Raw genomic sequence first — 115343 nt, 5'->3', positions numbered from 1 at the left:
CTGGAATCGCAATCCGTATTCTTGGTGCTGTCGATGAAGAAAAAATTAAAATTGTACAAGAGAGTGATTACATTCTCCGTGAAGAAATTGCGAAAGCCGGTCTTGACCGTGAAATCTGGCAATACTTTACCGTACTAACAAACTTAAGAAGTGTAGGTGTCATGGGCGATCAACGTACTTATGATTACACACTTGCAATCCGTGCCGTAACATCAATTGATGGAATGAGTGCAGACTTTGCACGTATCCCATGGGATATTCTCCAAAAAATCTCAGTTCGTATCGTAAATGAGGTTCAAGGAATTAACCGCATCGTCTATGATTGTACTTCAAAACCACCAGCAACAATTGAGTGGGAGTAAGAGATTGATTTTAGAGAGCCTTTACTAAAAGGTTCTTTTTTGTATAACAAACATTCATTAATTTTCACTTACCATACAAACAGGTTCTATTATAATAAAAAGGCAATATTGTACATTCAGTTATAAACATTGTAAAATATAAATATGAATTTAGAGATAGGATGATTGAATTGGCGAAAAATAACAGTGCCTCAAAAAAAGATGGTGTCTTTTATACTAATTATTTACTTGCGGAATTTATGATTGAAAAGATGAACATAGATTACAAATCTAGCTTTAGATTGTTGGAGCCGGCAGTTGGAGAAGGTCATATCTTATTAAATATTGTACAAAGAATTTTAGATTTTAATTCGGAAAAAGATGATTCATTTATTAAAGAAAAAATGCAGGAAAGCATTGTAGGGTTTGATAAAAGAAAAGAAGCTATAGAAATATGTAAAAAGTCATTAAATGAACTAATCAAAGATAATCGAGGGAAAGACCTAAAAATAGAATGGAATATATTTGAATTGGATATCCTAGAGTATCAGAATAAGAAAATTGTGGGGGACTTTGACTACGTAATTTGCAACCCACCTTACATTTCTAAAAGGAATTTATCAAAAGAAAAGAGGATAATTTTAGAAAAAAAGAGTAACTATTGTAACAAATATAGTTATGACCTATATTACTATTTTATTGAGTCTTCTTTAGAATATTGGAATGGGTTTGGGAAAATGGTGTTTGTCACTCCAAATTCATACTTAAGAGCGCGAAGTGCAAACAGCTTAAGAAAAGATATTTTTCGAAAAAGACAAGTAGAAGAAATTTTTGACTTTGATCATAATAAGTTATTCTCTGATGCATTGACATATAGTGCAGTAACAGTATTTAGTTCAAATAATACAAACTTACGACTAATCAAAATGGACGATAAGTTTAAGGAACTAGAGTCAAAAAGAATAGAGTATAATAGAATTGATAGATTACCAGAATACCAAATATATCAAATAAATTATATTGAGGACAAAATTGAAGGCATACCATTAAAAGAAATTGCATATATAAGTAATGGCCTTGCAACACTTGCGGACAGTGTTTTTTTTCTAAAGAAAAGTGAAACAACTAAGGATGTGTTTTTAGATAAAGATAATAATGAAATAAACATTGAACATAAAATATTGAGAAAGACAGTTCGAGCATCAAACTTAGATGAAACCTATTATTTAATTTTCCCATATACTCAAAACAAAGAAAAAGGGGTACTTGAAGTGATGAAACTTTCAGAAAACTACTTCCCATTAACCTATCAATATTTAACAAATAACCTAAAACCACAGTATAAGGAAAAATATGGTTTAGGTTTTGGTCGAACTCAAGGTTTGAAGCACTATTTAGAAGAGAAGATAATTGTTCCAAAAGTTGCGACACCTAATACTAAATTTAGATCGGGGGAGTTTGGGTATATACGTGCTGGGCTTTATATAGTGATGAATGAAGGATATAGCGATATCACTGAATCGGTACTTGAGTATTTAAATTCTGATGATGTAAACCGATATTTAAATGAGGTCTCTAAGAACTATTCTGCCGGATACAAGAGTATAAGTTCAAGAGACTTGAAAGAAATTTTGATTCCCATGAACATACTAAGGAGGAACAGATGATTACTAGAACGAAATTTAAAACAAATGCTAGAACAGTAAATTTATTAGGAAAGGATAATGTTTTAGACTTTAAAAGTGCAGTAATAGAGTTGATAAAGAATAGTTATGATGCTTATTCAGAAGGTGTTTATATTTGCGTAGACACAAATAAAATGGTTATAGCAGATAATGGAATTGGAATGAGTTATGAAGAAATAGTAGATGTGTTTTTCACTTTAGGTACAGATTCAAAATTGTTTGATAAGGAAAGGACCATTCAAATGGGACGGGAAATAAATGGTTCAATGGGAATAGGCAGATTATCAATGGGGAGAATTTCGAAAAAGGCTACCATTATAACTTCTGACGGACAATCGGCTTTTAGGTTTCGATTTGATTGGGAGGACTTTGATTCAGGCCAAGACCTTGCAGATTTAAGTTTTGAAATTGAAGAGGTTGGATTGCAAAAGTTTGAGAAAATCTTTTCCGCATTTGAAGAGGTAGAAAATAAAGTAACTGGAACAATAATAATAATGGAAGATTTGAATGATTACTGGTATTCAAATGAGGACAAATCTATCTTAGCGGCAAATCAGAATAATAATTATGATGTTTTGAAAAAGAGTTTGAATGGTGTTTTGAATCCAATGAAATATACAAACGATTTTAAGATAGTGCTAAATTATTTTGGAGAAGTAGAGCAACTTACAAATGAAACAAAATTAATAAATTCAAGTGCAGAAATGTCAATAGAATATGACTCAAATAATAAAGAACTTACCTTAAGGGGTTTTTTTCATGAATTTGATGTAAATGCATTTCCTGATGATTTTGTCGAAGAATATAGTGATGTAGTTAAAGGCTATTTATACAACGATAAAGAAAAGAATTTAAAATTTCAGTTCCATCATAGAATTAATCTTATAAATCTAGATGGAGAAATAATGGATATAAAAGAAGTCGAAGGTATGAAGAGAAAAAACACAGTAAAGGAAATTCTGGATATTGGTAATTTTTCCGGGAAATTGTATTTTGTTAGGAGACCTGGGGGAACAAAAATTCCATTTGTAAAGAACATTATAACAAGGGCCGAAAGTGACAAAATTGAAAGAGGAATCTCATTATTTAGAGACTCTTTTAGAGTAAGACCATATGGTGAGGAAGGTACAATTGCATTTGACTGGTTGGGGATAGAAGCAAAACGATCTCAGAATCCTGCTGCTGTTTCAAGAAAAGACTATATTATGCAAGCTAACCAACTTGTTGGTCATATAAACATTACAAAAGAATCTAATGATAATTTTATTGATCAATCTAATAGAGAAGGAATCCGTAGTACAAAAGAATTTGATGAATTCAAGAAGATTCTTCTATTTTCAGTAATTGAATTTTCTAAAATTAGATCTAAAATGCATATAAAATACGAAGAATTTGTTAGGTCAAAGTCAAATTACGAGTATCATAGTAAAATTGGTGAAACAAAAGTTAAATCAATAAAGTCAAAACTTTCTAATCACAAAGGAGACCTTATTTCATTATATAATGATTCTAGTTTTATAGAATTAGTAACAAAAGAAACGATTTATGAATTATTTTCTCTTAATGTTGCTACTGATGAAGTTAATACATTTCTGACTAATGAAAACGACCTATTGAGATCACTAGCTACACAAGGCATATTAATGAGTACATTTGCACACCAAGTAAAAAATGATAGAAAATTCATTGAAAATGAACCTGAGGTCTTAAGAGAAATGGCACATGAGTATGATAGAATGTTTAATACTGATATTGGAAGTCTTTCAAATGATGTCAATTTGATTTATTATTCAGATCTTGTAGAGAAAGTCAATTCTAATATTTTAGGATTTATAGTTGCGTCAATTAAAAAGCAAAGTAAGAATAGGAATAGATTAATTAGTTTAACGAAATACTTTAAAGCGACAATTAGTTGGTGGTCAGACATAATTTCTGATAGATTTAATAATTATGTATTTACAATCAATTCAGTAAATGTAAATGATTATCCAGACGAATTAAATGAGTATAATGTTTATGCTAATGAAGCGCAACTAGATAGCATATTTCTTAATCTTCTTTCGAATTCACTAAGTAATTTTAATGAATTTGAAATAAAGGAGAGGCGAATAGACTTGGAATTAGAAATAGGGAATAATGATTTGGTGAAGATTCTATATTCAGATAATGGAACGGGATTATCGCATACAGTGGGTCTTGATAAGAATGTTATTTTTAAACCATTCGAAAGTTATTCACACAAAGAAGAAGCAACAGGAATGGGACTCTGGATTTTGGATTCAGCAGTGAAATCTCTAAATGGAGAAAAAGAGTTAATTTGCGAAGTTGGACAACAGGGGTTTGAAATACTAATTACATTAAATGGGGAGGAATTAGGCCTTGAGTAGTAAAATAAGAAAAGTAGCATTTGTGGATGATGATCAAAGTGCTCAATTTGGAGAATTCCGTGAACTTAAAAGAAGACTAGTAGAGCATAATAAATCTAATGGAGAAAGAATAAAGTTGGAGTTTATATGTCTTCAAGATAAGACAATGGAAGAATTAATCACAGAAATAATCGATTCTGAAATTGAAGGTCTAATATTGGATTATAGTTTTCAAGAGTATAATAAGAACATTGCAAATGCGAGAATTCTATGGAAAAGAATTAAATCTAGTAACCCGAATTATCCAATTGCAATATTGACAAGCAAAGAACCCTTCGAAATTGAATTAGCCCCAGAGGTTGAGAAAGTATTTAGTAAAGATAACGAAGAGAGATATGGTGAATTATTTACTTATATAGAAGATCAAATGGACTTAATAGATAAAAAAGATGAAAACATTACAAAAGTATTAATGGAGATTAAGAATCAAGATTCTGCTTTTGACTATCAAGTTCATAATTTTGAAAGCGAATTAAGTAAGTCTTTTAGTATAGAATCAACAGAGGAGTTCAGGGAGAAAGAAAATGTCAAAGATTATGTAGAAAGCGCATTAAAAATAATTAGTGAATTTAGTGGTGAACAAGATGCCTAGAATCACTTATAAAAGAGATTTTAGAAATATCAGTAATTTTGATCTAAGTCATTCTGAGGATGTAGGAGAACTTTCGTATCTTTATAATAAGAAAGAAATTAGACATTTGCTAAGGGAAGATTTTGGAGATAGATGTTTGTATTGTGGATGGGACTTGTTTTCGTATGGGGGAAATTATCCACATATAGAACATTTAATTTCACAGAAATCAGATGAGGGGAAAACCCTAGTTGATACGTATAGGAATTTAGTTTTATCTTGTTCTATCTGTAATACAACAAAAAGAAATAATGAAATTGACCCAAACTATTTCCCATATAAAAAGGATTATAGAAAAATAATGTATCGAACATCTTTTGGGGCAATTGTTCCTAATCGTGATGTAACAAAAGAGGAACAAGAAGCTGCCCAGAAAATTATCAAAACAATTGGCTTAAATAAAGAAATCCATAAACTTGATTATGTTATTGATAGTCTCGGAATTGTTAAAGAGAAGATAAAACTAGCTCATAATGGTAATAAATATGATTCAAAACAGTTGTTTGATAAATATTTAGAAGTGGATAGAGTGATTGATGTTTTAAAAAGATTATGTATAAGGAATAGTGGGTTTTCCATAGAAGAAGATGTTTAGTTACTGATGAGGAATAGTTACTTCATCTTTTTCTTTACCCTAATCACGAAACTTATAAAAATTGTCAAAATCAAGTGTTACAAAATCTAAAGAGTCACACCGAACGAATAAAAGCCCAGTCGGGTAGGTTTCAAACCTAAATTATTTAGGTTGGGAAATAAGACCTCAGGTTTTATTTATGTGTTCTTGACATGGGGTACAGTTTACTTCCTGCCCAACTGGGTTTATTTATTTTTGAGGACTTAATGAAAAAGTTCCTAGGTTTAATGATTATGAGTTTATTTGTTGTGGGATGTGCGGGTGGAAAAGAAAGGAAAGAGTACATTGGAATAATTGCAGCGATGGATGAAGAGTTAGATGCTATAGTAAAATTAGTTGATGGACTTGATAAAGAGATTTGGCAATACTTCACAGTGCTTACTAATATTAGATCAGTAGGTACACATAAAGGGGAAAGGACTTATGATTATACATTAGGTATTAGAGCGGTTAATACAGTAGATTGTGCTACTACACAATTATATAGATTCCGAGTGAATCAAATACGGTTTATCTAAGTCAGGGAGCTGATATCCATGGTTATTTCGGTGACTTATTTGTCACAAGAGATTTAGATTATGGTAATAAAGATAAATTAAAGCAATCAATTTCGAAAAAGGTTATAAGCAATATGAGTAATGAAGACCTTCTTTTTCTAAAAATGTTGATTGGAGATCGTTAGTTTGAGGACAAAATAAAAAATCGAAAAAATAATAAACTTTGTTATTCTTAAAGAAGCCGACTTCTATATTTTGAAACCTTCAAAGTGTCAAGACATAAAGACTGTATTTTTTACTTGATGTAGAAAGAGATACTTTATATCAAGAGAAATTAAATTACGTTGTTTCAGAGTCCGAGTAAAATACATGTATGATCAAATTAATATATGAAGGTTTAATAGAATATTACATGATGAGGTATGATATTGAAATGTTTGCGATTATCTTTGTCTTATTAAATAAATATAATTTCCCATACAGAAAGATTCAAGATACATTAGAATTCGTAAACTACCATAAAACATTGATAACAGTTATGGAATTTTATAACCCTTGAACAGTACATATACGAAAATTGATATAATAAAGAATTTATAGAATCTGCTATATTTTATCTAGATGGAATCACAGAAATAGATTTGACATGAGCTCAATAATGGTTTGTTATAAATATACCCCACAGGGAGTATAAAAGGAATATAAAATGGACAAGAAAACGGAAAAAGTCACCTTAAATTAAATGTTGTTGACATTGGTTATATTGATCTATTAGTAGACCAAGGAGTATATACAAATAGAACAGATTTTATCAAGGACGCTAACAAATCAAAACTAGAAAACAAGAATCTCATTATTGAACAGGTGATTAATAATGAAAATAAAAAAAGTAAGTTAACTATAGGTATTTTCACATTTAGCATGGATAATTTACTAGAGAATGAGAAGGAACTTATAGTTATCGGAATGCTTATTATCCCTAATTCGATTGAAAGCACAGATCTATTTAAAGCATATAAATCGATCAAAGTATTCTAAAGAAATCAAAAAGCATTATGAGTTACAGGATGGAAAGGTGTACTCATTGATGAAATACTACCGAGATTTCAAACTATTATTACCGATACGTAGAAGTCTTCGGTGGAGGGGCATCGGTGCTGTTTACAGTAGCTTGTTCGAATAGATTTTCAATAAACAATGGTTATCAAATTAATTTAGATAATCTCTTTGAGTTGTAAAAGAAAAGTCATTATCTTTTTTACTAGAACTTAATCTTTTTCCTATTAACTCACATGAAGACTTTAATCACTTAAAAAACTTACTTTCTAGTAAGTCTAACTGTTTTCCTCATTTAGATGAAGAACTTAAAATTAGGTTAAAGCGCGAAGAGTAAGAAAGGAAGTAAATCTAAGAGAGAGACGGAAAGAAATATATTTTGATTTTTATAATAAAGAGTTAAAAAACACTAAAGAATTAATCAACGAAACAGATGACTTTTTCTTAGCCAAGAAAGTTTTCGATTAAATATAGTATCAAAAAGAAAATGATATAGATAGTGAATAGGGTGAATAGGGTGAATGGACTTCAATAAAGGCACATTGGATTGCGACAGGAACACATGAAGTAAATAATATAAACGGTAAAAAGGAAACGTAAACCAATTTTCTAGAGATAAGAGAAAAATATCAAAGCAGAAGGTATTGAAAATGACTGCATATTATTAAATTCTTTTTTTGATGATAAAAATGCTACAAAGATAGAATTTCAGTATTAGGTGATGTCAAAAAGTTTGCAAAAACTGATAATGAGGAGAATATGGAGAAAAGTTGAATCGGAAGGGCCTGTATTCAGTGTAATAGATAAATGTTACTAAATTTGTGTTGCAGAGTGGGAGTAGTAATACTTAAGATAAATTAAAAAACGAAAGTCCACTATTCAGTGGAGTAGTAAACTAAAAGTAGACAAGTAAAAAAGACTTGTCTACTTTTTTTGTGTAATAATAAAATCAGAGATAAAACGGAGGTATTAATGATGGGAAGACCCAAAGGTGGATTAAATGATAAATGGACTTTTGAGGATCGCATTAAAGTCGTTACACGTCATGTTGATGAACATATAAGTGTTGCGAAACTATCACAAGTCCTAAAGGAACGATTAATGGGTGGATTGATCGATTCATGCGCGATGGTAAAGAGGGTTTAAAAAACAAGAAAAAGACAGGAAATCATTTTTCTGCGCTTCATACGAGTAAATCATTAACTGATATCGAACGACTTCAACTCGAAATTCTAAAACGAGATATTGAGATTGCACGATTAAAAAAAGGGTACCAGGTGAAAGGAGTTGGTGTAAACAAGGAGTTCGTTACTTTAAAAGACAAGAATTCCAAATAGCACATGATTTATCTTTTAAACATCCGATTACGTTCATTCTTAGATTTATGAATTTGAACCGATCTGGTTATTACAAGTGGTTAAAGCATAAGGATGATCTCAATATTTATGAACAAAAAAGAGCGATTCTTAGCTTTGTGATTAAAGACTGGCACCGCCGTTTTCCAAGTTATGGTTACCATGATATCGCTGCAGTCATGAGAAAGCAAAGTGATTTAGGGATCGAATTTTCCGATAACTTAATCCACAAGTGCTGCAAGTTTTTAAGTATTAAATCAAAAGTTAAACACTATTCCTATAAAAAATCTGGAACACAAAGTCGAATTTATCCCAATATTATAAAGAATCAATGGAAGGCAACACAACCTTTAGAAATTATTGTTTCAGATATGACACATATTCGAAACAAAGGGATTAATTATGAATGGACTTTAATGGTTGATACCTTCAACAATGAAATTATAGGTTCTGCATTATCGCGTACAACTGGTGATCTTAAGCCTTACTATAAGTGTCTTGAGGATATCCTTGCCCTACTTAAAGATAATAAAAAAGCAGCTCCCACGATTCTTCACACAGATCAAGGAGCTGTCTACCACTCTAAAGCTTTCGCTAAAGCGCATGAAAATTATAACATAGTTGGATCTATGTCGCGAACTGGAACACCAACAGATAATCCAATTATCGAATCATTAAATGGATGGATTAAAGCAGAAATGGCGTGTGATTATCAATACTGGTCCGTAGATAACTTTGAAAATTTTATCGAAGAATATGTACATTATTTTAATTTTGAAAGACCTGCTTACTGTTTAAATTACAAAACCCCTATCCAATATAAAATGGATAAGGGTTTCTAGTCTATTATTAATGTCTACTTTTGTTTGACAACTCCAATTTATAGGCTTCCTTTTTTTATTTATTAATACATTGGCGGCATTTCAGGTGTGATTTGTTTCTCTTCAACTGACGATGCAACTGCAGCTTCTGTTGTTAGGAAGAGGGATGCAATCGATGCAGCGTTGAGTAATGCATTTCGTGTTACGCGTGTAGGATCAAGGATTCCTGATTCTTGAAGGTTTTCCCATTGTCCTGATTTTGCGTTAAATCCAATATTCAACTCTGATTCAAGTTGTTTTGTAACGATTTCATCTCCATCAAATCCAGCATTTTCAGCTATTTGCCATAATGGTTTTAGGATTGATTCAAAGACGGTTTTAATACCTCTATTTTCGTCTTGATTTTCTGAACTAAGGTTATCTTTTAAATCCATGTAGGCGCGAGCAAGGGCATATCCACCACCAAGCACGACACCTTCAGCAACCGCAGCTTTGGTTGCGTTGAGTGCATCTTCAATGCGTAGCTTTTTCTCTTTCATTTCGGATTCAGTTGCTGCTCCAACTTTAATGACAGCAACACCATTTGTAAGTTTCGCAAGACGTTCCTCAAGTTTTTTCTTATCAAAGTCGCTGCTTACATTGTTTATTTGAGAACGAATTTCGCTTGCACGTTCTTCGATGGCCACTTTGGTTCCAGCTCCACCAATTAAGGTTGTTTCGTCCTTGCGGATGACTACTTTTGAAGCCGTTCCAAGTTGATTGATTTCAGTTTCTTTGATGTTCATTCCAAGTTCTTTACTGATTAATGTAGCGCCTGTTGCAATCGCAATGTCTTCAAGCATCATTTTTTGATTGTCTCCAAATCCTGGTGCTTTTGTTGCAGCTACATTGAAGGTTCCACGGAGTTTATTGACTACAAGTGTTGAGACAACATCATTGTCAATATCCTCAGCAATAATAAAGAATGGTTTATTTTGTTGAACAATTTGTTCTAAGAGGGGAAGGATTTCTTGGATTGTTGAGATTTTATGATCTGTAACCAAGATATAAGGGTTTTCCATCTCAATTTCCATGGTCTCACGATCTGAAACCATATAAGGTGAAATATAACCTTTGTCATATTGAAGTCCTTCCACAACTTCTAATTCAGTCTCAAATGTATTGGATTCATCTACTGTAATGACACCATCATTTCCAACTTTCTTCATTGCTTCCGCAATAATTGCTCCGATTTCTTCGCTACCAGCACTGATTGAGGCAACGTTTGCGATATCGCTGCTTGTCTCTATTTTACTGCTGTTTTCAAGCAGGTAGTCAGCAATTGCCCGCGATGCTTTTTCAATACCAAGACGCATTAATACGGGATTTGCGCCACGATCAACATGCACTAATCCTTTATGAATCATTTCCTGTGCAAGTAATGTAGCGGTTGTTGTTCCATCTCCAGACACATCATTGGTCTTATTGGACACTTCATATAGCAACTTTGCCCCCATGTTTTCAAATGGGTTTCTAAGTTCAATTTCTTTAGCGATGGTAACACCGTCATTAGTGATAAGCGGTGAACCAAAACTACGCTCTAAAACAACATTACGTCCCTTAGGACCGAGCGTTACACTTACCGCATTAGCAAGTGTATCCATTCCTTTTAAGAGTAAATCTCTTGAGTTTTGTCCATAACGTACATCTTTAGCCATTATTTATCATCCTCCACAATTGCAAGTACATCTTTCATGTCGATAATTAAATAATCTTTGTTTTGATAAGTTACATCTGTTGTTGCATATTTTTTATAGATGACACAATCCCCAACCTTTACATCAATGGGAAGTGTATTACCTTCTTTATCTTTCGTTCCATTACCTACAGCAACAACGCGTGCCATAGAAGGCTTCTCTTTGGATTCCGGCAATAAGATTCCGCTTGCAGTAGCGGACTCTGCAAGAATCTCTTCTAACAAAATGCGGTCATACAATGGTTTAATCATGATGCGTTTCCTCCTTTATTTTGACCTCTGGCACTCTATTGTTATGAGTGCCAACACCTATATTCTAGGATTGACTTCAAATTTTGTCAATCCCCATTTGTTAAATTATCAGGTCTCTATACAAAGTAATCGTGAAAGATTGCAATGTAATCATATTGACTTGAAAATTATTAAACAAAGAATAAAATCAAAGTGAAAGGGGGGATATTTTGCGACGAAGTGTTAAGAACACAGTATCGACAATGCTGTTATTTGGACTGATGATTCTCGGCGCACAGGCAACTGCACTCGCCAAAGTAGGTTGGGAAAATGTAGGTTGGTCAGGCGCAAATTTTTTATCGAAGGCATGTAACTCAAAAACTACCGTATTTGATGAACCCAAATATTCATATATGTCGGCGACAGCAAAAATAGGATCAAAGCAAACTAAAAAACATGCTTACAGTCCAAGTCCATATACATCGGTTCATGCAGTTGCTTTTTCAGGATATAACGAAACGTGCTATACCTGGGGTAATGCATATTAATCGATGGAACTCCCTAATAAACTAGGGAGTTATTATAAGGGGTGTTAAATATGAATAAAAAAAAATTATTGACAATTTATCATGTGCTTTTATCACTGTATATGATTGTATGTACTTCGTTCTTTTTCAATCAATATTGTGATATAGCGAAAAACAATGTTTCCAATTTATCGAATTTCATTTATTTCATCAAAGATAATCTGTTCTTATTGGTTTTATTTTCGATTGTACTCATTTCAATTGTTTTGAACCTCTTTTATGTTTCAGAATATTGGATTTTTGTATCTAAAGAAATACTTAAAATTAAGCGTATTGTAGGTTTTACTTATTCAGAAATACTACGCTCTTTCACCTTAGATTATATGGTGCAACTCGTCGCAACGTTTCTCTTCTCATCACTTCTGTCAGTCCCTTTTTTGAACTATTTTAAATTGCCGATTGGAGTGCCAATTATCATAGCGGGAACAATCATGATTCTTGTGATGGGATTGATCATCAATATTTTGTTTTGGAGATGTTTAAGGGCATATAGGAAAAATAAAAGTGTTGGTCTTAATATCACCAAGAAAGTGGGTTTAGTATTTCAATTCTCGACCTCTTTGATGTTGTTGTTTGTATCGCTCATTCTTTTTGAGGATTTAAACCGGCAAGTATCACCTTATAAAAACTATGCTCAATTAGATACAGCCTGGTCCGTGTCTGCTAAGTATCCGGAATCGCTTCAAGAAACCATGAAAATCGAACAAAATCCTGAGCTCTATCGTGGTGAGATCCTCAATAAAATCGCTACCACCTACGAAGAATACCACGATCATATGATTGTATTCTATCTCGATTCCCACTCATCAAATACACTTGGAAATCTTGTATTCCTAAACGAAACGGCTTTAAAACTTAATAACATGAATACAAAGTCCGTGAAACGCTATCAGAATACTGATGCGATTCCAATCATTACAAGTAACTCCCGATACACTGTGGGGGATCAAATTCAATCAGAAGGGTTAAACTATGTCATCGCGGAAGTAGTTGAAAAGCCGTTTACAATCCTTGGTCCCAGCGACTATATAGAATTGTCGTCAAAGGACTACCTAATTGCTTATTTCGATATCTCAAACATTAATCAACATCTCCAATTAACCAACAGTAATTTTATCGATGAACTCTTTTTTATGAATCTTTCAGAAGATGAGGTGGAACACATCAGGAATGATTTAAATGAACCGACATTTAAGTACCAAGTATCCTCGATTAAAAGCATTCAAGAAGGATTCTATCATCAGAAAATATTAATGTTGGCGAGTTATTTCGGCGTGGGAATGATTAATATGATTTTTAGCTTATTTGGCTTGATTTGCGCGGTGTTTGTAGATATTCATTATCGCTCTCTAGATTTTGCTTTATATCAAGTTGTGGGATACTCGAAACAATATCTCATCCGTTCATATCTAAAATCGATATTTTGCCTTATCTTTATATCGACGTTGATTGGAATTGCAACGATGCACATCACCCTCGATTTAACGTGGACTGTGCTTGGCATTGGTATTTCAATCTTAATCGTACTTGTTGCGCTATTAAGTCAATTTATCACCAAACGCATTACCGCAATTAAAATATTAAATATTATTGGAGGAGAAAATGTCTGATACAATTTATACCATTAAATCACTTTCAAAAACGTATGGAGATCATGATGCGAAGGTACATGCTCTAAATAATGTAAATATTGAGATTAAACGCGGTGATTTTGTTGCCGTAACGGGATTATCCGGTTCAGGAAAAACGACATTTCTCAATACCCTTGCTGGTTTAATTGAAGATGCACAGGGAAGTGTCTTGTTTGAAGGGAAAAACATCCTTGATTGGAATGATGCTTTACGTGCTAACTATCGCAATCAATCCATTGGATACATTATGCAAAACTTTGGTTTAATTCCAACGATGACGGTAATTCAAAATGTATTACTGCCCGTAAAACGAATTCGAAAAGAACATCAAGAAAAAGCCCTTCAATTACTTGAAATGTTAAATATCAAAGATAAAAAAAATGCATATCCCCACCAACTATCAGGGGGGCAAAAACAACGCGTCGCTATCGCAAGAGCACTGATTCAAAGTCCTAAGGTTATCCTTGCAGATGAACCTACAGGTGCATTGGATGTTGAGAATGCGCAGATGATTATGCGTATTCTCAAAGCGATTCATGAACAAGGTGTCACCATCATTCTTGTTACCCATGCCCAATCACTTGCAGTTACATGTCCAACCCAACTTATATTTCAAGATGGTTATCTCAAAGAAGTCCTTAAAACGTAAAAAGCCAAGTTTCCTTGGCTTTTTTCATTTAAAACATACTTTTAATGGTTCCTTCGGTTGCCGCTTTCACTGCGACACCTAAGAGTGTTTCAAGGTAACGCAACGGATTCTTGGAAGCAATAAAAGCTTCGCTCTCAGGTGTCGCGTAATAGTAAGCAATCTCATCATGATAGACAACGGAAATTAAATTGGCTTTAAGAAGTTGTTGGATGTAAACATCAAACTCTTGTTGACTAAGATGATAAAGCTGAGGTAGGACATGATATCGATCAATACAACCTCTTACAATACTTACGTAAATAGCAGAAGTGTTTTTAGCACGTGCTTTTGTGTAAGGTGGTCGTGCTGCATCGGGAAGTACCCATGTTTGTTTCGGTTTATCAAAATAGGCACCTGGAATAAGACCATCGTGAATCCAAGCTAGAATGGTTTGTTTGTGTTTAATCTTAAAATTCTTTTGAAATGTACGGATATTCATAACATCCCCCTTAGTCGCTTTTCTTAAGCATACCATATCGTTAAACAAGACAAATAAAATTTTATTGAAATCGTCTTGGATTGTAGGGTCAAATGTTTACGCGTATAATCAAAGATGAAACGAGGATGCTTATGAAAACATACATTGCATTATTACGAGGTATTAATGTTGGCGGGAAGCATAAAGTTCCAATGGCTGACTTGAAACAGATTTTTGAATCACTGGGTTATACTTCCGTTAAAACATACATAAACAGTGGGAATGTTATTTTTAAAAATGAAAATGAGACATTAAGCTCAATGCAGGAAGCATTAGAAAGAGCCCTCAAAGATTTTTTTCATTTCGAAATCCCGCTTGTGATTATAACGCTTGAGCAGCTAGAACATGTTTTAAAGGAAGCCCCTGCTTGGTGGGATAAGACTAACAGAGCCTATTATCACACTGCAATTTTTATAATACCACCAGCACAACAAGATGATATTATTGAAGTTATGGGTGAAGCGAATGCGGAATTTGAATCGGTTCAATCGGGATCGGATGTTATTTATTGGTCCGCAGACCTTCAAAACTATTCGAAATCCCGTTGGTCCAAAACTGCGAGTACATCAATTAATAATTGTGTAACACTCCGAACCGCCAATACCGTTTACAAGCTTTTAGAACTCTCTCCAAAATTGAAGGATTAGAAAGTTGTTGCAAATCATTCGCAATTAGAATAAAATAAGTGCGAAGGGAGTATGTTATGAATCAATATGAAATCTTAAAAAAACAGTTGGATTTAGATCCTGATTTTAATGAACGGTATCAAGCTCTTTCATTTGAACTGCAGAAAGAATATCAAGCATTTGTGTCGCGACTTTTGGAAGGGAACCTTGCTGATGAAGCATGGTTATCATGTTCGCAATCACTTTACGATTGTGACCTAATTAATGCATCTTGTAAGGCATGTTACCCAATATCAGGTCAGAAAACCGCTTTTAAAGTTTCAATACCCGGTGTTGAGGAAGTCTACTCAATGTGTGCTTTTGATGCCATGTGCTTCTTATCACTGAACAATTCGGAAATAATTTGCCTTGATGGCACCAAAATCACACGTAAAAACCTCCAAGATGTCCCATTGAAGGTTTGGGTTCCCAATGCGAAATCAGGTTGCTGTGTTGCCTCTAAATCGTGCAGTTCAATCAAATTCATTGCTAAAGATGAGGTTCCATGTAATGGTGGCGTGAGTTATACATTACCGGAGGCGTTTGCGTTGTCTGTGCAACTTTTTGATTATGCACTTGATGTTATTAAAGCGAAGATCTCAGTTTCATGAGATCTTTTTTTTACCACTCGTACAAATGAACTACTCAATTGAATTGTTTCTCCGTATTATTTAAAAAGTAGTGTATAAAATTTTTAAGGGTTTTATATGTTTATAGCGTATTAAGTAATATTCTAAGGGGGGAAACAGATGTATCATATTGCAGTTGTTCATGAGTGTGAAGATGTTAGGCACCAGCTTTTCCAAAGTCTTTTACGGATAAAAAAACGCCATAGCATTAACGAGTGTTTCTTATATAAAAAATTTGTAGATTTTCAAACAGACCCATTATGTTTAAAGATTGATATCCTAATCATCAGTGTAGCCATACCCGATCAATTCGGAATCGAATGTATCCATTCGCTTGAACGTTTGAATCCAAATCTTATTGTAATTTTTATATCGTCACTTGATGATGTAATGCATACGGTCTATGGAACAAATATTTATGGATTAATGTTTCAAGAAAATATAGAATCAACTTTAGAGGAAACATTACGGGCTGCGATTTTAAAAATTGAGAACTGCGATCAAAGCATCATCTTTAAAACACGAGAGGGTATGGTAAGATTGGTACAAAATCAAATTAAAGCAATCATCTATGAGAAGCGTCATCCCGTTATTTATACCGAGACGGGAACATATACGGTCATGAACCAATCTTTAAAATCAATAGAAGAAGTGTTAGATGCCGCACGTTTTGTACGGGCAAATCACGGGACGATTGTAAATGTAAATTATATTTCTCAACTGAATCCGAAAACATTATTTCTAAAGAACGATCCTGAGGCGATTGTTATTTCGCGAGGACGTTATCCAAAGATACTTAAGGTAATGTTGAAGCGATAAAAATAGAAAAGACATGCGTGATGCATGTCTTTTAAGTGTATGTGAGGGATAAAATCAGTCTGAAAATAAGTGTAAGTAAAAATGTTGGTAAGACACAAAGTTTAGATGTTTTAAAGTATAAAATGATTAGATAACTCGAAACAAACATAAAGTAAGTGAAGATGAATAAGACGTCATAGCTCCATAAAAGATTAAAAGATAAGCTTTGGCAGATTAATAGAAGAAGGCTAATTTGTATGACTTCATGAATTAAACGAATGCAGTAGTATTTTTGAATACGAACTTGAATCATCGCTCGCATTTCAATCATATAAGAAATGTAAGAACTCACTGTCAAAATATGCAAGAGGGTTAACAGGAGTGAAGCAAGTGTGTTGACATAAGGGCTATTTTCAGTTGGCAGTAGACACAGCATACGAAGGTACTCATCTGAATCATTGCTTAGTGAAGTTATAAATAATGAAACGAGATTAGTAATGATTAAAAACTTAGAACGTTGTAAGAATCCCATTTTTAAGCTCATAGCGTTGATCAAACTGGATGTTCTGAATCCCTTCGTGGGCACAGATGATGATGGTTCTGTCTTTAAGATCTTGATGTATGAGTTCGATAAAGACATCTACAGATTCTTGGTCTAAGCCTCGTGTAGGTTCATCAAAGAGAATGAGTGACTGACGTTCCATAATTGCTTGAATAATACCTGCTTTCTGACGCATTCCAATACTATAGCTTCGCATGGGTTTAGGATTGGTGATGTCAAGTTGCAGACGGTCACAATATTTTTTAATCGCATCATAGTCATACTTCTGTTTTAATGTATAAAGAAATTTTAGGTTATCTAAGAGGGGTCGCTCTTCAATAAAACTAGGATTTTCGATGAGAGCACCCACGTCTAAACCTGAAACACCTGAAATACTTCCACCATCAGGATTGATCAATCCCGCAATGATTTTAAGCAGAGTTGATTTTCCTGAACCGTTTGCGCCTTTGATATAGATGGTTTGGCTTTTTTGTATTGTAAGATCGACGGATTTAAGCACATCCTGATCTCGGAATGATTTGGATACATTGTGTAGTTGAATCATATAAACTCCTTTCTGTATCTGAAATGGTCCTTTTCAAAATTAAACCACTCCTTTTTTTCGCAGATGATTACTTACATACAAATTAATCACTGTGAGCGCTAAATAGAATATTGAAGATGCCAGACCTGCAAAGATACGTGGTGTACGCATTTGAAACATTCCAGCTGAAAAGACATTTCCAATCATCGTAGTTGATAAAATCTTGGGTAAGATGCCTTCATAGCCAAAGGTGCGTAAACACACCGGACCTAAGACTCCCAAGAAACAGATTAATCCGATAATAAGTGTAGGAATAAGTCCAACATAGAGGTAACGATGTTTAATAAAACGGCTTAAACTAAAGAAGAACAATGAAATAATAATTGAACCTAGAATTCTTAAACCTGAATAAACCACCTGATTTGATATAGGGTCATTTGTGAAAGGTAAAATTTGTAGGTGGTCTTGTTCGATGGGTGCATTCAGTGGAAAAAGTGGTTGTTTGAAAACGTGTAGAAGCACCATTTCAGAAAGCATCATTGTTAATGCAAATAATAGTGATTTTAAAATAACCCTAAGTATTTGTTTCCATAAGAACGCATTGTTTAATCGGATGCGTGCAAAGTCATCAAAATGATTGTTTATGATCGTGTAGTCAAAGTCTGTTGCATAAAGAACAAGCATAAATGCATAGATTGTAATGTAAATAGCATTTCGGCCATCAAATACAAAATAAAAATTAAGCAGTCCGTTTGGAAATTGGAAGCACTCTGTAGTGCAAATATAAAGCACCTGAACAAAAATCGGTACAGAAAAAAAGAGAAAATTTCGTTTAATCATGGTTCCTCCTCTAATTTAAAATAAGCATCAGAAGCATGTCTTCTGAAAAAAGTGACATGTCACCCTAATTAAACCGTCTTAAACACGTAATTTCAACGCTATTAATATTATTTAAGAAAACAATATCGAAGGCTTCAAAGCATAAAAAAAGCACACGGTTTCGCATGTGCTATATGATGATTATTCTTTATCCAGTAAAGGAATGTAACGGGGTGTATAGCCAAGATGATCAAGGTAACGTTCAAGATCTTTAAAGGCAATGGTATACGTAATCGAATTATCATTTGGGTGAATTCCAATTGTATCATCACGATCAATGGCTTCATCCACAATCACGGTAATTTCATGATTCTTATCTGCAATTACGGAAGCTGCAGTAAGGCTTCCAAATTCAACGCCAATTAAATCGCTCATCTCTTCACTGGTCGGGAAGGTTAAGCGTTTGGTTCCAAGTTGAGCTTGTAAGTCTTTTAGATCGGGATGTTTTTCATCATGCGCAAGAATTAAATAGAACTCATGTTCCGTTTTTTTCGGTTTCACAAGAAGATATTTAATTTGTGGGCCAGGAAGTTCGGGGATTTCAACTTCTACTGAAAATATGGGTTCATGATGATCTTCACGGTATTCAATATTCAGTTCGTGCAATAAGTCTGTAATCTGTTGTCCGTATTGATTTTTCATTCTATTGCTCCTTTTTCTACTTGTACTTCAATCGTAACGCAAATATAACGTGATTACAAGGAACATTCTTGCTAAGTGGTGCGTCTTGCGATGTAAAATATATCTGCTATACTTATCATTATGCTTAGAAAATAATAGAGGTTTATGATATGCGTAAAGATTTTTATCGCAATGTGTTACCCGCGATGTTTGCGTTCGCATTTTCTGGCTTATATGCCATTGTTGATGGATGGTTTATTGGTCAAAATGTAGGCGATTTAGGAATTGCTGGAATTAATTTAGCCTATCCGATTACGTCCTTTATACAGGCTTTAGGAACAGGAATTGGGTTAGCGGGTGCGATTCAAATAGGGATTGCACTGGGGTCAAATGATCATGAAGACCAGGCACGTTATCTCAAAACAACGGTATGCTTACTGATTGGTGCTTCCCTAGTAGCTTTTGTTTTACTCGTTAAAACCTATCCACAGATTTTAACGTTTTTTGGAGCGCAAGGACGTCTTTTCGATTATGCAGCCGATTATATTCGAATTATTATCCTTTTCTCAATATTTCAAATAATGGCAACCGGTTTGGTTCCCATTATCCGTAATTATGGTGGCACCCTCTTCGCGATGGTTGCGATGATAACTGGATTTATAACGAATGTTATTTTGGATGGTTATTTTGTATCCGTTCTTAAGTTAGGAACAGCTGGAGCCGGTTATGCTACAATTATCGGCCAAGCTTTAACCATGCTTTTATGTGTTGGTTATATGTTTAAACATGTGCCATTTGGTGGATCTGAGAAAATCAAAGTTACATTGAGTTCTGTGGTTCAGGTCCTAAAGGTTTCGTTATCACCTTTTGGATTAATCTTATCCCCCAATCTCATGATTATTGTTTTAAACCAATCTGCCATTCAATATGGTGGTGATATCGCAGCAGCAAGCTATGGTGTCATCTGTTATGTTGTTTTTAGTGTTCAATTATTACTTCAAGGAATTGGCGATGGCTGTCAACCTTTAATCAGTCGTTATTATGGTAATGATAGTATGGACAAAGTTCATGAGATTGTATCAATTGCAATCCGATTTGCATTTGGGGTTGCACTGACCTGTATGGTAATTCTATACAGTTTAAGATTTATGATTCCAAGGTTTTTTGGTGCTTCAGAGGAAGTCGCGTTGATGATCGCAGAAGTGATGCCTTTATTCTTACTCGGATTAATTCCGATTGCATTCCTTCGCGTTTCCACATCTTACGCCTATGCAACGCGAGACAACCATACAGCTTATCGTCCGATCTACAGTGAACCCATTCTTACCACAATTCTCTTATTGTGGGTGTTACCTTTCATGCTTGGACTAAAAGGGGTTTGGCTTTCTGTACCGCTTGCCCAATACTGTGTTTTACTGTACTCCATGGTGGTGTATTGGAAACAAGTAAATCAATACAAACAAGATTTTCACGTAGAATCCAAACGAATTTGATATGATATTGGTGAGGTGAATTATGGAACTCAAAACACACAAATGTATTATTAGGCCTTTTTGTCGGGAAGACTTTGATTATGCGAAAACATGGCTTAAAGACTCCACGGTGATGCAGTTTATTGAACCGGTAATGGATGATGAAACCATTAAAGGATTCCTGAAGACGTATTGTTTAATTGAAAATCCACCTTTGTTTGCGATTGAAGATCGAGCAACTCAAGAAGCCATTGGACACGTGATTTTTCATCAACTGGAAACAGAAGATGTGGGCGATGATCTTAAAACGTATGAGATGGGTTGGATCTTACGTCGAAGTGCTCAAAAACAAGGCCTCGGTCGTGAAATTAGTGAAGCTCTTATTGAGTATGGTTTTCGAAATTTAGCGTTAAAACGAATTGTTGCCTATTCCATCCCACATAATATGGCGGCCATTCATCTCTTAACAGATCTTGGCTTTACCGTAAAGATGCAAGATCAAGAACTCATTGAGTTTGAGCTTGTATATCATTAAGAAGACCTCCTAGGAGGTCTTTATTTTTGTTTTAATTCAAGATAACGGGGTGTATACCCAAGATGATTGAGGTATTTTTCCACATCACGAACCTGTAAGGTTAAGGTGATGGTATTGTTGTTGGCGAGAAGACCAATGGTATCATCACGGTCAATCGCGGTATCAAAAATCGGGGTGACTTTATGATTGGTATCTGCGATAAGTGAAAGCAAGGTCAAAGAACCAAACTCAATCCCTAATAAATCTTTCATCGCTTCATTCGAAGGGAAGGAAAGCCGCTTGGTTCCTAAGTCCTGAGCAAGTTGTTTTAAATCAGGATGTGTTTCATCGTGGGCAACGACTAAGTAATATTCATCCGTTTTCTTAGGTTGTAATAGTAAATATTTTACTTGTGGACCTGGAATATCGAGATCATCCGATTCAACAGTAAAGATTGGTTTATGATGATCTTCCCGATAAGGAATGTCTAATTCATGGAGTAAATGATAGATTTCTTCTTGATATGGTTGTGGATTCATAAAAACCCCTCCTGTTTCTTTATAATCATCATAAGTGATTTTGAAACAGGTTTCAAGGCTTAGTCATGTTCGTATGATAAATACGTGAAGTCATTGCTTTTAATAAGTGCCTAAGCTATTATTTCCATACATATTGGAGGAAGTTATGAAAAAAATATATGGAATCATTTTGGTGATGTTAAGTTTTGTGCTGGTGGGGTGTGGCACGAATCCGCAAGGATCGGAACAAAAAGCGATTGACGCTTTTTTTGCGGGAAAAACTTATACAGCCTATATCTCGAACATGGAGTCATCGAGTGAATTGGATTCTTATCTAAATCCCTTGGATTATGCCTATGCGAATATGGATGATCTTAATGGTCGTGTTTACTATAAAGAAAATACAAAGGGTGATTTGGTCGTTGGTACCGTGACCATTTTAAACGGTCAAAATCTTAGAACGGAGAAGGTTCATATGTTGAATCATCGCAACAATACAGGGGAGCTTTTTGTTACTGAAAATATCAAAAAGTCTAATGACATTGCCTTGAAGAAATTGACAGAGCTACCACCATTTTCAACAGGTTATGAGTTTCTTGAGTTAAAGAATGGTAAGCGTGTCTTACTTGAATACGATGAAGATACGAATTATGTTGACTCAATCTATATGTTTGACGAATTGATGGACCACTTATTAAGCATTTCACTGTCAAAGCATGATTTTGAAGACATTATTGATTTATCAAAAACACGAGGGGGTATCATTCGATATTTAGATCGTGATGCTCTGAAAGAACTTCTTCAAGATGAGAACAATCCATTTTGGGATGTTTTAAACAAAAATATTAAGGAAAGTCGTGATGTGTTCACAAGTTCGAATCAAAGTGAAACGAACTCAAATGGTATCCGTCGTTATTTCGTAGCGGATAATGGTAAGACCGCTGAAGGTTGGAAGGAATTCTTAGGTGGTTTTGACGTTAAAAATATCGACTAGTATTTAAAATAGAAAAGAGGGGTTCTATGGGAAAAAGCGGTGAGATGGTCGATGGAACAATCTATTCACCATCATTAGGATTTGATTGGAATTACAGTGCATACTGTCCATATTTAGACAGTAATGAATCGTTTGGTTCACTCCCTGTTGTTTATCTCTTACATGGGGCAACTGGAAACCATCGTAATATGACGGAGCGGTTTTTATTGCCGGAGTTTCTGGATGAGTGTATGGAACTGGGTGAATGTCGTAAATGTGTTGTGATTTTTGTAGATGGCTTTAACTCGTTTTATCTAAACAGTCGTTGTTTTCAAATGGAGACGGCCGTGATCGAAGATCTTATTCCAACACTTGAAGCGCGTTTAGGACTTCATCCTACCCGAGAAAAACGCTTTATTGGTGGTTTATCTATGGGAGGTTATGGGGCAAGTAATTTAGCTTTACGCTATCCCGAGTATTTTTCAAAGGTAATGGCTTTATCGCCGGCAGTTTGGTATACCATGACACCAACAACAGTAACCTATGAGTGGCATGTATTCCGGGATCAAAATGATGTATTTGATCATGAACTTTGGACTCGTCAACATCCAAGTGCAAGTCTTGCGTCATACCAATCAAAAAACCTACCTGTGTCTTTTTTGGTTATGACAGGTGGAATGGATGAAGCCGTTTCGATTTCAGAAGTAAAACGCTTTGTCACCGATTTACAAGCCTATACAGAGGTGGATGTTCATTATCTTGATGATGGAGACCACTCGTGGCCTTTTTGGGAGTATGGCACCTATTATGCGTTTAAACATTTTTTCTAAAACAGCCTAGGCTGTTTTTTTATAGTGTTTAAATAGGATTAATGAAACGACTAGGGTAAGCAATTCGTACGTTAGGGGAGCCAACCAAATCGCGCTTGCACCGAATAAGTAAGGAAGACTGATTACACACAGCGCTACAAGAAGATAGCCACGCATCATTGAAATAAGCATTGCCGGACGAATACGTTCCAGTGCAGTAAAATAGCCGGCTAAGACAATATTAATTCCCGATAGAAGGAATCCAAAGCTAAAAATCGGTAATGCTTTAACCGCAAGGTTGAAAGGATCGATATTCTTTGCATCAATAAAGCCACTTACAAGGACTTTTGGAAAAACCTGACAAAGGATGAAGAACCCAAGTCCACACAACACACTGACAAAAAGTGCATCGTTTAAAATCCAATTAATAAGTTTTGGTTGTTTTTGACCGTGATAGTAACTGATTAAGGGTTGTATACCTTGATTGATTCCAATCATGGTAACCGTAACCAGATTGGTTAGATACATTAAGACTCCAAAGGCCGCAAGCCCATTGGATCCAAAATAGAAGGCAACCCCAAGGTTAAAGACAAAGGTAATAAATCCAGAAGAAAGCTCCGTTAAGGCATCTGGAATTCCAATTTGAATCATTTTTATGAGAGTCTGAAAATTCCAAGTAGGCTTGATAAATTTCAGCGTGGATTTAGAAGATAGGAAATACGATAAAAAGAAGATAAAGCCGAAGACTTGCGCAATCCCTGTCGCAATTGCCGCACCTTGAATGCCCCATTGAAACTGAATTACAAAAAGATAATCCAGGATAATGTTCACAAAGGCACTTAAGATGATACCCAGCAACGATAAACCAGGAGCACCATCGGCTTTAACCAGTACCTCAAGGTAATAGGTCAAGATAAAGAATGGACTAAATAGGATCATCATACTTAGGTATTGAGAAACATAGTGCATGGTATCCGGTGTTGCACCTAACAAAAGAATTATGGAGTCACGGAATAGACCCATAAGTATGGCTAAGACCAAAGCGAAAAGCCCTAAAAACCAGAAACCCAGTGAGAAGATGACGTTACTTTCATAGAGGTTCTTTTTACCGAAGTAATAAGTGATGCGGGTTGATGCACCGACCGCAATCATTAAGGCAAACGCAAAAATCATATTGATGTAAGGCATTGAAAGGTTTACGGAAGCTAAAGCTTGTGGTCCGACGCCTTTACCGACAAACATCCCATCAACCATGGTATATAAAGAAAAAAAGATCATCGCTCCGATTGAGGGAAGGATGTAACGGGCGAGATTATGACGCAATTGTTTGCGTGTGGGTATTGTATTCATAAAAGGCCTCCGAGATTCTACTTTGAAACGTTGAATTTAAGCTCATCATATCATGTTTGTCTTTAATGTATGATAGAATAAATAGGATTTGGAGGACATTATGACATATACTACATTACTCTTTGATATTGATAATACCCTGTTAAATTTTAAGGAATCTGAAACGATTGCGCTTAAACAACTTTTTGAAACGTTAAAGGTACCGTATACCAAAGAAGTCTTGGATTACTACTATGATGTGAACCATAAGTTATGGGAAGCCCATGAACGCGGCGAGATTGATCAACAAACCATTCTTGACGAGCGCTTTGGTGTCTCCCTAGCATCCTTTGATTTACCGTATACAGGTCGTGAGATGGATCAAATGTTTCGAACACTGATTGAAGAAAATAATATCTTTATGCCGGGTGCAATGGAATTACTGGAGGCAGTCAAGGAAGACTATCGTTTAGGCATTGTGACCAATGGGATTACGGATACACAATATAAACGACTGGATCACGCAAACATTCGTGATTGGTTTGGTCATATCTTTATTTCTCAAGAACTTGGGTATGCGAAACCGATGATTGAGTTTTTTGAGATTGTCGCCAAAGAAATGCAACCGTTTAATCCTGCAGAAACAATTGTATTGGGTGATAATATTAAAGCAGATGTTTATGGTGCAATGAATGCGGGACTTACTGGATGTTGGTATAACCCTGAAGGGAAAGCCAACTCAACAGATATTAATCCGGATTTTGAGATTAATAATCTGCTTGATTTCCTGGATATTATTAAATAAGAACCTAACGATAAAAAATATATTTACGAAAATGATTTTAATGAAAACAATTTTCGATTGGATTCAAAATCAAGAAAACAAACAGAAGAACCACTATAAAGTGGTTCTTTTTGTATTTGGTAATCATTTACAAAGTTAAGGATAGTATACACTGCGTTGTAAGGGCTTACTCAAACGGTATTTGTTTTCAATAAATCATCTTGATTAAAACAATTTTCGATGCTATACTCCAAATGTAAGCGATACCAAGATAATCGCAGAGGTGGAAAATGAAAAAACTATATTCAGCATTACTGGTTGCCTTTGATGAAAACGGAGATCTTTCCGAACAAGGATTACGCGAAATTGTCCGTTACAATATCGATCATAATAAGGTCGATGGTCTTTATGTCGGAGGAAGTACGGGGGAAAACTTCTTAATCTCTACGGAAGAGAAAAAAAGAATCTTTGAGATTGCTTTTGATGAAACGCAAGGGGCATGTGATTTGATTGCGCAAGTAGGTTCCACAAACCTTAAAGAAGCCAAAGAACTTGCACGTTTTGTAACAGATCTCGGATATAAAACAATCTCAGCGGTTACGCCTTTCTATTACAAATTTGATTTTGAGGAAGTTAAAAATTACTACAACCGCATCTTAGAAGATATTGATACAGAGATGATTATTTACTCAATTCCTTATCTAACGGGTGTATCGCTTTCTTTGGATCAATTTGCAGAACTCTTTGAAAACGAGAAAATTAAGGGTGTTAAGTTTACGGCTGCGGATTTCTATCTTCTTGAACGTATGCGCACAACATTCCCTGAAAAATTAATTTATGCCGGCTTTGATGAGATGTTGTTGCCAGCATGTGCATTAGGTGTTGATGGGGCGATTGGTTCTACCTTTAATGTGAATGCATTAAAAGCTCGTCAAACGATGGATGCCGTGGATGCAGGGGATTTAAAAACCGCATTACAGCTTCAAAAAGAAACCAATGACTTAATCAGTGCAGTCTTAGATAATGGCCTTTACAACACATTAAAATTAATCTTAGCAGAGGAAGGAGTTCATGCAGGTATTTGTCGCGAACCGATGAAAGCACCTCAAGAAGCACAACGTAAACGTGCAATTGAGATTCACCAAATGTATGTAAAAGCATAAAGGAGGTTTGTCATGAAGCGTTACCGTTGCATTGATATCGGAGGTACTTCGATAAAACATGCATGTTATAACGAAATGGGTGAAGCGTTAACTGAAACCGAAACCCTCTCTGTAAAACAAACGCTTGGAAATCATGAAATCGTTGATACCTTACATCAGATTCTAAAACAGGATTTAGAAGTCGATGGTGTTGCGATTTCAACGGCTGGTGTTGTTGATTTAGAGACCGGTTCCATTCAATATGCGGGGTATACGATTCCAGATTATACGGGAACCCCACTTAAAGAAATTATCGAATCAACCTATCACATTCCATGTTTTGTGGAGAATGATGTGAATTGTGCCTGTATGGGTGAATATTGGAAGGGTGCTGCACGCGGTGCATCGTCTGTGGTATGTCTTACCATTGGTACAGGGGTAGGTGGTGCATTAATGTTTGAAGGAAATCTTTGGCATGGTTCAAGCGGAACAGCTGGGGAAGTCGGTTACATTCCAATCAATAACGCATATTTTCAAGATTTAGCGTCCACAACCGCATTGGTCGAAGATGTGATGAAACATCATCCCAGCGATCAGATATTTGATGGACGATTGGTAATTGCCAATGCAAAAAGAGGGGATCTTATTTGTCAACAAGCACTTACACGATTTGTGGATCATTTAGTTCAAGGTCTTGCTACGATTCAATACTTAATCAACCCCGAGGTAATCGTTCTTGGTGGGGGAATTATGGCACAGCAAGCTTATCTTGAACCAATGATTCAAGCAGCACTTGAAGAAACCATGATCCCATCCTTTAATACCGCAAACATCCAGTTTGCAAAACTTAAAAATGATGCGGGCATGGTTGGTGCACTCTATCATTTTTTAAGAAGAAAGGAAGGATAACATGGATATCCTCGATGAAATACAAAAACAATATGTCAATTTTTCTCAGAAAGAGAAACAAATTGCCATGTACATTCTGCAAAAGAATAATGAAATTAAAAATATAAATATTGGCAAACTGGCAGAACAAACGGGAACTTCCAGTGCAACGATTACGCGCTTTTGTCGCAAAATTGGGTGTGAGAGCTTTGTTGATATGAAAATTCAAATTTCTGCTGCAGAACAAGATGGGATACCACTTGAGTCTTCGGATATCTTTGATAGTGTTTATTCTTACTACAATCGCGTGATAGATCGCACAAAGAAAAACATCGACAAAGAAGAGCTGGAACGTGTAATTACAGCTTTAAAAGATGCTCAGAGAATCTTTATCTATGGCGTTGGGAGTTCAGGGCTCACAGCGATGGAAATGACGCAACGATTATTACGTATGGGGTTCAATGTCTCCGGTATTACCGATTCCCATATGATGTTGATTAATTCAACCATTACCAAAGAGAAAGATCTTGTGATTGGTATTTCCACATCGGGGAAAACAATTGAAGTACTTAATGCTGTAAAGACAGCTAAAAATAATGGATCAAAAATATTATCCATGACCAGTTTCTCAGAAAGTGAATTAGCGCATATTAGTGATTACCAAATGTTTGTATACAACAGTTTATTTATCGACAACAAACGTTTTGTGAATTCGCAATTTGCGATTATGTATCTTGTTGATATTATCTCCATGAAATTATTGGAAGATGATCAATACAGTTATGTTATGAGTCAAACTGTGGATGCGATTATCAAAAAAGCAAATGAAAAAATAGAAGAATAAGGTAATTTAAAGCCGTTTTTTACGAAAACTGTTTTAATAAAAGCAAAATCTAAACTGTGTTTACGAAAATGAATTTCATGAATTATGAAATTGTAAATAATTTTATGAAAACGCTTGCAAAGATACAAATAGATGCTATTATGAAATTACGTACAGCATATTCAAATGCTTGATATGCATGTTAGAGGAGGAAAAGCATGAAACGATTTACGAAAGGTGTTATCACAACAGCAGCATTAGCGTTGTTGTTGACAGGATGTGGTAAGAAGAAAGATTCTGAAGAAGTAACCATTAAATATTGGAACTTCCCAAACTTTACCAATGATCAAGAATTTCCAGATTCAGCAGATTACGATGCAGCGCTTATTAAAGCATTTGAGGAAAAAAACCCAACCATTAAGGTTGATTACCAAAAAATTGACTTTACCGATGGTCCTGCAAAAGTTGAAACCGCAATTCAATCAAAAACAAATCCAGATGTAATCTATGATGCTCCAGGTCGTGTTATTGACTGGGCTTCAAAAGGATACCTCAAAGAATTTGCAGATGTGGATACAAAACAACTTGATGCATCTGCAGTAAAAGCAAGTAGTCTTGATAATAAACTCTATCTTTACCCACAAGGGATTGCACCATTCTTAATGGCTGTAAATACCAATGTAACAGATAAGTTAGGAATCACAGATTTACTTCCATTAGATAAAGAAGATAATCCAGGACGTAATTGGACTGTTGATGAATTTGAAACATTCTTAAAAGCAGTTAAAGAAAAAGATCCAGAAATGATTCCGACATTACTTTATGCGAAATCAGCTGCAGGGGATCAAGGTCCTCGTGCCTTTGTTTCAAACTTATACGGCTCATGGATTACAGATGAAGCAATCTCAGAATATACCATTAATAACGAACAAGGTGTTAAAGGTCTAGAATGGGTAGCTAAAGCTTCAAAAGAGGGATTACTTGGAAGTGGACAAGGTCTTGAATCAAAAGATGGTCAAGAATACTTCAAATCCAATAAAACCGCAATTTCAATTCTTTCATCTCCAGGACTTCGTACACAACACATGCAAGGTTCAGACATGAATGCACGTTTCTTACCTTATCCAAATGATGCGAAAGCACCTAAATATGAATTCTTAGTTGCAGGTCCAGCCGTATTTGACAACGGTGATGATGCGAAAGCAGCAGCAGCTCAAAAATTCGCAGACTTCATGATCAATGATGAAGTATGGGGTAAACGTACACTTCTTGCAACAGGAAACTTCTCAGCACAACAAGGTCAAACAGGATTATATGATGATGCAGAACTTAAATTCGCAGAATCACTAACACCTCAATTTGGTCCTTACTACAATACCATTGAAGGTTATGCAAAAATGCGTCCTTACTGGTTCCCAATGTTACAATCTGTAATGAGTGGTGAAGCAGAACCAAAAGCAGCAGCCGATGCATTTGTAGAAAAAGCAAATAATACAATAAAAGAAGCACAATAGGTTATCAATCATAGTGATGGGAGATGGATGTTTGTTTCATCTCCCATTTTTATTAGAAGGGGATATGTATGAAGGCATTAAAACAGAAAATTAAAAAGAAGCATATCGATACCAGTGGATATTTATTTTTACTCCCTGCAATGTTATTCTTCGTGACATTTGTTTTGTATCCCATGGTCAAAGGGATCTACTTATCGTTTTTCAGATTTAGAGGACGTAACCAGGTCTTCTATGGACTTAATCATTACGCAAACTTAATGCATGATGATATATTCTTAAAATCCATGCGTAATACAGCTGTTATTACCTTGGTGGCTGTACCGATTGTGGTAATGTTGGCACTCTTTATCGCAATTCATATTTATAATAAGCACGCTACAGTGCGCTCGTTCTTTAGAGGTGTATTCTATATTCCCGCAATCTCATCGGTTGTATCTATCACCGTAGTATGGTTATGGATTTATAATCCTGATTTTGGAATCTTGAACTATATCCTGAAAAATGTAGGACTTATCAGCGAAAATGTACAATGGCTTGGAAACTCTAAGACCGCAATCTATGCAATTATTGCAGTTCTGATTACCACAAGTCTTGGACAACCCATTATTCTTTATGTCGCAGCTTTAGGAAATGTTCCAGAAGAGTTATTGGAATCAGCACGTATCGATGGTGCTGGGAACTGGGTTATTTTTAGAAAAATAATCTGGCCACTGATTAAACCAACCACACTTTATATTGTGGTAACAACAACCATCAACAGTTTCCAAATTTTCTCACTGATTCAATTAATGACAGCCGGCGGACCAAACTACTCTACCTCAACCGTAATGTATCTGGTTTATGAAACGGCGATTATTCTACAAGAATATGGAAAGGCGTCAGCGATGGGGGTTATTCTTGCGGTAATTATCGCAATTATCTCAACTCTACAATTCAAATTCTTGTCCGATGACGTTAATTATTAGGGGGGAACATATATGAAGTTTAAAAAATTTGGACTCTTTAATATCATTTCAATGATATTCTTAGTCGCACTCACAATATTCTTTATCTTTCCATTTTACTGGATTGCATCCGGTTCATTTAAATTACAAGATGTTGCGATCGCATTGCCACCCGAGTGGTTTCCTTTAAATCCAACATTTGATAACTATAAATTATTACTACAACCACTAACAGCACGCTGGTTCTTTAACTCTGTGTTTGTGTCCTTAACGACAACTTTGTTAGTGTGTACAACAGCTTCGCTTGCTGGATATGCCTTAGCGAAGAAAAAATTCCCTGGGGTTAAGCTGATCTTCGCAATCTTTATTGCTGCGATGGCTTTACCGAAACAGGTAATCTTAATACCACTTCTACGTTTCATAACTGAACTTGGGTTAATGGATACCTATGCTGCTTTAATTCTTCCAGCAGTTGGATGGCCCTTTGGTGTCTTCTTAATGAAACAGTTCTCTCATGCAGTTCCAGATTCTTTGTTAGAATCTGCGGACATTGATGGCTGTAGTGAAATTAAGAAATTCTGGCACATTGTGCTTCCCATTGTGAAGCCAGGAATTGGTGCACTTGCAATCTTTACCTTTATTTCAAGTTGGAATGATTACTTCTCACAACTTGTCTTTACAAACTCGGAAGTTATGAAGACACTTCCATTAGGCCTTGCTTCCATGGCACAGTCTGCAGAGTTCTCATTAAACTACGGACTTCTAATGGCAGGGGCATTACTTGCATCCTTACCGATGATTGTTGTGTTCCTCTGTTTCCAAAGCTTCTTTACACAAGGTGTTACAGTAGGTGCTGTGAAAGGATAAGCATATGAAAAAGCATAGTATTTTTAAACAACTCGAGAAGGGTCTTGTCGTTTCATGTCAAGCACTTCCCGATGAACCACTTTATCGTGAAGAGGGTGGGATCATGGTTTTAATGGCTCAAGCAGCAGTACGTGCGGGTGCCGTAGGGATCCGTGCACAAGGGGTTACAGATATCAAACAAATTAAAGCTGCTGTAGAACTTCCAGTAATTGGGCTCATTAAAAAACCTTATCCAAATTATCAACAGTATATCACGGTAACAATGGCTGAAATTGATGCACTTGTTGCGACGGGCTGTGATATCATTGCACTTGATGCAACCTTAAGACCAAGAGGTGACGGGAAATCCATCGAAGCCTTTATTCATGAAATTAAAACAAAATATCCGGATTGTATTTTAATGGGTGATATTTCAACGTTAGAAGAAGGGATACATTGTGAAGCAATCGGTATGGACTGTGTAGGCACAACACTTAGTGGCTATACGGATTATTCACCACAACAAGAAGGACCGGATTACCAACTAATGGTAGATCTAGTCCAACAGTTGTCGATACCCGTGATTGCGGAAGGAAGAATACATTCTCCTGAAGCAGCACGTAAAGCCATTGAATGTGGTGTACATTGTGTTACTGTAGGGGGTGCAATTACGCGACCTCAAGAAATAACAAATCGCTTTGTGAAAGCGATGAACGATAACTAGAAGGAGTTGGTTTGATGACTTTAAGTCAATTAATTATTGGGTGGTTCTATTACGGTATTGTATTTATGGGTTTATCCGTATTAGCGACATTCCTCTTAAATAAAGTAACGACAAAGCGATGGTTACCCCCTTTAATTATTAATGCGGTAGCGATTCTCTTGCTTTTAGGACTTGCAGCGAAGGGACTTGTACCACCAAACCAACAAGCTTATGCACTTTACTTTATTTATATGCCTGTTGTTGCCACAAGTGTCTTGTATAATGGATCCCTTGTCGCAATACAACGCATTCGTATTTTTATGAAATAATTCTCCTAAAAAGGCAAAGTCACCATTTGCCTTTTTTATTTGTAAAAAATACTTGATATTCTAGAATCATTTCATGTATACTCTAATGAAGTGGGAACGAATGGAGAAGGTTATGATTAATTTGTTTTTGTATTTTGCCATTCTACATATACTTGCGGATTTTCATCTACAATCCAATAAAATGTTTGAGAACAAGAGCTCATCATTTTCATGGTTAATTGCACATATTAGTGTCCATGCGATTGTATTTGGAATGTTTGCGTTTATGTTTGACGGAGAAGCCTGGATTTATGTAGCATCCATAGTTTTTGTTCACTTTATCTTAGAGTTGATGAAAGCAATCATCATTCAATGTGAATTTAAGGGTGTTTGTAATCGTCTAGAGCTTGTGGAAGTGATCAGTCAATTGGTTCATTTTGGAGTGCTTTATGCATTTTCTAGTTATTTCTTTAGACATCAGTTCTTCTTGGAAATTACGCAAATGCATACTGTATTTGGAATGGATGCAACCGTTGGTTTAAGTGTTGTGGTGGCTGTTTTAATGCTTACACGACCTGTACATGTTTTATTTAAAATTAAAAAAGGTTCACTTGAACTTGTGAACATCTAACAGGCTTATGCCTGTTTTTTTTTAAAGGAGTCTTAGAATGATACGAAAAACTCAAATGGATGATTTACCCTCAATTTGGCAGTTAATGAATGACTTGGAAGATACAGAATTTCCTTATGAATTGTTTTGTAATGCCTATGAATCCGTGTTTTCCAATCCGTACATGCATATGTTTGTCTATGAGGTCGATAAGACGGTCGTAGGGTGTCTAAATATGCGAATCGATGTCCAACTCCATCACAGTGGACTCATCGCGGAAATTAATGATTTTGTGATGAATCCATCGACTCGAAGTCGAGGATACGGGGCTGAGTTATTAAGACATGCGGTAGCATATGCAGCTGAAAAAGGGGCGCTTCAAATTGAACTGACAACCAACAAAAAACGAATCCGCGCACATGAATTTTATACAGCTCATGGCTTTGAATCAACACACTATAAATTTGTGAAGATGCTTTAGTTTTTACGCGTTGGTCTATTGGAATAGATGTGATACAATGACAGTCAACGTAACCCGTAAAGGAGTCTTTGGTGATCATATTAATGAGTACATGGTTGGACGCGCTTCGCAATGGTCCTGTTCAACTAAATACCGGAATTTATCTCTACATTGCTTTATTTGTTGTATGTTATTTTATATATTTTAGAAAACAAGAGCGTAATAACAGTGTCATCAATATCTTGCTCTTTATATATTTTTGTGGTGTTTTTGAGGTAGCACTGTTACCCATTCCCATGAATGATAAACAAATCCTTGCAAATCAAGCACTCAAATTTGGATTAAACTACAATACGCAGCCTTTTTTTATTGACTTATTTGTAAGCCAGTACTCGAGTTATATGGATTATCTTATTCCAAATATTGTCATGTTAGTACCGTTTGGATTTCTTATGAATTATAAGCTTAAAAAACCAAGTTTTTTAAAGATTGTGCTTTTAAGTATGACATTCTCACTATGTATCGAGATGACACAACTCATGATGCAGCTTACCTTATATACACGCCGTGTAGCAGATATTAATGACTTGTTATCCAATACCTTCGGTGGCATGCTCGGTTGGTCTTTGTACATTGTATGTGCTCCTGCAATTGAAAAAATCTTCGCCCTAATACCCGAACGAAGATCTCATAATATCTAGACGCTTAGCGTCTTTTTTTATTGCATGTGATGTAAATCGTTAACAATACCGCGAACGCTATGAATTAAACCATCAAGTTTTGAAAGGGCATTGTTTATTTTTGTTTGAACCATGTAATCCGCAAAAAAACCATCCATAAAATAATCCGCAAAAGTCCAGAAACCATTCAAATCACCGAGGTCATCAAAGGTACCGTGAACATCTCGTAATTCTTTACTGAATCGTTGCAGTAGAAACTGCGCATCATTCATATGTTGTTTTGCTTCATTAATACGATTATGCTTAATCATCGTCACAAACATCCCACCACCAAACATATCAAAAAGGCCCCAATCAGATGCTTTCTTTAGTTGAGCACGAGATTGTTCCAGTTGATAGAGGAGTTGCTCTCCAGCACTGATTGCTTCGCGTATTTCTATGTTTTGTTGTGTCATAATCATGCCTCCAATTTGTATAGCTTGAGTATACCGTATAAGCGTCAAGATAAGGGATGGAGTGTGCTTAATCGACGTATAATCGTCCTAATTGACCCGATTTCGTAAGAATATAATTTCAGATAAGCGTCCTTCATGATTCATAAGCATCGCACCGACAAGAGAAATTAATCCCACGTCTAAGAAAACATCTTTGAGATCAAAAGAAAATTGATATAAAGATTGTGTGGTGTATTGAATCCAGTTTAAAGATCCACCCCATAAGGTTTGATCAAGAATCGAGGCCAAAGTAGCACTCGTAATGAGTGCAACACTAATGCGGTAGTGACTGTCTAAACGGCGATTATCAATACCCATATGATAGATTAAATACATGATGATAAAAATGAAAAGTGCAATACGCATGAGTAACATAAAATGTGCTGACATACTAATATTAAATGTATCTTTCATGAAATGATTAATCCAACTTAAATTTTGATTGAATTGTGGATGAATTTGTAGTGAATCACCCCACAGATACAGAGTCGATTGATTTAAAGTTGATGCGACATAATACTTACTTCCTTGATCAACAATCAGGAAACCTAATACCCAAAGCATTGTTTTCATAAAAATCCCCCCTATGTATGTAAATTATAGGGGGGACGTGTGATATTTGTGTGCAAAAAAAACACTAAAGTGTTGTACTTTAGTGCCGCTTATGCGCCTTTAACCAAATCAAAGGCTTTTTGAGTTATGGTATCCATAATAGAACCACGTGTTTCTTCTTTTACATCTTGTGCAGACAAAGCATGATTCAAGTCATTGACAACATCAAAGGACTTATTACCAATCATTGTTTCCATCAGTGTTTTGACGACTTTAACGCCCGTATCAACACTGAGTTGTGAAGTGATAGATTGAATGATCACATCAAAAAATTGATTTCCTTGTTTACTATCAGTTTTCGTGAAATGAGAAAGGGCTTGGTTCATCAGATTCTGGACTAAATCTTCTTGACCTGTCTTCTTCAATATCTCAGTAACCATTGCGGAAGGATTATTTGCTAGACCCATTAAGGACTTCACATCGAAGTTATCCATCAAAGCATCTGTTGTTTCATCTTGCGGTAAAAATTGCTTCACTAAATCTTTTAAATTTGCCATATTGGTCTCCTTGTTTTATCTATTATAACGGATTAAAACATGAACAATGAGTGAAACGCTTGAAAAATCATGAAATTATTACCCAACCTTTGTTGAGAATCATCAAGAGCTTCAAAATATTGATATAATAAGACTAATATTTGAGGGGATATTTATGAAGAAGATAACACATATTTGGTTTTTTCTTGCAGTGCTTGCAGGGGGAGTTACCGCGCTTATAATACCAGAAAGAAGAATTACAGGTCTTTACTTCACAACTGTTTTTTGGTATTTAGGTTATATTCCACATGGGGTTTTTGAACTCAAGATGGAATATGGGACGCAAGATCCATGGTATCACGAAGCAACGTTAAAAGCTGTTCTGCTTTTCATCGCCTATAAAAACCGAAATATAACGACATATCGTGAATTGGGTACACTCGTTGTTGTTTTCTGGGTGTTATGGGTTACATATAAAAAACTCTTTGGGATTCGCATCGAGTATCGACGTAAACGTCGTGCAGAAACACATTCGTCTCGCGAACTTAAATTGCCCCGTAAAGATCAGATGCATAATGATAATTCAGCATCGCTTTGTGAACCAGATTCTCATCACCCAGATCTTGAACGTCTGATGCATCAGCTTGTTTTGGAATATCAAGACTTATCATCATCAAGTTTGATTCATATTGGACGACTTTATGCGTATCATGAAGCGAAAGGCTTGGATGAATTTCCACTCCATCAACTCGTTGTAACGATAGCACTCGCACATAAGAAAACGAAAGATCTTGAGAGCTTTAATCGTGCGATTAAATGGCATGATATTTTAAGGTTTTTAAAGCGGAATTTGAATAAAGATGTATACCGTGAATTTAAAAAAACATACCACTCACATCAAAATGATTTTGAATACAGACAAGCATTTATTATGTGTGATGTTTCAAGTTTTTCCTTATTGAATGAAATCCTGACCAACAACCATGATGGAAAACGCTATCTTACGCAGCATAGCCTCACCAATCAAATCTTAGTTTCTACGTTTGTAGCTTATGCGATTAATGCCATTTTTATAATGGATCGTATGGGTAAACACATCTATTCCACATCGGATTTGGGCGTTTTTCTTTTAGAAAATTATAAAATCGAAAAGCCCCTTGATACGAAATGTGCACAAAGGAAGCGTGAATTATTGGAACTATTTTGTGATGCATTACCCGGTGTAACGGAGCATTATTTAGGAATCGTTCTTGAATCGTTTTTTGAAAAACAAAAGCCATTGACTTGGGATTATCAGACAACAGCAGATTTGGACTTGTTTGCGAATATGGCGAAAAAAGTGACCGATAAAGTTTTAGAAGATTCCGAACAAGCATCTACCATTGCATTTGAATGGGCGATGATGATGAAGCATTCATCGAAGCTTTCTTCCGTTTCGCTGTGGGATTTATTACGCTTTTCGACAACACTCTCGTCATTTGAGACCATGTACCTTAAAGAATGGCAAGAAAACGCATTGAACCCTTAAAATTAAGATGATTATCAAAGACGACAGAAATAAAACTTGTTATAATGAGGAAGATTAAGGAGGACTTATATGCGAAAATTTAGATTTAAATGGCTTCTTTTAGTCAGTACACTTGTTTATGCGTATTATTCATTTTTCTATAAGTCACCTGAAACAGGGATTCCAATTGCATTTTTCGCGATTTTACTCTCGTGGTTCTTTCTAGAATGCTATTTTGAATTTTTATATAAAAAACGTAAATTATCATTTAAATTCAGTGAACGGATGATTATCGGAGCGTCCTCGATTTTGATAATGATCGGGATTACTGGCGGTAATTTGGCGATGCTCTCACGCTATCATCTTGTAATATTCGCCAGTCTATGGCTTGGCCTACTGATACTCAGTGCGGTGTATTTATTACACCATGTGGAGATTGACGCACGTACACGGGTTCTCAATATGTTTGTAGATCAAATGAATCATGTTTCAGAATTTGGTCTGCAACGCATGCATGCGCTTTATCAAGCGATGGTTTTGACCGCACCGAATTTCCCCATTGATAATCTTGTATTGACGCTCTATGCAGACCTAATACAATATGATCATCTTAATTTCGAGATACCCTCTCAAAAATTAGAACATTTTATCAGTCACAATGTTCCTCAAAATCAAATGATTGAACTTTTGAATCATCATAAACTTGAAAATCATTTTGAAGGGATTCAAGCAAGTATCGAGAAAACATTGAAAGATGTTCTTGAAGATGGAACGTTTGAAGTGACGGGTGTATCTCCACTCTATATGATGGTAGTATTTTCCTACACCTTTAATGAAATTCTTATGGTTGATCGTATGGGTATGGACGTGTTTGCTTATCAGGTTCAAAGTTCTGGAAATACATCGAAAAAAACACCGTATCATAAATCGCTACAACGAAAAGATGCTTTTGGTATTTTACGTTTGTTGCGTGAGAAGTCTATAGACTAGCAGATAACTTGAAACAAAAACCCCCATATTCATCACTAAAGTGAATATGGGGATTATTTATTGAGATTCTGTTTGCTTATAAACCAAGATAATTTCGCGATCATAATGTTTTGCCGTCCAACCCGCTAAACGCTCACGTGAAGTACGGTTTGCATGGGAATGCCCGAGATACTCAATATCATCTTGATTAATGAATAATTCCATTTGTTTTAAGGCGTCTAATGGTTCTTCGTCTAAACTACTGTGGTCTTGGAAAACTTTAGTTTTAATCATAAAACCTCCTCTAAGATTGATGATTGATTGTTCTTATAATATTCTCAGTACAACGCATCATTTCTCGCAGTGCTTCCTTTGCTTCTGTAATATTTCCTTGAATTAAGAAATCAGCATAAAGATTATCAAAGAAGTAATGAGAAATGGTCTGAAACGGTTTAGGATCAATTAAGTTTGGCCTGCTTTGATTGAAGGTCTCCAGTTCACATTCAAATTGACGTGCCAAATCTTTTACATGGGCAAGATTTGCTTCAGCGGACTCAATTTTATGATATTTTGTGTATGTCATATAATAATTTCCGCTTAAAAGATCTAACAAACCCCAATTTGAAGCACCATCCATCGTTGAGAGTGCATTTTCAAGTGCTCTCTTTAAATCATTACCCACATGCATGAGTTCATCGCAAAGATTTTGTTGCATGAGAATCACCCCTTGTAAATGTATTATACCATAAGATTTTTGCTGTTATTCACACAACATTGTGAAGATATTGTTAAAGTAGGAACAGGAGGTTCATATGGAAAATTTCAAAACGATACGTAATCGACGTGATGACCGTTCTTATAAGTGGATGGAGATGGATCAAAGTGCTCCACATCACGGTGACGATGCGTTCCCTTTTACCGTAGCAGATGTAGATTTGTTTCATCCTAAAGCATTAACAGAAGGATTAAAAGATTATCTTGATGATATGGTGTTTGGTTATACTGCCCCAAGTATTGCATATTATGATGCTGTTATTCGTTGGTATCAAAGACGCCACCAATGGCATTTAAAACAAGATTGGATTCTTCAAGCACCAGGTGTTGTTGTAGCGATTAATAATGCGCTCAAGGCTTTTACCAAAGCAGAAGACGGTGTCATGATTATGACGCCAGTCTATTATCCCTTTAAGCGTAGTATTGAAAATTTAAATCGCAAGCTTGTTGAGACAAAACTTGTGGAAGTGGATGATGTCATGGTGATTGATTTTAAAGATTTTGAAGCAAAAGCTTCAGATGTTAATACAAAAGTACTCTTATTATGCAGTCCTCATAATCCAGTAGGACGTGTTTGGAGTCATCATGAACTAAGTCAAATTGAAGCAATTTGCGCGAAACATAATGTTTTAGTGTTTGCAGATGAGATTCACGGTGATTTGATCATGCCAGGCTATACCTTTATTCCGTATGCATCATTAAGCGATAAAGCCCGCAGTCATACGATTACGTTTGCTTCCGCAAGCAAGTCGTTTAATCTTGCAGGGCTTCAAAATGCGCATGTGATTATCGCATCGGAATCGTTAAGAAATCAGTATAAAGAGCATGTTTCTTGTGACGGTGGCTCGTTAAGTACTAATATTTTGGGATTAGCGGCAACACAAATTGCGTACACTCAATGTGAATCGTGGTTTGATGAATTTGTTGAACTGATTGCTCAAAATCATCACTTGGTTCAAACATTTGTCGAGAAAGAACAACTCCCTATTCGTGTTTTTCCTCTTGAAGGGACTTATCTTCAATGGCTCGATTTCCGAGATCTTGGTTTTTCTGAAGATGTATTAATAGAGAAATTGAAAGCACACGATGTGTTTTTAAGTAATGGTTCAAAATTTGGGGATTCGGGAGCTGGATTTATGCGCATGAATCTTGCTTGTCCTCAGTCAATTTTAGAAGCTGCGCTCAAGCGAATCCAATCTGCTATTCAAGAGTGATGAATTCATCACTCTTTTTATGTATAATAAGAGAAAGATTGGAGTTTTATATGAAAAATATTGTTGTTATTGGAGGCGGTCCATCGGGGATGATGGCTGCAATTTCTGCTAAGAAAAATCATCCTCAAGCTCATGTTATATTACTTGAACGCAACGAACGATTAGGTAAGAAATTACGAATGACCGGAGGGGGTCGCTGTAATGTTACCGCAAATGTAAGCAATGAAGAGGTGATTAAGCATGTGCCCAAAAATGGTAAATTCTTGTTTTCGAGTTTAACGAATTTTAACCCACAAAGCATTCAATCCTTTTTCCCTGAAAATGGTTGTCCTTTAAAAATTGAAGATCATCATCGTGTATTCCCAGAAAGTAACAAGTCTCAAGATATTGTAGAGGCATTGAATCGTAAGCTTTTGAATTCAGATGTCGAGGTTCATTTACATGCCTTTGTAACAGGGATTGACACTGCAAGTCAAGTTGTTCTTACTGAGACACGAAAATTTCCTTATGACCATCTAATTCTTGCAACAGGAAGTCGTACACTTCCTGGGACAGGTTCTGATGGAAACGGTTATGAACTGTCTAAATCATTGGGTCACTCAATTACAGATCTTGTACCTGCAGAAGTTCCTTTGGTTTCTAATGATCTTTTTGTTCAAGAGAAAACGTTACAAGGTTTATCGTTTCATGATGTAACGGTTCACGTGTATAAAGGTACTAAGATTAAACACAGTATTACTCATGATCTATTGTTTACTCATTTTGGAATTTCAGGTCCCGCTGCTTTACGCGCAAGTTTTTATGTTATGCGTATCTTAGATAAAGAGAATCCTGTAAACTTAAGCATTGATTTTTTACCGAAGATTTCGTTAGAGCAATTACAAGCTCAAGAAGACTGGGAAGCGTTTGTTCAAGAACAAGGAATTCCGAAACGATTGCTTGCTTATTTTAAAACATTCTGCAAAGGGGATCATGAAATCATTCAAACCCTTAAAAAATTCCCAATGACTGTTTATGCTACACGCGGATTTGCGCATGCATTTGTGACGAATGGTGGCGTTAATCTAAAAGAAATTGATCCAAAGACGATGCGTTCTAAGATTAATCCAACGATTTCTTTCTGTGGCGAGTTGATGGACTATAACGCCTACACAGGTGGTTTCAATATAACTTCAGCATTTTCAACAGGTTATACAGCAGGACTTTTTGCACTTGAAGATTAGTACACTACGGTGTACTTTTTCTTTGTTCATTAAAAGTATTGTAAAGGACAGTATATAGGTATAATATCAATTCATTCCATGCTATTATTATAGAAAAGGAGGCCGTATGTCACAACAAAATCAAAATAATCGTACTGTACCATCGTCATCTGTTGATAAGACACAAACCTTTTTGCCGAGTGATTCGAATAAGAATCGCACCCGTTGGATCATTATCTTATTGATTCTTGGTTTTATTTCGGTTGGTGGTTATTTTCTTTGGGATCATGTCTATCGTATTACGAAAATTGATCCGTTTGAGAATGTGAGTGTTCGGTTCCAAGGTGATGGTGAAGGTGCGACTGGCTTTATTGAAATCAATAAGAAGTTAATCGAATCAGATCCACAACTAAATCGTGTGCATAAGGCAATTAAATATTCTCTTGAACCCAATCAAGATTTGAAAATTGGCGATCGGGTCGTTCTAAAAGCGAAGGTACCAGAATCCACACAACGCTTTATGGATTCAAATAAACTTGTATTTACGGATACCGAAAAGGTTTTTGTAGTTCAGGAAATTCATAATGAAGTGGTCTTTGATCCTTTCGATGGTTTTAAGTTAAGATTCAGCGGATCCAATGGTGAAGGTATTGCGGAATTGGACACTTCCGATGTTTTGTTAGCGGATGATGTTATGTCTGAATTGTTTTCGATGTTAGAGTATTCAATCGTGAATCCAAGTGATTTATCGATAGGTGACTCGGTGACGGTGACGGTTAAACCTTCGACAGCAGGTAAGACCTTTATGTTAGAACACAGAATTATGCTCGCACAAACAAGTATGGCCTTTGATGTAGATACCTTGGCGAAAGTTCCGAAGAATACGGATCAGATTAATAATCTAGATCGTCTTCGTATTGACGCGAAGAAGCGGGTTGAGGATACGATTAATGCGGATACGCAAGAGGTTTATGTCTGTTATGGCATTTTACCTAAGAATATTGCGAATGCTCGAGATCGTGATTCTCAACAAACTTATGTGAATGGAACTTTAATGTTTGTTTATCAGTATGAGTATAATAATCGAATGTTTGCGATCGCTTCAGGCTATACCAACTTGATGTTGGAGGGGGATTTAATAGATGAGTCGATGTTGATGCCAATGCAACCTGTCTCAAACCAACAGTCACTAGAAAATGTATTGCTGGAACTTCAGGATAATAATCTTACGTGTTCACCGACTTCTTAATGCCTTCGGGCATTTTTTTTTTTTTTTTTTGCACGAGCGGTTTTGATTTAAGATTGATTAATGAAATTCGATGCTATACTTTTCGTCGAAAGGAGTTAGTAATGAAAATCAAAGCACTACTATTAATGATTTTTTGTATGATGCTTGCGCTTCCAATTGCAGCAGATGATGGGATGGATGAAGCAGCACGTCAGCATTTACGGAACAAATATACAATTCCAGCTGATAGTTTTAGACCGGTAATTCAAATTTTTGAGGATGGTTCACAGACTTTTGTCTGTGATAAAGTTGAGTTAAACTACTACTATACGCTTCTAGAAGATGATTTGGATGAGGGGATTGATAACTATCAAAACTATGCTTACATTATTGATACAGCACGCGAAGAACCAGTAATTCGAACGAATCGCTATGATATGCGAGGCATTTTGCGTAAACAAAAGATTACAATGCCTCAATTAGATTTAACACGTCCGAAAAGACTTCCATTTAAAATTAGAAGTCTAAAGAAAGATGAAGGCATGACCCAGTGGTATGTCGATGTCAATGATGATTTTCGCGGTGTTCAAAAAGATGGAAAGGGTATGGTTGGATACGATCTTTATTTAAGTCCATTCCATCTTGAAAATTATGAACACAACAATCTAATTTTTAATGAACTTGTTGATGTAACAATTTCAGTCATACGTGCTCAAGATGGCAAAGAACCCGAGATAAAACGGTATACCTTAACAAAGTCGAAACCTAAAATCACATTTGTTGGAGGTCAAATTGAAGTCAGTCATGAACAAGGAATGAAACACATTCGTTTGGTTGATGATGGTACATTTGGTTACGGTCAGCTCAAATTTGAGGTGGAAGGAAGCGGTGCTTCCATAACAAAAGACCCAGACAAACCCTTAGATGATTTACCAATGGGACTAAGAGTTCGATTTGATTTGTTTGATTCAAAACGTAACAGTATTCGTTTTAATGAGTTGGATGAAGTGCGTATTTTAGAAGAACATAACACACCACGAGGAACGGTTGTACACCATGTTTATAGTGATGACCGGAACTATGGATGTAGTTTAACGGATTTGAAACAGAAACATGATAAGTACGTTGATACGATTGTAAATCGTATGGTGAATCGTTTCAATCAACTGGATGAAAGTAAAAAGCAAAGTTTACTTGAAAAACATGACGTTAAAACAAGTCAAGATTTGGCGAATTTAATGGAGCATTACGACCTTAATATTTATCCTTTTGAAACTCAATACAAAGAATGATTTATTTCCGCAACAGGGAGCGTCAAATGCCGGTTTGAAGGATGTTGAGGAAACAACTGAAATAAGTTCAAAAGAAGTGAAAGTTCCAGTAGAAAAAATCCAGTCTGATAATCATCAGCAATCAGACTTAAGCTCTGAAAAATCAAAAGACCTGCAAACTGAACCTCTACGAGATAACGTTACATTAGATGCTTCAAAACCAAGCGGATCTCAGTCTATACAAATAGGGCCGACAAAGGACACAGAGCAAATATCGGAGAAAAATCATGGTATGCATACAGAATCTTCGATTTCAAATGCCGTAACAAATGAGCCTAAACCAAGTGCTTCTAAAACATTCGTTTCTACCCAAGTAGAGCCGAACAAAGAGATAAAATTGATATCACCTTCAATGGATATGAAAATGAATCGGTTGATTCAAAATGAGGAGGTCATACCTGTGAGTCATTCTCATCTCGAACAACTATTACCTAAATTTAGACCATTTGAGTCGGTAGTTAATAGAGATGGAATCGTAACAACCCAACAGGATAATCCTGAACCTATCTTGATGCGAAGTCCTGAGTACGTAGACTCTAAGCCTGCGGATAAAACTCATGATTCCTTAACGTATCAGGAAGCTAAAGAAGACAAAGATATGGACGTTAATACAAGTAGTTCACAGGCATTAAAACAAAGTATACCGCAAGATGTGGAAGGTCCTGTTCAAATGAACTTGATGCATAAACAGGCGGTAGAACATTTAAATGATCCAAATCATCAGGACTTAGAAGTACAAGCGCTTCTTTCACATGAAGTACAAAAGGTCACAGAATATTCAAAGAGCACAAGAGATGATCTAAAACCTCTTCACAGTAAGCCAAAATACCTACCGGCAACCGGAGTGACTGAGCAATCATCATGGTTACTCGGATCTTTACTTTGCATTCTCGGAATCCTATTCCGTCATAAACGATAAAAAAAAGACCCAGGAAGCAGGGTCTTTTTCAATTATTATATTATGTGTACTTTCTACTAAGACGGGATATAGTAGGAAGTATTGCGCTTACTGATAGCAGTGTAATTAAGGAAGAGCGACGTAAACGTCTATCTGCTATCATATCTAAACCTTAACTATATCGGAGAATTAAGGCTTAGATGACCTTCTACGATTGGAAGCCGGTAGAAGGGCACTGAATTGTGATAAAGGAGAAATTACAAGTTGTAAGACACAGATTCAGTGTAATATTTGGAGAAATGTATATACGAACGATTTGTGGAGCCTTCGTATAAATTAATTATTTTATTAAGCAGCTAATACTGAAGTAAGGTATTCAGCGATTTCTGCATCTTGACAGCTTGCAAAGAATAATTCTTTGAATTCAGGGTAGTCAATTGTTTCTTTTAAGAAGTCTTGATCGATTTCTTTAAGAATTTTGATCAATGGTTGGTGTGTAACTTCTTTAACACCATCTAAGATTTTTTTGTTGCGTTGTTCAGGGATAACGCGATCTTTAGGATATCCACCACCAAATGATTCTGAGAATAATTTTTCGAATGTGTAGTTAAGGTTTAATTCTCCACCCCAACCGAATCCTTGTGCAAATGGCATTGCAATACAGTTACCATCGTTTACTTGACCGAATAGGTAAGCGTCTAATGGGTTTGTAACGTGTCCGCAAAGTACATTTGGGAATGAGTTACATGCTAACATAGCACCTTGACCTGTTCCACAACCTGTAACAACAAAGTCTACTGCTTTTGTAGTTAATAAGATTGAAGCAAGAAGTCCGTTTTTAACATATGTTAATTGGTGTTCTTGTTCACCGTTGTACATACCGTAGTTTACAACTGTGTGTCCAGCTTTTTCAGCTTCTTGTGTTAATGATGCTAAGATAATTCCATTTTTAGCAGCTTGTGAGTTTTCGTTAATTAATGCGATTTTCATATTAAATCCTCTTTCTAATAACCCACGTGGTGTGTCCACCACGTGGCGTTCGATACATCGTTTAAATGTTCAATCTATGCTGGTTGTTTACCAATATAAGCTAAGATACCACCGTCAACGTAAAGGATGTGTCCGTTTACGAAGTCTGATGCTTCTGAAGCTAAGAATACAGCAGGTCCCATTAAATCTTCTGGTTTACCCCAACGTGCAGCTGGTGTTTTTGAAATAATGAAACTGTTGAATGGATGTCCATCAACGCGTAATGGAGCTGTTTGAGGTGTTTCGATATAACCAGGTCCAATTCCATTACATTGAATATTGTGTTCACCGTATTCTGATGCAATATTCTTAGTAAGCATTTTTAAACCACCTTTAGCAGCAGCATAAGCACTTACTGTTTCACGTCCAAGTTCACTCATCATTGAACAGATGTTAATGATTTTACCGTGACCTTTTTCGATCATTGAAGGAAGTACAGCTTTTGACATAATGAATGGTCCGTTAAGGTCGATGTCAATAACTTGACGCCAATCTTCAACTGACATTTCGATCATTGGTACACGTTTGATGATACCTGCATTGTTTACAAGAATATCGATTGTTCCAACTTCTGTTTCAATTTGTTTGATCATTGCTGTAACTTGTTCTTCATTTGTTACGTCACATACATAACCATGAGCTTTAATGCCTTCTGCTTCGTATGCTGCAAGTCCTTTGTTTACAAGGTCTTGATTAATATCGTTAAATACGATTGTTGCGCCTGCTTCAGCATATCCTTGAGCTAAAGCAAAACCAATTCCGTATGATGCTCCTGTTACAAGAGCGATTTTTCCGTCTAAACGGAAGTTTTCCATTTTAAAGTTACTCATATTTAATTCCTTTCCTATCGTTGTACACGACCTGAACCGTCACCTTTAGCAAGTGTTTCCACTTCCTGAACAGTAACACGGTTGTAATCACCCTCTACAGAGTGTTTTAGACAGCTTGCTGCTGTAGCAAACTCAATTGCATCTTGCGGTGCATAATCATTGAGCATTGAATAAATTAATCCAGCACCAAATGAATCGCCACCACCAACGCGGTCTACAATACGAACGTTATATTTCTTTGAGAAATATGCTTGATCGCCTGTATAAAGCATTGTTGACCAATTGTTATCACTTGCGGAGATGCTTTCACGTAATGTGATAGCAACTGCTTTAAAGTTAAAGCGCTCGTGAAGTTGTTTTGCAACATCAATATAACCATCATGGTTGATTTCACCAGTTGTGATATCTGTGTTTGAAGCTGAAATTCCAAATACATCGTGTGAATCTTCTTCGTTTGCGATGACAACATCAACATACTCCATTAATTCACCCATTGTTTTATTTGCTTGTTCATTACTCCATAACTTCTTACGGAAGTTAAGATCACAACTCACAGTTAAACCGTGTTTTTTAGCTGCTTTTGCAGCTTGTAGTGTAATTTCGGCTACGTTTGCACCTAAAGCAGGTGTGATTCCTGTTGTATGGAACCAGTCATAACCTTCAAAAATTGCATCCCAGTCAAAATCTTCTGGTTTTGCTTCAGCGATTGCGGAATGTGCACGGTCATAAACAACTTGACTTGCACGTTGTGAAGCACCTTTTTCCAAGAAGTAGATACCAACACGATCACCACCACGTGTGATCTTGCTTGTATCTACACCATAACGACGTAAATCGTTAACAGCGTTTTGTCCAATTGCATGGGTTGGTAATTTTGTTACAAATGCTGCGTCCACTCCAAAGTTTGAAAGTGAAACAGCAACGTTTGCTTCGCCACCACCGTAAGTCGCTTGATATCGATCAGCTTGCGAAAAACGGAGGTAACCTTCTGGAGCAAGACGAAGCATAATTTCTCCAAATGTAATTACTTTTTTCATTTAAATACCCTCTCTACATCTTCACGTCAGGATTGATCAAATGAATGGCAAATCCTGCGATTTCTTTATCTAAGTATGCAAAGTTGATTTTGTTTGTTTTCTTGTTGCGAGTAATTGTTTCTTCTACAACATGGATGCCTTTTTTCTCTAATTGATACAGAGCACGTTCTGGGTAAGGGGTGTAAATTCCAAAGTGTCCGTGTTCGCCACGTCCCACTGAGTTTAGGAATTCAAAACCACGACCTGCGAAATGACTCTTAGGTTTTCCATAATACTTAAATCCAAACAAATTACATAATACTTCAGCATTTTCTTTGGCTTCTTCACTAGTGTTGTTATTGAAACCAATATGAATTAATTCATATGATAACAATGCATCCACTGCTTCACGACTAAGGCGTTCAACGGTATCCCAATCTTTAGCTGCAATCGCATCAGCAGGTAACATGAAGCTACCGCCAATTGCATTAATGCAAGGTAAAGCTAAGTAATCATGCATGTTCTTAGCATTAATTCCGCCTGTTGGCATAAATGTAATGTCAGCATACGGTGCACTGAGGTCTTTGATTTTCTTAGCTCCACCACTTGATTCTGCAGGGAAGAACTTAACGTTTGTCAATCCGTAAGAGATTGCTGTTTCAAGTTCTGATGCTGTAGAAATCCCAGGTAGTACAAGAACATCATTTTCAACACACCATTTCACAACGTCATGATTAAATCCAGGTGTTACAATGAACTGTGCCCCAGCCTTGATTGCAGTTTCGGCTTGGGAAACTGATGAGACAGTACCCGCTCCAATTAACATATCTGGTAATTCTTTAGCGATGATTTCGATTCCGGGTAACGCAAATTCACTTCGGAATGTGATTTCCATACAATCGATGCCACCGTTATAAAGTGCTTGTGCCATAGGCAATGCATCTTCGATTTCAGTTATTTTAACTACGGGAACGATACCGATTTTTTCAACTCTATTTAAAACTTCACTCATATAGTAGTCTCCCTTTTATTTTGACCAATGTCCAGTCGGTCTCTAGCAAACCAGCTAAGACAATAATAGGTGAGTAAACCGGTTTTGTCAACTGGTTTACTAAAAAAATAAAGTTTCGCCTATATATAAGGACTGAATTGTGAAAAAATTGATAATTTCACATGAAAGCGGTTAGATTTATTGAAAAAAACCGTTGACATGACAAAAATCAAGGGCTATAATGCGTATGTCCAGTAAACCAGTTTATAAACGTTTTTCAAGGAGGTACTTACATGGAAAAGCATATTAAGCAAGTGACCATTGAGCCAATCCGCGATATTGATACATTCAAGAACGCTACACTGCTTACAAAAGAAGAAGTGAAGCAAGCGATTGAAGATACCATTAAGAAGATTGATCTCAATATGGAGCACATTGGTGAGCGCTTCCCATGGTCAGCAACAAAAGATCTGAAATATCCGATCATCGATAATATCGAATGGACGGATGGATTTTGGACCGGTCTATTGTGGTTGGCGTATGAATACACAGGTGATGAAAAGTATCGTGAGCTCGCAGATAAAAATGTTGATTCTTTCCACCATCGTGTTGTAAATGATATTGAAATTGATCACCATGATCTTGGATTCCTATATTCATTATCATGTGTGGCAAGTTACAAACTAACAGGTTCTGAAAAAGCGAAAGAAGCGGCTATTTTAGCGGCTGATAAGCTAATTACCCGTTGGCAAGAAAAAGGTGAGTTTATCCAAGCCTGGGGCGAGTATAACAATCCTGAGCATTACCGTTTCATTATTGATTGCTTATTGAATATCCCACTATTATATTGGGCAACAGAAGTTACGGGTGATGACAAATATGCGGATATCGCAGAGCGTCATTTCTACACAAGTTGTCAATACGTAATTCGTGATGATGCAAGTGCATTCCACACATTCTACATGGATCCTGAAACAGGTGGTCCAGTACGTGGTGCTACACGTCAAGGTTATAACGATGAGTCATCCTGGGCAAGAGGCCAAGCTTGGGGTGTTTATGGAATTCCATTAAACTACCGTTATACACATGAAGATGAAGTGTTCCCACTACACGAAGGAATGACAAATTATTTCTTAAACCGCTTACCAAAAGATAACGTATGTTATTGGGATCTTATCTTTACAGATGGTGATGACCAATCACGTGATTCAAGCGCTGCAGCGATTGCAGTTTGCGGTATGTTAGAAATGATTAAATATATGAAGAATGATGAACTTAAAACTGTGTATGAGGGAGCATCACACACAATCTTAAGATCGTTGATTGACAACTATACAAAAACAACACATGAACCAGGAAATCCAGTGCTTTATCACGGTGTCTATTCATGGCACAGTGGAAAAGGTGTGGATGAAGGAAACATCTGGGGCGACTACTATTATTTAGAAGCTCTAATGCGTCTTTATAAAGACTGGGAATTGTATTGGTAAGAAAGAGGTAAATTATGAGTACTCCAAATATTGTAATGACACGTATCGATGAACGTCTCGTTCACGGTCAAGGTCAGCTTTGGATTAAATCACTTGGCGTTAACACCGTTATCGTGGCAAATGATGAAGCTGCACAAGATGTCATGGCTCAGACTCTCATGAAAACTGTAATTCCAAAATCAGTTGCAATGCGTTTCTTCCCCGTTGACAAAGTTATTGAAGTGATTCATAAAGCGTCTCCACAACAAACAATTTTCTTGATTGTTAAGGATACAAAAGATGCTTTACGTTTAGTTGAAGGTGGAGTTCCAATTTCAGAGATCAATATTGGAAACATTCACAATTGTGAAGGCAAAGAAAAAGTTACACGTTCAATCTTCTTAGGTGAAGATGATAAAGACTGCCTAAGAAAAATGGTAGCAAAAGATATTGCTTTCAACACTCAAACAACACCAAATGGTGGAGACGGTGCAGCACCAGTTGACATCCGTAAATATATTTAAGCATTAAGGCAATAACTATTTATTTCTAAAAGGAAAAGAGAGGAATTTAATAATGAATATTACATTATTTCAAGCGATACTAATCGGTCTATGGACTGCATTCTGTTACGCAGGTATGTTATGGGGTATCTACTCAAACCGTGCTTTATTCTTAGCATTCGGTGTTGGGTTAATCTTAAACGGAAGTCACCCAGGTGCACTTCAAACAGCTTTACAAGTTGGTGCTATTTCTGAATTAGCATTTATGGGATTCGGTGTTGGAGCCGGAGGAACTGTTCCACCTAACCCAATCGGTCCTGGTATCATTGGTACATTGATGGCGATTACAAACCCTTCAATTACACCTGAAAGTGCATTAGCATTGTCAATTCCATTTGCTGTTGCAATTCAATTCTTACAAACATTTGTTTACACAATCCGCGCTGGTGCTCCTGAGAGTGCTGCAAAAGCATTAGAAAACAAAGATTTCAAGAAATTCCGTATGACTACAAACTTTACAGTATTACTATTTGCTATCGTAGGTTTCCTATTAGGATTCTTAGGTGCTTACAGTATGGAACTTCTAACACAACTTGTTGGATTAATCCCAGCATGGTTATTAAAAGGCTTAAACGTTGCTGGTGGTATGTTACCTGCAATCGGATTTGCAATGATCTTATCTGTAATGGTTAAGAAAGAATTAATTCCATTCGTAATCTTAGGTTACGTATGTGCAGCTTACTTCCAATTACCAGTAATCGGTATTGCTTTAGTAGGTGCTATCTTTGCAGTGAAACAATACAATGATTCACAAAACACAGTAAATGTATCAGGAACAGAAGTGGAGGCAGGTAACGATGACTGGATCTAACAAATTAACGAAAAAAGATTATTTCAAAACAACAGCACGTTCATACTTTTTACAAAACGGATTTAACTACAGTAACTACCAAGGTCTTGGTTATGCTTTAGTTCTATACCCAGCTTTAAGAAAAGTACATACAAATGATGATGATTTCGCAGCAGCACTTGGTGCAAACTGTGAATTCTATAACACAAACCCTCAATTACTTCCTTTCATTACATCATTACACTTAGTAATGGCTGATGAAGGACGTCCTGAGTCAGAAATTCGTCCAATCAAGATGGCTTTAATGGGTCCTCTTGCTGGTATCGGTGATTCATTATCACAATTTGCGATTGCACCTTTATTCTCAACAATCTTTGCATCACTTGCAATGGATGGTGTTGCAATTGCTCCTCTACTATTCTTAATCACTATTAACGCTGTATTATTCGGTATTCGTTACGGAATGGGTGTTTATGGTTATAAAGTTGGTACAAGCATTATTGATAAATTAAGTGAAAAGATGGAACAAATCTCAACAGCAGCAAACATTGTTGGTGTTACAGTTATTTCAGGTCTTGCAGCTACATTTGTTAAGATGAAAGTTGATATTTCATTCGCAGCTGGAGAAATCCAAGAAGGTGTTAAACAATCAACAGTTAACATCCAAGGTCTTTTAGACAAAGTTGCTCCTGCATTGTTACCAATGCTTTATACAGGTTTAATGTACTACCTAATTAAGAAAAAAGGTTGGAATACATACAAACTTGTTATTCTTACAGTAGTACTTGGTGTTGCCTTAAGCTTCTTCGGAATCTTAGCTTAGTATTTAACTTTAGAGAGCTACTTCGATAAGTAGTTCTCTTTTTTATTCATAAGGAGAACATAAGATGGTAAAGAATTCTTTATATCAAACAATTGAACATAAATCACAAAAACTTGATCTCGAACGTTTAAAATTATTATATGATTTTAAGAAAAATGATGTGGTCGCTTATGCAGATCAACTGATGATGAATATCTTTACATTCACTCGTGATTGGGATATGGAGCCGTGTGATACACCTTACACCTTAGATCCATTTGGGTGGACAACCACACCAAATGGCGATGATGAGTGGATATTTATGTTGAATCGTATGGATTATATTCCGTCACTAGTTATGGCTATAGTTTTGACGGATGACTTAAAATATATCAAACATGCACACGAATTAGTAATGCATTGGATCCAAGCTCATACCCCGCTCACATCCGGTCCATCAACACGTACGCTTGACACTGCAATGCGTATGAATAACTGGTTGGATTTATGCCCTTATTTAAAGGTCTATAATCTTCTGGATGATGCAAGTTTTAAGTTGATTGAATCAAGTCTTGAAACCCAAGCATTGTATCTCAAAGATCATTATCTAACGAAGTATACCTTAAGTAATTGGGGAAGTATTCAGACTTGTGTTTTAGCGAAGTATCTTGGATGGTTACAAACAGATGCGGATTTAGGGTTTAAAGCATGGATTGAAGATGAAATCACCACACAATTTGAAATCCAAGTCTATCCTGATGGAATGCATTGGGAACAATCAACGATGTATCACGTTGAAGTTTTAAATTATGGTTTAAAAGCGTTGCCATACGTAAACAATCAAGATGGATTAAAACATATCCTCGATAAAATGGCTTATGCCCTGTATTATCAAGCAACACCTCATAATGACATGATTGCTTATGGCGATAGTGATCGAACGATGTTGAGTGGTATCATGGGAACTTGCGCAGTCGCTCTAGATAATCCGCTTTATAAATCACGTGCAAATTCAGTTCTTGATTTTGAAGTGTGTTATGCCTATGGTGTTCAAGCTCAAGATGAATTTGATGCTTTAGGGACGGAAGTTCCGATTTCATTAAATTATGATGGTGATGACAGTGGTATTTATACAACACGGAGTCACTGGGGTACGGATGCGCATTTCACCATGTTTACAAATGGTTCTTTAGGAAGTGGTCATGGACATGCGGATAATCTTCATGTTTCTACGTATTTCCGAGGAAAACCTGTTTTGGTTGATCCCGGTCGTTTAACCTATCGAGAAGATGATCCTCGACGGATGCATTTAAAAGGTATGGAAAGCCATAATACTGTAATTTTGGATGGGAAACCATCCGCAGTACCGGATACATCATGGACGTATGCTTCTTTTTATAAGCCACTTAAAAATTATGTCCGCCATGATGGAAACTGTCATTATTATGAGGGTGCTCTTCTTGCGAAGGAATCGGTGCATCAACGTAAGCTTATTGTGATTGATGACGGTATTTGGATGATTGTGGATGCGATACAAGCTCAAGGAAGCCATGTTGCTACAACGAAGTATCACTTAGATGAATCATTAGTGTATCAAAATGGTATAATAGAGTTCGAAGATGAAACAAAATTGAATGTCATAAGCACGCAAGCAATGGAGCTTACATCAGATGTCATTGCATATACCTACAACAAACCATCGACACACCCTGTTTTAGTCCAAGAGCAGCGCTTTGTGGATGAATGCGTTAATGTTACATTATTTGTAGATCCAAAGTGGGATGTCAAACGGATTCCAATTCTTCAAAATGGTGATACACCCGTCGATGATACTCGTGGCTGTGCTTACAGTTTTAAAGCAGAGGGCGAGGAAATTGAAGTGTGTGTGCTCCATGAAGAAATCTGGCAAGGTAAGAAAATTATGTATTGCAATGGCAAACCGTTCCATGCGAAATGTGTTATACGCTCAAATCGCTTTGGACAAAAGGTTATGCGCGCTTAATTGTGAAAGTTAACAACTTGTTAATCGGTTTACTTAGTAATATAATAAGTACGTTATGATGTAAAAAAATAAGTTGATGAAAGGAATTAAACATGACTCAGGAAAAGAAGTTAACGATTAAAGAAATCGCTTCGTTGGCGGGTACATCTAAAACCACCATCTCATTCTTCTTGAACGGAAAATTTGATAAAATGAGTGCGGAAACACGCGAACGCATTGAAAAAGTAATTGAGGAAACTAATTACAGTCCCAGTGTTGTCGCGCGCTCATTAAATGCAAAAAGCATGAAGCTTATCGGTGTAATCATCGGTGATATTACGAATGCATTTGCGAATCAGATTGTTAAAGGAATTGATGAAGCAGCGAAAGAGGGGAAATATCAACTTATCGTAGGGAATACAAACTACGATATTGAAAATGAAGAAAATTATGTCAACCGTATGCTTGCTATGGGTGTTGATGGGTTTATTGTCCAACCAACGACAAGTTTTCATAAGTTGATTAAGAAAATTCGTTCTCAAAATAAAGAAATTGTTTTTATTGATTCACAAACAAATGTTCAAAACAACCCTTGGGTTAAAACGAATAATTATGAAGCCGTTTTAGAAACAACCGAGGAAATGATGAAACTTGGCTATGAGGAGTTTATTCTTCTAACCGCAGATCCAAGCATCCTCTCAACACGTCAAGAACGCTCACAAGGCTTTATTGATGCGCTAGCACTTAATGGGAAACAATGTAATATGCAAATCGTATCGGATAATGTAACACCTGCTGAAATTACAGAAATTATCAGCAATAACATTATGTTAAACCGTAAAACATTGATCTTTGCAGCCAATTGCTGGCTTCTACCAATTGTTTATATGGGTTTAAAAGAATTACGAAATCTAATTCCTACAACCATCGGTTTACTAGGCTTTGATAATACAGAGTGGACCAATGTCGCATCGCCATCTGTTACCACAATTGTTCAACCAGCATATGATGAAGGCTATCAAGCCGGACGTATTCTTATTGATCGTATTGAAGGGGACTATATGGAAGCACCCAACCAAATTCTTAAATGTAATATTAACTGGCAAGAATCAACATGCCAAGGAGATCTTCTGTAGATCTCTTTTTTTTTTCTTAATTTGTATTAAATTGAATAAGTGGAAATAAAGGCATTTGAAACAGGTGGTATAATGAAAAAAGAAGAGGAGGATGTTATGGATAAATCAAACACTTTAAAATGGATGGTTCTCACTGCGATGATGAGTGCCTTGATAACCGTTGTTACGATGATGATTAAAATTCCATCGGCAACAGGAGGTTATTTAAATCTTGGTGATTTTGTGATTATGATCTCAGTGGCTGTTTTACCCTTTCCTTACGCTTTGTTTGCTGCAGGGATTGGAAGTGCGGGAGCCGATCCAATGGCGGGGTATGCCGTGTATGCTCCATTTACCTTGTGTATTAAAGCGGGTGAAGTGGTCATCTTATATTTATTCAGAAATCATTTGGCGTCATCACGTCGTTGGATTCCGTTTGGTTTGGCGGGGATTTGGATGATGGTGATGTACGGATTTGTATCGGTATGGCTTGCGCAAAGTTGGTCAGCGATGCTGATTGCTCTTAAAGGCGATGTTTTTCAAGGACTTCTTGCAGCCGTATTAGCGACACTGTATTATCCAAGAATGGTAAAGCTGGTTTCAAGTTTAAATCCAAAAAAAACACCTTGACGTATCAAGGTGTTTTTTCTAATCTTTTTTAATTCTATTTCGTTTGGAACGTGCAGCTGATTTCACATCCTCAAAGAACTCGCTAAACTGCTCTGCTTTCATTGTCGGGAATGAGCGAATAAGACGACGTTCTGTAAACTTGTATTCCGCTTTAAGTTCCGCAATGCGTTCTTTAATTTCTTCAATGCGTAAGGTACTCTTTTCATTCAATGTATGAATCAGTTCTGCCATTTCAGTATGTAATACTTCCAAGGACTTAAGACGTTTCTTAAGATTCAATACCGATGCAACAGACACAACGAAATCAACGGCTATAATTACACCTAATACACTTGATGCTAAGAGTATCGTTGTGGGACTAAAGCGTGCAATAATTTTAGTAACAATAGGGTGGATCCATTCAACCAGTACAACACAGAGAACACCAAACATTGTACTGTTTAAAAGACAAACACGGCCTTTAATATTATATTTATAGTCGGAATAATCCCACCAACGCATCCCAAATGCTTTTTCCATAATATAACTTGTAATGTACTCTAAAACACTTGTTAAGAGAAACCCTAAAACAAATACTAGAATTGGACTATCTAAAAATGGTTTCAAGATACTTAAAACAAACAATGCACCAAATCCATAGATTGGCACAATTGGTCCATTCAAAAAGCCCCGTTCCACAAACTTTCCTTCTGGTATCGAGCAGTATAGCGTCTCCATAATCCATCCGATTACACCATAAATTACCCAATATATAAAGAATATTGGAATCATCTCATTCATACAATTACCTCATATTTCTAAACGATATTGAAAGTATACCATATTTTCAATAAGGGTTCGTTGAATCGCGACTTTTATCCACGAATATTTCGAAAATCGCTTAATTTGTTCTCTTTTTCCTATACTTTTGTCCTAAATTCCAATATGATAAAAGAAAGAAGTGGGATTTGAGGTGACTTATGCAATTATTTATTAAAGCCTTTGACGACACGGAATTAAAAGTTTCTTTGAGTGAGGTAAGAAATCCTAAAGGGATTGTGATTATCAGTCATGGCTTTTTAGAACAAATTGTTTATTATAACTCGGTAGCTTACGGACTTAACCAACGTGGTTATACGGTAATTCGTTATGATATGCGAAGTCATGGTGGAACAAGAGCACCTTTGGGTGATTTAAACGATTATCGTGATCTGATTTTAGATTTGGATACGCTTGTTTCTTATTCAAAAACATTTGATTCGGACTGTCCAATCTATACGATGGGATTTAGTTTAGGTGGGATGGTAACAGCGTTATATGGGCTGGATTATGGACATCGTATTGATGGGCAAATTTTACTCGCACCCGGTCTTTGTGTTCAAGATGAATGGGCTTCACTTGACCAATCCTCAATCTCAGTTTTAGCGTTATTTACTTCATTAATTGAAGATGATTTGTGGCAATTAAGCATGATTGAACAGGCTTTGTCTAAAGCTCCGTTTAAGCGTGTTACGCAGTCTTTTGTCTTAGAGACCCTAATCCATGCACCAACAGTTTTTAAGTCCAGGATGAGCACGTATGCGTGTCCTTGTCTTATTTTTCATGGAGATAGCGACTCAATTGTTCCCTTAGAATCGTCAATGTTGTTTTACGAAAGCATGAGTAGCAGTGCAAAAGCATTGAAAGTCCTTGAAGGTGTAGGTCATAATATATTTCAAAGTCAAAAAAAGGAAATGGTGATGGATGCAACGAATGCGTGGCTCGAAAATTTGAATAGGGTGGGATAGTCTATGAAAAAAACACTAACAATACTAGTCATACTGATCAATTTGTTTGGTTGCCAATTTGTATCATCACCCAGTGATGATGGCACAAACAAAGATTTTGAGAGTGCATTAGATACAGCTTTAGTGTCAATGATTGGATCAACCGATCCATCAAGTAATTATCTCTTAGAACATCCGGAAGAATATGATGTGGATGTCGAACACTATGCGTTTCGCCTTGGTGGTGAAGAAGATTTTGAAATGTCGAAAGATTCGATCAAAGATATCGAAAAGAATATTCGTAAGTTTAAAGATCGAACGCTATCCGACCAACAAATCATTGATAAGCGTGTTCTTCTCTATGAATTGGAACGCATGGCTTCCGGCTATCAACCTTTCCAATTTCAAGTGGATCCAGAGTTAGATTCGATTCCCCAATATCTTGAAGGGTTTACCTTTAGAACTGAAAGTGATCTACGTGGCTATTTCTCATTAATTGATTCAATACCAACGTATTTTGATGAATCGATTGCTTTCTATAACAAAACAGAAATGATGACTCAGTTTGAACATGAAAAGTTAACGGATTTTGTAGCAGTTATGAAAGAAGAATCCCTCTCAGATGATTTTTTCTTAATTAAAGGTTTCGATACCAAAATAGCATCCTTAACGTTCCTTAAAGAATCTGAAAAAACTGCCTATAGACAACAGAATCGTGAAGCCATCCGTGATGTCTTCCATAATGCTTTTGTTAAGTTGGAAAACGAACTCAAAACAGTGAAAACGCGACCAAATCGGGGACTTGCTCATCTTGAAAACGGAAAAACATACTATGAGACTTTAGTTCCATCCTTAAGTGGACGAAACCAAACCATTCCAGAATTTCAAATGTGGATTAGTAACCGTCGTATTGAAGTCTATCAACGTCTTAAAGCCGTTGAAACCAGCAACAAGCTCAAAGAATTCCAAGACTTTGAAGCAAACCAAAAATCACCTGACTATGAAGATGCTTATGCCCTGATTGATGATCTTTATAAGAAAAGTCAAAGTTATTTCCCTGAAATTCCTGAGATACCCTATAAAGTTTATAATATCGATGCGTCCTTAGCTGCTATATCAAACCCTGCATTCTATTATGTACCACCCATTGACAGCGATCCAGATCATACACAACGTATCTACATCAATAATGCCTTTGACCCTGCAAACTTTACAACCTTTGCCCATGAGGCCATCCCGGGTCATATGTATCAAACACAATATATGCGTGGCATAAAAGGGATGCATCCAATTCGTCTATACATTCGAAATAATGCAATGACCGAAGGTTGGGCACAGTATGTTGAACAACTTTCCATTCGTTATCTTGGGGGACCGGAAGGGTACGAAGACTATATCCGCGATCTCTATGAAACGATGTACTTAATTCTCTTGGAAGTAGATATCGGCATTCATTATAATGATTGGAGTCGAGAGGAAATGGGGGCGTTTTTTGATTCTGTATATGTCAACAACACCGAGGAAGAACGGGATGAAATCTACCGTCAAATCATTTTAGAACCTGGAAATATCTGGAGTTACTATTATGGGGCGATGTCCATTCAAAGTTTGAAAGAACGTGCACAAAAACAACTTGGGGATGCATTTGACGAGAAAACTTTCCATAAAATGATCCTTGATTTAGGCAGTGCCAGTTTTGATACAATGGAAGTGCTGTTTGATGAATATTTAAAAACGCAATAAAAAACACCAATACAATGGGAACTTATTAAGTTCCGTCGTATTGGTGTTTTTTTAAGCTTCATTGCGTAATATGGTAAATAAATACATAATTCCAACTGTTAAGATAATGTGACTTAGACCTGCTAGACCTGAGATGGCAGCAGACATTCCTGAAGATAATGAAATATTTAATACCTCAGTAAGACCACGAACCACAAGCATTACAGTTGTGGCAATCACCCCTAAATTATAAGTAATATAGAAACGATTCCACTTAGGGTTTTTATCAAGATCGAATTTTATAAAGAATAAGGCCACGATCAGCGATATAATCATACCCAAGACGAATAAATGTGGGTGAATCAGACTCAATCGTGTAAAGCCGGTAAAACCTTGAAATTTCGTAAACTCGCGATAAAACACACCACCAACAAGTCCTGCAATCAGATAAGCAAAGGACGTATTAATCATCTTTTTCATATAAACCTCTTTCTACTCATATAAGAGTCGTTTTAGAACTTCCGCAAGAAAATCAATGTTTGGACTTCCTTTACGTAATGAGATAAAAACATGGAGAAAGACAAAATCCAACAACCCATCTTGGGTAAAGGAATCAGTAAATGCAGTAGATTTAATCGTTGAATCTTCTTGAAGAACATAGAGAAGACCGGTTCGAATATGATCAACATATTGCATTCCGACATGATGTCCCTTCATTTTTGCTTCTTGATTCATGATTTCCACATGACTCATAAACAAGGAATTGAACTCGTCGATATGATGACGCAAACGATCATATATCTGTTCTATAAAGTCTACAAATCGAATATTTGTATCAACTTTACAGATATCATCATAAAAAACTTGTTTCCAAAAATCTTCGATGACATCAAGAAGCAGATCGTTTTTGGATGGAAAATAATTATAAACAGAACCAATCGAAACATCTGCTTTCTGCGCTAAATTACGCATGTTTAACTTATCCAAGCCATCTTTAAATACAATATCTTTCGCAACCTCAAGGAGCGATTCCTTACTTATTACTGCCTTTTTCATTCAATCACCTCATTACTGAACAATGTTCATTATACGCCTGTTGATAAATCGTGTCAACGAAATTGAATTCGAGAACTATGGGCGTTTTTCTAATCCTATCTTAACATAAAGTTCTTAACGATTAACATGTTCGTCAAAAAAACATTAATTTTCACAAAACCGGTTCACCTAAATTTTAAAAAGGTGTTGACACAATGTAACCGTTAACATATAATTCGTTTGTAAACCGGTTTAAGACTAATCTTTAAATTTGAATGGAGACGAAAATGAAGAAACATATGAGAAAAGTGTTCACCTTTGTAATGACGCTTGCAGTGTCATTATCGATGGTAGGGGTCCGTAGCGTTACAGCGGATCATAACGATATTGACAAAATAAACAGCAACTATCGTGAATATTTATTAGGGAATGAAACAATTAATAACGATGCAGTCAATCAAAAGAAAATTACTGCAATTTATACCAACGGGAAAAAAGCAATGGAATCCATCGTTGGAAATGATGATGAATACATTACAGGTTTAGTATTACGTGGTGGTGGTAAAACCGATCACGACTTGTCCACAAACCTACAAAAATCATATCAACAACTTAATGCGATTGCTCTGGCTTACTCGATGCCAGGTAATGAAAACCCCCTTTACCAATCCCCTGAAGCGTTAAATGCAGTTTTAGACGGTATTAAGTGGTTGGGTGATAACTACTTTAATAAAATGGATACAGGTTACTATGGAAACTGGTACAGCTGGGAAATTGGTGTCCCTCAAAGCTTATCAAACATCATGTTCCTACTTGGTGATGAGATCGAAGCTGCACTTCCAGGATTTATCAAAGAATCCGTAATCGCGATGGATTCCTATATCCGTGGTGATGCGAAACCGGGTGATCCAACAATTGGTGATGTAAACCTTGATGCACGTCAACATACTGGAGCAAACCTTACAGATATTACCTTTAACCGCATTCTTCAAGGTGCTGTGCTTAAGGATGAAGCACGCATCAGTAAAGCCGTAGAAAATTCAATGACCGTATTCAGTACGATTGACCCAAGTAATCTCCAACATGGAGTTACGGATGGTTTTTATGAAGATGGATCCTTTGTACAACACTCAACGGTTGCCTATACCGGTTCATATGGAAAAGTATTACTCGGTCGTATTGCGCAACTTGTAACCGTATTAGATGGTACAAAATGGCAAAATGATACCTTATTGGATACAGTTCAAGAATGGATTTACCGTGGTTTTGCGCCCGTTATGTATGAAGGATACATGATGGAAATTGTAAAGGGCCGTGCTGTATCACGTACCGGTTCAGGTTATGGTGATGCGTCAAGTGTTATTGAAGCATTTGTACAACTATCCCAAAGCCTTCCTCAAGCAGAACAACTTAAACTTCAAAGCTATATCAAATATCTAATTGAAAACATTCGTTCCACGATCAATCCTGCAACCTTTGTTTCAATTCAAAATATTGCGGCATATGAAGCAATTGTTAAGAATTCAGACATCAAAGCACTTAATCCCTTAGAGACAAATGATCACTACGCATTTAACTTAATGGATAAAGCAATCCATACACGTGAAGGCTTTGCATTTGCGCTTTCAAGAAGTTCAAATCGTATTTCTAAATATGAATACATGAGTGGTGAAAACCTTCGTTCATGGTTCCAAGGTGATGGCGCATACTACCTTTACCAAAGTGGAAACGATCAAACAAGCATGCATGGTATTAACTTCTATGCAACCGTTGATCACCATAAACTTCCGGGTATCACAACAGTCAATGAAGTACGCCAAACAATTCCAGAACTTTACGGTAAAGATTTCTATGATCGTGCTGAAGGATTTGAAGCAGGATCCATTACACAAAATAAATACGTGTACTTCCCATTGGGTACTAACGACTACTCGGGTGATGTGAAGATGGGAATCTACGGTGCATCCGCAATGCAATTGGGTGATGATGAAGCTTATGCAGATGCGCAAGCAGGACTTCTTCCTGGAGATTTCAAAGTTTATAAAAACGCAGAAGCGAATAAATCATGGTTTATGTTTGACGATGAAATTGTCGCTTTAGGATCAAACATTCATGATGAAAAACAACGTGACTTAACAACAACCGTTGAAAACCGTATGTTTGAAACTATAGATGCTATTAACCTTAAAGGTGAAAACCAAGATGGTGTGAAAGCACTTGAAAATGGCGTTCAAAAAGGACTTAAATGGCTTGCAATGGGTACAGATGGTGTTAATAAAGACACAGGTTATGTATTCTTTGGAAACCAAGATGTGAATGTAAATACATCAAGCAATACACAAAAATACTCATATGTTCGTAATAAAACAGTGGGTGGTGCTGATAAAGAAGTGACACGACAATTCGCAACGGTAACGTATGAACATGATGGTAAAGAAACAAACCAATATGCTTATGCAATCTTACCAAATGCAAGTGCTGATGAAACAGAAGCTTATGCGAAAGCAAATCCTATTGAGATTGTTGCGCAAGAAGATGGCGTTCATGCTGTACGTCAAAAAGACCTTGGTATGACCGGTTATGCATTCTTTGATGAAGCAGATCACACTGTGGAAGATTTAAGTACCAATAGTAAAATGATTGTGATGCGTAAGGGTTTAAACTTTGCAGTTCAAGATCCAACGCACAAACAAGCAACCGTTTCATTTACTTTAGATGGAACATTTGATGTGGTATCAGGCAATGGTGACGCTGTAATTGAAAACGGAAAAACACACATTACTGTGAATACCGAAAATAAAAACGGTGTATCTCAAAACCTACAACTTGAAGCTGTAACGGTTACAACACCTGAAAAACCAGAAGTAAAACCAGAAGTAAAACCAGAAGTAAAACCAGAAACACCAAAAACAATAACACTTGTGGATGATGCATCCAATGTGGTGATTACCTATACGGAAGGTGATCTCCCTGAAAATACAAGTTTAAGTGTTTCAATCAACAATAACCTCTCAGTTGACGGATTAAAAAATACAGTTGGCTATGACATCACACTCTTGAGTGATGGTCATGCGGTACAACCTAAAAATCCAGTCAATGTCTCAATTGAACCGAAAAAATCCTTAGATCGTGGTAGCCTCCAGGTTTACCATGAAACAAAAGATGGATTCGAATCACTCGCATGGGTAGAAGATGGAACACGTATTACCTTTGATACTGCTTCATTCTCACTCTTTGCCTTGGGTGAAAAAGATGTTAAGGTATTGCCATCAACGGGTGTTACACCACAAAATGTCCTACCATTTGTGGGTGTACTTGTTGTTGTCGGAGGATGCTTTGTCCTTTACGGAAAACGTAAAAATAAAAAATAATATATAGAAAAAGCACATGTGTGCTTTTTCGTCTTATAGGAGGTAAGCAATGTATCAAAAAACCACAGGACCGCAGTTTTTAAAATACGGTCATGCGACGGATAAAGTCAGTTCATATCCCATCATTTCAAAAATTTTAGCCAATAAAAAACCCAATGCGCTCACTGCTGTTTCCGAAGCAACCTACATCCGGGTCGTGGAAGGGATCGCCGTGGTCTTGGTAGAAGATGCAGATGGGAATCGCGAACGGTTTGTTATTCATCGAACAGCAGTAATTCATCCTCATATTCGTTATGCACTGATGCCGATTACCCAAAGCGCTATGGTTGAAATATCCTATCAAACCGAAGGTCAGCCGATGATGATTGAAACCAATTTGGAATCCGAAATAGAATATGTATCCATTAAACCACAATTTAGTGTCAGTGAAATTTATTCCTATTATTATAATGTGAAGGGAAAAAATTATCACTTTGAAGGGGAAGCGCACAACTATTGGGAACTTACTTACGTGGATGCAGGGGTGTTAACCACAGAAATTGAAGGGACCTCATTTACCTTGGAAAATCAAGAAATGATTCTGTACTTCCCCGGTCAATTTCATACTCAGTCGGTGCTTGGTGAAAATGCATGTTCCTACTTAACCATTATGTTTGATATGAACATGCTTCCACAATCCATTGAACACATTCAAAATCGCGTCATGAGTTGTGGGAATGAACTGTATACCTTGATGAATCATTTTATCCGACAATCAACGATTTTAGAGCAGGAACAAAGTCCTTTTGCGAAAGATTTGATGGTATCTTATCTCCAGGAAATTATGATTCTTCTGTTTCAATATGATGAACCAACGAGCAGTCATAATACATCCAATCCAATTCAAGTCAATTTCGAAAATGAAATGATGGATGAGATCTATACTTATATTCAAGCTAATATTCATCGCCCATTATCGGTTGAAGATATATGCAATCAATTTGCGATATCCCGTTCTGCTTTACAATTACTGTTTAATAAATACTTTGATATGCCACCGAAGCAATATATAAACGAACAGAAATTAGAACGCTCCAAGCATCTTATTCTTGAAGGAAAGTATCCTATTACAGATGTAGCTTTAAAACTTGGTTTTAGCTCAATTCATTATTTTTCAAGAAAGTTTAAACAACACTTTGGTTTTGCGCCAAGTGAGTACGCACAAAAAATTTATACACAAGAAAAAGGTCCTCGCTAATGCGGGGACCTTTTTGAAATATTAAATTAAATTCCGTCTGAGAAATCGTCAGAAGCTTCTTCAGCTTCAGGCATTTCAAAGAGTTCAACTTGTGAAGCACCTGTTTCAGCAAGTGATTTCGCAAAGTCATAAATTGCAGGTTCACTTAAACGCATTAAACTTGCTTCGAGAAGCATTGGTAGGTTTGTTCCTGCAAGAACGTGTACATCAGTATGGTTCATTGCGATCATAACGGATTCTTTAAAGGGTGTTCCACCTTTTAAATCTGTAAAGACAAGAACACCTTCGCCTGTATTTACTTCAGCAATCGCTTCTTTAAGATCGCTTGATAATTTTTCAGGACCTGATTCTTCTAAAAATAAAACACTTTTATATTGAGGTTGTGCACCTGCAATAAGTTCAACGGATGAAGACAAACCTTCAGCAAATCTTCCGTGACCTGTAACGATAATTCCGATCATAGTATTAATCTCCTTTTAAAATATACTATTCTTGAAAAAGAATTTTATGTGAGGCCAATCCCATAAAATGGAGCAACTTCTCAAGTTAACAATACAAATAGCATTATAAATTATTAACGGTCTAACTTCAAGTCTAATTTGCAACTCTTAAGGTTCCACGGTATACTCATGAATAGATAAGAAGATATAAAGGAGCGATACAATGACATTACCAAATTGTCCTCAGTGTACTTCAGAGTACACGTATGAAGATCGAGATTTATTCGTATGTCCAGAATGTGGACATGAATGGAATGCCTTGAGCACTCAAGAAGCAATGTTTGTGGTTAAGGATGCACATGGAACGGTGCTTACAGATGGTGATGATATCGTCATCACCAAAGACCTCAAAGTAAAAGGGGCACCCAGTGCTTTAAAACAAGGCACAAAGGTTAAAAATATTAAACTTGTGGAAGGAGATCATAATATTGATTGTCGCATCGAAGGTTTTGGTGCCATGAGTTTAAAATCAGAATTTGTAAAGAAAGCTTAGTCTTTCTTTTTTTTATCTCATAAAAAAAAGACCGTTTCCGGTCTTATTGATGTTTAGAAAGGTCTAATAAAGCAGCTGCAGCTTTATCAATAATTACGATGACATCATCGTGATTTTGAAGTGCACTTGCAGGACAGTCTTCTGTAGGTGTACCTTCCATCATATTGTATACAGCATCTTTTTTCGCATCACCGTATGCAAATAATACGATTTTGCGAGCTGACATGATGGACTTAATACCCATTGAATAAGCATAACGTGGTACATCGTCACGAGTTTCAAAGAAACGTGCGTTTGCTTCAATTGTGGATTCTGTAAGTGAAACTTTTTGTGTTGATCCTTCAAATGATGCACCCGGTTCATTAAAACCGATATGACCATTGATTCCAAGTCCTAAAATTTGAACATCAATTGGATTTGAAGCAATGATATCATCATAGCGTTTGCATTCTTTTTCAGCATCTTCTTCCAAGCCATTTGGTAAATAGTTTACTTTGAATGGTTTTTTACTGAAGAAATGCTTGTTCATGAAATAGTGGTAACTTTGGTCATGATCTGCGCCAATACCAATATATTCATCCAAGTTAATTGAGATAACATTTGAGAAATCTAAATCACTTGCGGTAATTTTATCGTAGAATGAAATCGGTGTGCTTCCTGTAGCCAAACCGAATACATTTAATTTTCCTTCGTTTAAATCTTTACTAATGAGTTCGAAACCTAACTCTGCTCCTGCATCGCTGTTTTCTACAACATATAATTTCATATTGAATAACCTCTCTTCTTTCTCCCATATATTATAAGGGTTCGAATCAATAAAGCAAACCAAAACAACAACAAAACTATTGTTTATTATAATTGTGTTACGGATTTAGAGTGCTATAATTATAAGGTAAACAAAGGTTACAAGGAGGAATTACGATGTTAATTATAAACGGACGTATTTATTTAGAAGACCGCGTAATCGAAAACGGTTATGTGCTTACAGAAAATGAAACCATTAAGGCGCTTGGTTTAATGGAAAATGTTCCCGCTTATTCAGGTGAAGTTGTGGATGCGAAGGGAATGAATGTTTTACCAGGATTCATTGATCAACACATTCACGGTGCTAATGGTGCTGATAATATGGATGGTACTGAAGAAGCAGTCGCAACCATTGCGCGTTTCTTACCGAAAGAAGGTACCACATCTTATTGTGCAACAACCATGACACAATCCGTTGAAGCTGTGGATAAAGCTTTAGGTGAGATTGTGAAGTATGCGAAAAATAATAATAAACCTGGGGAAGCAGAAATCGTAGGAATTCATTTAGAAGGACCCTTTATTTCCGCTAAACATATTGGAGCACAAAATCCAAAATATGTTTTAAAACCAACACTTGAAGCATTTGATCATTTCTGGGATGTCTCAGAAGGAATGATTAAGGTCATTACTTATGCACCAGAAGAAGCAGAAATTGGATTTACCGATCACTTACGTTCGTTAAATGTTGTGCCTTCTGCAGGTCATACGGATGCATCTTGCCAACAAATCGAAGATGAAATTGAGAATGGACTCTCAAACTTAACACACTTCCATAATGCGATGAAACCACATCATCACCGTGAACCGGGGGCCGTTACAGCTGGTTTTATGAATCCAACACTTAAAGCAGAAATGATCTGTGATGGTATTCATTTAAATCCGGATGTTGTGAAAGCGACATACCAAATTAAAGGTGCTGAGAACTTTATTGCGATTACAGACTCAATGCGTGCGAAAGGACTTCCTGATGGTAATTATGACCTTGGTGGTCAAGAAGTTATTAAAAAAGGGAAAGAATGCCGTATTGCGACAGGATCGCTTGCAGGTTCAGTAGCAGAAATGGATTTTGTAGTCCGTAACATTAAACACTTTACGGGTGCTCCAATGCATGATCTTGTGAAGATGTCATCAGAAAATGCTGCGAAACACTTAGAAATTTTTGGACGCAAAGGAAGCATTGCGATCAATAAAGATGCAGATATCGTTATTTGTGATGATGATATTAATGTACAAACAACAATCTGCCGTGGTGTTATCGGATATCAAAAATAATCCCCAAAAGGATTCTTCGGAATCCTTTTTTTTGTGGTGTGAATGCGATAGAATAGGAATATGAAGAAAAAATATCAAATAATCGTAGGAATCACACTTCTACTCATCACAGGATGCAAACCAGCAAGTCCTGAAATAACACAACCTATTATTCAAAATAACCTAACAGTTGAAGGTGTAGATCTCATTGATGATTATATGCGTGTTCTGAAGTTTTATGAACAACGTGATGTCCTTTCCACCCATCGTCTTGCTTATCTTGAACTAAAGGATGATTTAGGGAGCATACAAACCATGGAAGCTTTAAATCAATTTGAAGAACGCATCAATGCTTTCGCTAAAGAACTGGATGATATCTATCAAATGGAAGATGGTACACGTGTCTATCAAAAGGGAATTCTGGTGGTTGACCGTGGTCATTGTTTACCACCAAGTTATGAACCGGGTCCGCGTTATGAGGCTGAAAATCAATTTTTATACATGCAAGCCGCAGCACTTAAAGACGGTATTGTATTAAGCAAAATAAGTAGCTATCATTCGCATGAATTCCAAAACCAGTTATATGAAGGCAATAAAGATCGATATGGAATCGAACTTGCCCATCGTTATGGAGGGCAAGATGGTTGTTCTGAACATCGTAGTGGATATGGATTTGATATCGGTGATGATGATATTGAAACTTGGAATGAACTGGAGTTTGTTGAGACAAAAGCGTATCAATGGCTTCAAGATAACGCATATCAATTTGGTTTTATCCAACGATATCCTGAAGGAAAAGAAGAAGAGACCGGATATGCATTTCAACCCTGGCATTATCGTTATGTTGGGGCACTTTCGGAAAAAATCATAAACGCAGATAAAAGTCTCGATGCATACCTAAATCAATTCCCTTTTTAAAATTGTACCCATGAATTCCTTTGATTCTTCAAAGTTGATGTGAATTTAAGGAAACAAACATGATATATTTTATTAAAGGAGGTTTATTCTTTATGGAACCTTGTAATGAAAAATTAGCAAATCTAATTCCTGAAGGTGATCATGTATTTGGGGCAGTATTAAAACAAATCCAGAGTTTACGTACGGAAGCTCAAACCCATGAGAACAAGCACTGGAATGATGAATTTGAAGCATATTGTGATAACATTACTGAATTTATTAAAAAGCAAAAAGCATTATCAGGAACGACCATTCATGAGTGTCTGGATATTATTAAAGAGATTCGTAAAAGTGGTCAAACAGCTCAACGTGTCGAAACCGGTCAAATTTCGGAAAAAGCGTTACTCGCTGATTATGACATGGATCTCGCCTATCGCAATGATGAAGGCTATGACAAGCTTTGTAATGCATTATTGGTGATCATCGAGGATTACCAACAAACAACATAACAAAAAAATGCCGGGACATCGACTTGATGTTTCGGCATTTTTATTTGGTTTATTTCATTTGTTCAGTAAGGTCGATAATTTCATCAATCATCGAGCCAATGTGTTCAATGGTGTGACGTAATGGTGCATCTGTTGAAAGATCAACATCAACCATTTGCGCAAGTTCAAGCGGTGTTTTGGTTCCTCCGGCTTTCAATACGTCTTTCCAACGTTCAATGTCCAGAGTTCCGTTTAAGACTTTTTGACTTACTTCCGTTGCGATGGTTAATCCAGCACTGTAAGTGTAAGGGTATAGTCCCATATAGTAATGTGGTTGACGCATCCATGTGAGTTCAACATTTGGGTTAATTGTGACCAAATCACCCCAAAATGCTTCAAGTACTGATCGTTTCATAGCGTTAAGGCCTGATGTTGATAAAGGCTTTCCAGCATCTACAGCACGGTATACTTCACGTTGATAAGCCGCTTCAAGAAGATGGGTTACAAAGTTATGATAATAGGTACGGCTAATCATTGTAGATAGAACCCAACGTTTGAAGCGTGGATCTTCAGATTGTGTTGTTAGGTGATTTGCCATGATAAGTTCATTCATGGTAGAAGGTGCTTCGATGAAGTAAAGGGAAGGACGTGTATCAAAGATATTTTGATTTTCGCCTGCAAGGTAGAAGTGTCCTGCATGACCCAACTCATGCGCTAAGACAAAGACTTCACGCATACGTTCAGTCCAACTAATAAGGACATAAGGGTGTGCACCATAAGGACTTGAGCAGAATGCACCCGTTGATTTTCCAATGTTTTGTGGGAAATCGATCCAGCGTTCATCAAAAGCACGGTTAACCATCGCAAGATAGTCATCACCAAGAATGCTTAATCCTTCAAGTAATTTTTCGCGGGATGCCTCAATTGAAATATCCGGTTCAAAACCTGGATCTAAGGGCATAAGTAAGTCGAAAAATGACATGGAATCCAAGCCATGAACGGATTGGAGTAATTGAGCGTATTTACGCATGTGTGGTGCAAGATGTTCTGTGATTAAGTCAATTTGACGATCATACATATCGCGTGAGACTTCTTGATCGAAAAGTAGATAATCAATCACAGAATCAAAACCTTTAAGGGTTGCAAGTGCTTTTTCTTTGAGTACTTGTGTTTGATAAACTTCTGCGAAGGTATGTTGGTATTCCGCAAGTTTTCCATAAAACTCTTCAAAAGCTTTATGACGTACATCATGATCGATTTCATATTCCCATTCACCTTCAAAAAGTACGAAACTGTTGGGATATGTCTTTCCGTTGACTTCAAAATCATCAAAACTCATATCTTGAAGTTTACCGCGATTATAAATACTGTAAGGGGCATCCAATGCGGCATTTAATGCGGTAACCGCAGCTTCAACCTCAGGTGATAAAGCATGTGGTTTTTCACGAAGAATTTGTTTTAAAAATCCTTTACTAAATTCATCAAGCTGTGCTGCATCTTCTAATGTTTTATAATCATTACCAGATATTTCAGATGTAAAGAATGTCAGTTTATTAGAAATTTCAGTTGTGCGAATTGCATAAAGACCATAACGTTGAATGGTTTCTTCGTTAGATTGATCTGCAGATGCACTAAGGCTGTTATAAGTGCCAAGGTGAACCATTTTCTCATACATTGGTGCGTAGACACCTAAAGCCTCAACAATCTTCTCAGGCGTGTTTAATTGCCCTTTGTAAGTTGAGACAAATAAGTCCACATTTTTTTCCAGTTCATCAAATGTTTGATTGTAGTCCTCTTCCGTTTTGAAAAGACCACTTAAATCCCATGTATGTTCAGGATTAACGTCACTACGGTGTACTAATTTCTTTGCCATAAAAAACCTCCTAATTTTGACTATTATATCAAAATTAAGCGGAGATAATAAAAAAGATGAGTGAAATCCTCATCCTTTTGGTATATAATTCATCACTTTATGATTTCGGTACAGTTCAAAAATAGACTTACGCGTGTTTGTAGCTTCACGAATATCAGAACCCTTATCAATGAGTAATCCAAACACACGACGAATATCTTCTTCAAATTCATAATCAACAATTCCCAAATCAATATTAATGACATCTAAAACAGCTCGCATAAGAGGCGTATTTCCAAATGAATCTTGACCATGGACATCCGCACCCTCATCAAGCAAGAGTTTAAGACAAGCAAGATGCTTGTCGAAAAGAACCCCATCATTTTTGGGGCCGTCTCGTTGAGGTCGGGGATAACGTGAATGATTCAAGGCTTCACTAATGGCAACGTGTAAAATAGGTTGCTGCCAATGTTCGAGTTCACCTTGAACCATAAAGTTAACATTATCCTTTGTTTCAATAATTAACTGAGCAATTTCAAGACGACTGTTTTGAATTGCTTCTTGTAGTGGGGATTGCAAACGATCACCTGAAGGGTGAGATACGACGTGTGGGTCGTTGATAAGGATTGTCTGAACTGAATCAATGTCATTATGATGAATTGCTTCGATCAATTCATTCAAAATATCAATCCTTTCTGTCTTTATCATAGCACACTTCTAGGTTTAAACCAAAAAACACCCTCCATTTTGGAAGGTGTATGTGTTTCTAGATGTTCTTAGTATTTGTATATTCAATATACATAAGCGCTAATTTGTGGATGATGATTACAATTGGGATCGCAACAACCAGAAGGATTGCGGTGAACTGTGCATGTTCTGGACTAAGTGGTTGTAGTTCCAATAGAGGCCAGAAGATCTTGGTTGCAAGTCCAAATCCAATAACATTGATGATAAGGACGGTTGTTCGATACAGATTGAGGGGTTTGTAGATACGGTAAATCATACCGATTGATACATAACCGTTAATAAAGTACATCATCGTTTGAACAACCTCTGTTGTTAATCCAAAGTGGGTTCCCCAAATATTTAGAAAGAGCCACAACAGAATAATGGTCATGGCATTTGGGAATGCATGACGTAAAACATGGTTAAGGATTCTTTCTTTAGGTCGTTCATAACTTGGTTGGAACAACAACATAAACGAAGGGAATCCATCAATAAACATATTTGTTAATGTAATTTGGAAGGGAATAAACGGGAAGGGAACATTCATAACTACTGCAGTAATGGCAATAAATATGGTTAGAATTGTTCGTAGATAATACATGGATGCGGAACGGGTGATGTTATTGATCACCATACGTCCTTCTTTCACAACATCTACAAGTGTCGAGAGTTGCCCGTCCATAACGACAATTTGTGAGATGTGTAAGGCAGCATCACTGCCTTCACCCATAGCAATAGAACAATCAGAGTTTTTCAAAGCAAGAACATCATTGATACCATCACCGGTCATGGCAACTTTTTCACCATGTTCTTGAAGGATACGTACAAAATCAAGTTTTTGATTTGGCGTTGCCCGACCAATAACATTACAATTAAGAATTGCTTCTGTTAAGTCCTCTTCAGTTTTTAGAGATTGTGCATCTACAACATTTTGATAGTTTTCAATACCCGCTTTGCGAGCAATCGCTGCGACTGTTTCTACGTTATCACCTGAGATAACTTTTGCAGTAACATCATTTTCTCGGAAAAACTGGATGGCATCGTATGCGTCATCACGAATTGGATCTTCTAAGGCAATGTAAGCGAGCGGTAAAATTCCTTTGAGAAAACTATCTTTATGAACGGGTGATAGGGACTCACAGATTAATAGAATTCGTGCGCCATCACGTCGTAAAGATTCAACTTTTTCAGGAATTCGTGTTCCTGGGAGTAAAATATCAGGGGCACCAACAAGCACTGCGTGATTGTTAGAAAAATTCATTCCTGCCCACTTTCTCGCGGAGGAGAACGGTATTTGTTCGACAGCGCTAAGTTGTGTTGGAATAACTTCAAAATAGTCTTTAATTGCAGCCGATGTAGCATTGTTATCACTTGAATTTTCGATATAAGAACTCATATATTCATAGAGAATCTCATCAAGTGTTTCCACGTGAATTACTTTCATTACACCATGTGTTAATGTCCCTGTCTTATCCAAGCACAGTACACTGGATTGCGACAAGGTTTCAATTGCGTATAAATCTTGTACAAGTGTTTTCTTAGAACCAAGTTTTAAGACGGCACCAATAAGGACTAAGGTAGTGAGTAGTACCAGACCTTGTGGAAGCATACCAAGTAGCGCAGTTGCAGTATTAACAATTACTGAATCAAAAGCTTGACCTCGTAGTACAAGACCTTGGTAAAGTAAAATGGCACCGATTGGAATAATAAAGAAACTTGTAATTTTAGTAACCGTTTTAAATGTTTTAAGCAGTTCGGAAGAAATAACGCGGTTAGTTTTCACAGCAGAAGTTACTTTAATTGCATAGTTGTCTTTCCCAACATGAATAATCTCTGCATAACACGCACCACTAACAATAAAACTTCCGGATAAAATTTCCGCATCAACCGTTTTATCGACAGGATCAACTTCACCAGTAAGAAGTGATTCATTAACTTCAACAGATCCGTCCACAATCCGTGCATCGGCACTGATTTGATTTCCTGCTTCATAATAAACTAAATCACCAAGAACAATTTCTTCGTTATCCAGTTCAAGTCGTTCACCATCACGAATCACTGTCGTTTTTGGAGAGATAATAATATTGAGTTTGCTGATTAAATTTCGAGAACGTATTTCCTGGAAAATAAACATGAATGTATTTGAAATGATGACACCCATAAAGAATAAACTTGTCCATGCTTTTACATAAACAAGTGCGGATGCGATAATAATGTTATATAAGTTAAAAAGCGTAAATACATTACTGAAAATGATTTGCGCATTTGATTTAATTTCGGGTTTAGGTAGACGATTGACCTTGCCTTCCTGAGTTAATTGTTTTACTTGTTGTGTCGTTAGACCTTTTTTATTTTGCATAGCGATACTCCGTAATCTATTTATAACTATAAATTTAATCGAAAGAAAAATCAACACTATACTAGTGTTATAGTACAAAGTATACATGATTATTTTGAACTTATGACGAAAGTTACAATTTTGTTACATATCCGGTATATTTTGATACACTAGTATAAGAGAAGTAAAAGGGGATCAAAAATGAAAAAAATCGCAATTATTGGCGGCGGTATTGTTGGTTCTACAGCTGCCTATTATTTAAGTAAACACGGAAACCAAGTTACCCTATATGATGATTCAACGGGACAAGCAACCAAAGCAGCAGTAGGAATCATCTGTCCTTGGGTTAGTCAGCGTCGCAATCAAGAATGGTATCAACTCGCACGTGAAGGAGCAGCATTCTATCAAACGTTGAACCAAGACCTCAAAGACACATCCTATTATCGTCAAAGTGGTGCTCTAATCACTCATGATAAATTATTGGATAAGTTATACCATATTGCACTACAACGTCGCATCGATGCACCCGAAATGGGGGATGTGGAAATTTTAGAAGGACAAGCACTCAAGGAAAAACTACCACCCTTTATTCAATGTGAACGAGCTCTCTATGTTTCAGGTGGTGCACAGGTAGATGGCTTAAAACTAATCAAGACATTACAAAAAGAAGCTGAAAATCTTACCGTAATCAATAAACGTGTGTACTGGTCACGTCAAGAAAATCAGCTTATGGTTAATGGGCAAGCCTTTGATGCAGTCATCCTTGCTTGTGGAGCATGGTTGCAAGAACAATTTCCAAACAAAGAACTTAATGTAAAACCACAAAAAGGACAACTCATAGAATTTAATAACATCCTTGAACCCAATCATAATTATCCTGTATTTATGCCACAGGGAGAAATTGATTTTCTTTATGGAAACCAGGGGCAATTAGTCATTGGTGCAACCCATGAAAATGAAAAAGGATTTAATTTGGATATTGATCCAAATTCAAGTGAATACCTCAAAAATGAGGCTAAGAAACACTTCCCAGATATAGATAAACTTGAAATTGATCACGTACGTGTAGGAACACGCGCAGTGAGCTCGGACTTCAGTCCTTTCTACGGGGAAGTAGAAGGTGAACCGGGTGTATATCAAGCAAGTGGGCTGGGGTCCTCGGGATTGACTACGGGGGTTACAATAGGTTCAAGTCTAGCTAGTTATTTAGTTTGAAATCTTATTTTAAGTATCTCTAGATGATATTTCTTAGACTGGTTATACTGTTGTTATTCTAATCTAATCAGGATTTTTAAAGGTTGCCAAATATTCGAAATTAATAACATGCTTTAAAAGAAAAGTTATCCAATTTATCAAGGAAATTTTGTTCCTCAATTTTCATAAGCTCTGAAAATTCTGTATAGTTTGAATAGTATTTTTGTGGGATATTAAATTTTAAATTTTGAATACGAATTTGTGGTGATCTTTCTGTTGAATCTAAACCTACACCATCTAAAAGTATTAGTTCTTCTGTTGTCTTAGTTATATTCATCTCTTTTTGCGGATGAATGAAAAATCCTGTATTTCTGTTGAATCTAAACATATAAGATAACAATTGGTGATAATCTGAGGATTTTATATTCTTTTCAGGTTTGTACTTAGCATCTGCTACGATATTATCATATTGTTTAGTTCCAATAAAATCAGGGTATATAGGTTTTTTATAAATATCGTTTTGATTTCTAAAAAGGTATTGCTTAAGAGAACCGGTTCTATTCTGAGGATGTATAAATTTGTCATCAAGTAGAAGTGCAACGTACTCTTCCCATAGCCAAGATATATCAAAAAGTATTCCATATTTTAAATTTTTACTGTTAAAAGGTGTATGTTTTTTGTTAGATAAAATAAGCAGACAAATTTTTTGAAGAAAGCGATATTCATGAAAATAAGCATGAGAAATGACTTTATTCATATTCCTGTGGATAACCTTTTGCTTATTCGATTTAGAATAAGTGGATGTATAATATATAATTTCATCGATATTTTTTTTAGTTTGAGGATTATCCTGCATACGTTTAGTGATTGAAACATCTTCATTTTTAAGATGTTCAATAGTATGTCGAATTAGTTGTGTTACATCATTATCGAAGGAAATCTCGCGTGTAGAATATGAAAAATTTTCTTGGAATGGAATATTTTGTTTCAGATGGCGATTAACGTCTATCGAACCTCTAATATTTTTATCATTATAGCTTACTCGAACATATTCCTTGTAAATCCCTTTTCTCATCGCATCGTCTAGATAAATTAGAAAAATATATTCCAAAAGGGAATACACAGCTGAATCGTAGCTTATGCCAGAGTGTAATCCAATCACCTTATAACCTAGAACTTTTTCTAATAGATAATATGTAAAAAAATCATCATTTTCAGAACTAAATCTTGATTTTAAGGAAATCAGTTCATCTTCAATTCCAAGGATACCTAAAACATTTCCTGAGAAAATTTTACCGTCAACTGATTCAAATATTTTTGATGATGTATCTAAAGAGCTTGTACTGTTAAAGTTAGAATCAATTAATAGGATTGAATTATCGAAGACTAATTTTTTTAAAGTTCTATTCATCAAGTTTTTATGGATTTTAGGATGATTTGAAATGAAATCAGATTCAGAGCCGAGAAAAGAATTATCTTTGTATATCATAATTCAAAGCCTCTGAATCAATTTCAAAGTAACTCTTTCTAATCATTTCAATCTGTTCGTCCTCATTGTATGTACCTCGTAAGTACTCTCTAAAGAGTGGTTCAAGGTAGTCGTTCCAAAGGTCGGAAAATGATCCATTCAGTTCATTCAGTTTTAAGAAATAACTGGCTCCAATATGATAGTTGCTATTCAAATCAGGGAATGCGTCGCTGGTTATAAGAGTATTAATCAATTCCATTTTTCTTGTCGCGTCTTCAATTATCGTCTCTGATAAAAGAGGGTTACCATCATCTGACACAGCATTTTCTAGTATTGATGTACTTTCAGCTGCAGATATTTTGATAAATCTAAACCTTCTTCGCATTGCGAAATCAAATGTATCGACTGATCTATCAATATCATTCATCGTACCAATAATGAAAACATTTTCTGGGACATAGAATAGAGGCGCGCTTTCTTTATGAAGATTAGAATATTGAGTTTTTACCGAACCTTTTATTCCGCGATAACCAGGATCGATACTGAAAAATAATTCACCAAAAATTTTGGATATTTCACCTCTGTTTATTTCGTCAATAATAAAAACGAATTTTTGTGTTGATAATTTCTCTGTGTTTAGCTGATCAAAGTATTTTTTCAAATAATTCATTGGGGTAATAAGAAATTGTCCAAAATCATACTTTTTATCGAGTTTCTTCAATTCATCGATATTATCGTATATTTCCTCAAGAGAATTATATCTAGGAAAAACCTCCATTTTTTTACCTGTATATGATTTTAAACCTAGCAGTTGTTCAAATATATAAAAATAATTATCGTGTTCATTTTTTCCTAATTCGAGTAAGTATTTTTTTAGTCCATCTAAGGTTGGTACTTGGTGAAGTGACTGACGTGCTTTCTCACAAAATTGTTTAAATATTCCGTCTTCCAGTTGGAACGTCATATCGTTATCTTTATAATATGGTCTTAATCCCTCTACAAAATCTATATAATCATAACTTGGATGGAATTGAACGAATTCTATACATGTTTTTTCGAAATCATTAAGTTCAAATGTATTTCTTGTTCTGCCGCTACTAACGATATAAGATGCAACTTCTTTTGCTAAGTATGTTTTGCCGGTACCAGGAGAACCTGTAAAAATAATATTTTTCGAAGATTCTAATTTATTAACTTTGTCGATAAAAAAATCATCTGAAGAAGTATAACTGGAATTATCACTAACTACACTTTGTGAATCCTCATTTTGTGTAACTGATATTATGAATGCATCACCCTTTGAACCAAATTGTTTTATGAAATTTTGAGCAAGCCATAGGGAATCAAATAATCCAGCATTATAAAAGTAAAATTTAGCATTAGCTGTAGAGGGATAGGCGTTTCCTACGTACATATCTGCTACATAGTCTTTTGATGGCTTTTTTCCGCTATTATTACTGTTGCCCCATTCATGAGATAATTCCTCTTTGTTATTCCATAATCCTATTTTGTTTCCGGTTGCATCTGTTACTAAATTTCTACGGTCCGTTTCAGTTAGTGAATCTAATTCTTTTTCAAAGACCTGTATGGCGAGTCTAGCAAGAACTAATCCGCTACGTTTTCGTTCGATAGGTTGGAAATCTCTCTCAATCGTTGTATTATCTTCTTTAACAAATTTTGCAGATTCAAGTTTCAGATATGTTGAAGATTGAGGTCCGGATTTTGCTATATAATCCCAGCTAAATTCAAAATTTGGTATGTCTGTAGTAATTGAGTCGCCAGTCACTCTTATATTTTTAAATGTTTTCATTGAATGCCTCCATTTTTATATTGTTATTTTTATTATAACTGTAAAAAATATAAATTCTATTTAATTAACATGAGTTAATATCTCCTTGACCAATTTATTACCTTATTTTCCCTGCTTAAAAGTTTTTTAATATGTGGTAGTTTATCGAATTTCTATATATAAAACGAAGTTAAGTGTTTGTACTTTAAGTTAAAAAAGCACTATCTGCATTAGATAGCGCTTTTTTAAAAAATACTTAATTTATTCGTTACACAATTCAATTATTGATGTTTCTAATCGAGAGATTATTCCTGTTACCAAAGCATTCCCCATCATAAAATATCTTGCGTTTTTGGGCATACCGCTGTTTGTCCAATTTGGTGGAAACATATTTAGACATTCTGCTTCGACTTCAGTTATTTTTCTATATGGATACTTAGCGTTACCTGAATCGATTATATGAGAGCTTCTATTTAGAGTATTCTCACTTGTTAGCATTGTCCTACCAGGTTTTTCAAGACTATCTGGAAAGCTCATTGTCCCTTCAGAGTATTTATATTCAAACCCTTCCGAAGTAACACGAGTAATTGATTTACTGCCTTTTGATGCCTTCCATTTATCAAGATTACTTGTTATGAGGTAGTCATCATAGTTTTTATGATAAGGTGATGACATCTTTACGACCTCACCTAATGTGAATGCATCTTCGCTTATCTCTTTGATGTCAAAGTTAGTAACCTGATTATTAATCATAATACCAGCGTTTAAAAACTTTCCGTTTGCATAATTATTTGTGATATCAACTTCATCCTCATATACAGATAAATCTTTACTTATTGGCTTTATATCATCACTTATAGGGAAATTTTTATTCAATATCGATTCTTTTAATAAATAATTTTCTATATCATCATTTTTTACTACACTTTTAGCAAGTTTGGTTGAATTATGATAAGCAAAGATGAAGACACGACGGCGTCTTTGCGGCATTCCATATTCGGCGGCATTAATCATACGCCACTCAACGATATACCCTAAATTATTCATACTTCTTAACATGATTGCGAAATCTCGACCACGCTGTGAAGCTGGTGATTTCAATAATCGGTCAACATTTTCGAGTAAAACAAACGGTGGCTTTTTTGCATCCAATATATCTCGGATTTGCCACCACAAGACTCCTTTTTTTCCATTAATTCCCTGTTCCTTCGATACAGATCGAGCGACGGAGTAATCTTGACAAGGAAAACCGCCTACCAATAAATCATGATCCGGGATAGTGGATTTATCTATTGTTGAAATATCTTGGTTCACATGATTCTGATTTGCTCCAAAACGTGTTGAGTAGCAATCAAAGGCATGTTGTACTTTTTTTCCTGGTTCCCATTGGTTAGCCCAAACAAAGTCCCAATTTCCATCCTCAATTGCTCTACCTGTTTTCTCATCGAATGATTCAATATGGTTCAAACCTACTCTGAAACCACCGACACCCGCGAACAATTCTACTACTCTATTTTTCAATCTGATTCCTCCAACTATTCATTAAACTCATTGTTTATATTATAATGGATATACTTAGTCAATTCAATGTATTGACAAACTGAAAGAGGGGATTGGGATGGGGAAATATACAACAGTATCAGCGATTAATAATCGCGCAAAAGAATTAGTAGGGATGCGATTTGTAGATTTAGATCGATACGATCGATTACTAAACACTAAGAATAAAGGGAAGCTTGGTCATATTGTCGAAGAATCGGGTTATGATTACATTATTAATAACTCACAAAAGGCTGATTTTGAAGAAGCAGGCGTGGAATTAAAAGTTACACCCTTTAAAGTTTTAAAGAACAAAAAAAATATATCTGCTAAAGAACGATGTGTTCTAACAATGGTCAATTATATGAATGATCATGAAGTTAAGTTTTATGAGAGTCATTGTTACGATAAACTTAAAAAAATACAATTTATATTTTATGAGGATTCAAAAGAATTAGAAGTGGAAGATTTAAAAATAGATGGACAGTACTTATTCGACTTTGAACAAATAAGCGAAGCAGATAAGGAAGTGATTATAAATGATTATAGTATTATTCAAGATAAAATTAAAAAAGGTGACGCACACTTAATATCAGAAAGTGATACGTTCTACTTAAGTGCTTGTACCAAAGGTGAAACGAGCAAGGATCGTTGTCCGCAAGTAAATAGCATAGAACAGGCAAAGCCACGTGCTTATTCACTAAAAAATTCATATATGACGGAGTTACTAAGAACCAAAGTATTTAATCAAGAAGAATACGAGAGTATTTTAAATAACGATTATAAGACATTAACAATCGAAGAAAAAGTAACTCAATTACTTAAGCCTTATTATGGAATGTCTCTTAGTGAAATCGATAAATATCTACAAGAACCAATTAATCGTAATGCCAAAAATTACTTGAGAAACTATATTAGAAACATGATGAAGGTTAAGACTGATAATCTCAATAACATTGAAGAGTTCAAAAAGTCTGATATTGTAGTAAAAACGATTCGTTTAACTAAAGAGGGTAAAATTAGAGAACATATGTCTTTCCCTGCATTTAAATTTAAAGATTTAAGTGAAGAAACATGGGAATCTTCATTAATCAAAGACTATTTTGAGAGTAAAAAATTTTTATTTATCGTTTTTCAAGAACTTGAAGATTTAAGTCGAGAATATCGATTTGAAGGATCCTTCATATGGGGAATGGACGATAGAATGATTGATAATGAGTTGTTCCGAGTATGGGATAGAACGGTCTCACTATTGAATGATGGCTTAGAAATTATAGATGATGGTAAACGCAGAAAGACAAACCTTCCAGGATCAAGTTTCAATCATGTTGTTCATGTTCGAACACATGCAAAAAATAGAGATGATATAGACTATCTACCTGATGGAAGAGTACTGACGAAGCATTGTTTCTGGTTGGATAAGGATTTAATACTAAAGATTATAGATGAGAATCTAAAAAAATAACCATAATAAAAAAAAGATGAAGCAATTAGTTTCATCTTTTCTATCGTTTATACACCACTTTATTCGCTACTTGCACAAAAATTGTTTCCGCTATCTCGGATTGACCATCCCACATTACGGTGATGATGTTTTCGGTGTTGTCGGGAGCTGTTTGGGTGAAGGTCCATTGTTCATCATTGTCTTTGTAGATTTTAATTTGTTCATCTTGATTTACAAAGTATCCATATTCGGAAAATTTACCCGTAACGTAGGTAATGATGAATGGATGGTTGATTGATGATTTATCTGTGATGAGTGTGGGTGTTTGTTGGGTTGCCTGACATCCAATTAAAACCGCAAACATTAAGAACAGGACTACGATTCGATTACTTTTTTTCATAGATCTCATCCTTTCTGGGGAAAGAATACCATAACAATATGAAAATTAAACATGGGTGTTATGAAATCTATGTGTTCAAATTTGGTAGAGATTGTGATGATAAAACTTATATGAAATTTAGATAAAAGAACGGTGAATATGAACTATATATTCGGTGAAATGTGTTTCTTTTCACGCAACATGATATAATACTTACAAGGAATAGGGGGTTCTTGTATGATACGTATTGTCTTGTGTGATGATGATAATGATGTCATTGAGAAGTATCGGTATTTGATTAAGCGGTATGCGATGTCACGGGGAATTGAAGTTGAGTTAAGTTCATTTTCTCGGGGTGAAGATTTGATTTTTGAGTTAACGGATCATTATGAAGAACCAGATATTATTTTCCTGGATGTTTTTATGGATGAACTTAATGGTGTAGAGGTAGCGAAGCAAATCCGTGCGATGGGTTATAACTCGCAAATTATTTTCCTCACATCTTCATCAGATTTTGTTTTTGATGCCTTTGATGTGGGCTCGTTCAATTATCTCATAAAACAAGATACGGATGATACTCGTTTTCGTACCGTATTAGGACAAGTTTTGACACAAATCGATAAACGATCGGGTGATTTTTTCGATTGTAATTTTGGGGCGGAGTCACGACGGATTCCATTTAAAGATATATCTCACTTCGAAATTTATCGTCGTGTGATGCGTGTACACTTTAATAACGATGAGTATTTTGATTTCTATGAAACGATGGATCGTCTCACGACACGGCTAGCAAGTCGTAATTTTGTGCGTGTACATCGTTCTTATCTCGTTAACTTAAACCATATAGTACTCTTTAAAAACCAGACACTTCGTCTTGAAAATGGGGAAGAGTTGCCGATTGGTAAAGCATATCAAAGTGATGTTAAGCAAAGTTTTAATGAATTTGTAGAAAAAAATTGGGAGTAACGCCATGTTGTATTGGATCTTAGTTATTACTTCCACAATTACCTACTATGTCTATACTTACCTTTCGGTATATTTTATGAGAGACCATGCTGAGATGCGCTCTTATGGAAATATTTCGCTTGGTATATGCATGATTATGAGTTCGATGTTAGTTTTATTTTCACGTCAGTTTGATTTTGAAACGTACATCAGCTATTTATTCATGCTTTTAGTTATGTTTATTAGTTTCAAAATTATTTATAAAATATCTACGACATTGGCTGCATATGCAAGTGTTCGTCATGTTTTCTATTTCTATACAGTACGTGGTTTTGTATTTGGAATGTACTCATTAATTACGGGGATGCCAATTCGTCATATTGCATCGGGAACGATGAGTGATTTGGTGAGTTTTCAGACAACTTGTATTTTCGTTATTATTTTATTTTTGATCTTGCAACGGTATTCGGTTACGACATCACGAATTCAGTCGCTATTTCGTAATACAGATCAGGTATTGTTTGTTACGACGACAAAATTATCCTTAGGGTTTTATTTAACGATTGTGGGTTTTGGTAGTCGTTATACGGCAAATGACCAATGGTTTACACTTATGTACCTCTTTACTTGTGTTGTGGTTATGGGGGTTGCTGCGATTGTGGTGGCAAATTCCGTAAGGTCGTGTGAAGCATTGGAATATGAAAAACAAACCGTGGCACTTCAAAAACAATTGGATATGCAGGTGAAGCACTATAAGTCGTATCAAGTGTATACCCAATCGTTTCGTGAGTTTCGTCATGATTATAAAAATACACTTTCGACCATTAATGCGTTACTTAGAAAAAATGACTATGAAACAGCCATTCATATTTTAGATGAGATGGGAGTACAGATGTCCGATGGTTTAACTACGCATCCTACATATTCAAATGATGGTCTGTTGGATGCGATTATGCAAGAATTTGCGAACACCTGTATTAATGATGGTGTTACGTTTGAATGTATGCTCTATTGGGATCATACGATTGCATTATCAGAGCTTGAGGTTGTTCGTATCTTTACCAATCTTTTAAAAAATGCCCATGAAGCGACCATGCTTTTACCGAAAGAACAACGCTTTATTACGGTTAAATCAAAACTTCGTGATCACTGGATTGATGTCATGATTTCCAATCGTTTTGATGGAAACTACCATGAAGATTTGGAAAGTACAAAAACAACGGATAAAGGATCTCGTGGTCTTGGGTTTAAAATTGTTCGTCAGACTATCGAACAACTTGGTGGGGTTACAAATTGGTCAGTTGATGACAATGTATTTAAAGTTGTTATGAATTTCCCTCGTGAACATCCAGTAGAATCATAAAAAAAACACTTCGAGATGAGGTGTTTTTTATTGGTTATGACCAAAACTGCTTATATGAGCTTTCGGATTTCTTTTTTCAAGGTCTGTTTGAAGCAGGACATTGGCTCGTTTTATGGCATGATGTCCAAATCGATCACGAATGCTGTCTAAGGTTTCATCAATTGCTGATTCGGGTTGATCAAAGAGGGATAGTTGAATGGGTTGGGTGGTTGAAACAAGATCGCTGAGTGTAATAGTGATACTTCGTAAAGGTTGTTTTTGGTCCCAATAACGTTCGATGAGGAAGAGTGATTCATTAACAATTTGATCGACCGTGTTTGTAGGTTGATTCAGTTTTTTTTGTCTTGAAATGGTTTCAAGTTTGTTATTACGAATGCTTATTCGTAGGACACTTCCTTTTTTTTCGATGTTACGACACCGGCTTGAAACAGACTCCGCGAGTACAAATAAAACGCGACGAACCTCTTCGATTGAAACAAGATCTTGTGGGGTGGTCATGCCATTACCTACTGATTTCGCAGGATCGCTGTAAGGATTTACTTCTGAAGTATCTTCACCATTCGCAAAAGACTTTAGTAAACTCCCCATTTTCCCAAGATGCGTATGTAACTGATTTTCATCCGAACATGCAAGATCACCAATGGTACGAATGCCCATTTTATTTAAACTCTTTTGGGTGCTGGGGCCTACGTAGAGTAAATCCTGTACGGGAAGTGGCCAAATCATGGATTTCACATGAGATTCCATGAGAATTGTTAGCCCATCGGGTTTATTCAAATCGGAGCCAAGTTTCGCAAAAATTTTATTAAAACTCATACCAATTGAAACCGTTAAGCCAATTTCTGCTTTAATGCGTCTTCGTATTTCTGTTGCGATATCTCCGGGTTTTCCAAAAAGTAAAAGCGAATCTGAAATATCAACCCATGCTTCATCAATACCGAACGATTCAACTTTATCCGTATATTCGCGATAGATGTCTTTAACTTGATTGCTTACCATAAGATAATCATCGAATGAAGGGGGGACAATCACAAGTCCAGGGCATTTACGGCGCGCTTCATTTAGGGTCTCTGCTGTTTTCACGCCTTTAGCTTTTGCTAATGGGTTTCGTGCTAAGACGATACCGTGTCGCTTTGCTTCATCACCACCAACACACATGGGAACAGCAGCTAAGGAAGGATTTTTCATTATTTCAATTTGCGCAAAACAGTAGTCAATATCACAATGAAGAATGTAGCGTTGTTTCATAGAATCACCTCAATAGACTCAGTATAGGTTAAAATGTTGCGTAAATCAATCGATATTCGCAACATTTTAAATGAAGTTGTTTGAGTATTGCATTTTGCGTATAATAACAATAAGAGGTGAGATTATGACATTACAAGAGCTGGTTTCGATTTTTAGAGCGCGGCATCATTTATCGTTAGAAGAAGTTGGAGACGCGGTAGGGGTTAGTAAATCTACAGTGTCTCGATGGGAAGCGGGCATTATCAAAAAGATATCTTTAGAGAAGCAAGAACGCTTGTCGGATCTCTTTAAGATTAATGTTCCTGATTATTTGGATTATCACTTTTTTAAGCCGGTTCTCGGTGTCGTAAGAGCGGGATATGATTTATTAGCGCATCAAGATATCATTGCTTATGAAGAAGTTTCAAAACGAGAGTATGATCAAGGGGATTATTTTTTGAAGGTTGTGGGGGATTCCATGACGGGATCACGGATTTATGATGGAGATTTAATCTACGTAAAAAAAACGCAAGAAATCGTCTCTGGTGATATCGCTGTTGTTTTAATTCAGGGCGATGAAGTGACGGTCAAGCGTGTTATTTTAAAAGATGATTTGATGATTCTCGAGGCTACAAACCCAGACTATCCGACACGTTATTATAATGCGGAAGAAGTGATGATGTTACCTGTTGAAGTTATTGGGAAGGTTTTAAATGTTCGTGTTGATTTTTAGAAGTAATCCTTTTTACGTAGAAAGATGACGACCCCAAGGGTTAGGAAAAAACTAATCATAAAAACAATCAACAGAGCATGCGGGTGATCTTGAAAAGGCAAGTCGATATTCATACCATAAAAGCTAGTGATGAATGTTGGTACCGAGAGTACGAGCGTAATCGATGTGAGCGTCTGCATAATTTTATTTAATCGATTTGAAAATAGAGATTCTGATACATCCACAATCGAATTAATAATTTGTTGATACATCTCAATATTTTGAACTAATTGATTGACTTCAATTCGAATGTTTGTGTATTCAGAAGAAAGTTCGGATTGCCATAGTGCTTCGGGTTTTGCATCGACGATATAGTTCGTAACATCACCAATTGCATTAATAGCAGTTTGATATCGGATTAACTTACGACTTAAACTGAAGAGTGCTTTGATGTTTGCTTTCGTAACAAGATTCTCCATCGACTCTTCATATTCCGAAAGTTTGGCGTTAATAACTTGGACCATGACTTCGTAGTTTTTAAGCGTATGCAAGAGAAGGTCTGTTAAGGAAGTATTTCGAACATCTGACGAAAAAGATACGGACTCATGACAATAGAGATTAAAGTCCAAACCAGTTTGTTCAATACAGATGGGTTGAATGTTCTCAGGGGAACTAGGGTAGTTGAGAATAATATAGAAATTACCATTAAGGAGTCGTATATGTGCAAGCTCTGCTTTATCCGTTAAGGATTGACGGATGTATTCAGGGAGCGAAAGTGTGTGAGCGTCTTGATAGATTATAAGATTCATGGTGAATCCTCCTTTATGTGTATTATACCATGAGCGGAGAATTTCAAATTAAGAAAACCTTAAACAAGATTCGTGTATAATAGATTTAATTGGAGGATGTGTATGTATAAAATCATGATCATAGAAGATAACGATACGATTCGTAATGAATTGAGCAGTTTCTTAAAAAAGAACGGGTATGAGACGTCCCTCATCACTGATTTCAAAAACGTCATGGAGACGTTTAAACAAGAAGTCGTCGACTGTGTGCTTTTGGATTTATCACTTCCAGAAGTTGAAGGTCACTATCTTGCGAAAGAAATTCGTAAAATAAGTGCTGTTCCGATTATTGTAGTGACAAGTCGAAACAGTACCATGGATGAACTGATGTCGATGAACTTAGGAGCGGATGATTTTATTACTAAACCGTATAATTTACAAATCTTATTGGCTCGATTACAATCTGTTTTACGACGTGCTTATGAAAAAAATGATACTGCAGTAACGGTGCTTAGAGGTGTTGAGTTGGATACGCCCCGTGGGATGGTTCGCTATATGGGACAAGAACAAGAACTTACGAAAAATGAATTGCGTATTCTTTCGTTTTTGATTGCGAATAAGGGAAGTATTGTTTCGCGTCAAGACCTAATGCAGTACTTATGGAATACGGATTGGTTTGTGGATGATAATACTTTAACTGTAAATATTAATCGCTTACGCAAAAAACTTGAGGAAATTGGAATTGTGGACTTTATTGAAACTAAGCGTGGAATGGGTTATACAATTCATGAAAACTAAAGATTTTTTAGCAGATAAAGCATATCTTTTGATACTTGTTGGGGTTTTGGAAGGCGTTGTTTTGTTTTTCCTTACAGCAGTGGGTGTTCAACATGAAATTGTTTGGATTGTAATGTTTCTTCTTGCTTTGGTGTTGGTGGTTGTGTTGGTGGTTGAGTTTTCACGCCGAAAGCGATTTTATAATGAACTGTTGATGAATTTAGAAGGTTTGGATCAAAAGTATCTTCTGACGGAAATGATTCCGGAGGGTAATTTTTTGGATGCGACGCTTTGGATTGAAGTGATGGAAGAATTAAACAAGTCTATGGCTGATCGTGTCAGTGATTATAAGCGTCGCCAAGAAGACTATAAAGAATATATCGAACTTTGGATTCATGAAGTTAAAACACCTCTATCGGGGGCGAAATTAATTGCATCCAACCATTCGAGTGCGGAAATGAATTTGTTGATGCAAGAGATGAGTCATGTGGAGAATTACCTTGAACAAGTGCTTTTTTATGCACGATCGAGTTCACTTGAAAAAGATTATATGATTCAAGCACTTAATTTGAATACACACATTCGTAATGTGATTAAAGAACTGGCTCCCATCTTCATACAACGAATGATACACATTGAAATGGATGTAACAGAAGCAAATGTTTACAGTGATCCGAAGTGGCTTGAATTTATGATTAAACAAGTACTATCCAATTCTCTAAAGTATGTCGATGCAGGAAAAGGAATCGTTAATGTATCAACGACAATTCAAGAACATTCAATTTCACTTATAATCTGTGATAATGGTCCAGGAATACCCGTTGGTGACTTAGAGCGTGTCTTCGAACGTGGATTTACGGGTGAGCGTGGTCGTCAAAATAAACAAGCGACGGGTATGGGCTTGTATCTTGTGAAAACATTAAGTACTAAACTCAATTTGGACGTAAAAATTGAAAGTCATGAGGGAACCTGTGTAACTTTTGTATTCCCAAAATCACAAATGATGTTTAAGTAACCTCGAGAACGAGGTTTTTTTATTCAGATACACTATAATAAAAGTAAGTGACAATAATGTTATAAAACTGTAATGATAATGAATGGTAGGTCCATCGCAAATTCTTTAAACTAAATGTAGGAGGTTGATTATGACAACAATACTAGATGTAAACAATATTGAAAAATACTACGGTAAAAAAGGAAATATTACCAAGGCACTTGATGGTGTCTCATTCACAATTGAAAAAGGGGAGTTTGTAGGGATTATGGGACCCTCGGGTTCAGGAAAAACAACGCTTCTTAATTGTATTTCCACCATTGATTCGGTGACAAGTGGTACCATTGGGGTTAATGGTCAAAATATTACGAAACTCAAGAAAGATCACTTACAACGATTCCGTCGTGAGCAACTTGGTTTTATCTTCCAAGATTTTAATTTACTGGATACACTGACTGCATATGAAAACATCGCTTTAGCACTCACAATTCAAAATATAAACCATAAAGAAATTGATCAACGCATTCAAAGTGTTGCGCGTCTTTTAGATATCGAAGAGGTTCTTCAAAAATTTCCCTATCAAATGTCAGGTGGACAACAACAACGTGTCGCTTCGGCACGAGCATTAATCACTAACCCAAGTCTTGTTTTAGCGGATGAACCTACAGGAGCATTAGACTCAAAATCAAGTCGTATGTTGCTTGAGAAACTTCAAGAATTAAACGAACAAGAACAAGCGACGATCATGATGGTAACCCATGATGCCTTCAGTGCAAGTTATGCGAAACGTATTCTTTTCATCAAAGACGGAAAAATCTTTAATGAATTGGTACGAGGAAATGATAGTCGTAAAGTATTTTTTGATAAGATTATTGACGTTGTAACCTTACTTGGAGGCGATTCCGCCAATGTACTCTAAACTCGCGCTTCGTAATGTTAAGAAGAGCTATCGAGATTTCTTTATCTATTTCATTACTTTAACCTTCTCGGTATCTCTTTTCTACGTTTTTTCTTCCTTTGGAGCACAAGCTTCGATTATGAATTTAAGTACATCGCAAGGATCGATGGTTGAAGCATTAATTCGTATTATGAATGCGATGTCGATTGTTGTTGCGGTTGTGTTTGCCTTCCTAATTCTTTACGCGAATCATTTTTTAATTAAGCGTCGTCATCAGGAATTGGGTGTCTATACTTTATTAGGTATGCCCAAACGTTATATATCTCGCATACTCATCTATGAAACGCTTTATATCGGTGTGTTCTCATTAGGATCAGGATTACTCTTGGGTCTTGCCTTATCACAAATTACAACGCTTTTGAGTGCTAAGGTCTTAAGTGTTTCAACACAATATCATTTTGTATTTTCCATGTCCGCCACGTTTAAAACAATTTTATGCTTTATGATGATTTTTATCGTTGTAATGATTTTTAACGGCGTGATTTTGAATAAGTACAAGTTAATCGATCTTCTACGTTCGAATCGTCAAAATGAGACGCTTAAAGTGCGCAAAACCTGGATGAGTGTTGTAATCTTTATCCTTGCATGTGTGCTTATTGGATATGCTTACAAACTTGCATTAAAACCTTTAGAACTGATTCGTTTGCTTCCCTTAGTCCTTGTGACGGGAGCGTTGGGAACCTTTATGTTGTTCCTTTCTTTTTCTGGGTTTATGCTTAAGTTTATGCAGATAAATCAAAAACGCTACAACAAGGGTTTAAACAGTTTTGTTTTTCGTCAGGTAAGTGCGAAAATTAGTTCGACATACAAAATGATGGCAGTAATTACCCTCATGCTCTTGATCGCAATCGGTGCCCTTGCGACTGCATTCAATTTAAATTATGTTCTCGGCAATGAAGTTGAGAAAGCAACTGGATATGATGTCAGTGTTCTTGTTTCGGGATCTGAAGGTCAAGATTACTCAAGTTTATTTGAAGATGTTGTGGGGATTAAAAATCATGTCATTGCATCGATTTACGATCTTGGACTCGAAGCAGAGGCTATGGGAATGCATGAAGATATCTATCGTAATCAACGCATTCTCTTTATGACACAGTCTGATTTTAATGCATTACGGATGCATGAAGGATTTGAACCAATTGATCTATCTGGACAAGAAATCTTTTTCCAAAAAGCGCCAACGGCTGGTTTACAAAACACCGACTTAATGAAATTAAAATCGATTGAAGTGCTTGGTGAATCGTTCAATCTTCAAGCAAATCATGATGTTAAACCTGTAAGAGTTGCGAATGGATCCATGGTTCATGGTGCACTTTTTGTAGTAAATGATTCCTACCTTCCAACTTTGAAATCACAGATGATCTCAAACGATGCGTGGAATCAAAATACATTTGTGTATAACATCGATGTTGATGGAGCACAGGATGTACTTGTTTCTACGATTCAAGACAGTCTAGAAGGAAAATCTTTGGGATTGTATCATTCCATCATAAGTTCTGATGAAGTCAAAGAATCCATGAATGGAACAGAACTATTATTTACTTATGTTGGACTTTACTTAGGACTTGTCTTCTTGTTGAGTAGTGTGGTTGTCTTGGCCCTCCAACAACTTTCAGAAGCCAGTGATAACCAAGCACGTTATCGTGTACTTTCAAAACTTGGAGCAGATTCCAAACTCATTAAAAACTCTATTCTTAAACAAATTTCAATTTACTTCTTTTTACCGCTTATCATTGCGTTAATACACGCCTATGTTGGTATTAAGGCGATGAATGTAAACTTAAACCTTGCAGGTCTTGCCCCCGATACCATGATGCCTGCAATACTCACAACAAGTGCAATAATCATAATGTACCTTATTTATTTCATTATTACCTATTTCTCAAGTAAAGCAATTATTCTTGAAGATTAAACACACCGAAAGGTGTGTTTTTTTAATATGACATTGTTGTAAGTTTAGTGTAAGAAGATTCGATGGTTCAAAATTTCGATTCAATCTATACTAAATACAACAAGGAGAATATATATGAAAACACACTTAAAAAATATGATAAGAAGTTATGAAATCAGAAATGATAAACGAAGAGTACACGATGAAAAGATGCATAACAAACCCATGCTTTCCGAAATGAGTGCAGAGGAACAAGCAATCGGACAAGCTTTATCAAGTTTTGTGATTACAACGATTATTACGTTATAAAGGAGACCTCTATGTATTTAAAAATAGCACTTAGAAATGTTAAGAAAAGTTACAAAGACTACTCTGTATATTTTATAACGCTCACCTTCTCGGTAGCCTTATTCTATATATTTGGTTCGTTTGAACAACAATCATCTATTTTAAAAATGACATCGGGCCAAGGTCAAGCTGTTCAAGCATTGGTGACCACCATGAACGTGATGTCGGCAATCATTTCAGTCGTTTTTGCATTTTTAATTCTTTATGCAAATCAGTTTCTCATTCGACGTCGTCAAAAAGAACTGGGCCTGTATACATTACTCGGAATGCCTAAAAAAACAATTTCTAAAATTTTAACGTATGAAACACTTTTTATTGGTGTTATCTCATTATTATCAGGATTGATTCTAGGATATGTTGGGTCACAGCTTACCGCGATCGCGAGTGCGCGACTTTTGAAGGCAAATGTAAACTATCATTTTATTTTTTCTATTAAAGCAACAATTAAAACAATCCTGAGCTTTTCCGCAATCTTTATTATTGTTTTATTATTCAATGGTAAAGTAGTTCGAAAACACAAAGTTATTGAGCTGTTTCAAGCAGAACGCGTAAATGAAACCACCGAAAACAAACATCCGATAATACTATTTATCATCGGTATCGTGCTTCTCGTTCTTGCATATAAGTGGGCATTAGTACCCATTCATCTCGTACTATTCATGCCCTTTATAATTGCTTTGGGTTCATTCGCTACTTTTATCATTTTTAAAGCACTTTCTGGATTTATGCTTAAGTTTATGCAGATGAATCTACGTATCTATTTTAAGAATTTAAACGTATTTGTATTTCGACAAGTTGCCTCAAAAGTGAATACCACCTACAAAATGATGGCGGTGGTTAGTCTCTTACTTCTGTTTGGTATTGCAACACTTGCGACAGGATTTAATCTAAATTCGGTTATGGATGAACAGGTAAAGCGTAATACGCCTTTTGATTACACTTTGATGATTCCATATTCAACAAGCAATCGTGATCGTGACGTTGAGACATTTCTCGGTCAACAAAAAGCCGACGCTTTGGTATCCATGAACATCTATAATTCAGAATATACGGTGGAAGCTTTACAAAATATCGTTGAGGTTGGTAAAAATGAACAAACACCGCGTCTTTATTTAGCGGATCTTAATGACTATAATACAATGCGTGAACTTCATGGCTTACCTACGATTGCTCTTAAGAATCAAGCAGTCTATCCTTATGGTTTAAAACATAATTACAAAGATTATAAATCAAACACGAGATTAATCAGCTTAGGGAATGAAGTTTTGGATGTGATTGACGATCAAAACATTACGGATATGAGTGTAAGAAATGGCGACTTCAATGATATTATCTTGTTTATGAGTACAGAAACACTACAGAAAATACAATCAGCTCAAACAAACCCGGTTACGATGACTACAATTTATAATATCAATGCAGATCAGAGTACAGTGGTTCAAACATCAATTGAACAGAAACTTTTGGAACTTGGGTATGATCAAAATGATATCATAAGCGTTAGTTCGGAAGAACTTTCTGAGATGTTATTGGGGATTGAATTGGTATTTACCTTTATGGGACTTTACCTGGGTGTTGTCTTTTTGATCAGTAGTGGTGTTATTCTTGCCCTCCAACAACTTTCAGAGGCGAACGATAATCAGGCGCGCTACAGAGTTCTTTCCAAACTGGGTACTGATTCCAAGATGATAAATCAATCAATCTTTAAACAAGTTGCACTATACTTTTTTATACCACTCTTACTGGCAGCAATTCATGCTTGGGTGGGCATTCGCGCTGTGAATGTAAACTTAGACTTAGCAGGGTTAAAAGCAAGTAGTATTGTCCCTACATGCTTAACATGTTTTGGGGTAATGGCAATTTATTTAATCTACTTTAGCGCAACCTATTTTGGAAGTAAGTCAATTATTAAAGGAAACTAGAGAAATCATCTAGTTTTTTTTATAGAATGTTGTATTATAGTTGTAGTATAAAAGGAGCTTTCCATGAATTTATTTATAAGAGAAGATATTCGTACAAATAGTCTTGATGATCCAGAGTTTGAACAAAAACTTGCTTCAATGTGGGAGCGGTTTAACACATCATTACCACATTATGATGCAGCAAAATATGCAGTTTACACGGATTACAAGACAGACTATAAAGGATTGTATTCACTTGGACTTGCGACAGAATATGAACAAACGAGTGAATTATTGGTTGTGGATGATCGCAATGATTATCAAGTGTTTCCTGTTGATATAACAGATGATTTCGGTATTCTGAATACGTGGAAATTAATTTGGTCGTTGGAGACATCAGGGAAATTAAACCGTGCTTATACAATTGATTTTGAAAAATATTATGAGGATGGTCGTATTGATATTTTTATCGCCGTAGAATAACATTTATGTTATTCTTTTTTATTACGAGAATGTAAGGTGGTTGATTACCAAAGTGTGATAAAATACGATAAAGGAGTTGCATCGATGATTATTAAAATGGCATTCAAAAATGTACGAAAGAGTTATAAAGATTACACCGTGTACTTTGTGACATTGGCGTTTTCGGTAGCTCTATTTTATATTTTTGGATCGTTTGAAGATCAAGCTGTAATCTTGGAACTCACAAATCAAATGGGACGTACCTTTAAACTTGTATCAGAGGCTTTAAATGTCATTTCAGTTATAGTTGTGGTGATATTCGCGTTTCTTATTGTGTACGCAAATAATTTTATTATTGGAAGACGTAAACAAGAGTTTGGACTCTATATGCTTTTAGGAATGTCTCGTTTTAAAATGTCGTTAATACTTATGGCGGAAACATTTTTGATTGGGCTTGCTGCTCTTTTTATGGGTCTTTTCACTGGTTATATTTTATCGCAGATTACAGGGGTGATGATGGGAACGATATTGGCTGTTCCCATTCATTATCAGTTTATCTTTTCGATCAATGGTGCGCGGCGAACTATTTATTGTTTTAGTGGTATTTTCATACTTATTATGTTTTTGAATCAGCGGAAATTACATAAAATTACGTTAAATGATTTGTTTAATGCTCATAGAACACAAGAAATGATGCCAAAGGGTTCTGTGGGATGGACCTTATTTCAGTTAATCAGTGCGCTAGCTATCTTAATTTTTGATTATTTGTGGGTGCTTAAAGCAGGTCAACTGATTTTATTTATGCCAATTATAGTAGGGATAGGAATCTTTGCGACGATACTTTTATTTAAATCTTTGGCGGGATTTGTGGAGCGTATTGTACGTCTAGGGCGTGCACGATACTACACAAACTTAAACATGTTCGTCATTCGTCAAGTTTCGAATAAAATTCGTTCGACTTATCGTGTGATGGCGGTAGTGTCGATTACCTTGTTGTTTGGAATCACAATCTTAGCCACAGGATTAAATCTCAATAAACGAATTTCAATTTCCACGGAAGAAACCGTCCCTTATGACCTAACATTCACTTATATGTATGATGATTTAGGCGTTTCAAAAAATTATAAAGATGATTTGGGTTTGGATGAATATTTTGAAGAAGGATTTCAAGTTAACCTCTATCGCTCCGAGTCATTTAGCACAGATATACTCGTGCAGTCAGGGGATATAGAGGAGGATATAGAACCATTAAGAGAACCCTTAGCACTTGTCACACTTAGTGACTACAATAAAGTCCGTACCTTTCATAAGAAACCGGTACTCAAGCTCGATCAGAATCAACTTTACTTTCAACCGGATTACAACAGCCTTGTTACGATGCGCACACCTTTGGTCGATGTCCTTGATTATCGCAAACCATTAATTTTTGATAATCAAGAATTTCTATTACAACCTTATGATAAAGAAAATTTTGTAATCATTTCCAATCAATCGAATGGATACCCGATCTTGGTGGTTAATGATCAAGACTTCAATCATATAAAGGTCACTTGGCCTGACGTTTTTATCAAAACGATTCTGAGTGCTAATCTCTTGAATTCGTCAGAGGCAGAGATTGAAAGGATTATAGAACAAGTAAATCTAAAACAAAAGGATGATCCAACAGAGTACTATGCTACCGATATTCTTTCCAGATATAATTCAGGACTTACGGGAATGGGTACTGAAATTATCATTGCCGCTGTGGGACTATATGTTGGGATGGTACTCTTAATCGTAAGTCTTGTTATCTTAGCGCTCCAACAATTATCAGAAGCCAGTGATAACCAGGCACGCTATGAAACTCTTCGGAAGATTGGGGTTTCATCAAACATGATAAATCGTGCTCTTCTAAAACAAACAGCTTTATATTTCTTTATGCCACTGGGTGTCGCCTTAGTTCATACAGTTGTTGGATTGATTGCGGTAGAGCGAAATTTAAATCTAATCAACTTAGGTTATCCATCGAATGTATTAAGCATTTCAACGGTCGCGATTGTTTTTCTGTTTTATCTGATTTATTTTGTAATAACCTATATGAATAGTAAACGAATCATTCGACCTCATCGTAATTAAAAAAACATATTCAATTAGAATATGTTTTTTCTTTTAAAGCAGTATGCTTTTCAATATATGGATAGAAGTGTTCAAGTTGAAGCATCTCAATAAATAGGTCTACGCCGGATTCGAAGAAATCCCTAAGAACGGGATTATCATTGTTATATTTTACCATCATAAGATCTTTTGGATTCAGTAATTCATTACTGATATCATATCGAAGTTGAGCAATTAATATCGATGTAAGTGCGTTTGTTTCATAGCGTATCCAATCTATGGTGTAAGTTAAGTCGTCTTGTACGTATTCTGATAAGCAATCATAATAGGTACTCAAAAGATGACTTTCAAAGATTGTTTTTTGAAGGTATATAGTTGTTTGTACGGATTGCTCATCACCATATGCTGTGATAAAAGACATTACACGGTTAAAGATTTCCTGTCCTTCCGGTGTATTGAAGTACGTACCGGGAATGGATTAATCGTAGTTTAAAGCGTAGTAACCTTCTGTTAATTCTTGTAATACAATTCGAAGTTTAGTATCTTTTTCAAGTTTCTTCTCCCGATCAATCTGTTTCTGATGGTTTTCTTTTATTTTCTTTAATTCGGTATCGGCAGATTGTTTTCTACCAAGATACGAACTGATGTATCCAAATAAAGAACTTAGTAAAACACCGGAAAGACTGATGATTGCGACAACAATTTGGTAACTGTCCATTATATTCAAAATATATATCGATTCGGTCATAAACAATCCTCCTATAAAAGCATTATAACGTATATTATTCTAAATCCAATCTTTGATTTTAAAAGTAAAAAAACTCTATAAGCGAACTTATAGAGTTAAATTAATTATTTGGAGCAGGTGAGGGGAATTGAACCCCCGCCTCAACCTTGGCAAGGTCGTGTTCTACCATTGAACTACACCTGCAAATGGCGGTCCAGACGGGAATCGAACCCGCGATCTCCTGCGTGACAGGCAGGCATGTTAACCGCTACACCACTGGACCATTTGCAAACATTAAATTGTACTTGGAGCAGGTGAGGGGAATTGAACCCCCGCCTCAACCTTGGCAAGGTCGTGTTCTACCATTGAACTACACCTGCAAATGGCGGTCCAGACGGGAATCGAACCCGCGATCTCCTGCGTGACAGGCAGGCATGTTAACCGCTACACCACTGGACCATTTGCAAAACGTTAATCCCTTAACGCTCATATATATTACCATAGATAAAATCTTATTCCAAGCCTTTTTTACAACATAAACTAGTTTTTTTTGTTTGGCTCTAAATCAGCTACAGAATGCAACCTTACAGTCAACACAAAGCCTAAAAAATGATGGTAAAAGGAATCTCAATTCAATTAGAAGTCTATTGAATTGAGGGAAGATATAAAAAAAAGAACAATGCTGTTCTTAATAATTAATATTTTGGAGCAGGTGAGGGGAATTGAACCCCCGCCTCAACCTTGGCAAGGTCGTGTTCTACCATTGAACTACACCTGCAAAAAAATGGCGGTCCAGACGGGAATCGAACCCGCGATCTCCTGCGTGACAGGCAGGCATGTTAACCGCTACACCACTGGACCATTTTTTTATATATGAGAAACAAAATAATGGCGGAGATGGGGAGATTTGAACTCCCGCGCCAGTTACCCGACCTATACCCTTAGCAGGGGCACCTCTTCAGCCACTTGAGTACATCTCCAAGTTTGTTTCTTGCTCTCTTCTTTGAGTGCTCATTCATATTATCACAACAATAGGTCTTAGGCAATAGGATTTTATTGTTTTTTTTAATATTTAACATTGTTTAGGGTATAATGTGTCTATGAACAATAAAATTAAACAAAACACCGCGAATATGTTACTTAAAATCACTGTTCTAGTTATTTTGGTAATAATATTTCTTCTATCTGAATTTGCGAAGCCGCAGAGTAATTCAAATATGGAACACGTTACACTTCACAAGTGTATTGATGGGGATACAGCACAACTAAACATTGGTGGTAAAAAAGAGAAAGTCCGTTTTATTGCTGTAGATACGCCAGAGCTGCGTCAAAATGATCAATACAATCCTCAATTTTTTGCAGAGGAAGCGAGCTCATTTACGTGTGAATATTTAAAAAATGCAAAAAAAATCAAACTTGAGTATGATCCCGAAGCTGATAAGTATGATAAATATGGTCGTGTTATTGCCTGGGTATACGTTGATGATACACTTTTACAGGAACTATTAGTTTCCGGAGGATTTGCTAAGGTTAAATATATCTATGGTGATTACCTTCATGTAGATAAATTAAATCGTTTACAGGCAAATGCTAAGAAACAAAAAATGGGTATATGGAAATGATAAAGGTAGACTTTGAATCTTGAAATCTTTAAAATAAACTATAGATGGAGGAAGTTATGATTGAAAAACGTAAAAATTTTATAATTAATATTCTGTATTTTGCAATAAGTTTTAGTCTTGCAGCATTGGTCCTTAAATTTTCAACGAAATACCTGATGCCTTTTATTATTGGTTTTGTGATCGCATTCTTATTGAAGCCGGTTATATCTAAACTCACAAAGAAAATTGGAAATCAAAAGGGTTCTTCATTATTAGTAGTTATTCTTTTCTATATATTATTAGCAGCGGCTATATTTTGGATTTTGGTAGCGGTTATTGCGGGTATTCAAAATTTTGCGAAAGCTGTTCCAAGCTTCTATCAGGCAACACTATCTCCCGCAATTGAATCTGTCATTGTTTGGGTAGAGGGTGCCGTCGTTAATCTTGATCCGGATGTCATTGAGATCATTGAATCTATTGGTCGCTCTATAGTTCAAAGCATTGATGGAATTTTCAAAGGGATTTCAGGTGGAACGATTAATTTCATTACACGACTTATTTCTTCAATTCCAAGTGTTTTGATATCAATATTAATTGCTATTATTTCATCGTTCTTCTTCACGTTGGATTACCAAGGAATTGTTAGCAGTGTAATGGGGATGATTCCTTTAAAACAAAGAACTTTGATCTTGGATATTAAAGATGGGCTGATTTCTGTTCTCGGTAAATATTTAAGAGCCTATGCTAAATTGATGTCGCTGACATTTGTGGAGCTGTCATTTGCGTTCTTTATTCTTGGTATCCATAATCCTATTGGTTTGGCTTTTATGGTTGCGATCATTGACATCCTTCCAGTTCTAGGAACCGGAACGGTTATGATTCCGTGGTTTATTATTGAACTCATCATGGGTAACACTCCATTGGGCATCGGACTCATGATTACTTACATTGTAATCACTGTAATTCGGAATATTTTAGAGCCGAAGATTGTGGGGGATCAAATAGGACTCCACCCACTAGCAACTCTTATCCTTATATATGTAGGACTAAAGATGTTTGGTTTCATCGGTTTATTTGCGCTTCCTATATCTGCAACTATACTAAAAACACTGCACGATGAAGGTAAAATTAATATTTTCCGTAGAGCAGATGAATCGAGCGAAATAGCTTAAGTTAAACATATAATAAATTGAATTGAGAGAGACGTTTCATCGACTCTCTCGATTTTTATATTTTTTTCGTTTAATATGTTGACAAGCACGATTAGTGTGATAAAATGTAAAGGCTTATGAATTAATACTGGGTTTCTTTCGTGGAAACCTAATTAATATGTGAGTTATGGCACACATGGTACTGTGTGCATAGAAATTTAAGAAGGGAGAAAATTAATGCCTACAATTAACCAATTGATTCAAAAAGGTCGTACAAAACGCGTTTACAAATCGAAATCACCGGCATTAGGTCGTAGTTTAAATACGATTAAACGTCAAACAACAAAAGTAAATAGTCCACAAAAACGTGGAGTATGTACACGTGTTGGTACAATGACACCTAAGAAACCTAACTCAGCATTACGTAAATATGCACGTGTTCGTTTGAGTAATGGTATGGAAGTTACGGCTTATATTCCAGGAATCGGACACAACTTACAAGAACATAGTGTTGTTCTTATTCGTGGTGGTCGTGTAAAAGACTTACCTGGGGTTCGTTACCACATCGTTCGTGGAACAATGGACTGTGCTGGTGTAACTGACCGTCGTCAAAGCCGTTCACTATACGGTACAAAAAAACCAAGACAAGAAGATTAATTAACATCAAAAATGAGAGGAGTGAATTAAATGCCTAGAAAAGGACATGTTCCAAAGCGCGACGTAGTTGCTGATCCAATTTATAATTCAAAATTAGTAACACGTTTAATCAACAGAATCATGATTGATGGTAAAAAAGGTTTAGCACAATCAATTCTTTATAACGCTTTTGCAATTATTGAAGAAAAAACAGGTCGCCAACCAATGGAAGTATTTGAGGAAGCTTTAGACAACGTATTACCTGTCTTAGAACTTAAAGCTCGCCGAGTTGGTGGATCAAACATCCAAATCCCTATTGAAGTAACTCAAGAACGTCGATTGACACTTGGACTTCGTTGGATTGTTCAATATTCACGTTCACGTGGAGAAAAAACAATGGAAGAACGCTTAGCTGCTGAAATCATCGATGCATCAAATGGTGTAGGTGCTTCAGTTAAGAAACGTGACGACGTGCATAAAATGGCTGAAGCCAATAAAGCATTCGCACACTACCGTTGGTAAGATTAACGTAGAAAAGGAGACTTACATCTTATGGCAAGAGAATTTTCATTAGATAAAATGCGTAATATCGGTATCATGGCTCACATCGATGCTGGTAAAACAACTACAACAGAACGTATTCTCTATTATACAGGTCGTACACATAAGATCGGGGAAACTCATGATGGTGCTGCAACGATGGACTGGATGGCGCAGGAGCAAGAACGTGGTATTACAATCACATCCGCTGCTACAACTGCTGCTTGGAAGGGCCACCGTGTAAACATTATTGATACTCCTGGTCACGTTGACTTTACTGTTGAGGTTGAACGTTCATTACGTGTTCTTGATGGTGCGGTTACAGTACTTGATGCTAAATCAGGTGTTGAACCTCAAACAGAAACTGTTTGGCGTCAAGCTACAAAATATAACGTACCTCGTATCGTGTTCGTTAATAAAATGGACGCAACCGGTGCAGACTTCTACATGTCAGCAAAAACTATTGTTGATCGTTTAGGAGCTAAATCAGCACCAATCCAAATCCCTATTGGGGTTGAAGACTATTTCGATGGTCTAATTGATATCGTTGAGCAAGAAGCACATATGTTTGCTGACGTATCACAAAAAACAGATGATATTGTTGAAATTCCTGAAGAGTTTAAAGCTCAAGTAGCTGAAGCTCGTGAAGTGTTGTTTGAACAAATCTCTGATTTTGATGAAGACTTTATGATGCTTATCCTTGAAGGTGTTGAACCTACGGTTGAACAAATCAAGACTGCTATCCGTAAAGCTGTAATCAGTGGTGAATTCTTCCCAGTACTTTGTGGTGCTGCTTATAAGAATAAAGGTGTTATCGCGATGCTTGATGCAGTTATCGATTACTTACCTTCACCAGTTGATATTCCAGCTGTAAATGGTACTTTACCAAATGGTGAAGAAGCTGTTCGTGAAGCAAGTGATGAAGCACCATTCTCAGCTTTAGCATTTAAAGTTATGACTGACCCATTTGTTGGACGTCTTACATACTTCCGTGTGTATTCAGGTGTTGCAACATCAGGTGGACCAGTATATAACTCAGTAAAACGTAAACGTGAACGTTTCGGTCGTATCATGCAAATGCATGCTAACCACCGTGAAGAGATCGAAAATGTTTATGCTGGTGAAATCGCTGCTGCTGTTGGTCTTAAAGTTACAGGTACAGGGGATACACTTTGTGATGAAAAGAAAGAAATCATTCTTGAATCAATGGTCTTCCCAGAACCAGTTATCAACGTTGCCGTTGAACCAAAATCAAAAGGTGACCAAGATAAAATGGGACTTGCTTTAGCTAAATTAGCTGAAGAAGATCCAACATTTAAAACATATACTGATGATGAAACAGGACAAACAATCATTGCCGGAATGGGTGAGTTACACTTAGACATTCTTGTTGATCGTATGAAACGTGAATTCAAAGTTGAAGCTAACGTAGGAGCCCCACAAGTTGCTTACCGCGAAACAATTCGCAGTGCAGCTGACTGTGAAGGTAAATTCGTTCGTCAATCTGGTGGTCGTGGACAATATGGACACGTTTGGATCAAATTTGAACCAAATCCAGGTAAAGGTTTTGAATGGGTTGATAAAGTTGTTGGTGGAACAGTTCCTCGTGAATTTATTAAACCAGCACAAGAAGGGCTTACAGCTGCACTTCAAAATGGTTTAATTGCTGGATACCCTGCAATTGATATCAAAGCTACATTATTCGATGGATCATCACATGATGTTGACTCCTCAGAAATGGCTTATAAAATCGCTGCTAGCATGGCTTTCAAAGAAGCTGCTAAAAAATGTAATCCAGTATTGTTAGAACCAATCATGAATGTTGAAATCACAGCACCAAGTGAATACTTGGGAGCAGTTATGGGAGATATCTCAGGACGTCGTGGACAAATTCGTGATCAAGAAGAACGCGGTAACGCAGTTATCGTTAAGGCTTGGGTTCCACTTTCAAACATGTCTGGATATACAACTGACCTTCGTTCATTTACACAAGGTCGCGGTAACTCATCAATGCAATTTGATCACTACGAAGAAGTGCCAAAGAGCATTGCAGAAACAGTTGCTAAAAAGAAAAAATAACCAGTTGATATTTACGTATTGATTTTATATGAAGATTATCTTAATATATAGTTGATAGGCAATATTTTATACATAGGAGGAAAATTGCACATGTCAAAAGAAAAATTTGATCGTTCCAAACCCCATGTTAACGTTGGTACATTAGGACACGTTGACCATGGTAAAACTACATTAACAGCTGCTATTACAAACGTATTAGCTAAAAAAGGTGGCGGGGCTGCTCAAGCTTACGACCAAATCGATAAAGCGCCTGAAGAAAGAGAACGTGGAATCACAATCTCAACTTCACACGTTGAATACGAAACAGAAGCACGTCACTACGCACACGTTGACTGTCCAGGTCACGCTGACTACGTTAAAAACATGATCACAGGTGCTGCACAAATGGATGGTGCTATCTTAGTTGTTTCAGCAACAGATGGTCCAATGCCACAAACTCGTGAGCACATCCTACTTGCAAAACAATTAGGTGTTCCTTACTTCGTAGTATTCTTGAACAAATGCGACATGGTTGATGACGAAGAGTTAATCGACTTAGTTGAAATGGAAGTTCGTGAATTACTATCAGAAAACGATTACGACGGAGATAACTGTCCAGTTATCCGCGGATCAGCTCTTAAAGCATTAGAAGGCGAAGCAGACTGGGAAGAAAAAATTATCGAACTCATGGATGCTATCGATGCTAATGTACCAGAACCAGTTCGTGATACAGACAAACCATTCTTAATGTCAATCGAAGACGTATTTACAATCTCAGGTCGTGGTACAGTTGCTACAGGACGTGTAGAACGTGGAGAATTAAAACTTAACGAAGAAGTTGAAATCGTTGGTATTCACCCTACATCAAAAACTGTTGTAACAGGTATCGAAATGTTCCACAAAATGTTAGATTCAGCTATGGCTGGTGACAACGTTGGAGCACTTCTACGTGGTGTTAACCGTGAGCAAATCGAACGTGGACAAGTTCTTGCTAAACCAGGTTCAGTAACTCCTCACAAAATCTTCAAAGCTCAAGTTTATATCTTAAGCAAAGAAGAAGGTGGACGTCATACTCCATTTGTTAACAACTACCGTCCTCAATTCTACTTCCGTACAACAGACGTAACTGGAACAATTCAATTACCTGAAGGTGTTGATATGGTTATGCCTGGTGACAACGTAGAAATGACTATAGAACTTATCGCTCCAATCGCTGTAGAGCAAGGTACAACATTCTCAATTCGTGAGGGTGGACGTACTGTTGGTGCTGGTAACGTTACAGAAATCGTTAAATAATCTATTTTTAACAAACTAACCTCTACATTGTAGAGGTTTTTTTTATGAGAAATAATAATTTGAGAACTTAAATTATTATTGTTCAATAGTAGCTCTAATTTGTTTTAGATGCGGATCAAATAAAACCATGAAATGCTTGATTTAAAGGCTTCTTATACCGATAAAATAAACAAATAAATATTTTTAAAATAATACTATAAAAGACCTTGAATTTATAGATAGATAGTGTATAATACTAAAGCGACTGCATAGAAGTGCAAGGTTGCCGGCACACTGAATAGCGTTGTCATGGTCAGTGAGAAGCCGGGGAATTTGTACAGAGCAGGTCTATTGGAAATAGACAGTAGAAGGAGGAATTTCCATGGCAAAGAATTTTATTCGTATTCGTCTAAAAGCTTATGAACACCGTACTATTGATAGTGCTGCACAAAAAATTGTTCAAGCTGCTAACGATCACGGCGCACAAAAGGTAGTAGGACCAGTTCCATTACCAACAGAAAAACAAATCGTAACAATCTTACGATCAGTACACGTTAATAAGGATTCTCGTGAACAATTTGAATCAAGAACTCACAAGAGATTGATTGAAATTGTTGGCCCAACGGCAGAAACTATCGACGCATTAAGTCGTTTAGATCTACCAAGCGGTGTTGATATCGAGATCAAACTTTAGTAGAGAGGAGTTATCATGAAAGGATTACTAGGACGTAAATTAGGAATGACACAAGTCTTCACAACTGACGGAAAATTAATTCCAGTTAGTGTTGTCGAAGTATTGCCAAACGTTGTTCTTCAAAAGAAAACAATGGAATCAGACAATTATGAAGCAGTTCAATTAGGTGCCTTCGATGTGAAGGAACAACGTGCAAACAAATCTGAGATTGCTCACGCTGCTAAAGCAAGCACTGCTCCAAAGAAATTTGTTCGTGAAATTGCTGGCTCAGAAATGATGGATTTCGAGGTTGGCGCAGAAATTAAAGCTGATTTATTCAGCGTAGGGGAATATGTTGACGTAACAGGAACATCACGTGGACATGGTTTCCAAGGTTCAATCGTTCGTGCGAACCAAAAAATCGGACCTAAAGCTCACGGTTCAGGATTTCACCGTGGAGTTGGTTCACTTGCAACAGGTGGATTAAACCCTGCTGTAATTAAAAAAGGACGTATTTTACCAGGACAACATGGTGGATACACTACAACAAATCAAAAGTTAGAAGTTATCAAAGTTGATACAGAAAGTAACTATCTATTAATTAAAGGAAACATTCCTGGACCTAAAAAAGGTTTCGTAATTGTTAAATCAACAGTTAAACGCGTTAAATCAAAAGATCCAGTTGAATTAGTTGACTTTGCAGTTAAGGAGGATTCCGAAAATGCCTAAGTTAGATATTTTAAACCTTGAAGGCAAGAGTCTTCGTGAACTTGAGTTAAACGAAGCAGTATTTGGAATTGAACCAAATAATCAAACAATCTTTGAAGCAGTTGTTATGCAACAAGCTTCACTTCGTCAAGGTACACACAAAACTAAGAACCGTACAGAGGTTCGCGGTGGTGGACGTAAACCATGGCGTCAAAAAGGAACAGGTCGTGCTCGTCAAGGGTCAATCCGTTCTCCTCAATGGCGTGGTGGTGGAGTTGTTTTCGGACCTACTCCAAGAAGCTACAAATACAGCCTTAACCGTAAGGTTCGTCGTTTAGCTTTACGTTCAGCATTATCACAAAAAGTTATGGATTCAGAAATGTCAGTAGTTGAAAACCTAACAGTTGAAAACGTTAAGACAAAAGAATTCATCGCAGTGATGGATGCACTTAAATTAAACAAGAAAACTCTATTTGTTGTTTCAGCTGAAGAAAATATTGACAATGCTTACTTATCAATGCGTAACCTATCAAACACAATGATGTTAGATGTTCAAGGTTTAAACGTTTACGATATCGTAAATTGCGATCAAATTGTATTCACTGAAAAAGCAGCTATCGAAGCTGGGGAGGTGCTTGCATAATGAAACGTAACCCTAGAGATATTATTGTTCGTCCAATTATTACTGAGAAAACAGTAGCGATGCAACAAAACGATAACAAAGTTACTTTTGAAGTAGCTAAAGGATCAAACAAAATCGAAATTCGTCAAGCTATCGAAGAAATTTTCAATGTTAAAGTTGAAAAAATCAACGTTATCAACGTTTTACCACGTAAAAAACGTGTAGGACGTTACGAAGGACAAACTAAAGCAGTTCGCAAAGCAATCGTGAAACTCGCTGAAGGTTCAAAAATCGAAGTTCTTTAATCATAAAGTTCTTTAATCAATAAAACTTATCGGAAGAATTACGCTATTTCCGGATAACTTGCGTAGGGAGGAATTATTACATGGCAATTAAACATTATAAGCCAACTACTCCTGGACGTCGCGGGATGACAACTTTAGCTAACGAACAGTTATCTAAAAATGTTAAACCAGAACGTTCATTAGTAGCTCCACTAAGTAAAACTGGTGGACGTGGTAATACAGGTCGTATTACAACTCGTCACATCGGTGGTGGACATAAACGTCAATACCGTATTATTGACTTTAAACGTAACAAAGATGATATTCCAGCAAAAGTTGCAACAATCGAATATGATCCAAACCGTTCAGCAAATATCGCTTTATTAAGCTACGCTGATGGGGAAAAACGTTATATTTTAGCTCCTAAAGGACTAAAAGTAGGCGACGTAATTTATAGTGGTGCATCAGCTGATATTAAAGTTGGTAACGCTAAAGAATTAGGTCAAATGCCTGAAGGTACATTAGTACATAATATTGAATTAAAACCAGGACGTGGTGCACAATTAGTGCGTTCAGCTGGAACATCAGCTCAAGTTCTTGGTGTTGAAGAAAAACATGTTACTGTTCAATTAGCATCTGGTGAAGTTCGTAAGATTTTATCAACATGCCGTGCAACAATCGGTGAAGTTGGAAACTCAGAACATTCATTAGTTAACATTGGTAAAGCTGGACGTAAACGTCACATGGGTATTCGCCCAACTGTACGTGGTTCTGCAATGAACCCTGTTGATCACCCTCATGGTGGTGGGGAAGGACGTACTCCAATCGGACGTAAGTCACCTATGACACCTTGGGGTAAAAAAGCTATGGGTGTTAAAACTCGTAGAGATAAAAAAGCATCGACTAAGTTAATTGTACGTCGACGCAATGATAAGTAGACGAAAGGAAGGAAGAAAGATATGAGTCGTAGTTTAAAAAAAGGACCATTTTGTGATCTTCATTTAATGAACAAAGTTGAAAAACTAAATGCAGAAAGCAAAAAAGAAGTAATTAAAACATGGTCACGCCGTTCAACTATTTTCCCTCAATTCGTTGAGCATACGTTTGCGGTGCATAATGGTAAGGAACACGTTCCAGTGTTTGTTACTGAAGACATGGTAGGACATAAATTAGGTGAGTTCGTACCAACACGTCGTTATACAGGTCACGCAGCTGACAAGAAGGCGGGTCGTTAATATGGAAGTAAAAGCAATAGTTAAAACAGTTCGTGTTACTCCACGTAAAGCACGTCTTGTTCTAGATGAAATTCGTGGACTTGATGTCGATCATGCAGCAGCTATCTTAAGATATACACCTAATTCTGCTTCAAAAGTAATCGCTAAAGTCTTAGACTCAGCAATTGCAAATGCAACAAACAATCATCAATTAGATGAAGAAAAACTTTACATCTCAGCATGCTATGCTGATGAAGGTGTAACAATGAAGCGTTTCAGACCTAGAGCTAAAGGTTCTGCAGCGCCAATCATGAAGCGTACAAGCCACATCACTGTTGTGGTTTCGGAACGCGCCTAAAGGGAGGACAGACAATGGGACAAAAAGTACATCCGATCGGTATGCGCGTTGGTGTCATTCGTGATTGGGAATCACGTTGGTATGCTGAAAAAGATTTCGCAAATTTATTACACGAAGATAAATTAATTCGTGACTATATTTTCAAAAATCTTAAAGATGCATATGTATCACGCGTAGAAATCGAACGATCAAAGAATCGTGTTGACATCATTATCCGTACAGCTCGCCCAGGAGTTGTTATTGGAGTTAATGGTGCAAATATTGAAAAAGTTAAAAAAGATATTGCAAAAATCTCAGAAGGCAACACAGTTAACATTAAAGTGTTAGAAGTTGCTAACCCAGATTTAGATGCTCATTTAGTTGCTCGTAATATTGCTGAGCAATTAGAACAACGTGCATCATTTAGAACTGCTCAAAAACGTACAATTCAACGTACAATGCGCGCAGGTGCTAAAGGAATCAAAACTGCCGTTTCAGGCCGTTTAGGTGGAGCAGATATGGCTCGTTCAGAAGGATATTCAGAGGGAATCGTTCCTCTTCATACACTTCGTTCAGACATTGACTACGCACACTATGAAGCTAATACTCAATTTGGTATCTTAGGTGTTAAAGTTTGGATCTGCCGCGGTGAAGTATTACCAGGTCAAAAGGTTCAAGAACCTGAAGCACCTAAGGGTGGTAAGTTTGATCGACCACGTCGTCGTCGTAACGACCGTCGTCCAAACAACAACCCACGTAATGCTAAACCAGCAGCTTCAGCTGCATCAAAAGACGAGCAAGGAGGTAACTAGTTATGTTAATGCCAAAACGTACAAAATATAGAAAACCACATCGTCTTTCATACGAGGGACGTTCAAAAGCTGGACGTACTGTTGCTTTTGGAGAATACGGTTTGGTTGCTGAATCAGGAAACTATGTAAGTAACCGTCAAATCGAATCTGCTCGTATTGCAATGACTCGTTATATGAAACGTGGTGGGAAAGTTTGGATTAAAATCTTCCCTCACTTAGCAATCACTAAAAAACCATTAGAAGTTCGAATGGGTTCTGGTAAAGGTGCACCTGAAGGTTGGGTTGCAGTTGTTAAGCCAGGTCGAGTAATGTTTGAAATTGCTGGAGTACCTGAAGAAGTAGCACGCGAAGCGTTCCGCTTAGCTTCACACAAACTAGCAGTTAAAACTCGATTTGTTAAAAAGGGAGAGGAGGAACAAGTATGACAACAGTAAAAGAAATCCGTGAAAAAAATGACGCTGATTTATTAGTTGAAATTGATGCTTTAAAGGAAGAGTTATTTGATTTACGTTTCCAACAAGCAATTGGTCAACTTGAAAATCCTGCTCGATTAAGAGAAATCCGTAAAACGATTGCTCGGATTAAGACAGTGATCACTGAGCGCGAGCTTAGTGACAATAAGTAGGAGGACACAACGCGATGGAAAGAAACAAGCGCAAAGTTTACCGTGGTACTGTTGTATCTGATGCAATGGATAAAACGGTAGTAGTAGAAGTAAAAACGTCAAAACGTCATCCATTGTATGGAAAACGTGTAAACTATTCAAAAAAATTCAAGGCTCATGATGAAACTAATGAAATCAAAGTTGGAGATATTGTTGAAATTATGGAAACTCGTCCATTATCAGCAACTAAATTCTGCCGCGTTACTAAATTAGTTGAAAAAGCCGAAGTATTGTAGGAGGTTGTCAAGATGATACAAAATGAATCAAGATGTAAAGTCGCTGACAACACTGGTGCTAAGGAAATCTTAGTAATTCGTTGCCTAGGTGGTAGCCGTCGTCGTTCAGCAAGCATTGGAGACATTGTTGTTGGTACGGTTAAACATGCTATTCCTGGTGGAACAGTTAAAAAAGGTGATGTCGTTAAAGCGGTAGTAGTTCGTACTAAATACGGTGTACGTCGTGAAAATGGATCATACATTAATTTTGATGATAACGCAGTTGTTATCTTAAAAGATGATATGACTCCTCGCGGAACTCGTATTTTTGGACCGGTAGCTCGCGAGCTTCGTGAATATAATTTCATGAAAATCGTATCATTAGCACCGGAAGTGTTATAGGAGGCTTTTATGAGAATCAAACGTGGAGATAATGTTCAAGTAATTACAGGCTCATACAAGGGCACCATTGGTGATGTCATTGAAGTTTCACCTAAACATGACAAAGTTAAGGTTGAAGGTGTTAATTTAATTAAAAAACACATGAAACCAAGCCAAATGAACCCAGAGGGTGGTATTCTTGAACAAGAAGCATGGATTCATGTTTCAAACGTAATGTTATACGATGCTAAAGCGAAAGCTCCAAGCCGTGTAGCTTACACAGAAGAAAAAGGTAAAAAAGTTCGCGTCTATAAAAAATCAGGCGCAGCAGTAAAATAAGGAGGTATAGCTAAATGAACTTAAAAGAACAATACAAAAATGAAGTAGTTGCTAAATTAGTTGAAGAATTTAACTATACTTCAGTAATGCAAACACCTAAACTCGAAAAAATCGTAGTTAACATGGGTGTTGGTGAAGCAATCAACAACACAAAATTCTTAGATGATGCTGTTGCTGATTTAGAAATTATTACTGGTCAAAAACCAGTTATCACAAGAGCTAAGAAATCAATTGCTAACTTCAAATTACGTGAAGATATGCCTATTGGATGTAAAGTTACACTTCGTGGTCAAAAAATGTATGACTTCTTAGAAAAACTTATCAAAGTTGCTCTTCCTCGTGTACGTGACTTCCGTGGTATTAACGGTGGATCATTTGACGGACGTGGTAACTATACTATGGGTGTTAAAGAACAATTAATTTTCCCAGAAATCGATTTTGACAAAGTTAATAAAGTTCGTGGTATGGATATTACTATCGTTACTACAGCTAAAACAGATAAAGAAGGTTATGCTTTACTTTCAATGTTAGGCATGCCATTTAAAAAGGAGGGTAACTAATGGCTAAGAAATCAAAAATCGCTCGTGAAAAACAACGTCAAGAGATCGTAGATCGCTACGCAGAAAAACGTGCTGAACTAAAAGCCAAAGGTGACTACGAAGGACTTCAAAAACTTCCTCGTAATGCATCACCTGTACGTCTTCACAACCGCGATATGGTTGACGGACGCCCTCACGGATACTTACGTAAATACGGTATGTCTCGTATTCGCTTCCGCGAAGCTGCTCATAAAGGGCAAATTCCAGGCGTTAAAAAGGCAAGCTGGTAGTATAAAGGAGGAGCTTTTCAGATGTATGTAACAGATCCAATCGCTGATTTACTTACACGTGTTCGTAATGCTATTCAAGCAAAACACGATGTAGTTGAAATTCCAGCAAGTAAAGAAAAAACAGAAATCGCTAGAATTTTGAAAGAAGAAGGTTTTATCCGCGACTACCTAGTTAGTGGTGAAGGAATCAAGAAGACAATTACAATTGTTCTTAAATATGGTCCTAACAACGAACGAGTAATTAGCGGGTTAAAACGAATTTCAAAACCTGGTAAACGCGTATACGCGAAGACAAATGAAGTTCCACGTGTTCTTAACGGACTTGGAATTGCAATCATTTCAACTTCAGAAGGTATGCTAACAGACAAGCAAGCTCGCGCTAAACATGTTGGTGGCGAAGTCTTAGCTTACGTTTGGTAAGAGAGGAGACACTAAATGTCACGTATCGGAAATAAAACGATTACCATTCCGGCAGGCGTTGAAGTCGAATTAAAAGCTGGCAATGAGGTGACAGTAAAAGGTCCTAAGGGAACTTTAACACGTCAGTTCAGTGAGCTTTACGAAATCGAAATCAACGGAAGCGAAATTAACGTTAAACGCCCGAATGATTCAAAAAAAGTTAAACAATTACATGGTACTACACGATCACTAATCGCTAACATGATTACTGGAGTAAGTGAAGGATTCACTAAATCTCTAGAATTAGTTGGTATCGGGTATCGTGCATCTAAGTCAGATAACAAGTTAGTCTTGAATGTTGGATACTCACATCCAATCGAGTTTGAACTAGAAGATGGTGTAGATATCGAAGTACCTAGCGCAACAGCTATTAACATCACAGGTGTTGATAAGCAACGCGTTGGAGAATGGGCAGCAAACATTCGTGCTACTCGTAAACCTGAACCATATCTCGGTAAAGGTATTAAATACAAGAATGAAGTTATCCGTCGCAAAGAGGGTAAAACAGCAGCTAAGAAATAGTGGGAAAGGAGAATTTGAACGATGGCAAAAAAATTATCAAGAAATCAAGAACGAGTTCGTCGTCATGCTCGAGTTCGTCGTAAAGTCAGTGGAACGCAAGAACGCCCACGTCTTAGCGTGTATCGATCAAATGGAAACATTTCTGCACAAGTTATTGATGATGTTACAGGTAACACATTAGTATCAGCAGGATCGGTACAAATGAAACTCGCAAATGGCGGTAATATTGAGGCAGCAGCGCAAGTTGGTAACGCTGTAGCTAAATTAGCATTAGAAAATGGAATTAAATCTGTAGTGTTTGACCGTGGTGGTTATATTTATCATGGACGTGTTAAAGCATTAGCAGAGGCAGCTCGAGAAGCTGGACTAGAGTTTTAATAAGGAGGAACATGATGAATCGTAAACCTAGAAGAGAACAACGTGAACAAGAATTCGAAGAACGCGTTGTTGTCATCAATCGTGTAACTAAAGTTGTTAAGGGTGGTCGTCGTTTCCGCTTCGCTGCTCTAGTTGTAGTTGGTGACAAAAAAGGTCGCGTCGGTTTCGGAACAGGTAAAGCCAACGAAGTTCCAGATGCAATCCGCAAGGGTGTTGAAGCCGCAAAGAAAAACTTAATTAACGTTAAGATGATTAACGGAACATTGCCACACGCTAACACAGGAAAATTTGGTGCCGGAGAAGTATTTGTACGTCCTGCAGCAGAAGGTACTGGAGTTATTGCTGGTGGAGCAATTCGTGACGTTATGGAGTTAGCAGGAGTTACTGACGTGCTAACAAAATGTATTGGTTCACGTACACCAATCAACATGGTTCGTGCAACATTTGAAGCACTTGAATCAATGAAAACTGTTGATGAAGTTGCGAGTTTAAGAGAAATCAAAGTCGAAGACGTACGATAGTAGGAGGCCTTTATGAAATTACATGAATTAAAATACAATGAAGGTGCACGCCAAGATCGTAAACGTCTTGGTCGTGGACAAGGTTCAGGAACTGGTAAGACATCAGGAAAAGGTCACAAGGGTCAAAATGCTCGTAGTGGCGGTGGTGTTGCACTAGGATTTGAGGGTGGTCAAACACCATTGTTCAAACGTATTCCTAAACGCGGTTTCAAAAACGTTAACCGTGTGGACTACGCAGTTGTTAACTTAAGTTCATTAAACGTATTTGAAGACGGAACTGAAGTTACAATTGAAGCACTTTTAGAAAAAGGAATTATCAAAAAAACACTTGACGGAGTTAAAATCTTAGGTCAAGGTGAATTAGAGAAAGAATTAGTTGTTAAAGCTAACGCATTCTCAAAATCAGCAGTTGAAAGTATTGAAAAATTAGGTGGAAAAGCAGAGGTAATCTAATGAGATTTTTTACTGATTTATTCAAAAATAAAGAAATCAGAATAAGAATCATTTTCACACTTGCATTGTTATTGATTTATCGACTAGGGACAGTTATTCCTGTTCCTAACGTCGATAGCGTTAAAGTCGCAGGATCAATGGCAAGCGAACTAAACTCAAATACATTAGTTGGAATGATGAATATTCTTGGTGGAGGGTTTATCCAATCATTTTCAATTTTCGCTCTAGGTGTAGGACCTTACATTACCGCATCAATTATTATCCAATTGTTATCAATGGATGTTATACCATATTTAACTGAGCTAACGAAATCTGGTCAAAAGGGTAAATTACAACTTGACCGAATTACACGTTATCTTGGAGTGGTATTAGCATACGTTCAAGCGATTGGAATTATTAGCTTACTCAACAATCAACATAAGATTTTGTTGAGTAGTACTGTAGCGGACTACTTCTTTATGGGAACTGTAATGGCTGCGGGAACAATGTTCCTTCTATGGC

At 36.4% G+C, this 115343-nt stretch carries 126 protein-coding genes, 7 tRNA genes and 1 pseudogene (2 of these 134 cut by a window edge); 94 read left to right on the top strand and 40 right to left on the bottom strand.

Annotation, left to right across the window (positions count from 1 at the left end):
• From guaA to LLS04_RS01235, 10 genes and pseudogenes are all read left to right on the top strand, one after another.
• Positions 1-362: the final stretch of a glutamine-hydrolyzing GMP synthase gene (guaA, locus tag LLS04_RS01275; RefSeq protein ID WP_323611479.1), read on the top strand. Its footprint begins 1171 nt before the window's first position; 362 of the gene's 1533 nt are visible here — the last part of the coding sequence; its start codon lies off the left edge, out of view; it ends in the stop codon at positions 360-362.
• Positions 363-523: 161 nt separating this feature from the next.
• Positions 524-2008, top strand: a complete 1485-nt coding sequence (locus LLS04_RS01270; RefSeq protein ID WP_323611478.1) for an Eco57I restriction-modification methylase domain-containing protein — start codon at positions 524-526, stop codon at positions 2006-2008.
• Positions 2005-4413, top strand: a complete 2409-nt coding sequence (locus LLS04_RS01265) for an ATP-binding protein (RefSeq protein WP_323611477.1) — start codon at positions 2005-2007, stop codon at positions 4411-4413. The genes LLS04_RS01270 and LLS04_RS01265 overlap by 4 nt, the downstream gene beginning before the upstream one ends.
• Entirely contained in the window at positions 4406-5044 is a 639-nt protein-coding gene (locus LLS04_RS01260) for a hypothetical protein (RefSeq protein WP_323611476.1), read from the top strand. The genes LLS04_RS01265 and LLS04_RS01260 overlap by 8 nt, the downstream gene beginning before the upstream one ends.
• On the top strand, positions 5037-5678 hold the full coding sequence (locus LLS04_RS01255) for an HNH endonuclease (protein WP_323611475.1): 642 nt from the start codon (positions 5037-5039) through the stop codon (positions 5676-5678). The genes LLS04_RS01260 and LLS04_RS01255 overlap by 8 nt, the downstream gene beginning before the upstream one ends.
• A 245-nt stretch (positions 5679-5923) precedes the next feature.
• Positions 5924-6235, top strand: coding sequence for a GMP synthase (glutamine-hydrolyzing) (locus LLS04_RS01250; protein WP_407933722.1), 312 nt, complete (start codon positions 5924-5926; stop codon positions 6233-6235).
• Positions 6236-6943: 708 nt separating this feature from the next.
• A pseudogene (locus tag LLS04_RS08480) lies at positions 6944-7252 on the top strand (hypothetical protein); the annotation flags it as partial.
• A gap of 990 nt (positions 7253-8242) precedes the next feature.
• A complete protein-coding gene (locus LLS04_RS01245) occupies positions 8243-8416 on the top strand; it encodes a hypothetical protein (protein ID WP_323611474.1) in 174 nt (57 codons plus the stop codon).
• Positions 8392-8607 carry an ArsR family transcriptional regulator gene (locus LLS04_RS01240; RefSeq protein ID WP_323611473.1) on the top strand — a complete coding sequence of 72 codons (216 nt, stop codon included), beginning with the start codon at positions 8392-8394 and terminating at the stop codon, positions 8605-8607. The genes LLS04_RS01245 and LLS04_RS01240 overlap by 25 nt, the downstream gene beginning before the upstream one ends.
• Positions 8529-9467: an IS3 family transposase gene (locus tag LLS04_RS01235; RefSeq protein WP_323612128.1), complete on the top strand. Its 939-nt coding sequence runs from the start codon at positions 8529-8531 to the stop codon at positions 9465-9467. The genes LLS04_RS01240 and LLS04_RS01235 overlap by 79 nt, the downstream gene beginning before the upstream one ends.
• Before the next feature lie 62 nt (positions 9468-9529).
• Here LLS04_RS01235 and groL read toward each other — a convergent pair whose 3' ends face one another.
• Both groL and LLS04_RS01225 read right to left on the bottom strand, forming a co-directional pair.
• Positions 9530-11143 (bottom strand): chaperonin GroEL, encoded by a 1614-nt coding sequence (groL, locus tag LLS04_RS01230; protein WP_323611472.1) that lies wholly within the window; start codon positions 11141-11143, stop codon positions 9530-9532.
• On the bottom strand, positions 11143-11433 hold the full coding sequence (locus tag LLS04_RS01225) for a co-chaperone GroES (protein WP_003775000.1): 291 nt from the start codon (positions 11431-11433) through the stop codon (positions 11143-11145). Before LLS04_RS01225 ends, groL begins: the two co-directional genes overlap by 1 nt.
• A 209-nt stretch (positions 11434-11642) precedes the next feature.
• Between LLS04_RS01225 and LLS04_RS01220 the strand changes: the two genes are divergently transcribed.
• The 3 genes from LLS04_RS01220 to LLS04_RS01210 are packed head-to-tail and all read left to right on the top strand — an operon-like array spanning position 11643 to position 14279.
• Positions 11643-11960: a hypothetical protein gene (locus LLS04_RS01220; RefSeq protein WP_237558331.1), complete on the top strand. Its 318-nt coding sequence runs from the start codon at positions 11643-11645 to the stop codon at positions 11958-11960.
• Between the two features lie 50 nt (positions 11961-12010).
• A complete protein-coding gene (locus tag LLS04_RS01215; protein ID WP_323611470.1) occupies positions 12011-13609 on the top strand; it encodes a hypothetical protein in 1599 nt (532 codons plus the stop codon).
• Positions 13602-14279, top strand: coding sequence for an ABC transporter ATP-binding protein (locus tag LLS04_RS01210; protein WP_275159178.1), 678 nt, complete (start codon positions 13602-13604; stop codon positions 14277-14279). Before LLS04_RS01215 ends, LLS04_RS01210 begins: the two co-directional genes overlap by 8 nt.
• Positions 14280-14307: 28 nt before the next feature.
• On the opposite strand, the gene LLS04_RS01205 is transcribed toward LLS04_RS01210, so the two are convergent.
• Positions 14308-14757: a hypothetical protein gene (locus LLS04_RS01205; RefSeq protein WP_323611469.1), complete on the bottom strand. Its 450-nt coding sequence runs from the start codon at positions 14755-14757 to the stop codon at positions 14308-14310.
• Positions 14758-14888: 131 nt separating this feature from the next.
• Between LLS04_RS01205 and LLS04_RS01200 the strand changes: the two genes are divergently transcribed.
• The 3 genes from LLS04_RS01200 (at position 14889) to LLS04_RS01190 (ending at position 16909) form a co-directional block, all read left to right on the top strand.
• Positions 14889-15443, top strand: a complete 555-nt coding sequence (locus LLS04_RS01200; protein WP_323611468.1) for a DUF1697 domain-containing protein — start codon at positions 14889-14891, stop codon at positions 15441-15443.
• A 56-nt stretch (positions 15444-15499) separates the two neighbouring features.
• Positions 15500-16072 (top strand): alkylmercury lyase, encoded by a 573-nt coding sequence (locus tag LLS04_RS01195; RefSeq protein ID WP_323611467.1) that lies wholly within the window; start codon positions 15500-15502, stop codon positions 16070-16072.
• Between the two features lie 138 nt (positions 16073-16210).
• Positions 16211-16909, top strand: a complete 699-nt coding sequence (locus LLS04_RS01190) for a LytR/AlgR family response regulator transcription factor (protein ID WP_275144331.1) — start codon at positions 16211-16213, stop codon at positions 16907-16909.
• A 488-nt stretch (positions 16910-17397) separates the two neighbouring features.
• On the opposite strand, the gene LLS04_RS01185 is transcribed toward LLS04_RS01190, so the two are convergent.
• The 3 genes from LLS04_RS01185 to LLS04_RS01175 all read right to left on the bottom strand — a co-directional run bounded on the left by LLS04_RS01185 (position 17398) and on the right by LLS04_RS01175 (position 19494).
• Positions 17398-17994: an ABC transporter ATP-binding protein gene (locus LLS04_RS01185; protein WP_323611466.1), complete on the bottom strand. Its 597-nt coding sequence runs from the start codon at positions 17992-17994 to the stop codon at positions 17398-17400.
• A gap of 39 nt (positions 17995-18033) precedes the next feature.
• The gene (locus tag LLS04_RS01180; RefSeq protein ID WP_323611465.1) at positions 18034-18813 is read right to left on the bottom strand and encodes a hypothetical protein; all 780 of its coding nucleotides are present in this window, start codon (positions 18811-18813) and stop codon (positions 18034-18036) included.
• A 180-nt stretch (positions 18814-18993) separates the two neighbouring features.
• Positions 18994-19494 carry a YbaK/EbsC family protein gene (locus LLS04_RS01175; RefSeq protein WP_123171210.1) on the bottom strand — a complete coding sequence of 167 codons (501 nt, stop codon included), beginning with the start codon at positions 19492-19494 and terminating at the stop codon, positions 18994-18996.
• A 149-nt stretch (positions 19495-19643) separates the two neighbouring features.
• On the opposite strand from LLS04_RS01175, the gene LLS04_RS01170 reads away from it, so the two are divergent.
• Entirely contained in the window at positions 19644-20966 is a 1323-nt protein-coding gene (locus LLS04_RS01170) for an MATE family efflux transporter (RefSeq protein ID WP_323611464.1), read from the top strand.
• Between the two features lie 22 nt (positions 20967-20988).
• On the top strand, positions 20989-21480 hold the full coding sequence (locus tag LLS04_RS01165; protein WP_323611463.1) for a GNAT family N-acetyltransferase: 492 nt from the start codon (positions 20989-20991) through the stop codon (positions 21478-21480).
• 20 nt (positions 21481-21500) lie between these two features.
• Here the strand turns inward: LLS04_RS01165 and LLS04_RS01160 are convergent, their stop codons facing one another.
• On the bottom strand, positions 21501-21998 hold the full coding sequence (locus LLS04_RS01160; RefSeq protein WP_123171213.1) for a YbaK/EbsC family protein: 498 nt from the start codon (positions 21996-21998) through the stop codon (positions 21501-21503).
• 145 nt (positions 21999-22143) lie between these two features.
• On the opposite strand from LLS04_RS01160, the gene LLS04_RS01155 reads away from it, so the two are divergent.
• Positions 22144-22971: a hypothetical protein gene (locus tag LLS04_RS01155; RefSeq protein ID WP_323611462.1), complete on the top strand. Its 828-nt coding sequence runs from the start codon at positions 22144-22146 to the stop codon at positions 22969-22971.
• Between the two features lie 26 nt (positions 22972-22997).
• Positions 22998-23780, top strand: coding sequence for an alpha/beta hydrolase (locus LLS04_RS01150; protein ID WP_323611460.1), 783 nt, complete (start codon positions 22998-23000; stop codon positions 23778-23780).
• 6 nt (positions 23781-23786) lie between these two features.
• Here the strand turns inward: LLS04_RS01150 and LLS04_RS01145 are convergent, their stop codons facing one another.
• The gene (locus LLS04_RS01145) at positions 23787-25109 is read right to left on the bottom strand and encodes an MATE family efflux transporter (RefSeq protein ID WP_323611458.1); all 1323 of its coding nucleotides are present in this window, start codon (positions 25107-25109) and stop codon (positions 23787-23789) included.
• 100 nt (positions 25110-25209) lie between these two features.
• Here LLS04_RS01145 and LLS04_RS01140 point away from each other — a divergent pair, with 100 nt between their 5' ends.
• The 12 genes from LLS04_RS01140 (at position 25210) to LLS04_RS01085 (ending at position 34811) form a co-directional block, all read left to right on the top strand.
• On the top strand, positions 25210-25893 hold the full coding sequence (locus LLS04_RS01140) for a YjjG family noncanonical pyrimidine nucleotidase (RefSeq protein WP_323611457.1): 684 nt from the start codon (positions 25210-25212) through the stop codon (positions 25891-25893).
• Positions 25894-26162: 269 nt separating this feature from the next.
• Positions 26163-27035, top strand: coding sequence for an N-acetylneuraminate lyase (locus LLS04_RS01135; RefSeq protein ID WP_275159684.1), 873 nt, complete (start codon positions 26163-26165; stop codon positions 27033-27035).
• Between the two features lie 12 nt (positions 27036-27047).
• Positions 27048-27923, top strand: a complete 876-nt coding sequence (locus LLS04_RS01130) for an ROK family protein (RefSeq protein WP_323611453.1) — start codon at positions 27048-27050, stop codon at positions 27921-27923.
• 1 nt (position 27924) lies between these two features.
• A complete protein-coding gene (locus LLS04_RS01125; protein WP_323611450.1) occupies positions 27925-28746 on the top strand; it encodes a MurR/RpiR family transcriptional regulator in 822 nt (273 codons plus the stop codon).
• Positions 28747-28943: 197 nt separating this feature from the next.
• Positions 28944-30239 carry an ABC transporter substrate-binding protein gene (locus tag LLS04_RS01120; RefSeq protein WP_003775042.1) on the top strand — a complete coding sequence of 432 codons (1296 nt, stop codon included), beginning with the start codon at positions 28944-28946 and terminating at the stop codon, positions 30237-30239.
• Positions 30240-30307: 68 nt separating this feature from the next.
• The gene (locus LLS04_RS01115) at positions 30308-31204 is read left to right on the top strand and encodes a carbohydrate ABC transporter permease (protein WP_123171222.1); all 897 of its coding nucleotides are present in this window, start codon (positions 30308-30310) and stop codon (positions 31202-31204) included.
• Between the two features lie 12 nt (positions 31205-31216).
• Positions 31217-32050: a carbohydrate ABC transporter permease gene (locus LLS04_RS01110; RefSeq protein WP_003775049.1), complete on the top strand. Its 834-nt coding sequence runs from the start codon at positions 31217-31219 to the stop codon at positions 32048-32050.
• Between the two features lie 4 nt (positions 32051-32054).
• Positions 32055-32753 carry an N-acetylmannosamine-6-phosphate 2-epimerase gene (locus LLS04_RS01105; protein WP_323611449.1) on the top strand — a complete coding sequence of 233 codons (699 nt, stop codon included), beginning with the start codon at positions 32055-32057 and terminating at the stop codon, positions 32751-32753.
• A 14-nt stretch (positions 32754-32767) separates the two neighbouring features.
• Complete coding sequence (locus LLS04_RS01100) at positions 32768-33061, top strand: hypothetical protein (protein WP_323611448.1); 294 nt, start codon at positions 32768-32770, stop codon at positions 33059-33061.
• Between the two features lie 112 nt (positions 33062-33173).
• On the top strand, positions 33174-33671 hold the full coding sequence (locus LLS04_RS01095) for a DUF3307 domain-containing protein (protein ID WP_323611447.1): 498 nt from the start codon (positions 33174-33176) through the stop codon (positions 33669-33671).
• Between the two features lie 37 nt (positions 33672-33708).
• Positions 33709-34131, top strand: coding sequence for a GNAT family N-acetyltransferase (locus LLS04_RS01090; RefSeq protein WP_323611446.1), 423 nt, complete (start codon positions 33709-33711; stop codon positions 34129-34131).
• An 83-nt stretch (positions 34132-34214) separates the two neighbouring features.
• Complete coding sequence (locus tag LLS04_RS01085) at positions 34215-34811, top strand: VanZ family protein (RefSeq protein ID WP_323611445.1); 597 nt, start codon at positions 34215-34217, stop codon at positions 34809-34811.
• 17 nt (positions 34812-34828) lie between these two features.
• Here LLS04_RS01085 and LLS04_RS01080 read toward each other — a convergent pair whose 3' ends face one another.
• The 3 genes from LLS04_RS01080 to LLS04_RS01070 all read right to left on the bottom strand — a co-directional run bounded on the left by LLS04_RS01080 (position 34829) and on the right by LLS04_RS01070 (position 36393).
• The gene (locus LLS04_RS01080; RefSeq protein WP_013853194.1) at positions 34829-35245 is read right to left on the bottom strand and encodes a hypothetical protein; all 417 of its coding nucleotides are present in this window, start codon (positions 35243-35245) and stop codon (positions 34829-34831) included.
• 87 nt (positions 35246-35332) lie between these two features.
• The gene (locus LLS04_RS01075; protein ID WP_323611444.1) at positions 35333-35857 is read right to left on the bottom strand and encodes a signal peptidase II; all 525 of its coding nucleotides are present in this window, start codon (positions 35855-35857) and stop codon (positions 35333-35335) included.
• A gap of 89 nt (positions 35858-35946) precedes the next feature.
• Complete coding sequence (locus LLS04_RS01070) at positions 35947-36393, bottom strand: hypothetical protein (RefSeq protein ID WP_323611443.1); 447 nt, start codon at positions 36391-36393, stop codon at positions 35947-35949.
• Positions 36394-36547: 154 nt separating this feature from the next.
• Between LLS04_RS01070 and LLS04_RS01065 the strand changes: the two genes are divergently transcribed.
• Positions 36548-37900: a hypothetical protein gene (locus LLS04_RS01065; RefSeq protein WP_323611442.1), complete on the top strand. Its 1353-nt coding sequence runs from the start codon at positions 36548-36550 to the stop codon at positions 37898-37900.
• A 69-nt stretch (positions 37901-37969) separates the two neighbouring features.
• Complete coding sequence (locus tag LLS04_RS01060) at positions 37970-38869, top strand: hypothetical protein (RefSeq protein ID WP_323611441.1); 900 nt, start codon at positions 37970-37972, stop codon at positions 38867-38869.
• Between the two features lie 57 nt (positions 38870-38926).
• On the opposite strand, the gene LLS04_RS01055 is transcribed toward LLS04_RS01060, so the two are convergent.
• On the bottom strand, positions 38927-39142 hold the full coding sequence (locus tag LLS04_RS01055; RefSeq protein WP_323611439.1) for a hypothetical protein: 216 nt from the start codon (positions 39140-39142) through the stop codon (positions 38927-38929).
• Between the two features lie 10 nt (positions 39143-39152).
• Positions 39153-39563, bottom strand: coding sequence for a hypothetical protein (locus LLS04_RS01050; RefSeq protein WP_323611437.1), 411 nt, complete (start codon positions 39561-39563; stop codon positions 39153-39155).
• A gap of 97 nt (positions 39564-39660) precedes the next feature.
• Between LLS04_RS01050 and LLS04_RS01045 the strand changes: the two genes are divergently transcribed.
• The 5 genes from LLS04_RS01045 to LLS04_RS01025 all read left to right on the top strand — a co-directional run bounded on the left by LLS04_RS01045 (position 39661) and on the right by LLS04_RS01025 (position 45516).
• On the top strand, positions 39661-40836 hold the full coding sequence (locus tag LLS04_RS01045) for a MalY/PatB family protein (RefSeq protein WP_323611436.1): 1176 nt from the start codon (positions 39661-39663) through the stop codon (positions 40834-40836).
• 50 nt (positions 40837-40886) lie between these two features.
• On the top strand, positions 40887-42059 hold the full coding sequence (locus LLS04_RS01040; RefSeq protein WP_323611435.1) for a BaiN/RdsA family NAD(P)/FAD-dependent oxidoreductase: 1173 nt from the start codon (positions 40887-40889) through the stop codon (positions 42057-42059).
• A gap of 106 nt (positions 42060-42165) precedes the next feature.
• A complete protein-coding gene (locus tag LLS04_RS01035; RefSeq protein WP_323611434.1) occupies positions 42166-43287 on the top strand; it encodes a hypothetical protein in 1122 nt (373 codons plus the stop codon).
• Between the two features lie 101 nt (positions 43288-43388).
• A complete protein-coding gene (locus tag LLS04_RS01030) occupies positions 43389-44558 on the top strand; it encodes a hypothetical protein (RefSeq protein WP_323611433.1) in 1170 nt (389 codons plus the stop codon).
• Between the two features lie 34 nt (positions 44559-44592).
• Positions 44593-45516 carry a hypothetical protein gene (locus LLS04_RS01025; protein WP_323611432.1) on the top strand — a complete coding sequence of 308 codons (924 nt, stop codon included), beginning with the start codon at positions 44593-44595 and terminating at the stop codon, positions 45514-45516.
• A 327-nt stretch (positions 45517-45843) separates the two neighbouring features.
• On the opposite strand, the gene LLS04_RS01020 is transcribed toward LLS04_RS01025, so the two are convergent.
• From LLS04_RS01020 to LLS04_RS01005, 4 genes are all read right to left on the bottom strand, one after another.
• Positions 45844-46485 (bottom strand): RpiB/LacA/LacB family sugar-phosphate isomerase, encoded by a 642-nt coding sequence (locus tag LLS04_RS01020; RefSeq protein ID WP_013853184.1) that lies wholly within the window; start codon positions 46483-46485, stop codon positions 45844-45846.
• A 74-nt stretch (positions 46486-46559) separates the two neighbouring features.
• Positions 46560-47354, bottom strand: a complete 795-nt coding sequence (locus LLS04_RS01015) for a gluconate 5-dehydrogenase (protein ID WP_003775084.1) — start codon at positions 47352-47354, stop codon at positions 46560-46562.
• Between the two features lie 14 nt (positions 47355-47368).
• Complete coding sequence (locus LLS04_RS01010) at positions 47369-48391, bottom strand: sugar kinase (RefSeq protein ID WP_323611431.1); 1023 nt, start codon at positions 48389-48391, stop codon at positions 47369-47371.
• Between the two features lie 13 nt (positions 48392-48404).
• The gene (locus tag LLS04_RS01005; RefSeq protein ID WP_323611430.1) at positions 48405-49382 is read right to left on the bottom strand and encodes a bifunctional 4-hydroxy-2-oxoglutarate aldolase/2-dehydro-3-deoxy-phosphogluconate aldolase; all 978 of its coding nucleotides are present in this window, start codon (positions 49380-49382) and stop codon (positions 48405-48407) included.
• Positions 49383-49654: 272 nt separating this feature from the next.
• On the opposite strand from LLS04_RS01005, the gene LLS04_RS01000 reads away from it, so the two are divergent.
• The 7 genes from LLS04_RS01000 to LLS04_RS00970 all read left to right on the top strand — a co-directional run bounded on the left by LLS04_RS01000 (position 49655) and on the right by LLS04_RS00970 (position 56711).
• On the top strand, positions 49655-50851 hold the full coding sequence (locus LLS04_RS01000) for a glycoside hydrolase family 88 protein (protein ID WP_323611429.1): 1197 nt from the start codon (positions 49655-49657) through the stop codon (positions 50849-50851).
• Positions 50852-50865: 14 nt separating this feature from the next.
• Complete coding sequence (locus LLS04_RS00995) at positions 50866-51354, top strand: PTS sugar transporter subunit IIB (protein WP_003775092.1); 489 nt, start codon at positions 50866-50868, stop codon at positions 51352-51354.
• A 52-nt stretch (positions 51355-51406) separates the two neighbouring features.
• Positions 51407-52204: a PTS mannose/fructose/sorbose/N-acetylgalactosamine transporter subunit IIC gene (locus tag LLS04_RS00990; RefSeq protein ID WP_123171241.1), complete on the top strand. Its 798-nt coding sequence runs from the start codon at positions 51407-51409 to the stop codon at positions 52202-52204.
• Entirely contained in the window at positions 52191-53006 is an 816-nt protein-coding gene (locus tag LLS04_RS00985; protein WP_003775095.1) for a PTS system mannose/fructose/sorbose family transporter subunit IID, read from the top strand. The genes LLS04_RS00990 and LLS04_RS00985 overlap by 14 nt, the downstream gene beginning before the upstream one ends.
• A 64-nt stretch (positions 53007-53070) precedes the next feature.
• Positions 53071-54987: a heparinase II/III domain-containing protein gene (locus LLS04_RS00980; RefSeq protein ID WP_323611428.1), complete on the top strand. Its 1917-nt coding sequence runs from the start codon at positions 53071-53073 to the stop codon at positions 54985-54987.
• A 92-nt stretch (positions 54988-55079) separates the two neighbouring features.
• On the top strand, positions 55080-56102 hold the full coding sequence (locus tag LLS04_RS00975) for a LacI family DNA-binding transcriptional regulator (protein WP_003775100.1): 1023 nt from the start codon (positions 55080-55082) through the stop codon (positions 56100-56102).
• 72 nt (positions 56103-56174) lie between these two features.
• Positions 56175-56711 carry an ECF transporter S component gene (locus LLS04_RS00970; protein WP_323611427.1) on the top strand — a complete coding sequence of 179 codons (537 nt, stop codon included), beginning with the start codon at positions 56175-56177 and terminating at the stop codon, positions 56709-56711.
• Between the two features lie 18 nt (positions 56712-56729).
• On the opposite strand, the gene LLS04_RS00965 is transcribed toward LLS04_RS00970, so the two are convergent.
• Positions 56730-57491, bottom strand: a complete 762-nt coding sequence (locus tag LLS04_RS00965) for a putative ABC transporter permease (protein WP_323611426.1) — start codon at positions 57489-57491, stop codon at positions 56730-56732.
• A gap of 179 nt (positions 57492-57670) precedes the next feature.
• Between LLS04_RS00965 and LLS04_RS00960 the strand changes: the two genes are divergently transcribed.
• Together LLS04_RS00960 and LLS04_RS00955 are read left to right on the top strand one after the other, a co-directional pair.
• Positions 57671-58477: an alpha/beta hydrolase gene (locus LLS04_RS00960; RefSeq protein WP_323611425.1), complete on the top strand. Its 807-nt coding sequence runs from the start codon at positions 57671-57673 to the stop codon at positions 58475-58477.
• Positions 58478-58480: 3 nt separating this feature from the next.
• Positions 58481-60199: a DUF885 domain-containing protein gene (locus tag LLS04_RS00955; RefSeq protein ID WP_323611423.1), complete on the top strand. Its 1719-nt coding sequence runs from the start codon at positions 58481-58483 to the stop codon at positions 60197-60199.
• A gap of 51 nt (positions 60200-60250) precedes the next feature.
• On the opposite strand, the gene LLS04_RS00950 is transcribed toward LLS04_RS00955, so the two are convergent.
• Positions 60251-60658 (bottom strand): DUF2871 domain-containing protein, encoded by a 408-nt coding sequence (locus LLS04_RS00950; protein WP_323611422.1) that lies wholly within the window; start codon positions 60656-60658, stop codon positions 60251-60253.
• A 12-nt stretch (positions 60659-60670) separates the two neighbouring features.
• Complete coding sequence (locus LLS04_RS00945) at positions 60671-61234, bottom strand: TetR/AcrR family transcriptional regulator (RefSeq protein WP_323611421.1); 564 nt, start codon at positions 61232-61234, stop codon at positions 60671-60673.
• 266 nt (positions 61235-61500) lie between these two features.
• Between LLS04_RS00945 and LLS04_RS00940 the strand changes: the two genes are divergently transcribed.
• Complete coding sequence (locus tag LLS04_RS00940) at positions 61501-64584, top strand: polysaccharide lyase 8 family protein (RefSeq protein ID WP_323611420.1); 3084 nt, start codon at positions 61501-61503, stop codon at positions 64582-64584.
• 49 nt (positions 64585-64633) lie between these two features.
• Complete coding sequence (locus LLS04_RS00935; RefSeq protein ID WP_323611419.1) at positions 64634-65821, top strand: AraC family transcriptional regulator; 1188 nt, start codon at positions 64634-64636, stop codon at positions 65819-65821.
• 26 nt (positions 65822-65847) lie between these two features.
• On the opposite strand, the gene agaF is transcribed toward LLS04_RS00935, so the two are convergent.
• Positions 65848-66282: a PTS galactosamine/N-acetylgalactosamine transporter subunit IIA gene (agaF, locus tag LLS04_RS00930; RefSeq protein WP_003775118.1), complete on the bottom strand. Its 435-nt coding sequence runs from the start codon at positions 66280-66282 to the stop codon at positions 65848-65850.
• A 202-nt stretch (positions 66283-66484) separates the two neighbouring features.
• On the opposite strand from agaF, the gene LLS04_RS00925 reads away from it, so the two are divergent.
• Positions 66485-66814, top strand: coding sequence for a zinc ribbon domain-containing protein YjdM (locus LLS04_RS00925; protein ID WP_323611418.1), 330 nt, complete (start codon positions 66485-66487; stop codon positions 66812-66814).
• A 43-nt stretch (positions 66815-66857) separates the two neighbouring features.
• On the opposite strand, the gene LLS04_RS00920 is transcribed toward LLS04_RS00925, so the two are convergent.
• Complete coding sequence (locus LLS04_RS00920; protein WP_323611417.1) at positions 66858-67580, bottom strand: glucosamine-6-phosphate deaminase; 723 nt, start codon at positions 67578-67580, stop codon at positions 66858-66860.
• A 155-nt stretch (positions 67581-67735) separates the two neighbouring features.
• Here LLS04_RS00920 and nagA point away from each other — a divergent pair, with 155 nt between their 5' ends.
• The 3 genes from nagA to LLS04_RS00905 all read left to right on the top strand — a co-directional run bounded on the left by nagA (position 67736) and on the right by LLS04_RS00905 (position 70275).
• Positions 67736-68890 carry an N-acetylglucosamine-6-phosphate deacetylase gene (gene nagA / locus LLS04_RS00915; RefSeq protein ID WP_323611416.1) on the top strand — a complete coding sequence of 385 codons (1155 nt, stop codon included), beginning with the start codon at positions 67736-67738 and terminating at the stop codon, positions 68888-68890.
• A gap of 60 nt (positions 68891-68950) precedes the next feature.
• A complete protein-coding gene (locus LLS04_RS00910) occupies positions 68951-69787 on the top strand; it encodes a M15 family metallopeptidase (protein WP_323611415.1) in 837 nt (278 codons plus the stop codon).
• Positions 69788-69879: 92 nt separating this feature from the next.
• Positions 69880-70275 carry a hypothetical protein gene (locus LLS04_RS00905; RefSeq protein ID WP_323611414.1) on the top strand — a complete coding sequence of 132 codons (396 nt, stop codon included), beginning with the start codon at positions 69880-69882 and terminating at the stop codon, positions 70273-70275.
• A 49-nt stretch (positions 70276-70324) separates the two neighbouring features.
• On the opposite strand, the gene pepF is transcribed toward LLS04_RS00905, so the two are convergent.
• The 3 genes from pepF to LLS04_RS00890 form a co-directional block, all read right to left on the bottom strand.
• Positions 70325-72127, bottom strand: a complete 1803-nt coding sequence (gene pepF / locus LLS04_RS00900; protein ID WP_323611413.1) for an oligoendopeptidase F — start codon at positions 72125-72127, stop codon at positions 70325-70327.
• Between the two features lie 69 nt (positions 72128-72196).
• On the bottom strand, positions 72197-72814 hold the full coding sequence (locus LLS04_RS00895; RefSeq protein ID WP_003775131.1) for an ankyrin repeat domain-containing protein: 618 nt from the start codon (positions 72812-72814) through the stop codon (positions 72197-72199).
• A 58-nt stretch (positions 72815-72872) separates the two neighbouring features.
• Complete coding sequence (locus tag LLS04_RS00890) at positions 72873-75191, bottom strand: HAD-IC family P-type ATPase (protein WP_323611412.1); 2319 nt, start codon at positions 75189-75191, stop codon at positions 72873-72875.
• A 180-nt stretch (positions 75192-75371) separates the two neighbouring features.
• Here LLS04_RS00890 and LLS04_RS00885 point away from each other — a divergent pair, with 180 nt between their 5' ends.
• Positions 75372-76385: an NAD(P)/FAD-dependent oxidoreductase gene (locus LLS04_RS00885; protein WP_323611410.1), complete on the top strand. Its 1014-nt coding sequence runs from the start codon at positions 75372-75374 to the stop codon at positions 76383-76385.
• Between the two features lie 100 nt (positions 76386-76485).
• Here LLS04_RS00885 and LLS04_RS00880 read toward each other — a convergent pair whose 3' ends face one another.
• From LLS04_RS00880 to dcm, 3 genes are all read right to left on the bottom strand, one after another.
• The gene (locus tag LLS04_RS00880) at positions 76486-77853 is read right to left on the bottom strand and encodes a 5-methylcytosine restriction system specificity protein McrC (RefSeq protein WP_323611409.1); all 1368 of its coding nucleotides are present in this window, start codon (positions 77851-77853) and stop codon (positions 76486-76488) included.
• Positions 77837-79642, bottom strand: coding sequence for an McrB family protein (locus LLS04_RS00875; protein WP_323611408.1), 1806 nt, complete (start codon positions 79640-79642; stop codon positions 77837-77839). The genes LLS04_RS00880 and LLS04_RS00875 overlap by 17 nt, the downstream gene beginning before the upstream one ends.
• A gap of 240 nt (positions 79643-79882) precedes the next feature.
• On the bottom strand, positions 79883-81142 hold the full coding sequence (gene dcm, locus LLS04_RS00870; protein ID WP_323611407.1) for a DNA (cytosine-5-)-methyltransferase: 1260 nt from the start codon (positions 81140-81142) through the stop codon (positions 79883-79885).
• Positions 81143-81239: 97 nt separating this feature from the next.
• Here dcm and LLS04_RS00865 point away from each other — a divergent pair, with 97 nt between their 5' ends.
• The gene (locus LLS04_RS00865; protein WP_323611406.1) at positions 81240-82625 is read left to right on the top strand and encodes a Sau3AI family type II restriction endonuclease; all 1386 of its coding nucleotides are present in this window, start codon (positions 81240-81242) and stop codon (positions 82623-82625) included.
• Between the two features lie 40 nt (positions 82626-82665).
• On the opposite strand, the gene LLS04_RS00860 is transcribed toward LLS04_RS00865, so the two are convergent.
• Entirely contained in the window at positions 82666-83004 is a 339-nt protein-coding gene (locus LLS04_RS00860) for a hypothetical protein (protein ID WP_323611405.1), read from the bottom strand.
• Positions 83005-83220: 216 nt separating this feature from the next.
• Between LLS04_RS00860 and LLS04_RS00855 the strand changes: the two genes are divergently transcribed.
• Together LLS04_RS00855 and LLS04_RS00850 are read left to right on the top strand one after the other, a co-directional pair.
• Positions 83221-83949, top strand: coding sequence for a LytR/AlgR family response regulator transcription factor (locus tag LLS04_RS00855; RefSeq protein ID WP_323611404.1), 729 nt, complete (start codon positions 83221-83223; stop codon positions 83947-83949).
• 4 nt (positions 83950-83953) lie between these two features.
• Entirely contained in the window at positions 83954-85291 is a 1338-nt protein-coding gene (locus LLS04_RS00850) for a sensor histidine kinase (RefSeq protein WP_323611402.1), read from the top strand.
• 27 nt (positions 85292-85318) lie between these two features.
• Here LLS04_RS00850 and dinB read toward each other — a convergent pair whose 3' ends face one another.
• A complete protein-coding gene (gene dinB, locus LLS04_RS00845; RefSeq protein WP_323611400.1) occupies positions 85319-86539 on the bottom strand; it encodes a DNA polymerase IV in 1221 nt (406 codons plus the stop codon).
• 124 nt (positions 86540-86663) lie between these two features.
• On the opposite strand from dinB, the gene LLS04_RS00840 reads away from it, so the two are divergent.
• Positions 86664-87251, top strand: a complete 588-nt coding sequence (locus tag LLS04_RS00840; RefSeq protein ID WP_323611399.1) for a LexA family protein — start codon at positions 86664-86666, stop codon at positions 87249-87251.
• Here the strand turns inward: LLS04_RS00840 and LLS04_RS00835 are convergent.
• The gene (locus LLS04_RS00835) at positions 87248-88039 is read right to left on the bottom strand and encodes a CorA family divalent cation transporter (RefSeq protein WP_323611398.1); all 792 of its coding nucleotides are present in this window, start codon (positions 88037-88039) and stop codon (positions 87248-87250) included. The genes LLS04_RS00840 and LLS04_RS00835 overlap by 4 nt on opposite strands.
• A 102-nt stretch (positions 88040-88141) precedes the next feature.
• Between LLS04_RS00835 and LLS04_RS00830 the strand changes: the two genes are divergently transcribed.
• The 8 genes from LLS04_RS00830 (at position 88142) to LLS04_RS00795 (ending at position 97464) form a co-directional block, all read left to right on the top strand.
• Positions 88142-88816, top strand: coding sequence for a response regulator transcription factor (locus LLS04_RS00830; RefSeq protein ID WP_323611397.1), 675 nt, complete (start codon positions 88142-88144; stop codon positions 88814-88816).
• The gene (locus tag LLS04_RS00825) at positions 88806-89810 is read left to right on the top strand and encodes a sensor histidine kinase (RefSeq protein ID WP_323611395.1); all 1005 of its coding nucleotides are present in this window, start codon (positions 88806-88808) and stop codon (positions 89808-89810) included. The genes LLS04_RS00830 and LLS04_RS00825 overlap by 11 nt, the downstream gene beginning before the upstream one ends.
• 130 nt (positions 89811-89940) lie before the next feature.
• Positions 89941-90708, top strand: a complete 768-nt coding sequence (locus tag LLS04_RS00820) for an ABC transporter ATP-binding protein (protein WP_323611392.1) — start codon at positions 89941-89943, stop codon at positions 90706-90708.
• On the top strand, positions 90698-92659 hold the full coding sequence (locus LLS04_RS00815; protein WP_323611390.1) for an FtsX-like permease family protein: 1962 nt from the start codon (positions 90698-90700) through the stop codon (positions 92657-92659). Before LLS04_RS00820 ends, LLS04_RS00815 begins: the two co-directional genes overlap by 11 nt.
• Positions 92660-92773: 114 nt before the next feature.
• Positions 92774-92947, top strand: a complete 174-nt coding sequence (locus LLS04_RS00810; RefSeq protein ID WP_323611389.1) for a translation initiation factor IF-2 — start codon at positions 92774-92776, stop codon at positions 92945-92947.
• 11 nt (positions 92948-92958) lie between these two features.
• The gene (locus tag LLS04_RS00805; RefSeq protein ID WP_323611386.1) at positions 92959-94908 is read left to right on the top strand and encodes an FtsX-like permease family protein; all 1950 of its coding nucleotides are present in this window, start codon (positions 92959-92961) and stop codon (positions 94906-94908) included.
• A gap of 63 nt (positions 94909-94971) precedes the next feature.
• Positions 94972-95370: a GyrI-like domain-containing protein gene (locus tag LLS04_RS00800; RefSeq protein WP_254006717.1), complete on the top strand. Its 399-nt coding sequence runs from the start codon at positions 94972-94974 to the stop codon at positions 95368-95370.
• A gap of 84 nt (positions 95371-95454) precedes the next feature.
• A complete protein-coding gene (locus tag LLS04_RS00795; protein ID WP_323611383.1) occupies positions 95455-97464 on the top strand; it encodes an ABC transporter permease in 2010 nt (669 codons plus the stop codon).
• Between the two features lie 10 nt (positions 97465-97474).
• Here LLS04_RS00795 and LLS04_RS00790 read toward each other — a convergent pair whose 3' ends face one another.
• From LLS04_RS00790 to LLS04_RS00750, 9 genes are all read right to left on the bottom strand, one after another.
• Complete coding sequence (locus tag LLS04_RS00790; protein WP_323611381.1) at positions 97475-97864, bottom strand: hypothetical protein; 390 nt, start codon at positions 97862-97864, stop codon at positions 97475-97477.
• A 57-nt stretch (positions 97865-97921) separates the two neighbouring features.
• On the bottom strand, positions 97922-98191 hold the full coding sequence (locus LLS04_RS00785) for a hypothetical protein (protein ID WP_323611379.1): 270 nt from the start codon (positions 98189-98191) through the stop codon (positions 97922-97924).
• A 109-nt stretch (positions 98192-98300) separates the two neighbouring features.
• Positions 98301-98374: transfer RNA gene (locus tag LLS04_RS00780), tRNA-Gly, on the bottom strand.
• A gap of 3 nt (positions 98375-98377) precedes the next feature.
• Positions 98378-98453, bottom strand: a tRNA-Asp gene (locus LLS04_RS00775).
• Between the two features lie 23 nt (positions 98454-98476).
• Positions 98477-98550 (bottom strand) — tRNA-Gly (locus LLS04_RS00770).
• Between the two features lie 3 nt (positions 98551-98553).
• A tRNA-Asp gene (locus LLS04_RS00765) sits at positions 98554-98629 on the bottom strand.
• 245 nt (positions 98630-98874) lie between these two features.
• Positions 98875-98948 (bottom strand) — tRNA-Gly (locus LLS04_RS00760).
• Positions 98949-98955: 7 nt separating this feature from the next.
• Positions 98956-99031: transfer RNA gene (locus LLS04_RS00755), tRNA-Asp, on the bottom strand.
• Between the two features lie 28 nt (positions 99032-99059).
• Positions 99060-99150: transfer RNA gene (locus LLS04_RS00750), tRNA-Ser, on the bottom strand.
• A 120-nt stretch (positions 99151-99270) separates the two neighbouring features.
• Here LLS04_RS00750 and LLS04_RS00745 point away from each other — a divergent pair.
• From LLS04_RS00745 to secY, 27 genes are all read left to right on the top strand, one after another.
• Positions 99271-99792: a thermonuclease family protein gene (locus tag LLS04_RS00745; protein WP_323611378.1), complete on the top strand. Its 522-nt coding sequence runs from the start codon at positions 99271-99273 to the stop codon at positions 99790-99792.
• Between the two features lie 56 nt (positions 99793-99848).
• Complete coding sequence (ytvI, locus tag LLS04_RS00740; RefSeq protein WP_323611375.1) at positions 99849-100943, top strand: sporulation integral membrane protein YtvI; 1095 nt, start codon at positions 99849-99851, stop codon at positions 100941-100943.
• A 216-nt stretch (positions 100944-101159) separates the two neighbouring features.
• The gene (gene rpsL, locus LLS04_RS00735) at positions 101160-101579 is read left to right on the top strand and encodes a 30S ribosomal protein S12 (RefSeq protein WP_003775175.1); all 420 of its coding nucleotides are present in this window, start codon (positions 101160-101162) and stop codon (positions 101577-101579) included.
• Positions 101580-101609: 30 nt separating this feature from the next.
• Positions 101610-102080 (top strand): 30S ribosomal protein S7, encoded by a 471-nt coding sequence (gene rpsG, locus LLS04_RS00730; protein ID WP_003775176.1) that lies wholly within the window; start codon positions 101610-101612, stop codon positions 102078-102080.
• 30 nt (positions 102081-102110) lie between these two features.
• A complete protein-coding gene (fusA, locus tag LLS04_RS00725; protein ID WP_323611373.1) occupies positions 102111-104177 on the top strand; it encodes an elongation factor G in 2067 nt (688 codons plus the stop codon).
• 90 nt (positions 104178-104267) lie between these two features.
• Entirely contained in the window at positions 104268-105452 is a 1185-nt protein-coding gene (gene tuf, locus LLS04_RS00720) for an elongation factor Tu (protein WP_323611372.1), read from the top strand.
• A 361-nt stretch (positions 105453-105813) separates the two neighbouring features.
• The gene (gene rpsJ, locus LLS04_RS00715; protein ID WP_003775184.1) at positions 105814-106125 is read left to right on the top strand and encodes a 30S ribosomal protein S10; all 312 of its coding nucleotides are present in this window, start codon (positions 105814-105816) and stop codon (positions 106123-106125) included.
• A gap of 15 nt (positions 106126-106140) precedes the next feature.
• Positions 106141-106833, top strand: a complete 693-nt coding sequence (rplC, locus tag LLS04_RS00710) for a 50S ribosomal protein L3 (RefSeq protein WP_254006712.1) — start codon at positions 106141-106143, stop codon at positions 106831-106833.
• Positions 106826-107455 (top strand): 50S ribosomal protein L4, encoded by a 630-nt coding sequence (rplD, locus tag LLS04_RS00705; protein WP_003775187.1) that lies wholly within the window; start codon positions 106826-106828, stop codon positions 107453-107455. The genes rplC and rplD overlap by 8 nt, the downstream gene beginning before the upstream one ends.
• Positions 107455-107739 (top strand): 50S ribosomal protein L23, encoded by a 285-nt coding sequence (rplW, locus tag LLS04_RS00700; RefSeq protein ID WP_003775188.1) that lies wholly within the window; start codon positions 107455-107457, stop codon positions 107737-107739. Before rplD ends, rplW begins: the two co-directional genes overlap by 1 nt.
• A gap of 80 nt (positions 107740-107819) precedes the next feature.
• A complete protein-coding gene (rplB, locus tag LLS04_RS00695; protein WP_003775190.1) occupies positions 107820-108656 on the top strand; it encodes a 50S ribosomal protein L2 in 837 nt (278 codons plus the stop codon).
• 21 nt (positions 108657-108677) lie between these two features.
• Positions 108678-108953 (top strand): 30S ribosomal protein S19, encoded by a 276-nt coding sequence (gene rpsS, locus LLS04_RS00690; RefSeq protein WP_003775192.1) that lies wholly within the window; start codon positions 108678-108680, stop codon positions 108951-108953.
• Between the two features lies 1 nt (position 108954).
• Positions 108955-109290 (top strand): 50S ribosomal protein L22, encoded by a 336-nt coding sequence (gene rplV, locus LLS04_RS00685; RefSeq protein ID WP_003775195.1) that lies wholly within the window; start codon positions 108955-108957, stop codon positions 109288-109290.
• A 14-nt stretch (positions 109291-109304) separates the two neighbouring features.
• On the top strand, positions 109305-110081 hold the full coding sequence (rpsC, locus tag LLS04_RS00680; protein WP_003775197.1) for a 30S ribosomal protein S3: 777 nt from the start codon (positions 109305-109307) through the stop codon (positions 110079-110081).
• 2 nt (positions 110082-110083) lie between these two features.
• Entirely contained in the window at positions 110084-110506 is a 423-nt protein-coding gene (rplP, locus tag LLS04_RS00675; protein WP_003775199.1) for a 50S ribosomal protein L16, read from the top strand.
• The gene (gene rpmC / locus LLS04_RS00670; protein ID WP_003775201.1) at positions 110503-110706 is read left to right on the top strand and encodes a 50S ribosomal protein L29; all 204 of its coding nucleotides are present in this window, start codon (positions 110503-110505) and stop codon (positions 110704-110706) included. The genes rplP and rpmC overlap by 4 nt, the downstream gene beginning before the upstream one ends.
• Positions 110707-110720: 14 nt before the next feature.
• The gene (gene rpsQ / locus LLS04_RS00665; RefSeq protein ID WP_003775202.1) at positions 110721-110981 is read left to right on the top strand and encodes a 30S ribosomal protein S17; all 261 of its coding nucleotides are present in this window, start codon (positions 110721-110723) and stop codon (positions 110979-110981) included.
• 12 nt (positions 110982-110993) lie between these two features.
• On the top strand, positions 110994-111362 hold the full coding sequence (gene rplN, locus LLS04_RS00660; protein WP_254006710.1) for a 50S ribosomal protein L14: 369 nt from the start codon (positions 110994-110996) through the stop codon (positions 111360-111362).
• A gap of 9 nt (positions 111363-111371) precedes the next feature.
• Positions 111372-111680 (top strand): 50S ribosomal protein L24, encoded by a 309-nt coding sequence (gene rplX, locus LLS04_RS00655; protein ID WP_281192719.1) that lies wholly within the window; start codon positions 111372-111374, stop codon positions 111678-111680.
• Positions 111681-111694: 14 nt separating this feature from the next.
• Positions 111695-112240 carry a 50S ribosomal protein L5 gene (rplE, locus tag LLS04_RS00650; RefSeq protein ID WP_003775209.1) on the top strand — a complete coding sequence of 182 codons (546 nt, stop codon included), beginning with the start codon at positions 111695-111697 and terminating at the stop codon, positions 112238-112240.
• Entirely contained in the window at positions 112240-112509 is a 270-nt protein-coding gene (rpsN, locus tag LLS04_RS00645) for a 30S ribosomal protein S14 (protein WP_003775210.1), read from the top strand. Before rplE ends, rpsN begins: the two co-directional genes overlap by 1 nt.
• A 21-nt stretch (positions 112510-112530) precedes the next feature.
• Positions 112531-112929 (top strand): 30S ribosomal protein S8, encoded by a 399-nt coding sequence (gene rpsH, locus LLS04_RS00640; protein ID WP_003775212.1) that lies wholly within the window; start codon positions 112531-112533, stop codon positions 112927-112929.
• A 15-nt stretch (positions 112930-112944) separates the two neighbouring features.
• Positions 112945-113490: a 50S ribosomal protein L6 gene (gene rplF / locus LLS04_RS00635; RefSeq protein WP_003775214.1), complete on the top strand. Its 546-nt coding sequence runs from the start codon at positions 112945-112947 to the stop codon at positions 113488-113490.
• A 21-nt stretch (positions 113491-113511) separates the two neighbouring features.
• On the top strand, positions 113512-113868 hold the full coding sequence (gene rplR, locus LLS04_RS00630; RefSeq protein WP_123171273.1) for a 50S ribosomal protein L18: 357 nt from the start codon (positions 113512-113514) through the stop codon (positions 113866-113868).
• Between the two features lie 14 nt (positions 113869-113882).
• Positions 113883-114389, top strand: a complete 507-nt coding sequence (gene rpsE, locus LLS04_RS00625; RefSeq protein WP_013853151.1) for a 30S ribosomal protein S5 — start codon at positions 113883-113885, stop codon at positions 114387-114389.
• Positions 114390-114401: 12 nt separating this feature from the next.
• Complete coding sequence (rplO, locus tag LLS04_RS00620; RefSeq protein ID WP_323611363.1) at positions 114402-114842, top strand: 50S ribosomal protein L15; 441 nt, start codon at positions 114402-114404, stop codon at positions 114840-114842.
• Positions 114842-115343, top strand: partial view of a preprotein translocase subunit SecY gene (secY, locus tag LLS04_RS00615; RefSeq protein WP_003775221.1) — the start only. The gene runs 797 nt beyond the window's last position; the window shows 502 of its 1299 coding nt (coding positions 1-502); it begins with the start codon at positions 114842-114844; its stop codon lies off the right edge, out of view. Before rplO ends, secY begins: the two co-directional genes overlap by 1 nt.

The sequence above is a fragment of the Erysipelothrix enhydrae genome (genome assembly GCF_035066605.1).
Classification (GTDB): Bacteria; Bacillota_I; Bacilli_A; order Erysipelotrichales; family Erysipelotrichaceae; genus Erysipelothrix; species Erysipelothrix amsterdamensis.
Note: the sequence above shows the minus strand (reverse complement) of the source record. Positions and strands in the feature narration are given on the sequence as shown.

What these genes read in the sequence shown, in the direction of transcription:
- LLS04_RS01240 (WP_323611473.1), top strand. Translation starts at nt 8,392, where the DNA reads ATGCGCGATGGTAAAGAGGGTTTAAAAAACAAGAAAAAGACAGGAAAT.
- rpsH (WP_003775212.1), top strand. Translation starts at nt 112,531, where the DNA reads ATGTATGTAACAGATCCAATCGCTGATTTACTTACACGTGTTCGTAAT.
- rplE (WP_003775209.1), top strand. Translation starts at nt 111,695, where the DNA reads ATGAACTTAAAAGAACAATACAAAAATGAAGTAGTTGCTAAATTAGTT.
- rpmC (WP_003775201.1), top strand. Translation starts at nt 110,503, where the DNA reads ATGACAACAGTAAAAGAAATCCGTGAAAAAAATGACGCTGATTTATTA.
- rplF (WP_003775214.1), top strand. Translation starts at nt 112,945, where the DNA reads ATGTCACGTATCGGAAATAAAACGATTACCATTCCGGCAGGCGTTGAA.
- rplN (WP_254006710.1), top strand. Translation starts at nt 110,994, where the DNA reads ATGATACAAAATGAATCAAGATGTAAAGTCGCTGACAACACTGGTGCT.
- LLS04_RS00850 (WP_323611402.1), top strand. Translation starts at nt 83,954, where the DNA reads ATGTTGTATTGGATCTTAGTTATTACTTCCACAATTACCTACTATGTC.
- LLS04_RS00855 (WP_323611404.1), top strand. Translation starts at nt 83,221, where the DNA reads ATGATACGTATTGTCTTGTGTGATGATGATAATGATGTCATTGAGAAG.
- LLS04_RS00920 (WP_323611417.1), bottom strand. Translation starts at nt 67,580, where the DNA reads ATGAAATTATATGTTGTAGAAAACAGCGATGCAGGAGCAGAGTTAGGT.
- LLS04_RS01205 (WP_323611469.1), bottom strand. Translation starts at nt 14,757, where the DNA reads ATGAATATCCGTACATTTCAAAAGAATTTTAAGATTAAACACAAACAA.
- LLS04_RS00910 (WP_323611415.1), top strand. Translation starts at nt 68,951, where the DNA reads ATGAAGAAAAAATATCAAATAATCGTAGGAATCACACTTCTACTCATC.
- LLS04_RS01250 (WP_407933722.1), top strand. Translation starts at nt 5,924, where the DNA reads ATGAAAAAGTTCCTAGGTTTAATGATTATGAGTTTATTTGTTGTGGGA.
- LLS04_RS00965 (WP_323611426.1), bottom strand. Translation starts at nt 57,491, where the DNA reads ATGAATGAGATGATTCCAATATTCTTTATATATTGGGTAATTTATGGT.
- LLS04_RS00960 (WP_323611425.1), top strand. Translation starts at nt 57,671, where the DNA reads ATGCAATTATTTATTAAAGCCTTTGACGACACGGAATTAAAAGTTTCT.
- pepF (WP_323611413.1), bottom strand. Translation starts at nt 72,127, where the DNA reads ATGGCAAAGAAATTAGTACACCGTAGTGACGTTAATCCTGAACATACA.
- LLS04_RS01225 (WP_003775000.1), bottom strand. Translation starts at nt 11,433, where the DNA reads ATGATTAAACCATTGTATGACCGCATTTTGTTAGAAGAGATTCTTGCA.
- LLS04_RS01085 (WP_323611445.1), top strand. Translation starts at nt 34,215, where the DNA reads ATGAGTACATGGTTGGACGCGCTTCGCAATGGTCCTGTTCAACTAAAT.
- LLS04_RS01195 (WP_323611467.1), top strand. Translation starts at nt 15,500, where the DNA reads ATGAATCAATATGAAATCTTAAAAAAACAGTTGGATTTAGATCCTGAT.
- LLS04_RS01060 (WP_323611441.1), top strand. Translation starts at nt 37,970, where the DNA reads ATGCGAAAATTTAGATTTAAATGGCTTCTTTTAGTCAGTACACTTGTT.
- rplC (WP_254006712.1), top strand. Translation starts at nt 106,141, where the DNA reads ATGAAAGGATTACTAGGACGTAAATTAGGAATGACACAAGTCTTCACA.
- LLS04_RS01120 (WP_003775042.1), top strand. Translation starts at nt 28,944, where the DNA reads ATGAAACGATTTACGAAAGGTGTTATCACAACAGCAGCATTAGCGTTG.
- LLS04_RS01160 (WP_123171213.1), bottom strand. Translation starts at nt 21,998, where the DNA reads ATGAATCCACAACCATATCAAGAAGAAATCTATCATTTACTCCATGAA.
- LLS04_RS00820 (WP_323611392.1), top strand. Translation starts at nt 89,941, where the DNA reads ATGACAACAATACTAGATGTAAACAATATTGAAAAATACTACGGTAAA.
- LLS04_RS01125 (WP_323611450.1), top strand. Translation starts at nt 27,925, where the DNA reads ATGGATATCCTCGATGAAATACAAAAACAATATGTCAATTTTTCTCAG.
- rplB (WP_003775190.1), top strand. Translation starts at nt 107,820, where the DNA reads ATGGCAATTAAACATTATAAGCCAACTACTCCTGGACGTCGCGGGATG.
- agaF (WP_003775118.1), bottom strand. Translation starts at nt 66,282, where the DNA reads ATGATCGGAATTATCGTTACAGGTCACGGAAGATTTGCTGAAGGTTTG.
- LLS04_RS01030 (WP_323611433.1), top strand. Translation starts at nt 43,389, where the DNA reads ATGAAAATCAAAGCACTACTATTAATGATTTTTTGTATGATGCTTGCG.
- LLS04_RS01115 (WP_123171222.1), top strand. Translation starts at nt 30,308, where the DNA reads ATGAAGGCATTAAAACAGAAAATTAAAAAGAAGCATATCGATACCAGT.
- LLS04_RS00795 (WP_323611383.1), top strand. Translation starts at nt 95,455, where the DNA reads ATGATTATTAAAATGGCATTCAAAAATGTACGAAAGAGTTATAAAGAT.
- LLS04_RS01110 (WP_003775049.1), top strand. Translation starts at nt 31,217, where the DNA reads ATGAAGTTTAAAAAATTTGGACTCTTTAATATCATTTCAATGATATTC.
- LLS04_RS00785 (WP_323611379.1), bottom strand. Translation starts at nt 98,191, where the DNA reads ATGACCGAATCGATATATATTTTGAATATAATGGACAGTTACCAAATT.
- LLS04_RS00970 (WP_323611427.1), top strand. Translation starts at nt 56,175, where the DNA reads ATGAAAAAAGAAGAGGAGGATGTTATGGATAAATCAAACACTTTAAAA.
- LLS04_RS01100 (WP_323611448.1), top strand. Translation starts at nt 32,768, where the DNA reads ATGACTTTAAGTCAATTAATTATTGGGTGGTTCTATTACGGTATTGTA.
- rplV (WP_003775195.1), top strand. Translation starts at nt 108,955, where the DNA reads ATGGAAGTAAAAGCAATAGTTAAAACAGTTCGTGTTACTCCACGTAAA.
- LLS04_RS01140 (WP_323611457.1), top strand. Translation starts at nt 25,210, where the DNA reads ATGACATATACTACATTACTCTTTGATATTGATAATACCCTGTTAAAT.
- LLS04_RS01105 (WP_323611449.1), top strand. Translation starts at nt 32,055, where the DNA reads ATGAAAAAGCATAGTATTTTTAAACAACTCGAGAAGGGTCTTGTCGTT.
- LLS04_RS01135 (WP_275159684.1), top strand. Translation starts at nt 26,163, where the DNA reads ATGAAAAAACTATATTCAGCATTACTGGTTGCCTTTGATGAAAACGGA.
- LLS04_RS01180 (WP_323611465.1), bottom strand. Translation starts at nt 18,813, where the DNA reads ATGATTAAACGAAATTTTCTCTTTTTTTCTGTACCGATTTTTGTTCAG.
- LLS04_RS01145 (WP_323611458.1), bottom strand. Translation starts at nt 25,109, where the DNA reads ATGAATACAATACCCACACGCAAACAATTGCGTCATAATCTCGCCCGT.
- LLS04_RS01035 (WP_323611434.1), top strand. Translation starts at nt 42,166, where the DNA reads ATGTCACAACAAAATCAAAATAATCGTACTGTACCATCGTCATCTGTT.
- LLS04_RS00890 (WP_323611412.1), bottom strand. Translation starts at nt 75,191, where the DNA reads ATGCAAAATAAAAAAGGTCTAACGACACAACAAGTAAAACAATTAACT.
- LLS04_RS00835 (WP_323611398.1), bottom strand. Translation starts at nt 88,039, where the DNA reads ATGAATCTTATAATCTATCAAGACGCTCACACACTTTCGCTCCCTGAA.
- rpsC (WP_003775197.1), top strand. Translation starts at nt 109,305, where the DNA reads ATGGGACAAAAAGTACATCCGATCGGTATGCGCGTTGGTGTCATTCGT.
- LLS04_RS01270 (WP_323611478.1), top strand. Translation starts at nt 524, where the DNA reads ATGATTGAATTGGCGAAAAATAACAGTGCCTCAAAAAAAGATGGTGTC.
- LLS04_RS00860 (WP_323611405.1), bottom strand. Translation starts at nt 83,004, where the DNA reads ATGAAAAAAAGTAATCGAATCGTAGTCCTGTTCTTAATGTTTGCGGTT.
- LLS04_RS01080 (WP_013853194.1), bottom strand. Translation starts at nt 35,245, where the DNA reads ATGACACAACAAAACATAGAAATACGCGAAGCAATCAGTGCTGGAGAG.
- rplW (WP_003775188.1), top strand. Translation starts at nt 107,455, where the DNA reads ATGAAACGTAACCCTAGAGATATTATTGTTCGTCCAATTATTACTGAG.
- LLS04_RS00945 (WP_323611421.1), bottom strand. Translation starts at nt 61,234, where the DNA reads ATGAAAAAGGCAGTAATAAGTAAGGAATCGCTCCTTGAGGTTGCGAAA.
- LLS04_RS00805 (WP_323611386.1), top strand. Translation starts at nt 92,959, where the DNA reads ATGTATTTAAAAATAGCACTTAGAAATGTTAAGAAAAGTTACAAAGAC.
- LLS04_RS00950 (WP_323611422.1), bottom strand. Translation starts at nt 60,658, where the DNA reads ATGAAAAAGATGATTAATACGTCCTTTGCTTATCTGATTGCAGGACTT.
- LLS04_RS00880 (WP_323611409.1), bottom strand. Translation starts at nt 77,853, where the DNA reads ATGATATACAAAGATAATTCTTTTCTCGGCTCTGAATCTGATTTCATT.
- LLS04_RS01040 (WP_323611435.1), top strand. Translation starts at nt 40,887, where the DNA reads ATGAAAAATATTGTTGTTATTGGAGGCGGTCCATCGGGGATGATGGCT.
- LLS04_RS00895 (WP_003775131.1), bottom strand. Translation starts at nt 72,814, where the DNA reads ATGATAAAGACAGAAAGGATTGATATTTTGAATGAATTGATCGAAGCA.
- LLS04_RS00885 (WP_323611410.1), top strand. Translation starts at nt 75,372, where the DNA reads ATGAAAAAAATCGCAATTATTGGCGGCGGTATTGTTGGTTCTACAGCT.
- LLS04_RS01045 (WP_323611436.1), top strand. Translation starts at nt 39,661, where the DNA reads ATGGAAAATTTCAAAACGATACGTAATCGACGTGATGACCGTTCTTAT.
- LLS04_RS00830 (WP_323611397.1), top strand. Translation starts at nt 88,142, where the DNA reads ATGTATAAAATCATGATCATAGAAGATAACGATACGATTCGTAATGAA.
- LLS04_RS00995 (WP_003775092.1), top strand. Translation starts at nt 50,866, where the DNA reads ATGAGTACTCCAAATATTGTAATGACACGTATCGATGAACGTCTCGTT.
- rpsS (WP_003775192.1), top strand. Translation starts at nt 108,678, where the DNA reads ATGAGTCGTAGTTTAAAAAAAGGACCATTTTGTGATCTTCATTTAATG.
- LLS04_RS00865 (WP_323611406.1), top strand. Translation starts at nt 81,240, where the DNA reads ATGGGGAAATATACAACAGTATCAGCGATTAATAATCGCGCAAAAGAA.
- LLS04_RS01255 (WP_323611475.1), top strand. Translation starts at nt 5,037, where the DNA reads ATGCCTAGAATCACTTATAAAAGAGATTTTAGAAATATCAGTAATTTT.
- rplD (WP_003775187.1), top strand. Translation starts at nt 106,826, where the DNA reads ATGCCTAAGTTAGATATTTTAAACCTTGAAGGCAAGAGTCTTCGTGAA.
- LLS04_RS00940 (WP_323611420.1), top strand. Translation starts at nt 61,501, where the DNA reads ATGAAGAAACATATGAGAAAAGTGTTCACCTTTGTAATGACGCTTGCA.
- rpsJ (WP_003775184.1), top strand. Translation starts at nt 105,814, where the DNA reads ATGGCAAAGAATTTTATTCGTATTCGTCTAAAAGCTTATGAACACCGT.
- LLS04_RS00980 (WP_323611428.1), top strand. Translation starts at nt 53,071, where the DNA reads ATGGTAAAGAATTCTTTATATCAAACAATTGAACATAAATCACAAAAA.
- rplP (WP_003775199.1), top strand. Translation starts at nt 110,084, where the DNA reads ATGTTAATGCCAAAACGTACAAAATATAGAAAACCACATCGTCTTTCA.
- LLS04_RS01065 (WP_323611442.1), top strand. Translation starts at nt 36,548, where the DNA reads ATGAAGAAGATAACACATATTTGGTTTTTTCTTGCAGTGCTTGCAGGG.
- LLS04_RS01000 (WP_323611429.1), top strand. Translation starts at nt 49,655, where the DNA reads ATGGAAAAGCATATTAAGCAAGTGACCATTGAGCCAATCCGCGATATT.
- LLS04_RS00790 (WP_323611381.1), bottom strand. Translation starts at nt 97,864, where the DNA reads ATGTCTTTTATCACAGCATATGGTGATGAGCAATCCGTACAAACAACT.
- LLS04_RS01070 (WP_323611443.1), bottom strand. Translation starts at nt 36,393, where the DNA reads ATGGCAAATTTAAAAGATTTAGTGAAGCAATTTTTACCGCAAGATGAA.
- ytvI (WP_323611375.1), top strand. Translation starts at nt 99,849, where the DNA reads ATGATTGAAAAACGTAAAAATTTTATAATTAATATTCTGTATTTTGCA.
- rpsQ (WP_003775202.1), top strand. Translation starts at nt 110,721, where the DNA reads ATGGAAAGAAACAAGCGCAAAGTTTACCGTGGTACTGTTGTATCTGAT.
- LLS04_RS00955 (WP_323611423.1), top strand. Translation starts at nt 58,481, where the DNA reads ATGAAAAAAACACTAACAATACTAGTCATACTGATCAATTTGTTTGGT.
- LLS04_RS01090 (WP_323611446.1), top strand. Translation starts at nt 33,709, where the DNA reads ATGATACGAAAAACTCAAATGGATGATTTACCCTCAATTTGGCAGTTA.
- tuf (WP_323611372.1), top strand. Translation starts at nt 104,268, where the DNA reads ATGTCAAAAGAAAAATTTGATCGTTCCAAACCCCATGTTAACGTTGGT.
- LLS04_RS00985 (WP_003775095.1), top strand. Translation starts at nt 52,191, where the DNA reads ATGACTGGATCTAACAAATTAACGAAAAAAGATTATTTCAAAACAACA.
- LLS04_RS00875 (WP_323611408.1), bottom strand. Translation starts at nt 79,642, where the DNA reads ATGAAAACATTTAAAAATATAAGAGTGACTGGCGACTCAATTACTACA.
- LLS04_RS00745 (WP_323611378.1), top strand. Translation starts at nt 99,271, where the DNA reads ATGAACAATAAAATTAAACAAAACACCGCGAATATGTTACTTAAAATC.
- nagA (WP_323611416.1), top strand. Translation starts at nt 67,736, where the DNA reads ATGTTAATTATAAACGGACGTATTTATTTAGAAGACCGCGTAATCGAA.
- rplO (WP_323611363.1), top strand. Translation starts at nt 114,402, where the DNA reads ATGAAATTACATGAATTAAAATACAATGAAGGTGCACGCCAAGATCGT.
- LLS04_RS00810 (WP_323611389.1), top strand. Translation starts at nt 92,774, where the DNA reads ATGAAAACACACTTAAAAAATATGATAAGAAGTTATGAAATCAGAAAT.
- LLS04_RS01185 (WP_323611466.1), bottom strand. Translation starts at nt 17,994, where the DNA reads ATGATTCAACTACACAATGTATCCAAATCATTCCGAGATCAGGATGTG.
- LLS04_RS01005 (WP_323611430.1), bottom strand. Translation starts at nt 49,382, where the DNA reads ATGAGTGAAGTTTTAAATAGAGTTGAAAAAATCGGTATCGTTCCCGTA.
- rplR (WP_123171273.1), top strand. Translation starts at nt 113,512, where the DNA reads ATGGCAAAAAAATTATCAAGAAATCAAGAACGAGTTCGTCGTCATGCT.
- LLS04_RS01175 (WP_123171210.1), bottom strand. Translation starts at nt 19,494, where the DNA reads ATGAAAAATCAATACGGACAACAGATTACAGACTTATTGCACGAACTG.
- LLS04_RS00840 (WP_323611399.1), top strand. Translation starts at nt 86,664, where the DNA reads ATGACATTACAAGAGCTGGTTTCGATTTTTAGAGCGCGGCATCATTTA.
- LLS04_RS01020 (WP_013853184.1), bottom strand. Translation starts at nt 46,485, where the DNA reads ATGAAAATCGCATTAATTAACGAAAACTCACAAGCTGCTAAAAATGGA.
- fusA (WP_323611373.1), top strand. Translation starts at nt 102,111, where the DNA reads ATGGCAAGAGAATTTTCATTAGATAAAATGCGTAATATCGGTATCATG.
- LLS04_RS01165 (WP_323611463.1), top strand. Translation starts at nt 20,989, where the DNA reads ATGGAACTCAAAACACACAAATGTATTATTAGGCCTTTTTGTCGGGAA.
- LLS04_RS01050 (WP_323611437.1), bottom strand. Translation starts at nt 39,563, where the DNA reads ATGCAACAAAATCTTTGCGATGAACTCATGCATGTGGGTAATGATTTA.
- rplX (WP_281192719.1), top strand. Translation starts at nt 111,372, where the DNA reads ATGAGAATCAAACGTGGAGATAATGTTCAAGTAATTACAGGCTCATAC.
- rpsL (WP_003775175.1), top strand. Translation starts at nt 101,160, where the DNA reads ATGCCTACAATTAACCAATTGATTCAAAAAGGTCGTACAAAACGCGTT.
- LLS04_RS01170 (WP_323611464.1), top strand. Translation starts at nt 19,644, where the DNA reads ATGCGTAAAGATTTTTATCGCAATGTGTTACCCGCGATGTTTGCGTTC.
- LLS04_RS01215 (WP_323611470.1), top strand. Translation starts at nt 12,011, where the DNA reads ATGAATAAAAAAAAATTATTGACAATTTATCATGTGCTTTTATCACTG.
- rpsN (WP_003775210.1), top strand. Translation starts at nt 112,240, where the DNA reads ATGGCTAAGAAATCAAAAATCGCTCGTGAAAAACAACGTCAAGAGATC.
- LLS04_RS01155 (WP_323611462.1), top strand. Translation starts at nt 22,144, where the DNA reads ATGAAAAAAATATATGGAATCATTTTGGTGATGTTAAGTTTTGTGCTG.
- LLS04_RS01010 (WP_323611431.1), bottom strand. Translation starts at nt 48,391, where the DNA reads ATGAAAAAAGTAATTACATTTGGAGAAATTATGCTTCGTCTTGCTCCA.
- LLS04_RS00825 (WP_323611395.1), top strand. Translation starts at nt 88,806, where the DNA reads ATGAAAACTAAAGATTTTTTAGCAGATAAAGCATATCTTTTGATACTT.
- LLS04_RS00925 (WP_323611418.1), top strand. Translation starts at nt 66,485, where the DNA reads ATGACATTACCAAATTGTCCTCAGTGTACTTCAGAGTACACGTATGAA.
- LLS04_RS01200 (WP_323611468.1), top strand. Translation starts at nt 14,889, where the DNA reads ATGAAAACATACATTGCATTATTACGAGGTATTAATGTTGGCGGGAAG.
- LLS04_RS01075 (WP_323611444.1), bottom strand. Translation starts at nt 35,857, where the DNA reads ATGAAAACAATGCTTTGGGTATTAGGTTTCCTGATTGTTGATCAAGGA.
- LLS04_RS01190 (WP_275144331.1), top strand. Translation starts at nt 16,211, where the DNA reads ATGTATCATATTGCAGTTGTTCATGAGTGTGAAGATGTTAGGCACCAG.
- LLS04_RS00935 (WP_323611419.1), top strand. Translation starts at nt 64,634, where the DNA reads ATGTATCAAAAAACCACAGGACCGCAGTTTTTAAAATACGGTCATGCG.
- LLS04_RS01150 (WP_323611460.1), top strand. Translation starts at nt 22,998, where the DNA reads ATGGGAAAAAGCGGTGAGATGGTCGATGGAACAATCTATTCACCATCA.
- LLS04_RS01265 (WP_323611477.1), top strand. Translation starts at nt 2,005, where the DNA reads ATGATTACTAGAACGAAATTTAAAACAAATGCTAGAACAGTAAATTTA.
- LLS04_RS01055 (WP_323611439.1), bottom strand. Translation starts at nt 39,142, where the DNA reads ATGATTAAAACTAAAGTTTTCCAAGACCACAGTAGTTTAGACGAAGAA.
- LLS04_RS00800 (WP_254006717.1), top strand. Translation starts at nt 94,972, where the DNA reads ATGAATTTATTTATAAGAGAAGATATTCGTACAAATAGTCTTGATGAT.
- rpsE (WP_013853151.1), top strand. Translation starts at nt 113,883, where the DNA reads ATGAATCGTAAACCTAGAAGAGAACAACGTGAACAAGAATTCGAAGAA.
- LLS04_RS00990 (WP_123171241.1), top strand. Translation starts at nt 51,407, where the DNA reads ATGAATATTACATTATTTCAAGCGATACTAATCGGTCTATGGACTGCA.
- LLS04_RS00815 (WP_323611390.1), top strand. Translation starts at nt 90,698, where the DNA reads ATGTACTCTAAACTCGCGCTTCGTAATGTTAAGAAGAGCTATCGAGAT.
- LLS04_RS01130 (WP_323611453.1), top strand. Translation starts at nt 27,048, where the DNA reads ATGAAGCGTTACCGTTGCATTGATATCGGAGGTACTTCGATAAAACAT.
- LLS04_RS00905 (WP_323611414.1), top strand. Translation starts at nt 69,880, where the DNA reads ATGGAACCTTGTAATGAAAAATTAGCAAATCTAATTCCTGAAGGTGAT.
- LLS04_RS01245 (WP_323611474.1), top strand. Translation starts at nt 8,243, where the DNA reads ATGATGGGAAGACCCAAAGGTGGATTAAATGATAAATGGACTTTTGAG.
- LLS04_RS01095 (WP_323611447.1), top strand. Translation starts at nt 33,174, where the DNA reads ATGATTAATTTGTTTTTGTATTTTGCCATTCTACATATACTTGCGGAT.
- LLS04_RS00975 (WP_003775100.1), top strand. Translation starts at nt 55,080, where the DNA reads ATGACTCAGGAAAAGAAGTTAACGATTAAAGAAATCGCTTCGTTGGCG.
- dinB (WP_323611400.1), bottom strand. Translation starts at nt 86,539, where the DNA reads ATGAAACAACGCTACATTCTTCATTGTGATATTGACTACTGTTTTGCG.
- groL (WP_323611472.1), bottom strand. Translation starts at nt 11,143, where the DNA reads ATGGCTAAAGATGTACGTTATGGACAAAACTCAAGAGATTTACTCTTA.
- LLS04_RS01210 (WP_275159178.1), top strand. Translation starts at nt 13,602, where the DNA reads ATGTCTGATACAATTTATACCATTAAATCACTTTCAAAAACGTATGGA.
- rpsG (WP_003775176.1), top strand. Translation starts at nt 101,610, where the DNA reads ATGCCTAGAAAAGGACATGTTCCAAAGCGCGACGTAGTTGCTGATCCA.
- LLS04_RS01015 (WP_003775084.1), bottom strand. Translation starts at nt 47,354, where the DNA reads ATGAGTAACTTTAAAATGGAAAACTTCCGTTTAGACGGAAAAATCGCT.